This window comes from Streptomyces scopuliridis (assembly GCF_042790125.1).
GTDB lineage: Bacteria > Actinomycetota > Actinomycetes > Streptomycetales > Streptomycetaceae > Streptomyces > Streptomyces scopuliridis_A.
In genome coordinates this window covers 111,730-224,627 of sequence record NZ_JBHTZS010000006.1, presented here as the reverse complement: position 1 = coordinate 224,627, position 112,898 = coordinate 111,730, and the positions used below count along the sequence as shown (strand labels likewise).

General features: G+C 69.4%; 113 protein-coding genes, 3 tRNA genes and 1 pseudogene (2 of these 117 only partly in view). 81 read left to right on the top strand and 36 right to left on the bottom strand.

Going from position 1 to position 112,898, the window contains the following annotated elements:
* Positions 1-641, top strand: partial view of a DNA primase gene (gene dnaG / locus ACFRKB_RS12295; RefSeq protein WP_383105512.1) — the 3' portion only. Its footprint begins 1,270 nt before the window's first position; the window shows 641 of its 1,911 coding nt (coding positions 1,271-1,911); the start codon falls outside the window, past its left edge; its stop codon occupies positions 639-641.
* A 304-nt stretch (positions 642-945) separates the two neighbouring features.
* Entirely contained in the window at positions 946-2,136 is a 1,191-nt protein-coding gene (locus ACFRKB_RS12290; RefSeq protein WP_383105510.1) for an RNA polymerase sigma factor, read from the top strand.
* Positions 2,137-2,229: 93 nt separating this feature from the next.
* Here the strand turns inward: ACFRKB_RS12290 and ACFRKB_RS12285 are convergent, their stop codons facing one another.
* The 4 genes from ACFRKB_RS12285 to ACFRKB_RS12270 form a co-directional block, all read right to left on the bottom strand.
* Positions 2,230-4,155, bottom strand: coding sequence for an ABC transporter ATP-binding protein (locus tag ACFRKB_RS12285; protein WP_383105508.1), 1,926 nt, complete (start codon positions 4,153-4,155; stop codon positions 2,230-2,232).
* The gene (locus tag ACFRKB_RS12280; RefSeq protein WP_383105506.1) at positions 4,155-5,888 is read right to left on the bottom strand and encodes an ABC transporter ATP-binding protein; all 1,734 of its coding nucleotides are present in this window, start codon (positions 5,886-5,888) and stop codon (positions 4,155-4,157) included. The genes ACFRKB_RS12285 and ACFRKB_RS12280 overlap by 1 nt, the downstream gene beginning before the upstream one ends.
* A gap of 226 nt (positions 5,889-6,114) precedes the next feature.
* On the bottom strand, positions 6,115-7,560 hold the full coding sequence (locus ACFRKB_RS12275; protein WP_383105505.1) for an FGGY family carbohydrate kinase: 1,446 nt from the start codon (positions 7,558-7,560) through the stop codon (positions 6,115-6,117).
* Between the two features lie 68 nt (positions 7,561-7,628).
* Complete coding sequence (locus ACFRKB_RS12270; protein ID WP_383105503.1) at positions 7,629-7,937, bottom strand: YtxH domain-containing protein; 309 nt, start codon at positions 7,935-7,937, stop codon at positions 7,629-7,631.
* A gap of 211 nt (positions 7,938-8,148) precedes the next feature.
* On the opposite strand from ACFRKB_RS12270, the gene ACFRKB_RS12265 reads away from it, so the two are divergent.
* The 3 genes from ACFRKB_RS12265 (at position 8,149) to ACFRKB_RS12255 (ending at position 8,631) form a co-directional block, all read left to right on the top strand.
* Positions 8,149-8,221, top strand: a tRNA-Asn gene (locus ACFRKB_RS12265).
* A 5-nt stretch (positions 8,222-8,226) separates the two neighbouring features.
* Positions 8,227-8,299, top strand: a tRNA-Asn gene (locus tag ACFRKB_RS12260).
* Positions 8,300-8,557: 258 nt separating this feature from the next.
* Positions 8,558-8,631 (top strand) — tRNA-Ile (locus ACFRKB_RS12255).
* A 152-nt stretch (positions 8,632-8,783) separates the two neighbouring features.
* Here ACFRKB_RS12255 and ACFRKB_RS12250 read toward each other — a convergent pair.
* Positions 8,784-10,673 carry a tyrosine-type recombinase/integrase gene (locus tag ACFRKB_RS12250; protein ID WP_383105501.1) on the bottom strand — a complete coding sequence of 630 codons (1,890 nt, stop codon included), beginning with the start codon at positions 10,671-10,673 and terminating at the stop codon, positions 8,784-8,786.
* Positions 10,674-11,200: 527 nt separating this feature from the next.
* Between ACFRKB_RS12250 and ACFRKB_RS12245 the strand changes: the two genes are divergently transcribed.
* Positions 11,201-12,181 (top strand): recombinase family protein, encoded by a 981-nt coding sequence (locus tag ACFRKB_RS12245; RefSeq protein WP_383105499.1) that lies wholly within the window; start codon positions 11,201-11,203, stop codon positions 12,179-12,181.
* Here the strand turns inward: ACFRKB_RS12245 and ACFRKB_RS12240 are convergent.
* From ACFRKB_RS12240 to ACFRKB_RS12225, 4 genes are all read right to left on the bottom strand, one after another.
* Positions 12,132-13,400, bottom strand: coding sequence for a cytochrome P450 family protein (locus ACFRKB_RS12240; protein WP_383105498.1), 1,269 nt, complete (start codon positions 13,398-13,400; stop codon positions 12,132-12,134). The two genes, ACFRKB_RS12245 and ACFRKB_RS12240, sit on opposite strands and share 50 nt — an antisense overlap.
* The gene (locus tag ACFRKB_RS12235) at positions 13,397-14,590 is read right to left on the bottom strand and encodes an MAB_1171c family putative transporter (RefSeq protein WP_383105496.1); all 1,194 of its coding nucleotides are present in this window, start codon (positions 14,588-14,590) and stop codon (positions 13,397-13,399) included. The genes ACFRKB_RS12240 and ACFRKB_RS12235 overlap by 4 nt, the downstream gene beginning before the upstream one ends.
* Positions 14,583-14,993 (bottom strand): ImmA/IrrE family metallo-endopeptidase, encoded by a 411-nt coding sequence (locus ACFRKB_RS12230; RefSeq protein WP_383105494.1) that lies wholly within the window; start codon positions 14,991-14,993, stop codon positions 14,583-14,585. Before ACFRKB_RS12230 ends, ACFRKB_RS12235 begins: the two co-directional genes overlap by 8 nt.
* A gap of 158 nt (positions 14,994-15,151) precedes the next feature.
* Positions 15,152-15,688, bottom strand: a complete 537-nt coding sequence (locus ACFRKB_RS12225) for a helix-turn-helix domain-containing protein (protein ID WP_383105492.1) — start codon at positions 15,686-15,688, stop codon at positions 15,152-15,154.
* Between the two features lie 875 nt (positions 15,689-16,563).
* On the opposite strand from ACFRKB_RS12225, the gene ACFRKB_RS12220 reads away from it, so the two are divergent.
* The 9 genes from ACFRKB_RS12220 to ACFRKB_RS12180 all read left to right on the top strand — a co-directional run bounded on the left by ACFRKB_RS12220 (position 16,564) and on the right by ACFRKB_RS12180 (position 25,938).
* Positions 16,564-17,721, top strand: a complete 1,158-nt coding sequence (locus tag ACFRKB_RS12220; RefSeq protein ID WP_383105490.1) for a ParB/RepB/Spo0J family partition protein — start codon at positions 16,564-16,566, stop codon at positions 17,719-17,721.
* 239 nt (positions 17,722-17,960) lie between these two features.
* The gene (locus ACFRKB_RS12215) at positions 17,961-18,296 is read left to right on the top strand and encodes a hypothetical protein (protein WP_383105488.1); all 336 of its coding nucleotides are present in this window, start codon (positions 17,961-17,963) and stop codon (positions 18,294-18,296) included.
* 156 nt (positions 18,297-18,452) lie between these two features.
* Positions 18,453-18,866 (top strand): DUF488 family protein, encoded by a 414-nt coding sequence (locus ACFRKB_RS12210; RefSeq protein ID WP_383105486.1) that lies wholly within the window; start codon positions 18,453-18,455, stop codon positions 18,864-18,866.
* A gap of 130 nt (positions 18,867-18,996) precedes the next feature.
* A complete protein-coding gene (locus ACFRKB_RS12205) occupies positions 18,997-20,316 on the top strand; it encodes a putative antirestriction adenine methyltransferase (RefSeq protein ID WP_383105485.1) in 1,320 nt (439 codons plus the stop codon).
* Between the two features lie 19 nt (positions 20,317-20,335).
* A complete protein-coding gene (locus tag ACFRKB_RS12200) occupies positions 20,336-21,238 on the top strand; it encodes a ParB N-terminal domain-containing protein (RefSeq protein ID WP_383105483.1) in 903 nt (300 codons plus the stop codon).
* Between the two features lie 25 nt (positions 21,239-21,263).
* On the top strand, positions 21,264-21,797 hold the full coding sequence (locus tag ACFRKB_RS12195) for a hypothetical protein (protein WP_383105481.1): 534 nt from the start codon (positions 21,264-21,266) through the stop codon (positions 21,795-21,797).
* Positions 21,798-21,850: 53 nt separating this feature from the next.
* The gene (locus ACFRKB_RS12190; protein WP_383105480.1) at positions 21,851-23,287 is read left to right on the top strand and encodes a terminase large subunit domain-containing protein; all 1,437 of its coding nucleotides are present in this window, start codon (positions 21,851-21,853) and stop codon (positions 23,285-23,287) included.
* Positions 23,288-23,340: 53 nt separating this feature from the next.
* The gene (locus ACFRKB_RS12185) at positions 23,341-24,147 is read left to right on the top strand and encodes an HNH endonuclease signature motif containing protein (RefSeq protein WP_383105478.1); all 807 of its coding nucleotides are present in this window, start codon (positions 23,341-23,343) and stop codon (positions 24,145-24,147) included.
* A 69-nt stretch (positions 24,148-24,216) separates the two neighbouring features.
* Positions 24,217-25,938 carry a hypothetical protein gene (locus ACFRKB_RS12180; protein ID WP_383105476.1) on the top strand — a complete coding sequence of 574 codons (1,722 nt, stop codon included), beginning with the start codon at positions 24,217-24,219 and terminating at the stop codon, positions 25,936-25,938.
* A gap of 369 nt (positions 25,939-26,307) precedes the next feature.
* Here ACFRKB_RS12180 and ACFRKB_RS12175 read toward each other — a convergent pair whose 3' ends face one another.
* Entirely contained in the window at positions 26,308-26,454 is a 147-nt protein-coding gene (locus tag ACFRKB_RS12175; RefSeq protein WP_383105474.1) for a hypothetical protein, read from the bottom strand.
* 234 nt (positions 26,455-26,688) lie between these two features.
* Here ACFRKB_RS12175 and ACFRKB_RS12170 point away from each other — a divergent pair, with 234 nt between their 5' ends.
* From ACFRKB_RS12170 to ACFRKB_RS12150, 5 genes are all read left to right on the top strand, one after another.
* Positions 26,689-27,366, top strand: a complete 678-nt coding sequence (locus tag ACFRKB_RS12170; protein WP_383105472.1) for a hypothetical protein — start codon at positions 26,689-26,691, stop codon at positions 27,364-27,366.
* A gap of 105 nt (positions 27,367-27,471) precedes the next feature.
* Positions 27,472-27,888: a head decoration protein gene (locus ACFRKB_RS12165; RefSeq protein WP_383105470.1), complete on the top strand. Its 417-nt coding sequence runs from the start codon at positions 27,472-27,474 to the stop codon at positions 27,886-27,888.
* A gap of 15 nt (positions 27,889-27,903) precedes the next feature.
* The gene (locus ACFRKB_RS12160; protein ID WP_383105468.1) at positions 27,904-28,953 is read left to right on the top strand and encodes a major capsid protein; all 1,050 of its coding nucleotides are present in this window, start codon (positions 27,904-27,906) and stop codon (positions 28,951-28,953) included.
* Positions 28,953-29,240, top strand: coding sequence for a hypothetical protein (locus tag ACFRKB_RS12155; RefSeq protein WP_383105467.1), 288 nt, complete (start codon positions 28,953-28,955; stop codon positions 29,238-29,240). The genes ACFRKB_RS12160 and ACFRKB_RS12155 overlap by 1 nt, the downstream gene beginning before the upstream one ends.
* Before the next feature lie 72 nt (positions 29,241-29,312).
* Entirely contained in the window at positions 29,313-29,642 is a 330-nt protein-coding gene (locus ACFRKB_RS12150) for a hypothetical protein (protein WP_383105465.1), read from the top strand.
* A 181-nt stretch (positions 29,643-29,823) separates the two neighbouring features.
* On the opposite strand, the gene ACFRKB_RS12145 is transcribed toward ACFRKB_RS12150, so the two are convergent.
* Positions 29,824-30,042: a DUF397 domain-containing protein gene (locus ACFRKB_RS12145; RefSeq protein WP_383105464.1), complete on the bottom strand. Its 219-nt coding sequence runs from the start codon at positions 30,040-30,042 to the stop codon at positions 29,824-29,826.
* Positions 30,039-30,929, bottom strand: coding sequence for a helix-turn-helix domain-containing protein (locus ACFRKB_RS12140; protein WP_383105462.1), 891 nt, complete (start codon positions 30,927-30,929; stop codon positions 30,039-30,041). The genes ACFRKB_RS12145 and ACFRKB_RS12140 overlap by 4 nt, the downstream gene beginning before the upstream one ends.
* Positions 30,930-31,214: 285 nt before the next feature.
* On the opposite strand from ACFRKB_RS12140, the gene ACFRKB_RS12135 reads away from it, so the two are divergent.
* The 9 genes from ACFRKB_RS12135 (at position 31,215) to ACFRKB_RS12095 (ending at position 36,688) form a co-directional block, all read left to right on the top strand.
* A complete protein-coding gene (locus ACFRKB_RS12135; RefSeq protein WP_383105461.1) occupies positions 31,215-31,700 on the top strand; it encodes an ATP-binding protein in 486 nt (161 codons plus the stop codon).
* Between the two features lie 77 nt (positions 31,701-31,777).
* A complete protein-coding gene (locus tag ACFRKB_RS12130) occupies positions 31,778-32,164 on the top strand; it encodes a hypothetical protein (protein WP_383105460.1) in 387 nt (128 codons plus the stop codon).
* A complete protein-coding gene (locus tag ACFRKB_RS12125; RefSeq protein WP_383105459.1) occupies positions 32,164-32,592 on the top strand; it encodes a DUF6415 family natural product biosynthesis protein in 429 nt (142 codons plus the stop codon). The genes ACFRKB_RS12130 and ACFRKB_RS12125 overlap by 1 nt, the downstream gene beginning before the upstream one ends.
* Positions 32,593-32,704: 112 nt before the next feature.
* Positions 32,705-33,046, top strand: coding sequence for a hypothetical protein (locus tag ACFRKB_RS12120; RefSeq protein WP_383105457.1), 342 nt, complete (start codon positions 32,705-32,707; stop codon positions 33,044-33,046).
* A 7-nt stretch (positions 33,047-33,053) separates the two neighbouring features.
* On the top strand, positions 33,054-33,656 hold the full coding sequence (locus ACFRKB_RS12115) for a JmjC domain-containing protein (protein ID WP_383105455.1): 603 nt from the start codon (positions 33,054-33,056) through the stop codon (positions 33,654-33,656).
* A 326-nt stretch (positions 33,657-33,982) separates the two neighbouring features.
* Positions 33,983-34,483: an NUDIX domain-containing protein gene (locus ACFRKB_RS12110; protein WP_383105453.1), complete on the top strand. Its 501-nt coding sequence runs from the start codon at positions 33,983-33,985 to the stop codon at positions 34,481-34,483.
* Between the two features lie 214 nt (positions 34,484-34,697).
* A complete protein-coding gene (locus ACFRKB_RS12105; RefSeq protein ID WP_383105451.1) occupies positions 34,698-35,114 on the top strand; it encodes a DUF6302 family protein in 417 nt (138 codons plus the stop codon).
* Between the two features lie 332 nt (positions 35,115-35,446).
* Positions 35,447-36,103, top strand: a complete 657-nt coding sequence (locus tag ACFRKB_RS12100; RefSeq protein ID WP_383105450.1) for a hypothetical protein — start codon at positions 35,447-35,449, stop codon at positions 36,101-36,103.
* Between the two features lie 78 nt (positions 36,104-36,181).
* Positions 36,182-36,688: an NUDIX hydrolase gene (locus ACFRKB_RS12095; RefSeq protein WP_383105448.1), complete on the top strand. Its 507-nt coding sequence runs from the start codon at positions 36,182-36,184 to the stop codon at positions 36,686-36,688.
* Here ACFRKB_RS12095 and ACFRKB_RS12090 read toward each other — a convergent pair.
* From ACFRKB_RS12090 to ACFRKB_RS12070, 5 genes are all read right to left on the bottom strand, one after another.
* Positions 36,664-38,562, bottom strand: coding sequence for an ATP-binding cassette domain-containing protein (locus ACFRKB_RS12090; RefSeq protein ID WP_383105446.1), 1,899 nt, complete (start codon positions 38,560-38,562; stop codon positions 36,664-36,666). The two genes, ACFRKB_RS12095 and ACFRKB_RS12090, sit on opposite strands and share 25 nt — an antisense overlap.
* A 100-nt stretch (positions 38,563-38,662) precedes the next feature.
* Positions 38,663-39,421 carry a lasso peptide biosynthesis B2 protein gene (locus ACFRKB_RS12085; protein ID WP_383105444.1) on the bottom strand — a complete coding sequence of 253 codons (759 nt, stop codon included), beginning with the start codon at positions 39,419-39,421 and terminating at the stop codon, positions 38,663-38,665.
* A complete protein-coding gene (locus tag ACFRKB_RS12080) occupies positions 39,415-41,169 on the bottom strand; it encodes an asparagine synthase-related protein (RefSeq protein ID WP_383105442.1) in 1,755 nt (584 codons plus the stop codon). Before ACFRKB_RS12080 ends, ACFRKB_RS12085 begins: the two co-directional genes overlap by 7 nt.
* Positions 41,170-41,261: 92 nt before the next feature.
* Complete coding sequence (locus ACFRKB_RS12075; protein WP_383105440.1) at positions 41,262-41,414, bottom strand: hypothetical protein; 153 nt, start codon at positions 41,412-41,414, stop codon at positions 41,262-41,264.
* A 104-nt stretch (positions 41,415-41,518) separates the two neighbouring features.
* The gene (locus ACFRKB_RS12070) at positions 41,519-41,662 is read right to left on the bottom strand and encodes a hypothetical protein (protein WP_383105439.1); all 144 of its coding nucleotides are present in this window, start codon (positions 41,660-41,662) and stop codon (positions 41,519-41,521) included.
* Between the two features lie 226 nt (positions 41,663-41,888).
* Here ACFRKB_RS12070 and ACFRKB_RS12065 point away from each other — a divergent pair, with 226 nt between their 5' ends.
* From ACFRKB_RS12065 to ACFRKB_RS11875, 39 genes and pseudogenes are all read left to right on the top strand, one after another.
* A complete protein-coding gene (locus ACFRKB_RS12065) occupies positions 41,889-43,340 on the top strand; it encodes a transcriptional regulator (RefSeq protein WP_383105438.1) in 1,452 nt (483 codons plus the stop codon).
* Positions 43,341-43,503: 163 nt separating this feature from the next.
* The gene (locus ACFRKB_RS12060; protein WP_383105437.1) at positions 43,504-43,875 is read left to right on the top strand and encodes a hypothetical protein; all 372 of its coding nucleotides are present in this window, start codon (positions 43,504-43,506) and stop codon (positions 43,873-43,875) included.
* The gene (locus ACFRKB_RS12055) at positions 43,865-44,296 is read left to right on the top strand and encodes a DUF6093 family protein (protein ID WP_383105435.1); all 432 of its coding nucleotides are present in this window, start codon (positions 43,865-43,867) and stop codon (positions 44,294-44,296) included. The genes ACFRKB_RS12060 and ACFRKB_RS12055 overlap by 11 nt, the downstream gene beginning before the upstream one ends.
* The gene (locus tag ACFRKB_RS12050; protein WP_383105433.1) at positions 44,296-44,724 is read left to right on the top strand and encodes an HK97 gp10 family phage protein; all 429 of its coding nucleotides are present in this window, start codon (positions 44,296-44,298) and stop codon (positions 44,722-44,724) included. Before ACFRKB_RS12055 ends, ACFRKB_RS12050 begins: the two co-directional genes overlap by 1 nt.
* Positions 44,721-45,167 (top strand): hypothetical protein, encoded by a 447-nt coding sequence (locus tag ACFRKB_RS12045; protein WP_383105432.1) that lies wholly within the window; start codon positions 44,721-44,723, stop codon positions 45,165-45,167. Before ACFRKB_RS12050 ends, ACFRKB_RS12045 begins: the two co-directional genes overlap by 4 nt.
* Positions 45,168-45,285: 118 nt before the next feature.
* Entirely contained in the window at positions 45,286-45,924 is a 639-nt protein-coding gene (locus ACFRKB_RS12040) for a phage tail tube protein (RefSeq protein ID WP_383105430.1), read from the top strand.
* 77 nt (positions 45,925-46,001) lie between these two features.
* On the top strand, positions 46,002-46,484 hold the full coding sequence (locus ACFRKB_RS12035) for a hypothetical protein (protein WP_383105429.1): 483 nt from the start codon (positions 46,002-46,004) through the stop codon (positions 46,482-46,484).
* Positions 46,427-46,825: a hypothetical protein gene (locus ACFRKB_RS12030; protein ID WP_383105428.1), complete on the top strand. Its 399-nt coding sequence runs from the start codon at positions 46,427-46,429 to the stop codon at positions 46,823-46,825. Before ACFRKB_RS12035 ends, ACFRKB_RS12030 begins: the two co-directional genes overlap by 58 nt.
* Positions 46,826-46,859: 34 nt before the next feature.
* On the top strand, positions 46,860-51,128 hold the full coding sequence (locus tag ACFRKB_RS12025; protein ID WP_383105426.1) for a phage tail tape measure protein: 4,269 nt from the start codon (positions 46,860-46,862) through the stop codon (positions 51,126-51,128).
* A 1-nt stretch (position 51,129) separates the two neighbouring features.
* Entirely contained in the window at positions 51,130-52,083 is a 954-nt protein-coding gene (locus ACFRKB_RS12020) for a phage distal tail protein (RefSeq protein WP_383105425.1), read from the top strand.
* Positions 52,084-52,096: 13 nt separating this feature from the next.
* Complete coding sequence (locus ACFRKB_RS12015) at positions 52,097-53,023, top strand: hypothetical protein (RefSeq protein ID WP_383105424.1); 927 nt, start codon at positions 52,097-52,099, stop codon at positions 53,021-53,023.
* A gap of 2 nt (positions 53,024-53,025) precedes the next feature.
* Positions 53,026-54,129, top strand: coding sequence for a hypothetical protein (locus ACFRKB_RS12010; protein WP_383105423.1), 1,104 nt, complete (start codon positions 53,026-53,028; stop codon positions 54,127-54,129).
* Entirely contained in the window at positions 54,130-54,609 is a 480-nt protein-coding gene (locus ACFRKB_RS12005; RefSeq protein ID WP_383105421.1) for a hypothetical protein, read from the top strand.
* A 107-nt stretch (positions 54,610-54,716) separates the two neighbouring features.
* Positions 54,717-55,637: pseudogene (locus ACFRKB_RS12000) on the top strand (peptidoglycan-binding protein); the annotation flags it as partial.
* Positions 55,638-55,965: 328 nt separating this feature from the next.
* Complete coding sequence (locus tag ACFRKB_RS11995) at positions 55,966-56,217, top strand: hypothetical protein (RefSeq protein WP_383105420.1); 252 nt, start codon at positions 55,966-55,968, stop codon at positions 56,215-56,217.
* 699 nt (positions 56,218-56,916) lie between these two features.
* Complete coding sequence (locus ACFRKB_RS11990; RefSeq protein ID WP_383105419.1) at positions 56,917-57,486, top strand: hypothetical protein; 570 nt, start codon at positions 56,917-56,919, stop codon at positions 57,484-57,486.
* Positions 57,487-57,574: 88 nt separating this feature from the next.
* Positions 57,575-57,778: a hypothetical protein gene (locus ACFRKB_RS11985; RefSeq protein ID WP_383105417.1), complete on the top strand. Its 204-nt coding sequence runs from the start codon at positions 57,575-57,577 to the stop codon at positions 57,776-57,778.
* A 105-nt stretch (positions 57,779-57,883) separates the two neighbouring features.
* Positions 57,884-58,228 carry a hypothetical protein gene (locus ACFRKB_RS11980; protein ID WP_383105416.1) on the top strand — a complete coding sequence of 115 codons (345 nt, stop codon included), beginning with the start codon at positions 57,884-57,886 and terminating at the stop codon, positions 58,226-58,228.
* Positions 58,229-58,243: 15 nt separating this feature from the next.
* Positions 58,244-59,212: a recombinase RecT gene (locus tag ACFRKB_RS11975; RefSeq protein WP_383105415.1), complete on the top strand. Its 969-nt coding sequence runs from the start codon at positions 58,244-58,246 to the stop codon at positions 59,210-59,212.
* Positions 59,213-59,283: 71 nt separating this feature from the next.
* Positions 59,284-60,417, top strand: a complete 1,134-nt coding sequence (locus ACFRKB_RS11970; RefSeq protein ID WP_383105668.1) for a PD-(D/E)XK nuclease family protein — start codon at positions 59,284-59,286, stop codon at positions 60,415-60,417.
* A gap of 87 nt (positions 60,418-60,504) precedes the next feature.
* Positions 60,505-61,428, top strand: coding sequence for a hypothetical protein (locus ACFRKB_RS11965; RefSeq protein ID WP_383105413.1), 924 nt, complete (start codon positions 60,505-60,507; stop codon positions 61,426-61,428).
* Between the two features lie 94 nt (positions 61,429-61,522).
* Positions 61,523-61,801, top strand: a complete 279-nt coding sequence (locus tag ACFRKB_RS11960) for a hypothetical protein (protein ID WP_383105412.1) — start codon at positions 61,523-61,525, stop codon at positions 61,799-61,801.
* An 89-nt stretch (positions 61,802-61,890) separates the two neighbouring features.
* Positions 61,891-62,586, top strand: coding sequence for a hypothetical protein (locus tag ACFRKB_RS11955; protein WP_383105410.1), 696 nt, complete (start codon positions 61,891-61,893; stop codon positions 62,584-62,586).
* Between the two features lie 208 nt (positions 62,587-62,794).
* Positions 62,795-64,285, top strand: a complete 1,491-nt coding sequence (locus tag ACFRKB_RS11950) for a DNA cytosine methyltransferase (RefSeq protein WP_383105409.1) — start codon at positions 62,795-62,797, stop codon at positions 64,283-64,285.
* A 38-nt stretch (positions 64,286-64,323) separates the two neighbouring features.
* Positions 64,324-65,052 carry an AIR synthase family protein gene (locus ACFRKB_RS11945; protein WP_383105407.1) on the top strand — a complete coding sequence of 243 codons (729 nt, stop codon included), beginning with the start codon at positions 64,324-64,326 and terminating at the stop codon, positions 65,050-65,052.
* Between the two features lie 19 nt (positions 65,053-65,071).
* Complete coding sequence (locus ACFRKB_RS11940) at positions 65,072-65,482, top strand: hypothetical protein (RefSeq protein WP_383105405.1); 411 nt, start codon at positions 65,072-65,074, stop codon at positions 65,480-65,482.
* A 33-nt stretch (positions 65,483-65,515) separates the two neighbouring features.
* A complete protein-coding gene (locus ACFRKB_RS11935) occupies positions 65,516-66,325 on the top strand; it encodes a hypothetical protein (protein WP_383105404.1) in 810 nt (269 codons plus the stop codon).
* Positions 66,326-66,483: 158 nt separating this feature from the next.
* Positions 66,484-66,825, top strand: coding sequence for an HU family DNA-binding protein (locus ACFRKB_RS11930; protein ID WP_383105402.1), 342 nt, complete (start codon positions 66,484-66,486; stop codon positions 66,823-66,825).
* Positions 66,826-66,886: 61 nt separating this feature from the next.
* The gene (locus ACFRKB_RS11925) at positions 66,887-67,384 is read left to right on the top strand and encodes a hypothetical protein (protein WP_383105401.1); all 498 of its coding nucleotides are present in this window, start codon (positions 66,887-66,889) and stop codon (positions 67,382-67,384) included.
* Complete coding sequence (locus ACFRKB_RS11920; protein WP_383105399.1) at positions 67,381-68,118, top strand: phosphoadenosine phosphosulfate reductase domain-containing protein; 738 nt, start codon at positions 67,381-67,383, stop codon at positions 68,116-68,118. Before ACFRKB_RS11925 ends, ACFRKB_RS11920 begins: the two co-directional genes overlap by 4 nt.
* An 87-nt stretch (positions 68,119-68,205) precedes the next feature.
* On the top strand, positions 68,206-68,832 hold the full coding sequence (locus tag ACFRKB_RS11915; RefSeq protein WP_383105397.1) for a hypothetical protein: 627 nt from the start codon (positions 68,206-68,208) through the stop codon (positions 68,830-68,832).
* A 307-nt stretch (positions 68,833-69,139) separates the two neighbouring features.
* Positions 69,140-69,778 (top strand): hypothetical protein, encoded by a 639-nt coding sequence (locus ACFRKB_RS11910; RefSeq protein ID WP_383105396.1) that lies wholly within the window; start codon positions 69,140-69,142, stop codon positions 69,776-69,778.
* Between the two features lie 62 nt (positions 69,779-69,840).
* Positions 69,841-70,143, top strand: coding sequence for a hypothetical protein (locus ACFRKB_RS11905; protein WP_383105394.1), 303 nt, complete (start codon positions 69,841-69,843; stop codon positions 70,141-70,143).
* A 99-nt stretch (positions 70,144-70,242) separates the two neighbouring features.
* Positions 70,243-71,256 (top strand): N-6 DNA methylase, encoded by a 1,014-nt coding sequence (locus ACFRKB_RS11900; RefSeq protein WP_383105392.1) that lies wholly within the window; start codon positions 70,243-70,245, stop codon positions 71,254-71,256.
* Complete coding sequence (locus ACFRKB_RS11895) at positions 71,253-71,774, top strand: hypothetical protein (protein WP_383105390.1); 522 nt, start codon at positions 71,253-71,255, stop codon at positions 71,772-71,774. Before ACFRKB_RS11900 ends, ACFRKB_RS11895 begins: the two co-directional genes overlap by 4 nt.
* Before the next feature lie 17 nt (positions 71,775-71,791).
* The gene (locus tag ACFRKB_RS11890; RefSeq protein WP_383105388.1) at positions 71,792-73,432 is read left to right on the top strand and encodes a DUF4192 family protein; all 1,641 of its coding nucleotides are present in this window, start codon (positions 71,792-71,794) and stop codon (positions 73,430-73,432) included.
* Between the two features lie 57 nt (positions 73,433-73,489).
* On the top strand, positions 73,490-74,080 hold the full coding sequence (locus ACFRKB_RS11885; RefSeq protein ID WP_383105386.1) for a DUF6349 family protein: 591 nt from the start codon (positions 73,490-73,492) through the stop codon (positions 74,078-74,080).
* 1,194 nt (positions 74,081-75,274) lie between these two features.
* The gene (locus ACFRKB_RS11880; RefSeq protein WP_383105384.1) at positions 75,275-76,210 is read left to right on the top strand and encodes a nitroreductase/quinone reductase family protein; all 936 of its coding nucleotides are present in this window, start codon (positions 75,275-75,277) and stop codon (positions 76,208-76,210) included.
* Positions 76,211-76,308: 98 nt separating this feature from the next.
* A complete protein-coding gene (locus ACFRKB_RS11875) occupies positions 76,309-77,133 on the top strand; it encodes an SAM-dependent methyltransferase (protein WP_383105383.1) in 825 nt (274 codons plus the stop codon).
* Between the two features lie 231 nt (positions 77,134-77,364).
* On the opposite strand, the gene ACFRKB_RS11870 is transcribed toward ACFRKB_RS11875, so the two are convergent.
* Positions 77,365-78,555 (bottom strand): macro domain-containing protein, encoded by a 1,191-nt coding sequence (locus ACFRKB_RS11870; protein ID WP_383105381.1) that lies wholly within the window; start codon positions 78,553-78,555, stop codon positions 77,365-77,367.
* Between the two features lie 195 nt (positions 78,556-78,750).
* On the opposite strand from ACFRKB_RS11870, the gene ACFRKB_RS11865 reads away from it, so the two are divergent.
* A complete protein-coding gene (locus ACFRKB_RS11865) occupies positions 78,751-79,575 on the top strand; it encodes an ATP-grasp domain-containing protein (RefSeq protein ID WP_383105379.1) in 825 nt (274 codons plus the stop codon).
* A 61-nt stretch (positions 79,576-79,636) separates the two neighbouring features.
* On the opposite strand, the gene ACFRKB_RS11860 is transcribed toward ACFRKB_RS11865, so the two are convergent.
* From ACFRKB_RS11860 to ACFRKB_RS11850, 3 genes are all read right to left on the bottom strand, one after another.
* Positions 79,637-81,268 (bottom strand): GAF domain-containing sensor histidine kinase, encoded by a 1,632-nt coding sequence (locus ACFRKB_RS11860; RefSeq protein WP_383105378.1) that lies wholly within the window; start codon positions 81,266-81,268, stop codon positions 79,637-79,639.
* A gap of 37 nt (positions 81,269-81,305) precedes the next feature.
* Positions 81,306-82,349, bottom strand: a complete 1,044-nt coding sequence (locus ACFRKB_RS11855) for a rod shape-determining protein (RefSeq protein ID WP_383105377.1) — start codon at positions 82,347-82,349, stop codon at positions 81,306-81,308.
* Positions 82,350-82,535: 186 nt separating this feature from the next.
* Positions 82,536-83,096, bottom strand: a complete 561-nt coding sequence (locus ACFRKB_RS11850; RefSeq protein ID WP_383105376.1) for a hypothetical protein — start codon at positions 83,094-83,096, stop codon at positions 82,536-82,538.
* Positions 83,097-83,164: 68 nt separating this feature from the next.
* On the opposite strand from ACFRKB_RS11850, the gene ACFRKB_RS11845 reads away from it, so the two are divergent.
* Entirely contained in the window at positions 83,165-84,097 is a 933-nt protein-coding gene (locus ACFRKB_RS11845) for an SCO2400 family protein (protein ID WP_463291731.1), read from the top strand.
* Between the two features lie 63 nt (positions 84,098-84,160).
* Here the strand turns inward: ACFRKB_RS11845 and ACFRKB_RS11840 are convergent, their stop codons facing one another.
* Entirely contained in the window at positions 84,161-84,595 is a 435-nt protein-coding gene (locus ACFRKB_RS11840) for a MarR family winged helix-turn-helix transcriptional regulator (protein ID WP_383105372.1), read from the bottom strand.
* Positions 84,596-84,735: 140 nt separating this feature from the next.
* Between ACFRKB_RS11840 and ACFRKB_RS11835 the strand changes: the two genes are divergently transcribed.
* The 3 genes from ACFRKB_RS11835 to ACFRKB_RS11825 all read left to right on the top strand — a co-directional run bounded on the left by ACFRKB_RS11835 (position 84,736) and on the right by ACFRKB_RS11825 (position 87,471).
* A complete protein-coding gene (locus ACFRKB_RS11835) occupies positions 84,736-85,764 on the top strand; it encodes an NADP-dependent oxidoreductase (protein ID WP_383105370.1) in 1,029 nt (342 codons plus the stop codon).
* A gap of 65 nt (positions 85,765-85,829) precedes the next feature.
* Positions 85,830-86,258: an organic hydroperoxide resistance protein gene (locus ACFRKB_RS11830; RefSeq protein ID WP_383105368.1), complete on the top strand. Its 429-nt coding sequence runs from the start codon at positions 85,830-85,832 to the stop codon at positions 86,256-86,258.
* Positions 86,259-86,514: 256 nt separating this feature from the next.
* Entirely contained in the window at positions 86,515-87,471 is a 957-nt protein-coding gene (locus ACFRKB_RS11825) for an RICIN domain-containing protein (RefSeq protein ID WP_463291730.1), read from the top strand.
* Between the two features lie 81 nt (positions 87,472-87,552).
* On the opposite strand, the gene ACFRKB_RS11820 is transcribed toward ACFRKB_RS11825, so the two are convergent.
* The gene (locus ACFRKB_RS11820; RefSeq protein ID WP_383105366.1) at positions 87,553-90,120 is read right to left on the bottom strand and encodes a M14 family zinc carboxypeptidase; all 2,568 of its coding nucleotides are present in this window, start codon (positions 90,118-90,120) and stop codon (positions 87,553-87,555) included.
* A 202-nt stretch (positions 90,121-90,322) separates the two neighbouring features.
* Between ACFRKB_RS11820 and ACFRKB_RS11815 the strand changes: the two genes are divergently transcribed.
* Positions 90,323-91,144: an EI24 domain-containing protein gene (locus ACFRKB_RS11815; protein ID WP_383105365.1), complete on the top strand. Its 822-nt coding sequence runs from the start codon at positions 90,323-90,325 to the stop codon at positions 91,142-91,144.
* Positions 91,145-91,266: 122 nt separating this feature from the next.
* Here ACFRKB_RS11815 and ACFRKB_RS11810 read toward each other — a convergent pair whose 3' ends face one another.
* Positions 91,267-92,580 carry a pyroglutamyl-peptidase I gene (locus ACFRKB_RS11810; RefSeq protein WP_383105363.1) on the bottom strand — a complete coding sequence of 438 codons (1,314 nt, stop codon included), beginning with the start codon at positions 92,578-92,580 and terminating at the stop codon, positions 91,267-91,269.
* Positions 92,581-92,798: 218 nt separating this feature from the next.
* Between ACFRKB_RS11810 and ACFRKB_RS11805 the strand changes: the two genes are divergently transcribed.
* Complete coding sequence (locus tag ACFRKB_RS11805; protein ID WP_383105361.1) at positions 92,799-95,279, top strand: glycoside hydrolase family 3 protein; 2,481 nt, start codon at positions 92,799-92,801, stop codon at positions 95,277-95,279.
* A 63-nt stretch (positions 95,280-95,342) separates the two neighbouring features.
* On the opposite strand, the gene ACFRKB_RS11800 is transcribed toward ACFRKB_RS11805, so the two are convergent.
* Together ACFRKB_RS11800 and ACFRKB_RS11795 are read right to left on the bottom strand one after the other, a co-directional pair.
* On the bottom strand, positions 95,343-96,323 hold the full coding sequence (locus tag ACFRKB_RS11800) for an aldose epimerase family protein (RefSeq protein ID WP_383105360.1): 981 nt from the start codon (positions 96,321-96,323) through the stop codon (positions 95,343-95,345).
* Positions 96,324-96,354: 31 nt separating this feature from the next.
* The gene (locus ACFRKB_RS11795) at positions 96,355-97,197 is read right to left on the bottom strand and encodes an SGNH/GDSL hydrolase family protein (RefSeq protein ID WP_383105358.1); all 843 of its coding nucleotides are present in this window, start codon (positions 97,195-97,197) and stop codon (positions 96,355-96,357) included.
* 428 nt (positions 97,198-97,625) lie between these two features.
* Between ACFRKB_RS11795 and ACFRKB_RS11790 the strand changes: the two genes are divergently transcribed.
* From ACFRKB_RS11790 to ACFRKB_RS11780, 3 genes are all read left to right on the top strand, one after another.
* Entirely contained in the window at positions 97,626-98,120 is a 495-nt protein-coding gene (locus ACFRKB_RS11790) for a DUF3145 domain-containing protein (protein ID WP_365971044.1), read from the top strand.
* 33 nt (positions 98,121-98,153) lie between these two features.
* On the top strand, positions 98,154-99,029 hold the full coding sequence (locus ACFRKB_RS11785; RefSeq protein WP_383105356.1) for an NAD(P)-dependent oxidoreductase: 876 nt from the start codon (positions 98,154-98,156) through the stop codon (positions 99,027-99,029).
* 206 nt (positions 99,030-99,235) lie between these two features.
* A complete protein-coding gene (locus tag ACFRKB_RS11780) occupies positions 99,236-100,252 on the top strand; it encodes a PLL family lectin (protein WP_383105354.1) in 1,017 nt (338 codons plus the stop codon).
* A gap of 125 nt (positions 100,253-100,377) precedes the next feature.
* Here ACFRKB_RS11780 and fabF read toward each other — a convergent pair whose 3' ends face one another.
* From fabF to ACFRKB_RS11755, 5 genes are all read right to left on the bottom strand, one after another.
* Positions 100,378-101,640 carry a beta-ketoacyl-ACP synthase II gene (gene fabF / locus ACFRKB_RS11775; RefSeq protein WP_383105352.1) on the bottom strand — a complete coding sequence of 421 codons (1,263 nt, stop codon included), beginning with the start codon at positions 101,638-101,640 and terminating at the stop codon, positions 100,378-100,380.
* Between the two features lie 98 nt (positions 101,641-101,738).
* Entirely contained in the window at positions 101,739-101,990 is a 252-nt protein-coding gene (locus ACFRKB_RS11770) for an acyl carrier protein (protein ID WP_365971038.1), read from the bottom strand.
* A 66-nt stretch (positions 101,991-102,056) separates the two neighbouring features.
* Positions 102,057-103,058: a ketoacyl-ACP synthase III gene (locus tag ACFRKB_RS11765; protein ID WP_383105350.1), complete on the bottom strand. Its 1,002-nt coding sequence runs from the start codon at positions 103,056-103,058 to the stop codon at positions 102,057-102,059.
* Positions 103,059-103,070: 12 nt separating this feature from the next.
* Positions 103,071-104,012 carry an ACP S-malonyltransferase gene (locus tag ACFRKB_RS11760; RefSeq protein WP_383105348.1) on the bottom strand — a complete coding sequence of 314 codons (942 nt, stop codon included), beginning with the start codon at positions 104,010-104,012 and terminating at the stop codon, positions 103,071-103,073.
* Positions 104,013-104,101: 89 nt separating this feature from the next.
* Positions 104,102-105,283, bottom strand: a complete 1,182-nt coding sequence (locus ACFRKB_RS11755; protein WP_365971035.1) for a PucR family transcriptional regulator — start codon at positions 105,281-105,283, stop codon at positions 104,102-104,104.
* A 92-nt stretch (positions 105,284-105,375) separates the two neighbouring features.
* Between ACFRKB_RS11755 and ACFRKB_RS11750 the strand changes: the two genes are divergently transcribed.
* The gene (locus ACFRKB_RS11750; RefSeq protein WP_383105346.1) at positions 105,376-106,056 is read left to right on the top strand and encodes a pirin family protein; all 681 of its coding nucleotides are present in this window, start codon (positions 105,376-105,378) and stop codon (positions 106,054-106,056) included.
* Between the two features lie 44 nt (positions 106,057-106,100).
* Here ACFRKB_RS11750 and ACFRKB_RS11745 read toward each other — a convergent pair whose 3' ends face one another.
* Positions 106,101-106,922 (bottom strand): serine hydrolase domain-containing protein, encoded by an 822-nt coding sequence (locus tag ACFRKB_RS11745; protein ID WP_383105345.1) that lies wholly within the window; start codon positions 106,920-106,922, stop codon positions 106,101-106,103.
* A 149-nt stretch (positions 106,923-107,071) separates the two neighbouring features.
* Here ACFRKB_RS11745 and ACFRKB_RS11740 point away from each other — a divergent pair, with 149 nt between their 5' ends.
* Both ACFRKB_RS11740 and ACFRKB_RS11735 read left to right on the top strand, forming a co-directional pair.
* Positions 107,072-107,536 carry a MerR family transcriptional regulator gene (locus ACFRKB_RS11740; RefSeq protein ID WP_383105343.1) on the top strand — a complete coding sequence of 155 codons (465 nt, stop codon included), beginning with the start codon at positions 107,072-107,074 and terminating at the stop codon, positions 107,534-107,536.
* Positions 107,537-107,542: 6 nt separating this feature from the next.
* Entirely contained in the window at positions 107,543-108,559 is a 1,017-nt protein-coding gene (locus ACFRKB_RS11735) for an aldo/keto reductase (RefSeq protein ID WP_383105341.1), read from the top strand.
* A 71-nt stretch (positions 108,560-108,630) separates the two neighbouring features.
* On the opposite strand, the gene ACFRKB_RS11730 is transcribed toward ACFRKB_RS11735, so the two are convergent.
* From ACFRKB_RS11730 to ACFRKB_RS11715, 4 genes are all read right to left on the bottom strand, one after another.
* Positions 108,631-109,842, bottom strand: coding sequence for an acyltransferase family protein (locus ACFRKB_RS11730; RefSeq protein ID WP_383105339.1), 1,212 nt, complete (start codon positions 109,840-109,842; stop codon positions 108,631-108,633).
* A complete protein-coding gene (locus tag ACFRKB_RS11725) occupies positions 109,839-110,957 on the bottom strand; it encodes an alpha/beta hydrolase (protein ID WP_383105338.1) in 1,119 nt (372 codons plus the stop codon). The genes ACFRKB_RS11730 and ACFRKB_RS11725 overlap by 4 nt, the downstream gene beginning before the upstream one ends.
* Before the next feature lie 223 nt (positions 110,958-111,180).
* Positions 111,181-111,867 carry a response regulator gene (locus ACFRKB_RS11720; protein ID WP_383105336.1) on the bottom strand — a complete coding sequence of 229 codons (687 nt, stop codon included), beginning with the start codon at positions 111,865-111,867 and terminating at the stop codon, positions 111,181-111,183.
* Positions 111,864-112,898 carry the 3' portion of a sensor histidine kinase gene (locus ACFRKB_RS11715; protein WP_383105334.1) on the bottom strand. It continues 435 nt past the right edge of the window, so 1,035 of the gene's 1,470 nt are visible here — the last part of the coding sequence; the start codon falls outside the window, past its right edge — the gene reads right to left on this strand; the stop codon is at positions 111,864-111,866. Before ACFRKB_RS11715 ends, ACFRKB_RS11720 begins: the two co-directional genes overlap by 4 nt.

Here is a 112,898-nt window from a genome sequence, read left to right as displayed (position 1 = left end):
GCATCCTCGACACCCAGTTCGTGGTCAAGCGCGTGGCGCAGATGGCGCGCTGGGCGCGCGACCGCGGCGGCCGGGGCCCGGCGTCCGCCCCGGAGCGCCGCTCGCAGCAGTCGCAGTCGTACGGCGCGCCGGCCCCGCAGGGCCCCACCGGCCCCGCGCTCAACCTCCGCAGCCCCGCCCACCGCACCGAGCGCGAGCTGCTGAAGCTCGCTCTCCAGCGGCCCGAGCTGGTCTCCCCGGCCTTCGACGCCTACGGCGAGGACGAGTTCACGGCCCCGCCGTACGCCGCCGTACGCCGCGCCATAGAGGACGCGGGCGGCGCGGAACAGGGCCTGGAGTCCGCCCCCGAGTATCTGGCCAGGGTTCGCGAGGCCGCGCCGGACGACGCGGTGCGCGCCATGGTCACCGAGCTGGCGGTGGAGGTCTTCCACGGGAAGACGATCGACGAGGTCTACGCGGGCCAGCAGCTCGTCCAGGTCAGACTGCGCGCCGTCGACCGCCGCGTCCGCGATGTGACCAGCACGTTGACCCGGCTGGGCACGCAGTCCGATCCGGACCATTACGCGGCCGTCCAGAAGGAACTGTGGGTGCTTCAGCAGTACGGCCAGTCGCTGCGCAACGACGGCGCCGCCGCCCTCTAAGGCCTGTCTTCAAAGTAGTCCCGCCTGCCCGGCGACGCCCTCCGGGCTCCGTGCGGTAACGGCCCGGTTACGTACAGGGCGCAAAAAGTCACCGCACGCCCCTCGTGGCAGCGATATGTCGTACCCCACACTGGGGTGCGGTGCCTGAGTTCACCGGAGCGCGGCCGGCCTACCGACGGTGGGCGCCTCACCCCCGCGGATCCGCTCATCGTGTGTACGGGACGGAAGGCGGCCCGGCCGTCCTCGTCCCGCTGCCGTACGCCCCCGCCCCGAACCGGCAGCGATCACCTGGAGGTCGCCCCCCGTGCAGACCCAGATCCAGACCCTCACCGAGACGTTAGCCGCGCCCCCGCCAGCGCCAGCGCCAGCGCCAGCGCACGCCCCGGCCGCCGCGCCCCCGGCCGGCCTCGCGCCCGGCGTCCCCGCGCAGAGCCGCGCCGCGCACCACCCCGAGACGGCGGCCGCACCGGAAGCGGAGGCAGGACCTCCGGAGACCGTCGAGGAGCCGCTGACCGAGCACCCCGTGGAGGTGCCCCTCGTGCCCGAGCCCACGGGCCGGCCGGGCAGCCGTGCCGACACCGGCGGACCCTCCTCCGATCTCTTCCGCCAGTATCTGCGCGAGATCGGGCGGATACCGCTGCTCACCGCACTCGACGAGGTGGACCTGGCCCGCCGGGTCGAAGCCGGCCTCTTCGCCGAGGAGAAGCTCGGCACCACCCCCGATCTGGACTCCCAGCTGGCCCTGGACCTCGACCGGCTGGTCGTGCTGGGGCGGATGGCCAAACGCCGTCTCATCGAGGCCAATCTGCGGCTGGTCGTCTCCGTGGCCAAGCGCTACGTCGGCCGCGGACTGACCATGCTCGATCTCGTCCAGGAGGGAAATCTCGGCCTGATCAGGGCAGTCGAGAAGTTCGACTACGCCCGCGGCTACAAGTTCTCGACGTACGCGACCTGGTGGATCCGCCAGGCGATGTCCCGGGCCCTCGCCGACCAGGCCCGCACCATTCGCGTCCCGGTCCATGTGGTCGAGCTGATCAACCGCGTCGTACGCGTCCAGCGCAGACTGCTCCAGGAGCGCGGCTACGAGCCGACCCCCGAAGAGGTGGGCGCCCAGCTGGAGCTGGCCCCCGACCGGGTCAGGGAGGTGCTCCGGCTCTCGCTGGAGCCGGTCTCCCTGCACGCGCCGGTGGGGGAGGAGGACGATGTCGCGCTCGGCGATCTGATCGAGGACGGCGACGCCGCGTCCCCCGTCGAATCGGCCGCCTTCCTGCTGCTGCGCCAGCATCTGGACGCCGTTCTCTCCACCCTCGGCGAGCGTGAACGCAAGGTTGTCCAGCTGCGGTACGGACTGGCCGACGGCCGGCCCCGCACCCTGGAGGAGATCGGCCGGATCTTCGGCGTGACCCGCGAACGCATCCGCCAGATCGAGTCCAAGACGCTCGGCAAACTCCGCGACCACGCCTACGCCGACCAGCTCCGCGGCTACCTGGACTGAGCCAAGGGCGCCGCGCCCGTACCCACCCGACGGCGGATACGGACGCGGCGCCCGCGACCGGGGCCCATGACCGGGACCCACCGGCCCTGCCGGTCAGTCCACTTCGGCGACCGCCTGGGCGAACTGGGCCGCGTACAGCCGCGCGTACGCCCCCTCCGCGGCCAGCAGCTCGTCGTGCGTGCCCTGTTCGACGATCGCGCCGTTCTCCATCACCAGGATCACGTCCGCGTCCCGGATCGTGGAGAGCCGGTGCGCGATCACAAAGCTCGTACGACCGTGGGCCAGCCGCGCCATCGCCTTCTGGATCAGCACCTCGGTCCGGGTGTCCACCGAACTGGTCGCCTCGTCCAGCACCAGGATCACCGGATCGGACAGGAACGCCCGCGCGATGGTGATCAGTTGCTTCTCGCCCGCGCTGACCCCCGACCCCTCGTCGTCGATCACGGTGTCGTAACCCTCGGGGAGCGTACGGATGAACCGGTCGGCGTGGGCCGCCCGCGCCGCCTCCTCGATCTCCTCGCGGGTCACCTCGCGCGACGCGCCGTACGCGATGTTGTCCGCGATCGTGCCACCGAACAGCCAGGTGTCCTGGAGGACCATGCCTATCCCGGACCGCAGTTCCGCACGTGACATCCGCGCCACGTCCGTACCGTCCAGCGTGATCCGGCCGCCCGTGACCTCGTAGAACCGCATCAGCAGATTGACCAGCGTGGTCTTGCCGGCGCCCGTCGGTCCGACGATCGCGACCGTCTGTCCCGGGTCCACCGAGAGCGACAGATCGTCGATCAGCGGCTTCTCGGGCTCGTACCGGAACGACACATGCTCCAGCGCGACCCGGCCCTGCGGCTCACGCAGCCGCTCGACCGCCGGGGCGTCGGCCTCCTGCTCCTCCGCGTCCAGCAGTTCGAAGATGCGCTCGGCGGAGGCGACACCCGACTGCACCAGATTGGCCATCGACGCGACCTGCGTCAGCGGCATCGAGAACTGCCGCGAGTACTGGATGAACGCCTGCACATCACCGATCGAGAGCGTGCCCGAGGCGACCCGCAGCCCGCCGACGACCGCGACCAGCACATAGTTCAGATTGGAGACGAAGAGCATCAGCGGCTGCATGATCCCGCTGTTGAACTGCGCCTTGAAACCCGCCTCGTAGAGCTGGTCGTTCTGCTCGCGGAACGCCTCGGCCGACTCGTTCTGCCGCCCGAAGACCTTCACCAGGGCGTGCCCGGTGTACATCTCCTCGATATGCGCGTTCAGCGTGCCGGTGACCTTCCACTGCTGGACGAACTGCGGCTGCGACCGCTTGCCGACCTTCGCCGCCACCAGTACCGACAGCGGGACCGTCACCAGCGCGACCAGCGCCAGCAGCGGCGAGATCCAGAACATCATCACCAGCACACCGATGATCGTCAGCAGCGAGTTGATCAGCTGCCCCATCGTCTGCTGCATGGTCTGCGAGATGTTGTCGATGTCGTTCGTCGCCCGGCTCAGCACCTCACCGCGCGGCTGCTGGTCGAAGTACGACAGCGGCAGCCGCGACAGCTTCGCCTGGATGTCCTCCCGCATCCGGTACACCGTGTGGTTGATGACCCGGATGGACAGCCGCGTCGACACCAGCATCAGCAGCCCGGCGGCGACATAGACCACCAGCACGATCAGCAGGACCTCGCCCACGGCGCCGAAGTCGATGCCCTGGCCCGGGACGAAGTCCACTCCGGAGAGCAGATCGGCCAGTCCGTCGTCGCCCTTGGCGCGCAGCCCCTCGATGGTCTGCGCCTTGCTGACCCCGCCGGGGGTCTGCCGGCCGACGACCCCCGCGAAGATGAGGTCCGTCGCCTGGCCGAGGATCTTCGGTCCCACGACCGACAGCGCCACGCTCACCACACCGGCCGCGAACATCCACCACAGGGTGACCCGCTCCACGGCCAGCAGCCTCAGCAGCCGCTTGCCCGACCCCTTGAAGTCCAGGGACCGCTGCGTCGGGCCCGCCATCATCATGCGTCCGCCTGGACCGCTCATCAGGCAGCCTCCGCCTCGGTCAGCTGGGAGAGCACGATCTCCCGGTATGTCTCGTTCTCCGCCATCAGTTCGTGATGCCGGCCCGACCCCACGATCCGCCCCTCGTCGAGCACCACTATGCGGTCGGCGTCCCGGATGGTGGAGACCCGCTGGGCGACGATCACGACGGTCGCCTCCGCGGTCTCCCGCGCCAGCGCGCCGCGCAGCGCCGCGTCCGTCGCGTAGTCCAGCGCCGAGAAGGAGTCGTCGAACAGATAGATCTCCGGCCGCTGCACCAGCGTCCGCGCGATCGCGAGCCGCTGCCGCTGCCCGCCGGAGACATTCGTACCGCCCTGCGCGATCGGCGCGTTGAGCCCGCCCTCCAGGGCGGCGACGAACTCCCTCGCCTGAGCGACCCCCAGCGCGTGCCACAACTCCTCGTCGGTGGCGTCCGGATTGCCGTACCGCAGATTCGTCGCCACCGTCCCGGAGAAGAGATACGGCTTCTGCGGTACGAGACTCACGGTCTTCGCCAGCAGCACCGGATCCAGCTCGCGCACATCCTGGCCGTCGACCAGCACCTCCCCGCCGGTCGCGTCGAACAGCCGCGGTATGAGCCCGAGCAGCGTCGACTTCCCGCTGCCCGTCGACCCGATGACCGCGGTCGTCTCACCGGGCCGCGCCACCAGCGACACCTCGCGCAGGACGGGCTCCTCGGCGCCGGGGAAACGGAACTCCGCGCCACGCACCTCCAGATGCCCGTGCCGACGCAGCTCCCGCACGGGGTTCTCCGGCGGTACGACGCTCGAACTCGTGTCGAGCACTTCCTCTATGCGCTCGGCGCACACCTCGGCGCGCGGCACCATCATGAACATGAAGGTGGCCATCATCACCGCCATCACGATCTGCATCAGATAGGCGAGGAACGCGGTCAGCGCGCCGATCTCCATCCCGCCGCTGTCGATCCGGTGCGCGCCGAACCAGACGACGGCGACGGACGACAGATTCACGACCGTCATCACGGTCGGGAACATCAGCGCCATCAGCCGGCCGGTCGACAGCGCGACATCGGTCAGCTCGGTGTTGGCGCCCTTGAAGCGCCCCTTCTCGTAGTCGTCCCGTACGAAGGCCCTGATCACGCGGTTACCGGTGATCTGCTCGCGCAGCACCCGGTTCACCGTGTCCAGCCGGGTCTGCATGGTCCGGAAGAGCGGCCGCATCTTCCTGACGATGAGGCCCACGGAGATCCCGAGCAGCGGCACGACCGCCAGCAGCACGGACGACAGCGGGATGTCCTGGCCGAGCGCCAGGACGATGCCGCCGATACACATGATCGGCGCGGACACCATCAGCGTGAACGACATCAGGACCAGCATCTGGACCTGCTGGACGTCATTGGTGGTGCGGGTGATCAGCGACGGGGCGCCGAAGTGACCCACCTCACGGGCGGAGAAGCTCTGCACCCGCCCGAAGATGGCGGCCCGCACATCCCGGCCGAGGGCGGAGGCGGTCCGCGCGCCGTAGTACACGGCGCCGATGTTGCAGAGCACCTGGACGACGCTGACGGCGATCATGATGCCGCCGAACTCCAGGATGTAGCCCGAGTCCCCCTTCACGACACCGTTGTCGATGATGTCGGCGTTGAGGGTGGGCAGATAGAGGGTGGCGCACGTCTGCAACAGCTGGAGCGCCACCAGCAGGGCTATGGGTCTCTTGTAGGGGGCGAGATGGGCTCGCAGAAGTCGTAGCAGCACGCGCAGTCTCTCGGGGTCGGCTCGGCAGGAAGGTCGCGAGAACGGGGATCAGCCCCCATCTTGCGGTACAGCCCCCGCGGAGCCCCACGGGTTTATGTCCAAGGACGGGTCAAGAACGGGAGCGCGCCACGGCCGCCCCGGAGCGCCGCGTCGCTCTCCACCCCACCGGCCCGGACCCCCGCCGGCCCGCCGGTGCGTCCCGCCCGGCCCCCGGCCTCCGGCCCGCTCAGCCCCCGTGCCCGAACGCCCCGGGGTGGATCTGCTCCCGCGTCGCCGTGTACTGCTGCCGCACCGCCGAGCCCACGGCCGCGTCCTCACCCGGCTCGAAGACCTGCGCCGCCGCGCCCTGCCAGGCGGGCGGGTTGTGCGGGGAGAGCGACCCCTGCGAGACCCCGAGCGCCCAGGCAGCCTGCCGCGCCGCGCCGATCGCCGTGTAGTCGGCGGGCTGCGGTACGACGACCTGCGCCCCGAAGATCGCCGGAGCCAGGGCCTGTACGGCGGGCAGCTCGGCGGCGGCGCCCAGCAGGAACACCCGCCGTACCTCCACCCCCCGACCGCGCAGCACGTCCATCGCGTCGGCGAGCGAGCAGAGCATCCCCTCGAACGCGGCCCGCGCCAGATGCTCCGGCTTCATCGACTCGCGCCGCAGCCCGGTCAGCGTGCCCGCCGTGTGCGGCAGCTGCGGGGTCCGCTCGCCCTCCAGATACGGCAGGAACACCAGCCCCGAGGAGCCCGGCGTGGACTTCAGCGCGAGCTCGGACAGCTCGGCCAGCTCCGCCGTGCCCAGCAGCTCGGCCGTACCGCGCAGCGCCCTGACGGCGTTCAGCGTGTGCACGACGGGCAGATGCATCCCGGTGGCGTCCGCGAAGGAAGTGATCATTCCGGACGGGTCGGCCGCCGCCTCGTGATGGACGGCCATCACCGACCCCGACGCCCCCAGCGACACCACGGCGTCCCCGACCGCGACACCGAGCCCGAACGCGGCGGCCATCGTCTCGCCCGTCCCCGCCGAGATCAGCAGCCCCTCGGGCGTGGTCCCGGCGGCGTCCGCGGGACCGAGCACCTCGGGCAGCGCGGCCTGGTGCCCGAGCGCCAGCTCCACCAGATCCGGCCGGTACGTCCCCGTACGCGCGCACCAGTAGCCGGTCCCGGAGGCCCCGCCCCGGTCGGTCGTCCTGCGCGCCGGGCGCCCCAGCAGCTGCCAGACCAGCCAGTCGTGCGGCTGGAGCACCAGCGCGGTGCGCTGCGCCGCCTCGGGCTCGGTCCGCGCCAGCCAGCGCAGCTTGGCCACGACCTGACTCGACTGCGGTACGGACCCGACGGCCTCGGCCCAGGCGTGCCGCCCGCCCAGCGCGTCGACCAGATCGGCGGCGGCGACCTGCGCGCGCTTGTCATTGCCGACCAGCGCGGGCCGTACGGGGCTGCCCTGCCGGTCCAGCGCCACCATGCCGTGCTGCTGCGCCGCGACCCCGATGGCCTGCACACCCTCCAGCAGCCCGCCGGACGCGGCCTCGCCGAGGGAGAGCAGCCAGGCCTGCGGATCGACCTCGGTGGCTTTGGGCTCGACCGGATGGGCCGCGTACCCCTGCCGCAGTACGGCACCTGTGTCCGCGTCGCAGACGACGACGCGTGTGAACCCGGACGAACTGTCCAACCCGGCGACTATTCCCATGCCACCCGATTCTGCCGCACGCGCGGCACAAGGCGCGCTGCCGGGACGCCCGGGTGTCCTGATCAGGGTCAGGTATTGCTCGTACCCCAGTCGTCCTGGCCGTTCTGGCTCCGCTCACGCAGGGAGCGCACACGGTGGGCCACGGAGTCGGGCAGTTTGTCACCGACCAGGCCGTTCACCGAGTGGTACGCCTTGCCCGCGACCTCGCGGCCGGTCTGCGCGGCGGACTCGGCCGCGTTGCGCACCGCCGGGTTCTGCGCCACCTGCCGGGCCGATTTCTTGAGCTGCTCGTAACGCTCACGGCCGGCGCGGGTCCCCAGGACATATCCGCAAGCCAGTCCCGCGATGAATGTGAGGCGGTACCGCATGGCTGCCACCCTTCCCTCTTGGCGTCGGAGTCCCCGGCATCAGCGTCGGACCACAGGTCTGTGCTCTGCGCCTACCCCGTCCGGGCCCGGGATCACCCGGCGTGCCCCGGGACGATACCGATTGGCAAAGCACCCCCCTGCTTGCGCTAATGTATGTGTCGCAGCGAACGCGCGCCGCCCGGGAGGACCGGGGTAGGTACGTTCGGTGCAGACGCAGCAATCCCCTGTAGCTCAATTGGCAGAGCAGCCGGCTGTTAACCGGCAGGTTACTGGTTCGAGTCCAGTCGGGGGAGCGCGATCCCCTGTAGCTCAATTGGCAGAGCATTCGGCTGTTAACCGGAGGGTTGCTGGTTCGAGTCCAGCCGGGGGAGCGGTAACACGAAGAGGACCCTTCGGGGTCCTTTTTCGTGTGCCCGTTGTCACCCCCGTTGTCACCCCCGGCGCTCCGCCGACCGGGCTTCCCGCCCCTTTTCGGGTACCTCTTACGGATCTACTCCGCGGTTCCTGGAACCGGGCGGCGCATGGCGAAGTCCTCATGGTCAGAGGATGCCGACCATCCGAGGCAGGAGATCGTATGAGCGGCTATGCTGCGGCAGACGGCGCGCACAAATGTGCGCGACGCGCCGTTAGGGGCGGTAGCTCAGCCGGTTAGAGCAGCGGACTCATAATCCGTCGGCCGTGGGTTCGAGTCCCACCCGCCCCACGCATGCTTCTCCCAGGAGAACCGTTTCTACACTGGGGAAACGGGTGAACGTAGGTCGCCACTCCCGCGTGGCGACCCCCGTTCATTCGTTCAGACCAAGATCCAGTGGACACGCAGTGGACGCGGGGACGACTCAGTGGACAGGAGCGCCCTTACGCAGCCTTCCGGCGGGTGTTCGGAGCCCGGCGGGCGGCCCGGGAGGCTGCGGGCGGCAGGCCCGTGGGCAGCGCCCAGCCGTCCACGCCCGGGGACTCCGAGCGGGCGACCGTGAAGCGTGTGAGCGAGAAGTCCGACCGCTGCTCCTCCGGGTAGCGGTCGTTGAAGTTCTCCACCCGTACCAGTTCCAGGTCGTTGGTGGTGCAGTGATCCCGTATCCACTTCACGGCCGCGTTGGCAGCGTCATCCTGGCCCCGCCCGGCCAGGGTGATCATGCCGAGGAGAGCAGAGTCGGGTTGGGCCTGTGCTCCGACGGCCCAGGTGTTACCTGACTGTCGTGCCCCGTGGGCGAAGAAGACGGCGATGTCGTTCCGCCAGGCTGTCTCGGGGATCAACAGCGAGGTGCGCACGATGAAGGGGATGTCGCGGGGAACGACGGCCATAACCGACTCGGCCTCGGCCCGCATCATCTCGGGCAGCACGCTGGTGTAGGTGTCGGAGGTGATCTGGCGCGAGGAGTGCCCCAACTTCTCCTGGACCACCTTGATGTCGTGGCCTGCGAGCAGGGACAGGGTGGCGGCGAGGTGTCGCAGGTCGTGCAGGCGGACCGGAGGTAGGCCGGACAACTCCACGAGGCGCGTGAAGCGTCGGGATATCCAGTCGGGGTGCAGCCCCTCACCGTTCTCGTGCGTCCACACCCGGCCGCTCTCGACGTAGGCCGTGCCCCACTCCTGGCGCTTCTGGTCCTGCTTAGCGCGGAAGCTGACGAGGTTGTCGCCGGACTCTAGGCTGAGAGACAGGGTGCGGACGCTGTCGGCTTTTGGCGCTTCGCCGTACAGCTTGTAGGCGACCTCCACGATCTGTTGGGAGATCCGCAGCCAGAGGGCGTCCGTGCTGACCTCGGTCCAGGGCAGTGCGGCCATCTCGCCGCGGCGGGGGCCGAGGAAGATGAAGCTGTGCCACAGCTCGTAGAGCCAGTCCTCCATGACGAAGTCCAGGAACTCGCCGGTGAGCTGTGGTGTCCAGACCATGACCGGGCCGGGTTTCTCGCCGGCGCGCTTCCAGTGCTCGACGCGCTCGGGCGTCCACACCAGCGGCTTCGGTCGAGTGACCGGCGGCAGCTCCACGAGCTGTGCCCAGTTCCTGCTGAACGCTTGCTCGCGCTTGATTCCCCAGGACAGAGCTGAGCTGAGGGTGTCGTTGATGCGGTGCATGGTGGCGGCGGATGTGGTCTTCCGCAGCCCCTTTTTGCCCTCGCGGAGTGCTGCGTTCGAGTCGAGGAAGGCTCGACGGGCGGTGCGGCGCTCCTCCTTCTTGGCGTAACCCGCCGTCCTCACCCAGACTTGGTGTGCCTCGTCGCGGTCCTTCTGGAGCTGATCGACGCGGAGGCGGTGGAGAATCCGCTCGGCGTTCTCTTTCTCGATCGCGTCGTACAGCTTGTCGAGGTGACGCACCTTGAGGTCGCGTCGCTTGATGTGCCCGAGGTGGGGGAGCAGGTAGTTGTTGATGTGCTCCTCGTAGCCGTGGCGGGTTGTGCGGGCCAGCGACTTCTTCGCTTTGATCCACCGGAGGAAGAAGTCTCCGCACTTCTCGTCGGACAGTACGTCGGTGCCGGCCGCGGCGGCGTCGTACAGCTCCTTCGCCTTCTTCTTGGCATCGTCCAGCTTGGTGAAGCCGCCACGGCGCACGCGTGCGCGCTTGCCGCCCTCGCCGGGTTCGGCCTCGAAGTAGAAGGCCCAGGTGCCGTGTCCCTTGCCCAGCTTGGGGCACGTCGTCTCGATAGAGCCGATCTTCGGATTGCCGTCGGCGTCGAGGACCGGCTTGCCCTCCTTGTCCTTCAGCGGTCCCTTGCACTGGCATCGCCGGTAGTAGCTCGGCTCGAACATTTGACCCCCTGGTCTGTTGCTTTGCTCACAGCCAGTCCTCGGTGTTGTCTGTATCTGTACGCGTCTGGCGTGATCTCCTTCGATCTTGCTGGGGCTGTCGGACACTGCTGTAAAGTCGTTTCCAAGTTGGCGTGGGGGAGGATGCGACCAACAACATGACTGCTCAGGAAGCGGCTGGGGAAGCTTCGGGTACGGCAGGAGCGATGGGCCTGGAAGAGCTGTTGGCTCTCCCGGCCACCGTGAATGTTGCAACCGCCGCTCGGGCCTTGGGTATCGGGCGGGACAAGGCGTACCAGCTCATCAAGGCAGACGAGTTCCCTGTGGCGACGTTGCCCTTGGGGAGCACGGTGCGAGTGCCGACAGTCGCCCTGTGGAAGGTGCTTGGTGTCGACAAGGCCGATAGGAGTGGAGCGTAGAAGGCGTGTTTGTGCGCCACTGAGGTGTCTGTGATTGCTTCAGCAATGTGACCTATCTTGGATGGAATTGCTGTTGCCAAGGGGTCGGTTCGAGAAGAGGGAGACAGTCGAGTGCCACGGCTCTTCGGGTTCGAGGACACGGCCCACAGGCGGCTGCGCGAGACGGAGGCGGCTGCCATACGCCAGGCGGCCAGCCGCTTTCTCGTCCAGCAGTCGTTTCCCGGCATCACTGAGTGGCTGAACGACGAAGGGCACCGCACCACTCGCGGGGGAAAGTTCCGTCCGGCCACGGTGGCGGGGATCCTGGACAACCCGGCGATTGCCGGTCTGGCCGAGGACGAGCAAGGCAACCTGTACGAGACGGGCGGGCCGCAGATCATCACGCCCGACGAGTTCAAGCAGATCCGCGCCATGCGAAAGGCCAAGCAGGAAGGCCGCAGCAGGCAAGAACAGCGTGACCACCTCTTCACAGGCACAGACGCGGCGGACTGCGGCCTCTGTGGGATTCTTCTCACGGCGGCTCCGTCGAACAGCGGGAGCCGGGGCTACCGCTGCGCCAAGCACACGGCTCAGCACCCTGGGGGGTGCGGAAAGATCCGGATCAACGCCGATGCGCTTGAGGCATACGTTGGCGAACACGTCCTGGCGGAGTTGGCCAAGCCGGAGGTCAAGGCGCAGCTCCTCGTGGCGCGGGAGCAGATGCTGTCGGAAGCGGCGGAGCTGCGGAAGCAAGCCACGGAGGACCGGAAGAAACAGCAGGAGCTGGGCGAGCAGTACGCCGAGTCCTCCGGTATGTCGTTGGCGGCTTTCAAGAGTGCCGACAAGAACCTGTCGAAGCGCATTCGTGAAACCTCGGCGGAGGCACGGCGCTTGGAGCAGGTTCGGCACGCTCCCCTCGGGGGCGTGCCGGACTTGGTGAAGTGGTGGAAGCACGCCCCTCTGGCAGGGCAACGGGGAGTCGTGGTCCTCCTGCTGGAGAAGGTCACGGTATACCCGGCGGCGTCCCGAGGCTCGCGCACCGTGGACAGCGCCCGGGTCTCCCTCAGATGGAAGAAGTGGGGATCGTTGCCGACGGCTGAGAAGGCCGCTTGACGCCCTGCCGCGAGGCTGACGGGGCCAGCGTGACAGGCAGTTCTCTGAGTGCGTGAGACCGCCAGGACGAGCGCCAGCGAAGCTGTTCCACGTCGACCGCGAGGCCGAGGTCTGGGAAGCGCCGGACCAGGGTCTTGATGGCTGTACGGATCTGAAGGCGTGCCAGAGGAGCACCAAGGCAGTAGTGCATCCCTTGTCCAAGGGCGAGATGCGCGGTGTCCTTGCGGCGAATATCGAACTGGTCCGGATCGGGGTAGCGGTCGGGGTCCCGGTTCGCTGAGGCCAGGCAGAGCATGACCGTATCGCCAGGGGGTATGGCGATACCGCTGAACTCGACAGGCTCGGTGGGAAACCGGCGGATGGCCATCTGGTTGGGGTGTGCGTAGCGCAGCAGCTCCTCGACTGCCGTGGGGAGGAGCGAAAGGTCTCCTCGCATGGCAGCGAGCTGGTCGGGGTGGCAGAGCAGCGTGAGTACCCCGTTGGTGATGAGGTGCTGGACGTTCTCGCTGCCCGCCATGAGGATCAGGAAGGCCATTGACACGAGTTCGTTTTCGCTGAGCTTGTCTCCGTCGTCGCGCGCCGCGATCAGGGCTGACAGCAGATCTTCACCTGGGGCCGAGCGGCGCGCCGCGATGAGATCCAAGAGGTAGACGTGGATGGCGTCTATCGCTTGAGCGATCTGGCCCGAGCCCCCCGCGCCGAACATGGTGGATGCCCAGCGAGCGAAAGGGGCGCGGTCGGGTTCCGGTACGGCGAAGAGATCGCCGATGACCGTGATCGGAAGACGGCCCGCGAAGTCGGCGGCGAGGTCGGCTTCCCCTTGTTCGGGCAGGCTGTCGAGGAGCTGATCGACTGCGGCCTGCACTCGGCGCCGTAGGGTTTCTATATGGCGGGCGGTGAACGCTTTGGAGACCAGGCGGCGCAGGCGCAGATGGTCATCCGCATCGATGTTCAGGAGATTGGCGTCCAGGGCCGGCGGAAGCGAGAAGCCCTTGTATCCCGTGCCGGAGGCCGCCTTGTTCACCGACAGCCGGGGATCAGCCAGTCCGGCTCGTACATCGGCGTCCCTCAAGACGAGCCATACAGGCGAACCGTCCGGGAGCGCAATCCGATGGACTGGTGCCTCGTTTCGTAGCCGCGCATACACCGGGTACGGATTGGTGGCCGACACAGCGTCAAAGGGCTGAACGAGGAGCTGGGCAGAGGACTGTGCGGTCATGCGTTTTCCTTTGAACTGGGCCGGGCGAAGCCGCTGACGGCGAGGACTTCCCTCACGATCGGTGACCGGTAGTAGGCGCGCGCCAGCCTGCGTTGGAAGTCCAACTCTGCGGTGAGATCCTGCGGCTCCTCGGCAAGGGGCGAGGGAGCGTTCTGAGGTAGCCGCTGCCCTCCGGCCCTGGCCCGGAGAGCGACTTTCAGCTGGGACGCCTCGATGGTGGCGCTCAGGTCGGAGCCTTCCAGCCCGGCTGTTCTGGCGAGCCTCTCCGCGCGCTCCGCGATATGAGGGTGCATGGACTTACGGAGCACCCATTGCGCGTCACGAATCTCAACCATCAGGCGGTACAGCCGGGTTCGTACGTCGGCTTCTGGCCCGAGTTCCAAGATCATGCAATCGGTCTGCGCAGTCACCTCCTGGTGTAGCGGCTTCAGCTGCCGGATGGCGATCTCATGTTGGACGCGTAGCCAGATACGGCTCAGGTGGTGGCCCCAGTCGGGCAGGGTCCAGCCGATCGTCTTCGTGATTACCGCGAGAGACACCGCGATCTGAGCTACAGGCTCCCAAGCCTGGCCACTCGAACCCAGGCGTCCTGCGACGATGTCGGCGACGCGACACAGGGCGTATATCATCGCAAAAGGCATGGTTGCCGCGATCATGACAAGTCCGCGACGAAGCCAAGGTGTCGGCGCGACCTTCGCGTAGCGCCAGCCGAGAATCCCGACGTCGATCTGGTTCACGCTATAGCCGAGGAGATACACGCCGAGATAAGCAGGGTAGTACTGGGCATGGTTGACGGCGAAGTCATCGGGGTTCTCGTGAAGGCTCGTCGCTGCGGAGAAGAGAACGACCATGGTGGCCAGGATCACGGCAAGTGCCACGATACGCGGCACCGCTTTACGCCAGGCTGTGCGTCGGTCATGTGACAGGTGAAGCAGGACCAACTGCTGGGAAGCGGCAGAAAGGATCACCGTGCTCTGTGAAAGGAGCCCTGAGAGGTTCACGATCCCCGCCTCTGCGCTGACAGCCACCCACACCGCCGGCGTGGAGATGGTGAACGTCACGAACAGAAAGAAGAAGTTGCCGCTCAGGGCAATCTGAGTCGGAGACCGGTCGGTGCGCAGGATTCGAAGCTTGAAGACCAGGGCAAGCAGGCTTACTATCGCGCATATCGGGTACAGAACGCTATTCATTGGAGCCTCTACGTGTGGGGTGTTCGAGTGCGGACAGACGCTCCGCAAGTTCCCGGGCCTCGGGCGGTACTGACCAAGTGCGGGGTTCCGTCCAGGCGCTGATCCGCTGGCCGATGATCGAGCCCACGTACTCGGCCTCCTGCTCCGCCTGCGACTGGGAGTGGTCTCTGCCTAGGACGCGGTGGACCAGGGCCGGATCGAGTCCGGGGAGCAGCATTCTTGACGCTTCGGGGCTCATGACCGGCGCCGCCTCGTGGTCGCAGATGAAGTGGCCCACCTCGTGGAGCCCGACTTGCCGCTTGTGCACAGGAGCCAAACGCTGCTCCAGGACGATGAAGTCATGCTCCTCGGCCGATACGAGCAGGCCGTCAGGGCTGCCGGAAGGTAGGGGGAGCGACACCATGTGGATGGGGCGACCATGTAAGTTTCCGAGATGTGCGCACAGGTCCTCCAGTGATAAGACCCTGTTGGGGAGGCCAATCGCGCGGATGCGTTCTTCGCATTTCCTTCGGCAGCTCTCGGCGTTCTCACTCATTTGTGTTCGGCGCCAACGCATTACCATCACGGCACGATCTCGCCGCTAGAAGACGGCGGTTCGGCGGATTGTGAGAGCTCCGACAGAGTCCCCTGAACTTCTGTGACGGATTTGGCTACCCCGTCGAGCAGTTGAACCAGAGCCTGGAGGGACCCAGTTGGCAGGTCGCCGGAAGTGGCGGGAGCTGACGTTCGTAGAGCCACGCGATCCACACCGCGGTCGCGCATCTCCACAAGGGTCGCTAGTTGGATATTGACCTCCTCGAAGACCTGGTCATCGAGAAAGTAGCCATCCCGCGAGATTCCGAGACTGTGGGCCACCTTCACCAATGTTTCAATCGTCAAGTTGGAACCCTCGGCGGACTCCGCCTGGCTCAGGGTGCGCTTGGCCACGCCGGCACGCTCTGCCAGCCCGGCAAGGGTGAAGGGGCCCTCCGGATGGTGCTGCCGGACATAGCGAAGCCGTCGGGCGATCGCCGCTTTCGTCAACTGAATCCGGTCGTTCAGCGAATCGCGCTCGCTGACCTGTCTTTTCCCGCCACCGTCTGGTTCCTGCGATCTCATCAACTCACACTCCCCCTGGTGCATCGAAGTGCACACGGTAGCATCATGCTGCAACATCGAGGTGGCGGAACGGAGTGCTCAACACCCCTAAAAGTTGCACTGGTTGGCAAAGCGGACCGGGTCTAGCGACGGGCTGATTGACGAGGTGTGTGGATCTTGGAAAGAAGGGGCGGCGGCGGCGGGCTGAGTTGCCTTCCGGTCGCCGGGTTCGGCTACACCTTTGAGCTTGCAGTGACGCGCCGTCAGGTGCGAGTGGCTGCGCGTAGACGGTGGGCGGACACGTGTTCCGCTCATCAGGGGAGGATTGGGATGGCGGATGTAGATCCAGAGCGGGTCGCTGCTCTGGCGAAAGAGCCGCCGCACGTACTGCCGTCCGGTGCGGCGCCTGGGTGTGCGGCGAAGGAGGGGCGCTCGGTGCTCAAGGAGCAGGTGAGCATGGGGCGGCAGGCGGATGGGTCGAAGGGTGGGCGCAAGTAGGTGGGCAACGCGGTGAGATAGGTGACATTGTTAGAAGCGTCGTGTACGTTGCGAGTGCCGGGTGAGTGCCTGCCTGGTGGTGTCGCTTTGGCGGCACCTTCCCTACTCCTCGCCGGGTGGCCGACCCCCCGCGCCCCGCCCGGCGAGGAGTCGGCCGCCGGGTGCGGCCATCGGGGGTGCGTGACGGGAGTCGGCCCGCCGTGACCGCTTGGTCGTGGCGGGCTCTCTTGTATCCGCACTCGCCGCATTTCAATTCAGAGAATGGGGCGCAATTCCCCTTTCTGAATTCCTTTTAGTCAAAAGGGCTCCCTCACTTGATTTGGCGGTATTTGCCATTAAGATATAAGTGTAAGGACAAAGGGAAACACCTTAACGGAATTCACGAAAGGCGCGGGAAAATGACCGACACCAACAAGGTAGCTTTCATCAACATCAAGATCGGCGAGGTCGCCCCCAACCCGGAGCAGCCCCGAAAGTTCTTCTCCGAGCAGGCGCATGAGGAACTGACCGGCAGCATCAAGGAGAACGGCCTCCTCCAGCCGGTCGTGGTCCGCCCGATCGAGGGCGGCAAGGTCCCCTACATGCTGATCGCGGGCGAGCGGCGCTGGAGGGCCTGCCAGGCGGCCGGCCTGGAGGTCATCCCCGCCAAGGTCATGGAGGGAGCCTCCGATGAGCAGGCTTACGTCCTCAGCATCGCGGAAAACGTGAACCGGGCGGACATGACGATCATGGAGGAGGCCGGTGCGTACGCCGACCTCAAGGCCGCCGGGTGGGACCCGGTGAAGATCGCCAAGCAGTTCGGCAAGACCGAGACCCACATCACCTGGCGGCTGGGCCTGCTCACCCTGCGCCCCGAGGTGGCCGATATGGTCGACAAGGGCTTGATCAAGAACAACCTGGCCTGGCACATCGCCCAGCTGAACCCGGGCAACCAGATGATCGCGGCCTCGCGCTACGTGCGCGGCGACTTCGATAGCGAGGCCGACGCCCAGCACTTCGCCAACGGCCTCAAGAAGGTCGAACAGCAGACCTCTCTCACCAACGAGCAGCCGCCCACGGAGGAGGAGGCGGAGAAGCGCAAGGCAGCCAAGGCCAAGGCGAAGGACGGCCTCGGCAAGGCGGAGGACGTCCTGATCCCGCTGCTGGAGGACCTGGCCAAGAAGAAGCCCGAGGACCTGGCCGTCATCCTCGGTGACGACCTCGCCCGCCACCTGCGAGTCGTCACCCGCCTGCACGCCAAGGTGCAGATGGTGAAGAACATGCTGAGCAAGGCCCAGGGCATCCAGCGGGCCATGGAGGCGGAGTTCAACAAGGCCGCCGTCGAGGTCCAGCAGGAGGCGGCCAAGGAGAAGCGGGAGGCCAAGGCCGAGGTTAAGCCGGAGGGTGAGGGCAAGCCGAAGCCGGTGACGAAGAAGGCGGTAGCCAAGCCCGCGACCCCGGTGCAGCGGCGGACCGGCGCGGCGGCCAAGAGCACGGCTCGCAAGGTTCCCGCACAGAAGAAGGCGGAGCCCACTGCGCAGGCGGCCAAGAAGGAGGAGGCCGCGGCGGCGAAGTGAGGCAAGGGGGCCCGGCGGGACCGGGCCCCTCCCCTCCGGTGGAACAGCGGGCGCGGCTTGAGTCTCCAACCGCGCCCGTTGTTCCAGTACGGGTATTGCGCAGAATCCTTAAAACAATTCCCGAGTGAATGTGTACGCGGTTCGGTAATTTAATTAAGATTAAAGAGCAAGAAGCGGACGGAAAATAAGAGCCCGGCCGATATTGTCAACTCGACAGTGAAAAGAAAAGAGAAGGCGTCATGGGTTACACCTACGAATTTCACGAGACGGTCTACGAGCCCACCATCCACGGCCCCAAGGACAGTAGCACTCAGATAGCACTGGAATTCGCAGGCAACAGCCGGGAGACCTCGCGGTGCCTGAGCGAGGCCAGTCGGAAGCTCACCGAAGCAGTCCAGGACTTGGCCCTGGCCATCGGTGAGGGGCAGTCCTTTAAGCGCATCGGAGACCATCAGGAGACGTACCGGACGGCGCTCCAGGAGTTCGAGGGCCTGCACCGCAAGTGGGTCACGCAGTCCACCACTGCTCGCAGCGTGTTCCGGGGCTACTGGACGGGCGACCAGGGCCAGGGCTGACCCGGGGCCGGGCCCGCAGGGAGCTGACTCCCTGCGGGCCCGGTGCCGCTCAGGTCCACGAGGGCCTGAGCGGGTGGCGCCGAAGGAACCCGGGCCCGCCGGCGGCGGCGCAGACGAGCGCGCCCGGCGGCCGAGCAGCACGAAAGGAACAGCTGCGTGATAACCCTGTTCACCAACCGCATCCAGGCGTTCCAGCCCCCGCAAGGGGTACCGGTACGGATCACCCTGGGCGGTGTCCGCTTCAAGCTTCCCTACTCCCTCACTCGCTCGGTGCGGGAGCTCGCGCCGCGTCGGGACTATCTCTCCGCGCCGGAGCCCGAGTTCACCGCGGCATACCGGGCCGACCTCGACCAGCTTGGCCCCGAGCGGATCGCGGCGCGGCTCAAGCAGATAGCGGAGGCCGAGGGTGATTACCGTCTCGTGCTGCTCTGCTTCGAGGATCTGACCAAGCCGAATCTGTGGTGCCACCGCACGGTGTTCGCCTCATGGTGGAAGGACCGCACCGGGGATGAGGTGCGGGAACTGTCCCCGGGGGAGGGTGACCACTACCGGCAGGGCACCTTGATGTGAGCGTCGGAGCCGCTCTCAAAAGATAGATGACATGATTTCAAGGGGCGCTGCGCTCCTTGTGTCAGTTTTCAGTGCAGCGCCCGGCCCGGCATCCCGCTGAGGCCGGGCGCTGCCGTTTCCAGGAGGACGGATGTTCCAGGGCACCATCCCGGGCCCCATGCGCTCCATCGTGCGCGAGACCTCCAGCCAGTGGCCGAGCGGCGCGGAGGTGTACGTCCCGTGCTGCGGCAACTTCACCATCGAGCGCAGCATCGCGGGCATGGGCTTCGCTCTCCACTCCTCCGACGTGTCCATCTACACCAGCGCGGTCGGCCGGTGGCTCACCCGGCAACCGGTCGGCATCCAGCTCCGCGAGGAGAGCAGAGACGAACTCGGCTGGCTCGCGGACTCCTTGGACGACGGTGTCGGCACGGTCGCGGCGATGATGCTCGGCACCCGGTTCCTTGCCAGCGTGGGGCGCGAAGGGCTGTGGCACGAGAGGGTGGTGCGCTCCTACCGGGAGCAGTGGACGGCCAAGCACGCGGAGACCGTCGAGCGGCTGTCCGGCTCGGACGTCGAACTGGCCTCGTACCAGGTGGAGGACGTGCGCTCCTGGCTCCAGAAGGTCCCTGGCGATGCTCCGGTGTGCTCCTTCCCTCCCTTCTACGGCGGCGGCTACGAGAAGCTGTACGAGCCGCTGGAAGCTCACTTCACCTGGGACGCGCCGCAGTACGAACCGCTGTCCGACGACGACGTGGTCAGCGTGCTCGGTGCGATCACGGACCGGCCGTACTGGCTGACCGCCTCCAACCACCACGTCCCCGAACTGCACCAGTACCTGCGCGGCGTGATCAAGGCGACCCCGCGCGCCGCTCCCTTCTACGTGTACGCCAGCGAGGCCCGGACGAGGATCGTGGCCCCGCGCCAGGCGATCGAGCCGGTGAAGGCTCCCCGTCTGCGCCAGGGTGACGAACTGGTCGGCCCGCTCAGGCTGTCGCTGCTCAAGCCCGGACAGTTCAACGCGCTCAGGAGCCGCTACCTGAACCCGAAGATCGCACCGGGCGCGGCGAACCTGGCGGTGGCGGTGAAGGACGGCGGCGGGCGGGTGCTCGGCGTCTTCGCCATGGCTCCGAGCACGTTCACGCCGGACGAGGTCTACGTGCTCAGTGACTTCGCGGTCGCGCCGACCGACTACCCGAGGTTGTCGAAGCTGATCGTGCTCGCGGCCACGAGCACCGAGGCGCAGTTGCTGTGTCAGCGGTCGTTCTCGCGGCGGATCCGGCGGGTGGCGACGACGGCGTTCAGCAACAACCCGGTGTCGATGAAGTACCGCGGGCTGCTGCGGCTGAACAAGCGCAGTCCGTCGAACGACGGGGGCTGGCGGTACCAGCTCCAATACCAGGGGGCCATGGGCCAGCACACGCTGACCGAGGCTCTGAAGATGTGGGTGAAGCGGTGGGGCGCCCGATGACGAAGACGGGAGTCTGACCATGGAGGAGACCACTCGGCTCGCTCCGCCGCAGATGGTGGAGGGCGATCCGCGCACGCTGACGCTGCTGGATGTGAACGCGCGGTTCCTGCCGCACGAGCAGTTCCGGCAGCTCGTGTCGAACATCGAGCGGGACGGGCATCTGACCTCGACGCCGCTGGTGTGGAACGACCGGGAATCGGGGCGGCTGGTCGTCCTGTCCGGGAATCACCGCACGCTCGCCGCGATCGAGGCCGGCCTGCCGACGATCTGGTGGATGCAGATAGATGAGCCGCTGCCCCGCCAACGGCAGATCGCGCTCCAGCTCTCGCACAACGCCATCGCGGGCCAGGACGATCCGGCGATCCTGAAGGAGCTGTACGACGAGCTGGAGAACGTGGAGTGGCGGCAGTACACGGGCCTGGACGACAAGGCCCTGGATCTGCTGGAGAAGGTGGACGTCGCTTCGCTGGGTGAGGCGAATCTCGACTTCGCGTCTGTGCAGTTCATGTTCCTGCCCGATGAGCTGGAGCGGGCCGAGGCCGCGTTCGATGCGGCGCGTTCGGCGGCAGTGGCAGATGAGCGGTGGGTGGCCGGGCTGGAGCAGTACGAGCCGGTGCTTGATGCGCTGGAGACATCCCGGGCCGCGTACAAGATCGGGAACAGTGCGACGGCGCTCGGCGTGATCCTGGCGGTGTTCGAGCGGCATCTGTCCGAGCTGGCAGAGGGCTGGTTCGACGCGGCGTCCGGTGAACCGATCCGGGCGGGGACGGCGCCGCTGGAGACGTTGTTCGGTGTGCGGGACGTGCCAGTGGAGACGGCGGCGGTCGTACGGGCGGCCGTCGACCGGATGGTGCAGGACGGCACCGTGCCTGCCGACGCGCCATGGCGGGCGCTCGAAGTCCTGGCTGCACAGAGCAACTAGACGGCCTTCGGCCAGGAGGTGAGCGGTGGCCGAGGGCACCGTGGAGTCCTGGGAGCGGCAGGGTGGGGAGTCGGTCCAGGCGTTCGAGGCGTTCGCCGCGTACCGCGATCTCGGCCCAGCGCGCAGTGTCACGAAGGTGGCACGACAGTTGGATAAATCCCGGGCGCTGGTGGGCCGGTGGTCGCGGCAGTTCGCATGGGTGATGCGGGCGACGGCGTACGACCGGGAGCAGGACCGGCTGTTCCTCGCTGAGCAGGCGCAGGCGCGGCGGGACATTGCCCGCAGGCACGCGAAGTTGGCGCAGGCGGTGCAGAGCAAGGCCGTGGCCCGACTCCAGGCGCTGGACCCGCGAGAGCTGTCGCCGTCGGAGCTGCTGCGGTACATCCAGGTCGCGGCGGAGATCGAGCGGCGTGCGGTGGGCGAGGCACCCGTGGCCGGGTCGGTCGAAGACCGGGACCAGGGCGCGGACGTGGCTGCACTGTCGGACGAGGAGCGGCGGGCCCGGATGGACCAGCTGCGCCGGGAGCTGGAACGCCGGTTGTCGGGGGGCGCGCAGTGAGCCGGGGGCGGGCCAAGCGCCGGATGGTCGAGCGGTTCGCGGACCCGTCGGTGATGAGCGAGGAGCAGCTGAAGGCCGAGGTTGCGGCCCTGGTCCGGGCCGATGAGCTGTCGGCGCGGCGGTGGGCGTGCGAGATTCCGGAGTGCGACGGGCTGCCTCACGCGGGGTGGCGGCACCATCATGCCCGTGCGGCGCAGCGGCGGCCCCTGTGGCTGTGGACGGTGTGGATGCTGCTCACCGGCCGTGGGTGGGGGAAGTCACGTACTGCGGCGGAAGCGGTGTGGGAGTGGGCGAAGACGCCGGGGTCGCAGATTGCGGTAGTGGCGAGGAACGCAACGCTGGTGCGGGACATCTGTTTCGACTCCCCGAAGTCTGGTCTGCTATCGGTGATCCCGCCGGAAGAGGTCGTGAAGTACAAGTCGTCGTTGGGGGAGACGACGCTGCTGTTGAAGAACGGGACGTTGATCCGTGGGTTCGGTGCGGAGACGCCGGACAACCTGCGTGGCTGGGCGTTCGACAAGGCGTGGCTGGATGAGTACGCGGCCTGGTCGCGGCACACCGCGCAAGAGGTCTACGACATGGTCTGGTTCTGTCTGCGTGAGGCGGAGTTGCCGCAGGTTGTGATCTCGACGACGCCGAAGCCGCTGCCGCATGTGAAGCGGCTGGTCGAGCGTGGCCGCATGCAGGAAGCGCGGCATCGGCAGGGCGGAGAGCAGCCGCGGGTGGTGCTGACGCGCGGGCACATGCGGGAGAACGACGCGAACCTGTCTGCGGCGGCGCGGGCGGAGCTGGAAGAGGACTACGCCGGCACCCGCTTGGGGCGGCAGGAGTTGTCGGGCGAACTGCTGGAGGACGTGGAGGGCGCGCTGTGGAAGGGCTGGATGCTGGAGGTCGAGGGATTCCGGCCTCGTCCTGAGCATCTGCCGGACTTGCAGCGGGTGGTGGTGGCCGTCGACCCGGCGACCAAGAGCCACGAGAACGCCGACATGACGGCCTTCACTGTGGCCGGGCGCGGGTTCCCGGTGGAGAGCATGTTCGGTGACGACCGCCCGCGCGGGTATCTGCTGCATGCGGAGCAGGACCGGTACACGCCGACGCAGGCGATGAAGCGGGCGGCGAAGCTGTACCACGAGCACCGTGCGGACTGCGTGGTCATCGAGGCGAACAACGGCGGAGACTACTTGCCCGCGTTGCTGGAGCAGGTGGACCCGACGGTGACCTGGCGAATCGTTCATGCCACGCGCGGGAAGCGGGCGCGGGCAGCTCCGGCGGCGCAGCTGTACGAGCAGGTGCGGGTGTCGCACGTCGGTCCGGCGCGGGTGTTCGCGGAGTTGGAAGAGCAGATGACGACGTTCGTCGGCCAGGGCGAGACGGAGGATTCCCCGGACCTGCTGGACTCGGCGGTGTGGGCTTTGTGGGACCTGTTCCTGGATCCGACAATGCCGCCTCCACGTGGAGGGGATGACCAGCGCCTCTCCGGTCGACGGTAGTTGGGCCAGCGCCGTTGTCAGTGGGTTATGGCAGCGTGGCGAGTTGAGCGGCGATGGAGAGAGACAGGGAGTTACGGATGGCGGGGGATGCTCGGGTCACACCGGAATCGCTGGGAAGGGGGCGAACCTTTGGTGCTCCGGCAACGGCATACGCCCTGGACGCCGACAGGATGAGCTCTCGCCGTGAGGGCATGATCGGCCAGTTCGGCATGGGTCTCAAGAGCGCGATGAGCCTGCCCACGGGGACGGGCAAGACCGCGACCGCTATGGCGGTGGCGATCGAGGCTGTCAGGCAGGGCCAGAGGCTGACGGTCGTAGTCAAGGACAATCATGCGGTTGCAGGGTTCAGGGCAGAGCTGGAAGCCGTATTAGCGGGGCTTGACGAGGCGGCGGCCAATACCACCGCGCCGGACGTTCTTCGCCTGGTTCCCCAGCCGTACGCGCCGAGGAGGTGGCGTGCTCGTGTCTCCCCATCGGCTGAGTACAGGGCGTTGTGCAAGAGAGTGGTCGAGTGGGAGGAGTCCGGGCGGGATCAGAAGCGGTGGGAGGTGGCGGGAGACCGGCGCGTCCGGAGTTCAGCTGCACGTCGTGCGGTGATCATCCGAAGCGGGGGTCGGTGTGAGAATCCGGAGTGCTTGTTGCCCGACTTGCCGTACCGGACGAAGGCCGGGCAGCCGCTGCTGGAGGTAGACCACATCGATGACCACGCCAGCGGCGGTCGGGACCATCCAGCGGCGATGATCGCCCTGTGCCCGAACTGTCACCGTAACAAGACGCATGGCGCGGACGGGGCGGAGCTGGTAGCGCGGCTGAGAGGGGTCGCCTCCAACCTGCACACGCAGTGGGAGGACATCGGGTAGTCGGTCTGGAGTTTCGTCGGGATAGTTACCCTGATCACCTGGCGCGGGGTCGAGCTTCCTGGAGTGGACGTGGGCCTGCGCCAATTCGTTATCGACGCCTGGTCGTGGTTGAACTACAAGCCGGTGATGGCCGATGCCGGCCGTCCGGGCAGTCGCGCGTTCCCGGAGCTGGCCAAGACGTGGATGCCGCCGCATGAGTTGAGGCGACTGGCCGCGTACAAGGTGCTGGCGTCGTACGACAACAACCAAGCCGGACAGCTCGCGGCGGCCGGGGGTGACGCGGGGGCGCTGGAGCGTCGAGAGCTGGGCGACGCGGCGAACCTGGTGGACACCGCGCTCGGCTATCTGCTGGGCTCGGAGCAGAAGGTCGCGGTCGAGGGCGCGGAGAACGCCGACGAGGAAACGCCGACGCCCGGTGCAGCGGAGGCCGCCGCCGTGCAGGAACGGCTGCGGAAGTGGGCGGACAAGGAGCTGCTGACGTTCCGGGTCCAGCAGGCCGAGCGGGCGGCGGTGTTGCTCGGGGACAGCGTGATGGTCCTGGCGTGGAATCCGGAGAAGCAGCGGCCCACGCTCCGGGTCTACGATCCAGGTTTCTTCTTTCCGCAATGGGACGACGCCGAGGACGAGGACTTCCCGGCCAGGGTGCACTTGGCGTGGGAGCTGCCGGCGGACGACGATGCCGGGTTGAAGGCTCGGGTGCGCCGGGTCACGTACGAACTGGGGCCGATCTCCGTGAGCGGCGAGGACGATGCGGATGGCGACGGCTCGATGGGGGCGCGGACGTATCCGTGGGAGCCGGGCCGGGCGTCCAACACGACGTGCTACCTCACGGACGGCGAGTGGCTGCTGGAAGACCTGAAGAACGGCGAGACGCTGGACCGGCTGCCGATGAGCAAGGCGAGTTTCCGGGTACGGCGGGACGGTACGGAGCTGAACCGGTTGGACCTGATGATCGACTTCCTGCCGGTGGTGCACATCGCGAACACGATCCCGGACGGCGGTGAGTACTGGGGCCGGTCGGTGCTCGCGCGGGTTTTGCAGGCGCTCGACGAACTTGCGGCCACGGACTCCGACAGTTCGGCGGCGTCCGCGACGACGGGCACGCCGATCATCGGGCTCGCGGGGGCGCGGCTGCCGGTGGACCGCGCGACGGGCAAGCCGCAGGAGCTCCAGGTGAAGGCCGGGGCGGTGTGGCAACTGGGTGAGACAGGGCGGATGGACGCGTTGGACACGTCGCCGCAGTTGGCCGAGCTGCGTGCCCGGGTCGATCACCTGCTGGAGCGGATCGCGGCGAACAGCCGAGTGACGGCGGCTGGACTGGGGACGCTGGACGCCACGGAGGTGCCGTCCGGGTACGCGCTGAAGCTGGCGCTGGGGCCGCTGGATGCGTTGATCGGCATGATGCGGCTCGCCAGGGAGCACAAGTACCGGCTGCTGTTCAAGATGGTGCAGCGGCTGTACCAGGCCGGCCGGGCGGAGGGCTGGACAGCTGGGGAGACGCTGCCCGCGCGGCTGTCGTGGGCGCCGCACACGCCGACCGACCGGGGCGCGGTGCTGGAAGAGGTCGTCAAGGCGTACGGGGCCGGGGTGCTGTCCCTGGAGACTGCGGTGGCGATGCTGCTGGAGGCCGGATACCCGGGCAAGGACGCCTCGCAGGAGGTGGCGCGGATCCGGGCGAAGGCGGAGCAGGAGGCATCCGCGCGGATGGCGGAGGCCGCTGCCCGGCGCGGGCGTGAGGATGACGACAAGGAGCAAGACGACGGGCCGGGCGTGGCTGGTGCGAGGGAGTAGGAGCCCGGTGACGTGCTCGCGGTACTCGGCGTGGTGGGGGCCAGCCAGCTGCGGACCGGGACAGCCGGTCTCCGATCCTTTAACGAAGGCCGGTCGCGTTAAAGGATTGCGGGCCCAATGACACACAAAACACACCCTGATCCACGCGGATCATTTAAGCTCATGGTGCAAACTATAAGGGTCATCCGCCCGCCAACGGCTGACTCACTGGAGCCTCGCCCGCCACGAGCTCCGGTTCTCGTCGCCCAGCAGATTAGGACGCCTCAACGCGCATAGCGGAGCCCTGCTCCGCAGCGCGGAGCAGGGCTCGCTGGGACGTGGCCCTTCAACGGCCGGCGACCACGACGTTACGACCGTCGTGGTCGTCGGCTAGGCCAACGCGTCGAACACCCAGATCGCTGCTTCCTCGACGATGTCCACCGCCTTGGTGGCGAATGCCGATACGAACGCAGCAAGGACGATCAGGGCCAGATCGCGCCGACCGAGTCTGCGGGCCAGTTCCCGTAAGCGCCTCAACGCTTGCCACCTCCTCATCGCCCCGGACCCGTTGTCCGGGGACAGGGTGGTGGAAGTGGCACGCCTTTCTGGCACGAGCAAGATTACGCGCGCTACACACGCGACGTGGCCGGTTCGTGGAAATCGCGCCCCGGCGACAGAGCGAAGGGTCGGACGGTCTGACTAGACTGATCGACAGCGCGGGGGCGCGCACTGGAGGAATGTATGGTCCGGCCCCTTTCGCCTCTCCGTCCTGTGGGTTCCCGCCGTGACGGGCGGTCGATCTTCCCGATTCTCGGTGCCTCGTCGGAGGACGAGACGAACGACCTGCTCGAAGACGCCACCGAGAGTGATGGACAGGATCAGCAGGTCACGGTCACCCAGGACCGGTTGGGGAAGATGCTCACCCGGGAGAAGGCGCAGGGCGAACGAGCCGCGATCAAGCGGCTGTTGTCGACGCTCGGTTTCGACAACCCGAAGGCTTTGGCGGAGTTCGTCTCCACGCAGAGAGAGGCCGAGCAGGCCGCGCTGTCAGAGGTAGAGCGCCGCGAACAGGTAGCCCAAGAGCGGGAGTTGCAGGCAGCGCGCCGGGAGGAGCTGGCTGCCGAACGTGAGCGGGCTGCGCTCCGGCGGGGCGCGCTCGTGGCGCTCGGCGCCGAGGGAGACGACCTGGTGGACGCGGAACGTCTGCTGGCCGTTGATGACGAGGACGCGGACGAGGCGCAGATCCAGTCGGCGGCCGAGTCCCTGCGCGCAAGGCGTCCGGAGCTGTTCGGTGAGGTGCGAACCCCGGTGCCGGCGGCACCTGCGGGCGCACCGGCCGGGCGCGGCCCCACTCGTACGGCCCCGGTGTCCAAGCCGGGCTCGGCCGGGCTGGAGATGGCCAAGCGTCGGGGCCTGATCCCGCAGTTCAGCGATACAGCAGCCCCGTAATCCGGGCTCAGACCTTGGGGGACCACGCCCCCTCAACGTCGTGGACGGCATCGCCTCCGTGGGCGGTGCGCGGACAATGACCGCAGCGTCCATGGAGACACCCACATGTCCATCCAGCCCGTTTCCAAGTCCGAGTGCACCACCGCCAACCGCGAGTGGCTGGCGTCCCTGCACGGCACCGACTCCGTCGACACGATCACCCTCGACCTGAACCTGTTCTGCGAGGGCACCCACTACGTGTGCGGCGACGGCTGCGAGCCGTACGGCCGGGTGCACTCCGGTGTGCCGGTCGGCAGGGTCGCAGAGTCCGGCCTGTACGGGCCGTACGACCCGGAGGCCCACTGCGGGCGTCAGATCCTACGCGGGTTCGTGATCGCGGAGGCACCGTTCGTGCCGGGGCAGACCCGGGTTCCGGCCGCGCTGCTGTGGCACGGCGCGGTGAAGGCGTCGAAGGTGCCGGGCGGCATCGATGTGTCCCAGCTCGTGTGGCACCCGCGTGCCGCGCAGATCCGCTTCGTCTGAGCGGGAGTCTGAGCTGTGACGATTCAGGACCTGCTCAAGGACGTCTCGGTCATGGACCTGACGACGTTCGCCAGGGCGATCCCGTCCCCGAAGGACTTCCTCCTCACCCAGACGATCTTCCCGACCGTCGAGATGCGGGAAGTGAAGTGGCGTACGAAGGACTCCGGCCGGTACGTCAACGTCGCCAAGTACCGCGCCTTCAACGCGAGCGTGCCGTTCGCGACCCGTGAGGCGTGGCAGACCTCCCGCGAGGGCGCGCTGCCCCCGCTGGGGCAGAAGCTCATCGTCTCCGAGCAGGAACAGATCCTGCTGGAGGCGTCGCACGGCAGTGATCAAGACCGGCTGATCGAGCTGCTGTACGACGATGTGGAACGCCACGTCGAGGCCATCCGCTCCCGGCTGGAGATGGCCGCCGGCGACGTGCTCAGCGACGGCAAGTTCACGCTGGAGCAGGAGAACGGGCTGACGCTGGAGGTGGATTGGAACGTTCCGGTTGAGAACCGGCCGGTCGCCCCGCGGCCGTGGTCGGACCCGGCCTCCGACCCCATCGCGGACGAACAGCGATGGATCCAGCAACTGGACGACATCGGCGCTCCGGAACCGGAGCTGGTGATCACCAGCCGGAAGGCGTTCTCGTATCTGGCGGCGAACAACGCCTACAGGGCCGCGTACTACGGGTCGGTGAGCCCGTCGACCACGCCGACGGCGACGCTTACCCCGCAGCAGATCAATGTGGTGCGCGGCAACTACTCGCTGCCGCCGATCCAGTTCTACAAGGCCCAGGTGCGGGTGGACGGCAAGCCCCGCAAGGTGCTGCCGGAGGATCTGTGGATTCTGGTGCCGCCGGAGCGGGAGAAGTGGGCGCAGACCATGTACGGGGTCACGGCAGAGGCCCTGGTGCTGGCGCGCGGGACGAACCCGGAGATCATCCGCGAGGACGCCCCCGGCCTGATCATCACCCGCGGTGTCCAGGATGACCCCGTGCAGATCTACACCAAGGGCGCCGCAGTCGGCATGCCGGTCATGCACACCCCGGACGCGCACATCGTCGCGAAGGTGCTGTGATGCCGGTGCCTCGTCTGATTGCTGCCGTGTACGTACAGCATCCGTCGACACGGGAGGAACTGATCCTCCTGCCCGGCGAGTGCCCTGATTCGGAGGTCGCCGCGTTGGTGACGAACCCGGATGCCTGGGAGGTTCCGCCCAAGGACTGCGAGCCGGACCCCGAGCCGGACGCGGTGGGGCCCGCTGTGGGAGAGGGCGAGCAGGATCCCGAGCAGAAGGAGGCCGACGGAAAGAGCGTTGCGAGGAAGCCGCCGCCGCGGCGGGCTCGCACGCCCGCGGCGTCGTGATCGCGCGTTTCGCCCGTCGCCAGGGAGACCCCCCGGCGCCGGGCCGTATCTCGTGTGGAGAAGGAGTGCCTGGTGAACGAGTTTCAACGGTCGTGGCTGTTGGCGCAGCTCGGCCCGGACACAGACCCGGCTGACCTGGAACGCCGATTCTTCCGGCTGCGGTCGGTGCGGACAGTCGCCCTGGAAGTGCTGGGCGAGCGTCGCGCGAAGTTGCTCGCCGACCCCCTCAAGGTCACCGTGGATGGCGTCGTGACCATGGACCTACAGGAGAACCTGCGCGGCATCGAGCGCCAGATCGACGGCGTACGGCAAGGCCCGGCCCCGGATGATCCCGGAGGCGTGGACGAAGGAAGCGAGGAGCTGGCAACAACCCGCATGGTGGCGGCACGTTGCTACCGGTAGGTCAGGAGGGGCCGATCTACGCCCTGGTGACGGCCCGCGCCCCACTATGGGGACGGACCGCATCGTTTCCACCTCGGCACTGGCCCCTCCGGCTGATTATGCGCGAGGCTGTTGAGGCAGAAATGACGGAACGGGCCCCTCCTCTCTATGGGTGAGGAGGGTCCCGTCCGCCTCGTGCTGATCAGGTGGTGGCGACCAAGGCCACGAACGAGGCCCAGGCGGTCGCGGGGACCACAAGGGCAGGACCGGTCGTGTTCTTTGAGTCGCGGATTCCGACCTCGGCGTCGAGGTCCGCGATTTCGACACAGTTGTTGCCGGCACCGTCGGAGTACGACGATTTGCGCCACGAGGCGCCAGCCTCAGTGAGTTTGGATGCTGAGTAAGTGCCACTTGTGGTCATTGCTTCAACTCTCGGCTCAGAGATTCCAGAAATGATGGTGTGTCCTCCGGCGCGAGCGCCGAAGCTGTGATGGCGTTGAACTTGCGCGTGAAGCGCCCAACCTCACGAGGCTTGTCGGTGACCGACGTGGCGCTCCATGCGTTGTCAACCTGCACTGAGGTCGGCAGAGCCCCGTTCAGATGCAGAACGCTGAAGTCGTGGACCGGCAGATACCCCCTGATCTTCGGCGGGAATATCGGCAGCACCTGAATGGTGACGTTCGGCAGGGTGGTCAGAGTGGCGATCTCTTCGTACTGCTCGCGCATTACCTCGGGGCTTCCGATGAGATAGCGGAGTGCGGGCTCCCACAGTACGGCGCGCAGGATGAGCGGATCCTCGGAGCGTACGAGGGCCTCTTTTCGCCGCAGGCGTACTTCCACGTTCCGCTGGATGAACTCGCTTGTGGTTTCCTCGATCGGCTGAGACAGCTCGTACAGCGTGCGCATGTACTTCTCTGTCTGCAACAGTCCGAGCACCAGGGCCGGATGGAACGCCCATGTCTCCCGAGCCGCGCTCTCGATCCCGATGAAGCGCGGCATACCCGAAGGCATCGCCGACCGGTACGGGGTCCACCAGTCTTGACTGGCACTCTGGCGCTGGATCTCCAGCAGCTGATCCACGTCGTGGTCGTCAGTCACTCCATACAGCTCCAGGAGCGCGCGGAGAGCTCCGGCGGTGACGAGATCTTGAAGACCTGTTTCCACGCGTTGCAGCTTGGCGAAGTAGAGGCCCGTCACGGCCTTCGACTCGATCACTTCTTCCAGCGTCATCCCCGCCCGCTCGCGCAACGCCCGCAGCTCGTAGCCGAGTTCGATGCGCCGCACCGTCGGTCTGGGCTTCTGTGCCATGCGGTACCCCTCCCCATCCCATGCCCTTGTCGAACACGCCCATGCTTTTGCTGATCGCGCCGATGCGCGTGGCCCGGCACGCCATGCCATCGCGGATTCAGGCGATGCCTTGGTCTCAGCATATGCCGTTTTCTACTCTGGAGAATATTCTCCGGAGTATCCGTTGCTGCATAACTGTCCCATGAGGCACGGTGGTTGAGCCACAGCAGAGCGTAAGCGCAGGGTCGCTTAACGCCGCTGTTTCGCGTGCCTGAACCGCTCGTGCACCTCCGGAGGAGATATCGGATGTCCCTCATTGACCACTACGAAGACCACCTGCGGGAGCAGGCGGCACGGGTGGTGCTGCGCGGGTGCGAGCTGCTCTACAGAACGGCGCGTCAGGACCACGGAATCACAGCGGAGGATGCCCGTCAGCTTCGCGACGCGCGGCAAGCATGCACGCAGATGGCCACCCAGTGGGGACTGTCCTATCTGGAGGAGAGCATCGGCCTCTTGGTCAGCGAGCTGATGACGAACGCCTTCACTTACGGAGTGAGCCCATACGTCCGGCTGCGGATATGGCTCACCACGGACGACTTGTGGCTGGAGGTTTGGGCTGGCTCCTCGGCATCGCTCCAGCGACGTGACCCTGGTGGTGACGCCACATCGGGCAGGGGACTGTGGATCGTGGACTATGTCGTGCGTGAGTGCTGCGGGGCATGGGGTAGGACCGCAGACACGACGGCGACGTGGTGTCAGATCCCCGTCCGGCCGGAACTGGTGGCTGCGTAATGCCGCCCGTGGTTCTCGCCCCCACCCCTCGCGGAACCGGCACGGGTGGGTCTTGGTCGCCTCCACCCGCCAGTGCCATGTCGAACGACTCAGAGCTGCTTCAGCGTCTTCTGGTCGCACTGCGACGGGATCTGCTTGACGGTTCACCGGAGCGCCCGACCGTCGCTGCGGTCCGGAACACCGCAGGGTTCGTGCTGTCCGGTCGTGCCTTCCTTGCCGAGGACGGAGAGGAAGCCGAGACCCTGTGTCTGACCCTCTGTCGCTACGTGAAGTACCTGATTCCCCATGTCCAGTCGCCCTACGTTGTGGGCTGGGCGTGCGCGTTCGAGCTCGTCCGCAGCGCGCAGGACTTGCTCAAGGAGTGCGAGCAAGCCGGGGCGAGCTTCCGCATGGCCGTGCGGCTCGCAGGTGCGTGCCACACCCTGCTGGAACCGGTGAGCGAGCTGGTGGGGGATCGGCTCTGATGACCGTTGTCGCCGAAGTACCGCCTCGGCGGGCAGCACCCGACCGGGCTGCAAGCGCGGTGGCCGCGCACCGGCAGGACCGGGTGGCCCTCACGTTCGCCGGCACCCAGACGTGGGATTGGTACGAGCTGCCCTTCGCTCTGGGCGCTGGCTTCGAAGATCTCGAAGTCGTACTCGGCGAGCGGGCAGCCCCCGGGCCCTGGGACCTTGGGCCGTTGGCCCATCGGCTCACGGGACTGCTGAGTCGTCTCGGTGACATCGCGGTCCGCCAGGGCTACGTAGCAGCAGCGCCCGTGACCCGGAGTCGGCGCCTCTGTACGAGTACGGAGGAACTGCCCGACTGCTTCATCCAGGCACGGGCTCGGGTGCGCCTACTGGCCCTGGCCACCTCTGACCTCCTGGATCTGCTCCTGGAGGACTCGTCGTGAACGTGCTCGCGGCGCCCTCCCCCTGATCTCCGTGCCCGCCTGTGGGATGCCGTCCCACACTCCCGCGGGTGGGCACGGGTCCACAACACCCACTAACGGAAAGGGAAAATCGATGACTGCAACTGTTCCGGAAACGATGGTTGACCAGAGCGGCCTGATCGATCTGATCAAGGAGGTTAATCATGTGATTTCACGGCACGAGGCGGGCAGCTCTTTCCGGCTGCTGTTCGCTCCCGTAGAGCTGAGGGTCGCCGACGACGAGATCTTCGTCCAGACCGTCAGTCCGGAAGGCGTCGTGGAACTGCGTCCACGCAAAATCGCTGAGCTTGGACCTGACGACATTATCCATGCCACTCAGTCGGTCGATCCTGGGGATGCGGCGTTTTACGCCGCTAGGGGGCCGCATGACCGATCGTGCATAATGGTCGATGGGCGCCACTACTACGTAGTGTAGGGCATCTGTGAAATTTTGCAGTCCTGAGCAAATCGGTTTTCAATTCCTCGCGCGGCTGTCGGCGATAGTCTTACCGCACTACAGGTCCTCGGGCGTCCAGGCTGTGCAGGTCCCTCGGGCACTCGACGCCTCGTGGCTGACGGACCTCCCACTTCCCCTTGGGGATGGGCGATCACATGGGCAGACAGTGGCTCTCGTCGATGGCTCGGAATTTCACCGGGAGGTTTCCGAAAGGGCGATCAGGGACGCCTATGAGGAGCGGCCGCGGACGCGGGTCTACGAAAGCATAAGTGCGCGGAGTGACGGCTGGTTCAGTTTTGCCACCCTCCATTTCTCCAGGCTCGTTCGGTGTCAGGTCGTATGCACCATGTATGAATCGAATGCTGGGGATCAGAATCTCATCCCACATGTGGATCAGTGGTTCGGCGTGATCGTGCAAATGCGAGGCGCGAAACGGTGGAGAATCTGGCCGAACGAGAATAGTGCTCCACAGGAAAAAGTGATCGAGACTGGGGACGTGCTACTCCTTCCGCGAGGTGTAAAGCATGAAGTGCGCACACCGGACTATTCGGTTCACCTGGTTTTTGCCATCACCGACGAGCCCATATAAAGGGGCAAAAGTCCCCACCCGCAGGCAGAGGCGCTGCGTGGCATTCACCGACTGCTGCGCTCCCGCCCGCCGGTGTCAGAGACAGCCGTCAGGTGGGCCCGGCCGACATAGGGCCGAACTCACCTGACGGCGCACGTGGGGGCTCCACCCCGGGACAGGCGGCCCGCAGCCTCCCCTGAGCGGAGCACGGCATCTCGTGTTGGAGCCCCCACGTAGAGGACCGTCCGGCGGATCGGACTCGCGCCCGAACCGTCGGCGGGCGGTACAAGATCCCCGGCTCAGTGGCTGGGTGTACATACACCAGACCAGAAAAGAGAAAACCCGGTATGTCCCATAGTGGCGAATACTTTCAGACCCCGCCGCGACGTCGGATTGGCGTGCTGGCGCTGATACGGGAGCCGAGCGGCGGCGTGCTCGTGGTGAATAAGTCGTACAGGCAGGATCGGGCCCCGCTTTCCTGGGGGCTGGTGGGAGGGTCGGCGGAGGCGGGCGAGCTGCCGATGGTGGCGTGGCGGCGTGAGGTCGCCAGGGAAACCGGCCTGTACCTGAGCCCGGGGCGGTTGCTGGTCGTCGACTACGTCCCCGCGACAGAAACCGGCGCCGAGGGGTTCAACTACCTCTACGACGGCGGGGGCACCATCGCGCCGGACACCGAGATTGTCCTGCCGGACGAGCTGCTGGAATACGCGTTCATCGCCCCCGAGGCGCTGGACGTCCACCTGACGGCCCACAGCGCGCGGCGCACGCGCGCCGCGCTGGCGGCGCTGGCCGCCGGCACCACCGCGGACCTCGTGCTCGGGCATCCGGCCCATGAATACAGGCCCTAGGCCAGACCACGGTCACCTCTTCCCCCGTAAGGGGTGACCCTCCCCGGGCCTCCGGTCGGAACAGCCGCTGGCAGAGCGGCGTTCTGCCCCGGGCCGGAGGGCGGCACCTGCCGTCGGTACGACGGCGTGGCAGGTGCCCCGGCCGCCGCCGCGAGTCCTCGCGCGGCGGCCGGACCCGACTTTCTCCGCACCGGACCTCTCAGAAAGAAGTCTCATGAAACACACGATGGAGACGGATCGTGCGTCGATGCTCGATCGGCTGGCGGATCCCACCCTCCTGGACGCCGCGGTCGTCGTGCCCGTGGGTGAGACGGACGGCGTTGTCCGGTGCCGGCTCGCAGTACCAGTGGGGGGCGGTCGTCTCGCCGGATACCTCACCGTCGAGGACTATGCCGAGGCGCTGACTGTGCTCACGATGCTGGACGGCCGATCCGGTTTTCCCCACGTACGAGTGAGAGAAACCGTGGCTCCTCGCGACTCGCGCCGGACGATCATCTGGGGCGAGGACCCGCCCGAGTCCGATGCCCTGGCCCGGTGGCGGTTCTACGGCTACTCCGACAAGGCAGTCGCCCGAGTACGGGAGGGCGAGCAGACGAGTGGTCACCCGCCCGCGGGCCTCGACACGAACTGATCGGCCGGTGAGCGTGTTGTGTGATTCCCACGAGAGCGAGCCAGGCGACCCGCCCCGCAGCGGGATGGGAATGGCAGCTCGCGCTTAGCGGGGGAGAACACAGAAAGCTGACCGCGCCCCGGCCGCGCTCTGTGGGGAGCAAGCGGCTGGCCCCGGGACTCCTGCCCGCGGGATGGAACGCCTACAGAGCTGGGGCTCATGGGTGGTCTACAGGAGGCGCCCGCCATGGGAAACGGCTGAGTCCTGTGGCGGGCCGTCCGGCCGTTGCCACCCGTGTGGTGGCGGCCGGGTCCCTTTTGCCCTACTGATCATATCGACCGACGGAAGAGACTATGCACGCCACCGGACGACCGCAGTTCACGATGCGGCCCGCCACCCTCGACGACAACCCCCAGTTGGGACGCCTCATTCAAACGCGGGAGATGTGGATGCGCGCGAGCGGGTTCTCGGGGCATCGCGAGCTGATCCATGTGCTCTCGTCCGTCTCGTCTTCGGCCGGCGCGGAGGTCATGGTCCTGGAGGAGCCGGGGGACGAGCCGGGGCAGGAAGCGGTGCTGCTGGGATGTACGGCGCTGACGCACGCAGTCACCGCGAAAGGATGGGAACCGGCCGAGCGCAGGGTGCGCGCCATGGCCATGCAGCGGACCTACAGCCATCCCGCACCCCGATACCGCCAGGATCGTCTGGGGCAGTTGATGACGTGGTGGGTGGCCGACTACGTGGCGCGCCGGTACGCGGATGTCGAATGGATTCGCAGCACCGTGCGCAGCCCCGCTCTGCTGAAGCTGGCCCGCGACCGGGACGGTTGGCGGGAAGTGCGGGAAGTGCGGGACGCGGCCCATGCACGGGTCCATCTCATCCAGCGGGAGCCGAAGCAGATGGACGGGCTGAGGGCGTTGATCGCCAGTCCGCCGGGTCTGGTCGTGGACAGCGCGGTAGCCAGGGGTGGAGGAAAGGTTGGTCTTCGGATAGTCCCGAACCCGACGTGAACCCGCAGCAGGGGATTCCCGGGCCCCTCTCGCGATTGGTTGTCCCTGGACGAGTGGTTTGAGCGGAAGGACGTCGACATGGCCCAGGAAGTGCGTTCACAGCTCGTCAGCCGTGTCAGCGGACTGGCCTGGATCTCCAATTCACGTGGCCGGGTTCTCACCGTGCTGGGGGAGCAGGGCCCGCGGCTTCCCGGCGGACCGGTCCGGGACCGTCAGTCGGACGTGGCGGCCGTGCTTGGTCACGTCTCGCAAGACACGGGCCTGTCCGTTACTCCGGTCCGTCTGCTCGGAATCAACTGGGAGGAACTGCCGGGGGCGGAGGTGAGCCAGAGCTTTGTGTACCTCTGCCGCGCCGTCAGTCCGTGCGCCCTGGTCTGCCCGCCGGACACGGCCACGCGGCAGTCCCACCCGTGGGCGATCGGGTGGCTCACGCTGGGCGAGGCACGCCAGGACATGCCCCCGGCCTCCCTCCGGGTGTTCGAGGCGATGTGGAGGGCGTGGCGGGACAACACGACCACGGTCCTTCAACATGGCCGTCCCGCGCTCGGCGCGCCCGAGTATCAGGCATCGTCCTGGCCGTCCTGAAGGCGGTGGAGTTCGCCGAAGAGGGAGCCGGGGCGTTCGAGCAGGTCGCGGTAGGTACCGGACTCCGCGATACGGCCTTGGTGCATGACGATGATGCGGTCGGCGACGCGGGCGTTGGCGAGCCGGTGCGTGATGAATAGCGCCGTGGCGCCTTCCGTGAGTGTCTTGAGGCGGCTGAAGATGCGGTGTTCGGCGCGTGCGTCGAGGGCGGCGGTGGGTTCGTCCAGGATGTGTACGGGGGCGTCGCGGTGGAAGGCGCGGGCGATCGCGATGCGCTGCCACTGTCCTCCGGAGAGGTCATGGCCTCCCCACCACGAGCGGGCGAGAGAGGTGTCCAGGCCGGCGGGGAGCTTGTTGATTGCTGTCATGGCTCCGGCGGCTTCGGCCGCTGCGCGGACGGCGGTGTCGCTGTTGTTCGGTGAGCCGAGGGTGATGTTCTCGCGGCAGGTGAGTGGCCATCGGGTGTAGTCCTGCGGGACCATGGCGAGTCGTGCCCACACGGTGGCGGGGTCGGCGTTGGCCAGGTCGACGCGGTCCCAGGCGACGGTGCCGGAGTCGGGGAGGTAGAGGCCGGTGAGGAGATGGGCGAGGGTGGTCTTGCCGGATCCGTTCTCTCCTACCAGGGCGATGACTTCACCGCGTTTGATCTCCAGGTCGACACCGTCCACGGCCGGTGTGGTGGTGCCCGGGTAGGTGAAGGTCAGGCCTCGGGCGGAGATGACGTCAGGTCCGCTGTCCGGGATGGCCACGGTGCCTCGGTGGGTGCGGTGGGCGCGTGCCTCGGTGAGGAATATGGTCCAGTCCTCCAGGTAGAGGCTCGTGCGGAAGAGCCGGGCTCCGGCCTGGGTCATACCGGCTAGAGCCCCGTTGGAGGTGCGCAGCGCGAACAGGGCCGTGCCGGCTGCGGCGAGATCGATCCGGCCCGCGGCGACGAGTCCGGCCAGCGCCGCCCACGCGGCGGTCATCGCCAGGGCCGATACGGCGTCTCCGGTGAGCTGGGTACGCAGCGCGCGCAGTGCGGAGGTCAGGCCCTCCTTTTCCAGCCGGTCGGAGACCTGTCCGTAGCGGTGGGTGAGGAAGCCGCCCATTCCGCAGGCCCGGATCTCCGCGGCGGTATTGCGGTCGGTGCAGTAGCCGCGCAGCAGTGTCCGCAGCCGGCTGTCGGCGAGGGTGGCGTGCGCGGTGGCGTGCTGGATCCGCGCGGCTTTCACTGCGGCCCAGCCTCGGGGGAGGGCGGCGAGGAACAGCAGGCCCAGGAGCAGCGGGTGGAGGGCGCTGAGCACGGCGATGGCCGCGGTCATCTGTGCGAGGCAGGAGATGAGGGCCTGCGCGTCGGTGACGAGGTCGCGGGTCAGTTCCGCGCCTTTGCCGGCGGCTTCGAGGTTGTCTTCGAATCCGGGGTGTTCGTAGGCGGACAGTTCGACCGCCGCGGCGGCGCGCAGGACTTCGAGGTCGGCTTCGCGGGCGCAGCGTGGCCCGAGCCGCGCGGCAGCCGCGCGGGATCCGGCCTCCGTGAGCGCGGCGCCGATGAGGCAGACGACGACTACCACCGTCGCGGGCACTGCTCCGGCGAGCAGGGGGCGGACGTTGTGGCCGCCGGTGTAGGCGGCGAGGATGTTCAGGAGGGCGCCGATCACGCGGGTGGTCATCGCCAGGGCGACGGCTGCGAGAACGGCTGTCAGGGTCTGTGCGGTCAGCATGCCTACCAGGGCGCGGCGGTCGGCCCGCCAGCCGAGCCGTACGGTGGCCCGCAGTGTCGCGGGCAGTCGGCGGGCCATCGCGAGCGTGCTCACGGTGGTGCTCGCGGTGTCGTGCTGGCCTATCTTGAGGCGCATCTCCGGGGCGGCGCCGGGAGCGGGAGCGTGTGCTGTCACCCGGTCTGGTGTACGGGCCTGGTGGGGCGGCGCGCATCGGATTACCCGCCGCCCTCACACAAAAGGCCAGGCAGAACGACCGGAGCGTCAACGTGGCGCCTTATCGGTTCACTCGTACGGGTGGTGGTGTCGTGATGACGGGGACCCAGGGGCGTACGGGGTTGTTCTGGTCCGGGCCGTCCAGCCCGAGCGCGCCGCCGCCCTCAACGCTCACCCAGGCGTGCGCCTCGTTGGGCAGGGGCCGGGCACCGAGGACCCAGTGGACCCGGCGCCCGCACAGCGCGGCGGCGAGGACGGTCGCCAGGGAGACTTCCATGCAGGCGATCCGGCCCGGCCACCATGCGGGACGCACCTCGACCACCGCCCGGTACAGCAACTCGGCGTGAGCGCCGCGTGCTGCCGGAAGGCGCCGGAGCGGGGTCAGGGCGCGCAGAAGATGACGCAGCGGCAGCCGGAGCGCGGCCAGCGAGGCGGCCAGCCCCACCACGGCCACGGCCCGGATATACAGAGGAGGCCGGGCGTTTCCCGGTGGGATGGGGCGTGTCCAGCCGGCTCCGGGCCGGGGAACGGTACCGCCGGACCGTCCGGCGCGCTTCACGGCGCGGTGGTGGGTGGCGAGCATCCCCTCACCGGTCAGCCGGTCCACGGTCTGCGACACGGCGTTCTCGACCTGTTCGCGCTGGTAACCGCGTACACACAGTTCGTCGACGAGCTGCGCAAGTTGTCCGTTCAGGGCCGCCTCCCAGATCCGGCGGGTGTCCTGGTCAAGCCACGTCCAGCAGCCCGTCACTTCCACGAGGACCGCGGTGGTGTCGTGGCCGATGCTCCGGCGGTGCACGCCGTCCGGCACGCTCAGCACCGTGCACCTCCGGTGATTTCGGCGTGGTGATCGGACAGCCACCAGCTGGCCGCGAAGAACTGGTCCAAGGCCGCGAGCGGGGCCCTGGCGTCCCCGGAGGCAGCCGTGTTCAGCGCCCCCGTCACCTCGCCGGGATCGATCAGCCCCGACTCGGTGAGCGGACTGGACAGGATCATCTGCGCCAGCATGTGGCGGTTGGTCCGCATCCCGGCGATCAGCAGTGGCGTGAAGTTGCCCTTCGAACGTCGGCCGGTCAGCCACAGCGGTAGGTCCGGCCGGGCAGCAGCCAGCAGCGGTTTGTACATGCCGGTCTTGCGCCGCTCATGGGCCGGAATCGACAGGCATGCCCGGACGACTGTGCTGTCCAGGAACGGATGAACCGGCCGCACCCTCAGCGCCGTGTACAGCGGCATCTCGTCCCGGGCTGTCTGCCCGTTGAACCGCAGCGCCGCCCAGTCCTCCCACTCTCCGGCATCAACCGCTGGATGCGCGTCGGCGGATTCGGCGAGGAGCCTGGCCACTGTCGCACGGCCACGGGGCGTCAGCCACGAGACAGCCGGGCCTATCCGGCACCAGCCCCACACCTGCGGCGCCACCGCGGCCCGCCCCGCCCGTACGGACGTGGCCGCGCAGTCGAGCGCGACACCGCGCCAGCCCGGCCGGGCAGCTTCCCTCACCGCCCGCCAGACCGGGCCCGGCGCGCAGTTCCTGCGCCTCGCCCACGCGGTCACCTGCTCCTTGGCACGCCTGTGCTCCCCGCGCTGCACCAGCGCCACGAACGCTGCGCTGGAGGACTCCAGCACCACATCGCCACCGTGCCCGGTCAGATGCACCGACGAGAAGCCCGCCGCCGGCGCCAGGTAGTCGGCGTCCAGGCCCGCCGTCGCGGCCGACAGCACCGGCCCGTACGTCGCCGCCTGCGGACGCGCCGAGAAATGCCACGTCTGCGGCCCGCCCTCGGAGACGATGTGCTCGGCGCCGGCCAGCTCCGCGACCCGCGCGGCGAACAGCAGGTCCTCCTGGTCAGAGAGCGGACCGCCGTAGGTCACCGCCCGTACCGGCCGCCGCTCGGCGGCCGTCAGGACGACCGTGGAGGAATCGAGACCGCCCGACAGATCCGCGCTCACCTGCTCATCCGCCGCCGCGTAGCCCTCGATCGCCTCCCACAGTGCCGCGCCCACCGGCTCCGCGCCTTCTCGGAATGTCCGCTCGCCGCCCAGGCCACGCACGTCGACCAGCTCGTACGCGCCCGCGGTCACCAGCAGCCCGTAGCCGCCCGGCACCACACGCACCCGCTCGAACAGCGACCGCTCCGGCCAGTGGTCATCCCCGGCAACGATCTGCGCGGCCAGCAGCCCCAGATCCGGGCCCGTCCCCAGAGCGCCCGCCAGTGTCTGAGCCCTTGATGCCCACGCCAGACCGCGGCTGGTCTGCGCGACGAACAGGCCACGTACTCCGGCCAGATCACCGGCCACGAACGTACGGTCCGCGCTTTGTGCGACCACCCAGTACGAGCCGGGCCAGCGCGTCAGATCCGTCCACCGCCCGGCCCTCACCGCCTCCAGACCAGCCCTCAGCTCTCCCTGCGAGACCCGGCAGTCCCCGGCCACCGCCAGAAACACCCCGGCATCGGCCACCACCCGCACCGGCGTACCGGCGCCGTGCCACACGGCCTGGCTGGCTTCCACCGCGACCGCACCCGGCACCGGCACCAGGCCCGCTCCACCCGCCACCCACACGTCTTCCACAGGTTTCCTCCGCCCTGATCGATATCCACAAGGAAGGCGGCGCAGCCCACCGGAAGGTGCGCTGCGCCGCCGTTAGCTCACCCGCTGGAGGGTCAGCTGCCCTCGAAGTAGTTGCTCTTGTCGGAGTCGTTGGCGTTCTGCCGGCCGAGGGTGACGTCGGCGACGGGCGCCGTGGTCATGGCCGGGACGAACAGCAGACCGTCGTGCTCGATGGCGGTGACGGGAGAGGTAGTGGTCTCGTACATGTCTGCCTCCACAGCAGTCAGATGGGAACCGGGCCCGGAACGGGCCCGGCGCGGAACTTGGCGGTACGGCCCCAGCGGCTGCCGAGGCAGAGCCCGACCGGTTTCTAGTAGCCCTCGTACCAGTTGCTCTCGTCCTTGTTGGTCTGGGCTCGTTGGCCGAGGGTGACCTCAGCGACCACGGCACTGGTCATCACCGGTGCGAACACCGGCGCTGTCCGCTCAGGTGTGCTCGCGGTGGAACCGGGCATGCCAACCTCCTTGTTGGGATGGGGACTTGCCCCCGGTCGGGTTGCGCTCCGCCGGGGCATCACCAGATCACCAGAGTCCGGAGCTGACCGGAACTCGGTGAAGTACGGCGCTCCCCGGCGGCACGGTGGGTGCGAAACCGGCGCGTGCCTCGGCGGTTTACGGCGAAAAACCCGGCCCCGTTCCCGCCCTGCCCGAACGCTTCTACGCTGGGGTATTCGGCGGCGTATGGAGGCGTCCATGGGAAGGCCCCCGATCGACCGGCGGCCCAATGAAATGCTGGCGCACTGGCTCACCCGAGCGGACATGTCGAACGTGGAGTTCGCCCGTAAGGTCACCGCACGCGCCGTCGCGAGCGGGGAGAGGAACATCAACCCGGACGAGAGCCGCGTCAGGCGATGGCTCGCCGGCGAGACACCCCGGGCCCCGGTGCCCGCCCTGATCACCGACATCATCAGCGAGCGCCTGGGCCTCCCCCTGACGTGCGCCGACCTCGGGTTACCCGGCCCCCGGCGTCCCGCGTCCGTGGACAGCCCGGATCTGCCCTGGCAATCAGGGAGCACCATCGACGCCATCGCGCATCTCACCCGGAGTGAAATCATGCTGCCGCACACCCGACACAGCGCGGAAGCCGCGCACGTCCACCGCGCCGAACGCCTCCTCAGCCCGCTTCAGCAATGGGTCACGTCAAAACCGTCACCGCTGGCCGAGCGCCCGACCGACCACGCCCTATCCGGCCGGGTGGGCATGAGGCAGGTCGAGGATATCCGGGCCATCACTGCGATGTTCCGCGATGCGGACAACCGCCACGGCGGCGCCCTCTCCCGGACCGCCGTCATCGCCCAGATGTCCGACGCGAACGCCATGCTCGACTCCTGCTCCTACACCGAAGTTACTGGCCGCGCCCTGTTCTCCGCCGTCGCCGACCTCGGCAGCGTGGCCGGCTGGATGAGCTTCGACGCGGGCATGCACAAGAGCGCCCAGCGACTGTTCATTACGGCACTCCACGCGGCGGCCGAAGGCGGAGACCGGGCAGTGGGTGCGCACATCCTCCAGTGCATGGCCCGTCAGATGTCCCACCTCGACCACTACGAAGACGCCCTCGACCTGGTCGCCCTCGCCCAGTACGGAGCACGCCGCCAGATCTCACCGGCGACCAGCTCCATGCTGGCCAGCCTCGAAGCACGGTTCCACGCCATCCTCGGAAACCTGGATGAGAGCGAGCGCGCAGCCGGACAAGCCGAGGAAATCTTCGACCGTATCAACCCGGCCGAAGAACCAGTCCACATGGCCTTCTTCGACGCCGCCGAACTGTCCGCCACCGTCGGAGTCGCCCACCAGATCGCCGCCAATAAGAGCCAGGGCACACACCGCACCCGCCGGGCCGAAAAATCCCTGAGCCTGATGGGCCACGCCCTCAGCCTGCGGCCCGAGCACCGCGTACGCTCCAAAGCCTTCGATCACCTGGGCCTCGCCCGCACTCATCTGGCGATAGGAGAGGTCGACGGAGCTCAGGAGGAGACCGACACTGCGCTGGAGCTGTTCGGCGCGATTAGCTCAAAACGCGTCGCCGACCGCCTCATCGAACTCCACGACGAAGCCGAACCATTCGTCAGCAACTCAGCGATCGCCGATATGCGCAGCCGAATCGAGCACGCGGTGTCCGGCTCAGCTGCGTAGTCGGGGACTTGGGAGAGAACGACTACAGGGTTGCAACGCACGGCGCCGTAACTACCTGTACTTCACGTCTTGTCCGGAACCCTGTGTGGCTACATCGTTGACCGTTATGTCGGCCCACGACGGTCTGGCGCTCATGTCCGACAGCCGACCTAGCGTGGTGCGAATGGATCACCACGACAAGACCGGACGTAGCGTCCGGATTACCGCTCACGGCCCGAATACTGCGGTTGAGATCGACGGGGACAAGCTGGACTTCGACGCTATCGGCGCGTACTCCGTTAGCCAGCTCCCAGGCGAGGCCGCGCACGTCGTCTTGCACCTGGCGAACCGAGAGGATACCCGCTTTGACGGCTACGCCCGCGTCTCTGTCGCCGACGTCCCGGACCCGGGCCCGGCGGCCGCCGTTTTTCTGGGCGCCATTGACGCGGAGGAACTGGAGCATGCGGCGCTGGCCCGGCCCGATCTCGGTACAGGCAAGCACTCGTTGACGCAGGCTATGCTCACCCAGCTCGGCGAGTGGGCCCGTGGCGTTTGACGTGGAGGGGGCGCGACGTGTCGTCGGCCGCGTCCTGGATGACAAGTTGGAGGTATGGCGCGACAGCGGTGGCCGAGTTGACGACTACCTGGATGAGGCGACCGGGAGGCTGGTGTCGCCAGCACCCGATGAGGTCTTGGTCTGGGACGGGCTCGGTGCGGTGTTGCCGCTGGGCCGTCCGGCGATCACCAAGCCGCTGAGCGGCGCGGTGGCGCAGGCGCCTTCGACTACCGACTACCAGGTTGTACTGCCGGTTCAAGCCCCGGAACTGCGGCCCGACGATGTGATCCGTGTTGCCGGATCGGTACGGCCCGGTGGGCCGCGTGACCCGCAGCTGGTCGGCCGCCGCTTTCGAGTGTCCGACAAGAACGTCGGCACCTACAGCGTGGTGCGCATCATCCGGGTACAGGTGATCGACTGATGGCGGTAGTGAACCCACATCCCAACGCCCATCCTGACGCGACAGCGTTCCGCGACCCGATCGCGCTCGCCGCCGCTCTGGCCCGGATGGGGCCAGCTGCCCGGGCCCGTACACGCACCATCACCCGACACCACACGATGCTGCTGCGTGTCCGTATTCAGCGCAACGCGTCCGGCAGACCGGGGCCAAGGGTGATCACAGGCCAGTACCGGGCCTCCTGGGATGTACGCGTGCATAGCAGCGGAGGGCAGGTGACGGCGGAGGTGTTCTCCGACGCGCCACAGTCGCGCAGATTGGAGTACGGGTTTGTCGGCGCCGATTCGATCGGTCGGCACTACCGGCAGCCGCCGTTCCCGCATGTCGAGCCCGCTTTCCGGCAAACGCAGCCCGGATTCATCCAGGCCCTGGCGGACGGGGTGCTGCGGTGACCGCCCGACTGCCGGTGACCCGCGCGCTCGCCGCCCTCGTGGAGAAGGCCACCGGCCGCCCGTGCGGGACCGGCGAACTCCCGCGCGTTGAGGGGAAGTCCGGGTGGGAGCCAGCGTCCGCCCCGTACGCGATCCTCGACTCGCTGCCGGCGGAATTCGGCGGACCGCCCCTGTGGGACTGGCACGCGGACGCGGCCTGGTCCTACCAAGTCACTTCGGTCGGTGAACGGGGCGATCAGGTCGAGTGGCTGGCCGACCGCGTACGCGCTGGCGTCGTCGGCCGGGCCGATGGAGGCTGGGTCCACGACCTGAGTGTTCCCGAAGTCCGCGTCATCGACCGGGAGTTGACCTACGACGCCGGAGGGGAACCCTCGGTGTCGGCGGCAGGCGTTATCGTGTCCTACGTACAGCGGTTCACGATCACAGTGACACCGGCTGCGTAAGCTCTTCCTCACCGCGGAGGTCCGCGCGGACGCTGGGCCCCAGGCCAGGCGAACCCCTTTGAAATTCAAGGGGCAGGGCCTCGGTGAGGGACGCTGCCCCAGAAGTGGGAGCGGACCTGTGTCCACGAAAAAGCCTGCCACCCAGAACCGATTCCTGCGGCGCGGCATCTCGAAGATCTACTGGCTCAACACGGTCAACGACCCGCGGTGGCCGTCCCGCAAGGAGATCTCCGCGCCCAACCGGTTCGATCTGACCAACGCCGTCTCGGACATCGAGGGCTGGGCGCTGGCGAACGAGCCGATCGAGACGCCCGACATGGGTTCCACCTTCAACTCGTCCATCCCGGGCAACGACAAGGCGGACAGCTCCAGCCTGACCTTCTACGAGGACCGATTCTCCGACGATGTCGAGCTGCGCCTGCCCAAGGGGGCGAAGGGCTACGTCGTTCTGCTGCGTAAGGGCGACATTCCTGGCTCCCGCTCGGTCGACGTCTTCCCAGTACAGGTCGCCACCCGCGCTGCGACGTACTCGACGGGCAATGAGGCGGCCAAGTTCAAGGTCGACTTTACGATCGTCGACGAGCCGTCGCTGGACGCCGTGGTACCTGAGGAGTTCCATACGCTTCCGGTACCGCCCGAGGACGGCGACGACGACCACCACGACCACGACGGTGACCACGTCGACGTGACCGTGGTCAGCACGACCAAGACCAAGACCGAGGCGACGGTCCGCGAGCACGATGCTGAAGAGGGCTGATCGTGTCAACGCGCCCCGCACAGGCCAAGCGTCCGTCCCCCTCTGCCAGCCCGGTGGAGGGGGCGTGGTCGGCCAAGATGGATCGCCTTCGCCGCCGGGCCCGGCCGCAGAACCGGCTCCGCGTCTGCGACGACGACGAGCTGCGCCAGCGGTACGAAGAGGCCGAGCAGGCCGCCCGACGTGCTCGGTTCGTTGCTGAGGCCAACCACGGTGACGAGTTTGCCGAGCAGAAGGCCGCAGACGCCGACTCGGCGCGCGACCAGGCTCTCCAGGCGCTGGATGCCGCGTCGGAGTTCCTGACCTTCCGCGCACTGCCGCGCCCGGTGCTGGAGGAGCTGATCTCCGAGCACCCGCCCACGGAACAGCAGGCCGAGGAGGGGGCGATCTTCAACGCTGATACCTTCCCCGCCGATCTGGTCTCGGTGGCCTCCGTGGACGGCATGAGCCGTGTGGAGGCCGAGGAGCTACTGAACGGCTGGTCGGCGCCGGACGCGAACGCGTTGTGGGACGCGGCCTGGCAGATCCAGCAGGAGAGCCGGGTCGAGCTGGGAAAAGGCTGAGCCGTGACGCCGGCCTGCGAGCCGAACTGGAGCTGTGCGAGCGGTTCCAGATCCCGCACTCCCAGTTCCTCGGCGGCGACGGCCGCTGGTCCGACCTCGACCGGGCGAAGGCGTTGGCCTGGGCGGACTGGCAGCGGTCGGTGTGCCCGGAGTGCCGTACGCGGCTGGAGGAGTGGGACCGCACCCGCGGTGGTGACCCCCACGCCTACGTCACCGACACCCTGCGCTGCCCCGGCTGCGAGCTGATCGAGCAGGAGCGCGATCACGTCCCGCAGGACCGGTCCGGCTACGGCGTGAAGATCCAGCTCCTCCCGCGCGATCGGTACGAGCCGCGCCCCTGATCCACCCCGTACGTAAGTAAGGAGGCCGCCAGCAGTGGCCGGGTTCACCCTCACGGTCGCGATGCGCGCCGAGGTCCGCGACCTGATCGCGGGAACCCGTGCTGCTTCCGCACAGATGCGGACCCTGGGGGACCGGACCGATGCCGCGAACCGGTCTCTGGCCCGACTGGACGCCAACGGGGCCCACCTCGCTTTGCAGTTCGCCGCGCTGGGTCGTTCCGCCCGCAGTGCCGTCGGTGAGCTGAACCGGATCACCGCCCGCGCCGGGGCCGCCCGTGCGGCGCTGCGCTCGGCCGGGGACGACGGCGCGCGGTCGATGTCCCGGCTCCAGCGGGCGACCGCCGGGGCCGGGAGGAGCGGCGTGTCCGCGACGAACGTGCTCGCCGGTGGCGCCCTCATCCTCGGCACCGGCGAGGTGATCGAGGAGGGCAACCGTTACCAGCGGCAGATGAACCTCTTCCGCGCGGTGACCGACGCGACCGCCGGACAGATGCAGCGGGCCGCCGATGTCGCCCGCGAACTCGGCAACGACCTGACGCTGCCCACCTCGACGTCGGCGGACGCTGCCGAGGGCATGGTCGAGCTGTCAAAGGCGGGCTTTCTCGCGGACCAGTCGATCGACTCTGTACGCGCCTCGCTCCAGCTCGCGGCGGCTGCCGACGTCAACGCCGCCACGTCGGCGAAGTACCTCGGCGACATCATGGATCAGTTCGGCCTTGGTGCTGATCAGGCGTCCCGCGCGGCCGACACCCTTGCGGCCACGGCCAACAACGCGTCGGGCTCGATCACCGACATCTACTATTCGATGCGGTATGCCGGCCCGGTGGCGAACGCCCTCGGCATCACCCTCCAGGACACCGCCGCCGCAGTCGGCATGCTCGGCAAGAGCGGCATCCTCGGGCAGACGGCAGGCACGAGCCTGCGTGGGATCTTCGCGAACCTCGCCGCACCGACGCCGATCATGAAGAACGCCCTGCGTGATCTCGGGATCGAAGCCTGGGACGCCGAGGGGCGCTTCAAGGGCCTGCGCACGGTGATTGACGGTCTGTCCGAGGCCGAACACAGTATGAACCAGCAGGACTTCGTGGCCGGTGCCACCCGGGCCTTCGGCAAGCCTGCGCTCAGTGGCGCGGTGGCCCTGGCGCATCAGGGAACTGAGAGCTTCGACGCTCTGTCAATGGCAGTCGAGCAGACCGGCTCCGCCGCGTCCATTACCGCCTCGCGCGGTGAGGGCCTGGCCGGTGCGATGACGCAACTGCGCACGCAGGCGCGGCAGACCGGCATCGCCCTGTACGAGGGCATGGCCCCTGGCCTGGAATGGGTGACCCGCCTGCTCACCCGTGGGATGTCCGGAGCGACGCCGTACCTGACCACGGCGCTGGAGTACGGGCGGAACATCGCCACGCTGTACGGTCCGGAGCTGAAGGAGCAGACGGCGGACGGGTTCAGCGGCCTCATCGAGGAGGCCCGGCAACTCGTCGGTCCACTCAAGGACGTCGGTGAGCACTCCCTCGCGACCGGTCTCAACTTGTTGATCAACGCGGGCCGCACGCTCGGAGACGTCCTGTCGAACGCCGCCGACGGCGCGGAGCCGATCCTGGAGGCCATCTCCGGGCTCGGGGAGGAAGGCGGCGCGGCGGCCGGGACGCTCGACATTATCGCCACCGTCGGCAACCTTGCTATGGACGCGGTCTCGGGCTTGTCCCTGGTACTCGTCCCGATCGGTCACGCCGTCGGCGGCCTGGTCAGCGCGTTCGGCGCGCTGCCCGGACCGATCCAGTCGGCCGCCCTGGCGATGTTGCTGTTCCGCCGCGCCCAGCCGGCGCTGACGAACATGGCGACCACCATGACCGGGCCCGTCCGCTCGGGCGTTATCTCGTTCAACCAGCAGATGCGCGTGCAGCAGTCCTTGGCCGCCGCGTCCGGCGTCGCCCTGTCCCGGTACGGCGCGGCGTGGGCCGTGGTCCAGGCCCGAGTCGGGTTCCTCGGCAACATGACCAGCGCGTTCCGCAGCGCGAACGGCGCCGGAGTCACGTTCACCGGCACACTCAACGGCATCGGGAGGGCTGCCGGATCGGGACTGCGCTCGGCGCTCGGCGGTGTGACCAACGCGCTCGGCGGGCCGTTCGGCGTCGTCATGGCTGGCGTGTCGGTGGGCCTGGGGCTCCTTGCTGCACGCCAGCAGAAGGCGGCCCAGGCCGCGGCCGAGCACCAGCAGCGCGTTTCCACGCTCACGTCCGCGCTGCGCGAGTCCGGTGGGCAGATCGACAGCAACGTCCGCAACGCGGCGGCCCAGTCCCTGCTGGACGCGAAGACGGAGCAGGGCCAGCTCACCAAGGTCATGGAGCAGGCCGGAGTACCGCTCGCCTCTCTCACCGACGCTTACCTCGGGCAGGGCACGTCGCTGGACGCGCTGCAGAAGCAGCTCCAGACCACGGCCGACAAGCACAAGGCGTGGAAGGACGTCGCCGGGGGCAAATCCACCGTCCAGGACTACTCCGAGGTCGGCCAGCAGTACAAGGACGCCGCCGACGCGCTGGGGTCGGTCAAGGGCGAGATGGCCGGGGCGCTGAAGAACGCCAAGGACCTGGCCAAGGCCACCAACGGCGCCGGTGACGGCACCTCGGCGTATGACCGACTGAAGCAGGCCGTCGGCGGCCTGGCCGACCAGACTGCCGACGCCGATACCCGGACCCGGTCCTTGAAGTCCGCGCTTGACCTGCTGTCAGGAGGCCAGATCTCCCTCCAGGCGGCCGAGGCCAAGGTGAACTCAGCCGTCCTCGACCTGCAAGACGGCAGCAAGGACGTCGACCGCAGGCAGGGGTACGGCGGCAATCAGCTCGTCAACGAGGACAAGACCCTCAACACGACTACCCGGAACGGACAGGGCCTCTACACCCAGCTCACCGCGCTCTCCGACGCGGCGGCCGATGCCTCCGTGGCCACCTTCGACCTGGCCCAGCGCAACGGAGAGGACCTGCCGGCCGGGCTTGCGAAGGCTCGCGAGCAGATGAGCCGGGCCCGGACCGAGGCGATCCAGGCCGCCCGCGGCTACGGACTGACCAAGGCCCAGGCCGAGGGAGTCGCGGACAGCCTCGGCCTGCTGCCGTCGAAGGTTTCGCTGCTGCTCCAGACCAAGGGCATGGACTCCACCCTGGCGAACCTCATCGCCGTCCAGGCCGAGTTCCAGCGGCTGCCGAACGCGAAGACGATCAAGGTTGATTCCCTGTCCGACGGGGCGCAGGAGAAGCTCCGGAGCCTGGGATTCACCGTCAAGACGGTGCCTGGCACCAGGCAGATCAAGATCACCGCGCCGACCGCAGGGGCGAAGAAGAACCTCGACACCTTGATCGACACGCTCGGCCGGACCCCGAACAGCAAGAACGTGGAGGTGTCCGCGCCGACCGCCGCGGCGATCAAGAGCTTGGAGGCCGTGCAAAGCAAGATCCGCGCCACTCCGGGAGCGAAGTCGGTCATCGTGCGTGTACCCACGGCGCAGGCTCGCAAGGAACTGGAGGCGCTGGGCTTCCGGATCGAGAAGGTGCCCGGCTCGAAGAATGTCAAGGTCACCGTGCCGACCGGCGGCCCGCGCAAGGCCGCCGACTCCATCCAGCAACGCATCAACGCTCTGCACGGGAAGTCCGTGACCGTCACCACCCGGCACGTCACAATCTTCGATCAGCTTCAGCAGTCCAACCGCGATACGGCGGACGCGGTGAGGCGGCAGGCGGAGAACCTGCGCAAGCAGGCGAACGGGCACGCCGACGGCGCGGTCGTCGACTACTACGCGGACGGTGGCGTCACCGACGGACCGAGCCGCGAGCGGCACGTCGCGCAGATCGCACCGGCCGGGAGCTACCGCATATGGGCGGAGCGGGAGACAGGTGGCGAGGCTTATGTGCCCATGGGGGCTGCCAAGCGCGAGCGCAGCAAGGCGATCGTGGAGGACGTCGTCGCCCGGTTCGGCGGCCAGGTCGAGTGGTACGCCGACGGCGGCGTCCGGGGAGCCCGAGGTCGCGACTACAGCCCGATGCTCGCCAGCTCCTTCAAGCAGGCTCGCAGCGTCGCGGCGATCGCGGGCGTCGTCCGTTCCTTCGACCTGCGCACAGGCAGCGACCGCGCTCGCACCCGGGTGGTCGACGCCCGCACCGGCGGCCGCGTCCAGGTCGTCGTCGTGCGCGAGCAGCAGCCGCTGATCGGCACCATGCCGGTCACCGTCAGCGATAGCTCGGCAACCCCCGAGCAGATCGGCAGCGAAATGATGCGCAACCTGCGCAACGCCCAACGCGGCGGGAGAGTTTGAGATGAGCACAGCGAAGAAGCAGAACCCGCCGCCGCTGGCCCCGTGGCAGTACGAGATCGGCGGCGTCGTCCTAGGCACCGGGAGCTACGTCCCAGTCGGCGACATCGAAGGACTCGGCGCACCGGCCACCCGGTCGCAGGACACCGACAACCCGAACGGCGAGGGCTCGTCACCGGGCCGGGACTTCTACGGCCCGCGCCCCCTGCGCTTCGAGGCGGGCATCAAGACACCCGGCGACCCGGTGAAGGGCGCCGACATCCTCGCTCGGCTCGAACGGGCCCTGGACGCCCCCGACGCGCGAACTGCTCCGGACGGCCGTCATGTTCTGCGCGGCCGGTGGCCCGGACACTCAACGCGCCGTATGTACGGGCGACTCCGCCGTGTGGAGACGACCAGCACGGCCACCGCGATACATGGGTGGATACCTCTCGACGTCGAGTTCGTGGGTCTGGACAACCCGCGCTGGTACGACGACGAGCTGTCGGAGCTGACACTCGGCCTTGACCAGGCTGCCCGCACCACCGACATGGACCGCACCGTGGATGAGGCGCTGGGCCGCCCCGCAACGTGCCGCCGAACTGCCGACCCGGAGCACCGTCCCGCCGACGACCGGCCCGGCTGGGTCACCAACTGGGGCGACGTGCCGACCTACCCGAGCCTGCGTGTGCACGGCCCCGTCGCAGGCCCACGGATCTGGAATACCGTCACCCGCCGCCTCCTCGAACTCGACCTATCGCTGCGCGGGGGCGAGTGGGTGGAGATCGAAACCCGGCCCCGCACCTGCTGGGCCCTGCGCAACGGCAGCGTCAACGTCGCCAACGACCTCAGCCCTGTATCCCGCCTCGACCTGTTCACCCTCCCGCCCGGCCGGTCCGAGATCGCCTGGAGCGCGGTCGACCCGTCCGGCACTGCGCGCCTTGAGGTGGCGTGGCGGTCGGCGTACACAACCCTGTGAACGGAGAACATTCGTGACGCTGCAACCCCCGATGATGGTGCGCGGGGCCGACCACTCAGCCCGCGCGATGCGCCTGATGATCCGCGACCTTGCCCGAGGCCGGCAGGGCGTCGCGGAGAGCGAGGACCTGAGGGTCCGGCCATTGGAGACGCCCGGTCCCGGTGTCCGCGTCGGCGACGGCTCTGCCCTCATCCACGGCGCCCGTTCGTGGCAAGGGGCCTACACCCAGAGCAACATCGGTGACGCCCGGGTCGACGTTGAGCCGACCGGCCCCGTAGCCCGCACCGACCTGATCGTTCTGCGGATCGAGGACCCTGAGTGGGAGGGCGAACGCGACCCCCGCCGTGAGGAGATCGGGTACTTCCATGTCGTCAAGGGCGTGCCCGGCGATGCCGCCGCCGTGCCCGAGGGCATGACCGGGATCGCTCTGGCCCGCATCACCCTGCCGCGCAACACCGCGGCGATCAGCGCCGAGATGATCACTGACCTGCGGCAGATCGCGAACCCGCGCACTGATCGCATCCTGCGCACCGTGCACCCGACGAAGACGGAGGAGGTGCCCGGCAAGTATGGCCAGTGGGCGGCCTGGCCCAAGGAGGCCGCCTGGGACCTCGACGTTCCGGCCTGGGCGACCACGGCCACCATCGTCATCAACTTGTCCGGCCTGCGCGCCGAGGCGGGCTCCGTGTACGCCGAACTGCGTACCCGGCTTGGGGAGCGCGCCGCGACGCCGACCGTCGTGGATGACGACGGGACGACGACCCGTCGCTCCAGCGTGACCCTGGCCGACACGCTCGCCGTGCCGCCCGCCTACCGGGGCACCCGCCAGCACCTGGCTGTCGAGATCAACCAGAACGACAAGTACGGGGACGGCAAATTGACCGTAGCCAAGGGCACCACGGCCACGCTCGAAGTCGCGTTCACGGAAGGACCGGCTTGACGATGGCCGACTACCGATACATCGTCGCGCGGGCCGCGACCGGCGAGGTCCTGCACTGGAATCTGCCGCTGGGCGAGGTGGAGTACGGTCCGGAGATATCCGGGCCCGGCTCGCTGAAGGCGACCCTGCCGACCGCGTTCCGGCGTTCGCTCAGTGACATGCTCGACGCTGGCGACACCGTGCTCCTGGTCGAGCGCGAGGCCCGCCTCGACTGGGGCGGGGTGTTGTGGCGCGCCGAGCCCGAGGGCAACACGCTGCCCGTCGAGGCAGCCGGGTTCGGCAGCTACCTGCACCGCCGATTCGACCTGCACGGCAATCTCGACGGCCGCGGGCCGTACGTCGAAGCGGACCCGTGCCAGGTGATCCGCGACGTGTGGGCCTACGCGCAGGCGCAGCCGGACGGTGATGTCGGCGTGATCGTGGACGACACGAAGTCGAAGGCGAAGACCGGCACCGCGAAGGACCCGTACACCACGTCGAAGACCGACCCGCGCAGCCTCGGCGAGATGGTGGACGAGATGGCCGAGATCGATGACGGCCTGGAATGGTCGGAGACCGTGGCCTGGCGCGGGCGCCGCGCCGAGCGCCGCATCCTTCTCGGCGCACCACGCCTCGGCCGGCGCAGGGACGACCTGACGTTCACCACGGGTGCGAACGTCGTCGGCACTCCGCACGTCATCAAGGACGCCGACTCCTACGCCCAGTGGGTCATCGGGCTCGGCGCGGGCGAGGGCAAGAAGCGCAAGGTCGTCGTGGACGGCGAGCGCAACGGCCGCCTGCGCCTGGAACATCGTCTGGAGACGAGTGAAAAAGACGAGGCGAAGCTGAAGCAGCGGGCCCGCCGCGAACGGCTGGTCCGCCAGGTCCTGCCCTCGCTGACCGAGCTGGAGATCATCGACCACCCCGCCGCTCCAGTGCACGCGCTGCGTGTCGGGGACGACGTGCGCATCCGCCTGTTTGAGCCGCACACCGCCTACGACGCATGGTGCCGGATCATCGGCTGGACTGTACGGCCTGGCGAAGGCGAGACCGCCGAACGCGTGACCTTGAAGTTGGAGCGCACCAATAAGCCCGAGGAAGAGACGGGCGAGGGAGGAGAAGAGTAGATGCCGGACACCATTGCCGCCCTCGGCCGCCGACTGGCCCGGCTGGAGAAGCGGGTCACGACCCTGGAACGCGCCCGCCGCGCACCGTACCCGGAGTGGCGCGACCTTCCGCTGACCGGCGACACCACCATCCCTGATGAGGAGCAACCGCCGCAGTTCCGCGCCAACCCCTGGGACACGACAGAGTTCAGCGGCCGTATCGGACTCACTGGCGGACGGGCCGTCGACGAGCAGCTGGTCGCATTGCTGCCCGAGGGCTACTGGCCCGCAGCACCGCGCACGGTCGACGTTGCCTCCGACGCGGCACGCCGAAACCTCCAGCTCGATATCGACGCGAGGGGCCTGGCGCGGCTGCGCGTTCAGGGCGGCGGCAGCGTCCGGGCGTCCTGGATCAGCCTCGACAGCACATCGTTCCGAACCGACCACGACGACGCCTGGCTGGCCATGCGCGCCAGCCGCCCGCCGGTGCGGCCCCAGTAACATGACGCCCGGGTGACCCTCCACCCGCTTTCGCACTCCCGAGGGACCGGACCGCTGCGGCGGCCACGGCCGACTGCCATCCGGCGCAGGGGAGATGGACGAAGCGCGTGGCTACACCGCTGAGCGCGGACAGGTTCCTGTCCGCGCTGAAGAGCGCCGGGCTCGGCGTGGTCGAGCACGGCAAATGGCGCACTCATAACCGCAACACTCACGGCAACTGGGGTCCCTTGAACGGGATCATGATCCACCACACCGGGCCGTACAGCTCCGAGAAGGACATGGTGGAGCTGTGCCGGACCGGCTACCAGGATCTCCCCGGTCCGTTGTGCCATGGCGTGATCGACCGATCCGGAACCGTCCACCTCGTCGGGTACGGGCGCTGCAATCACGCCGGAATGGGGGATACCGACGTGCTGCTCGCCGTCATCGCGGAGAAGAAAACCCTCCCGCGCGACAACGAAGCGGACACGGACGGGAACAGGCATTTCTATGGCTTCGAGTGCATCAACACCGGGAGCCAGCCATGGCCAGCGGCCCAGGTCGACGCCATGGCGCGGGCGGCAGCCGCGATCTGCCACGCGCACGGCTGGAACGAGCACTCCGTCCTTGGCCACAAGGAATGGCAGCCGGGCAAACCTGACCCAGGCGGTATCGACATGGACGACTTCCGCGCGCGGGTCGCCCGTCACATTAAGGACGGCGGCAAGCCCGACCCGAAGCCGAAGCCGGACCCGAAGCCAGATCCCAAGCCCAAACCGGATCCGAAACCGAAGCCGAAGCCGAAGTACGCGGCCTACCCCGGTGCCCAGTTCTTCCGGGAGGGGCGCTCCTCGCCGCTGATCACCGCGATGGCCAAGCGTCTGATCGCCGAAGGCTGCGACTCCTACGACACGGCCCCCGGCCAGGTCTGGAACGACGCGCACCGCCGCTCGTACGCCGCCTACCAGATCAAGCACGGCTTCCACGGCGCCGACGCAGACGGTATCCCCGGGCCCGAGACCTGGGCGGATCTGCACGTCCCGCACCAGGCCGGCACCGCCGAGCCGACCCCGACCACCCCGAACCCGGAGCACGACTTGACGCCGCAGGCCCTTGCTGATGTTGCCGAGCGCACACTTGCCACCTACCTCCAGTCGCTGCTGGGCCTGATGGCCGCGTCCAGTACGACGGACATGGTTTCCCTGTCGGTGTGGCAGGCCGCGGCGGTCTCCGCGATACCTGCCGCGTTCAGTGCGCTGAAGTCGACGCTGGGCACCGCGCTGGGCAGGCCTGGAACGGCTTCGTGGCTGACGGCGAAGCGCGACCCGGCTACCCCCAAATACTGACCGCCCAGTGACGAGAGGAGAGGAGGAAGCCATGCCCGAGGGACAGATCGCTCTCGCTCTGGCCGAGCTCCGAGGGGCGCTGGAGGTCGGGTTGGCCCGTATCGACGGCCAGTTGGCACTGCTCGTCCAGCGCAGTGACCAGACGGACAAGGCCATGGAGGAGCTGGAGGAACGGGTGGCGGCGCTGGAGAAGACGCGGTGGCCGCTGCCGACGATCGCTGTGCTCGCGAGCATTACTGCCGTCGCACTCACCGTGCTCGGCGTTTTCAGAGGAATAGGGTAAGGCGAGCTGTACGTCTTGTCGGCTCCGAACCGAGGAAAGAGGACCCAGTCACGAGGCGGGCCCTCTCGCTCCTCTGGCTCTGAACTCAGGTGGTGGCGATGATCCAGCGGGCGGCGAGCGTCACCATGCCTGCGCCTGCTGCGTAGGCAGCTCCGAGGGCTGCCCGCCACACCAATACCCTGACCATGCGGCGCATTCGGCGGGCGCTGCGAACCTCTAGCCCTGTACTCTCAGACATGTCGCTTCCTTATCTACCGGAGGTGACGAGAAAAGAAAGCCACCCCCAGACCTCGAAGGTGTCCAGCCGCTGAGGTCCGGCGGTGGCTTTCTGCGTTGAACCTACCTGGGATTCTGTGGGCGCTTCCCCAAGTTCGGTAGTCAAAGGTTCCGTAAGGAACCTTACGGCGTTTGATCGTAAGGAAATTTAACCCTGTCACCTTAGAGGGATTCTGGGGATCTGCGTCATTGCCAGTGAATAGTGCCTTCGCGCGACCCTCTAGGGGGGACGTGAGATCTAGCTCACATGTGGCAGATGGGTCGCGTAGGCCGCGCGGAACGGACACGGCCCCCGCCAAAGCGGGGGCCGTTAGGTCCTCTTGGAAAGACCGCGTCCACCGTAGCAGCGAGCGCCGTGCATGTGGTGCGGAGTGCGCGGCTACGCTGCCCACTGCACTCGGGACGGACAGTGGAGGACGGGGAATGAGCTGGCGTAAGCCGTATCTGGTCGGGCACCAGGAGTTCGCCGCGCTGTATCGCGTGGATCCCACGATGATCTCGCAGTGGCTGGCGCCGAGCCGCCGGGTGCTGGACCCGTCGACCGCGATCGTCGTCAGCGGGGTGCGGTACTGGCCGCTCGGCTTCGCCGCCCGCTTCGGGGCGACCACCAAGCGGTTCCGGCAGGTTGACTTCGACGCCAAGTCCCGGATCATTGCCGAGCAGGGAGCAGGCTGGGAAGCAGACCTGGGCGACGAACTGCCTCCGCTCCTGGGGCAGCAGGAGATCATCGAGATGTTCCATCTGCCCTCGCAGGGGACGCTCGCCACGACGATCGCGACGGGACGGTTCCCCGCGAGCGACTGGCTGCTGTCCGGGTCGATGCTCTGGATGCTGGACACCGTTCTCATGGCAGTCCCTGCGCTGCGCGAGAGCGCGCGGAGTCTGCCGTGGGATGTGGACGAGGCGGTCGTCACCGCTCTGAGGGACGGCACCTACGTCGGGCCCGGCAGCCGCGTCTTCACTCGAGGTCGTCACGCCCGAAAGGCCGTCTGACCTGGGCAAACCTGTACTTTGCCCTGAATTGCCATTAAGATATAGGTAATTCCCTTCGTGGGGGCCGCAATTCACCAAGGAGACATCAGTGCAGTTCCTGACCGCACCGGGTGGCGGCGACGTCGCCGTCATGGAGCCCAGCGAGACTTTGATCGTTGAGAGTGCCCTGTTGCTCTTTGTCCTCAAGAATCCCGATTCCAATATTGCCGTCCGGGTTCTGCGGGATGTCTCGGAGGTCAACGAGGCGCGCGAGGCGCGCATGGATGACGCGGCCGAACGGGCTTCCGCTTGACCTGAGGTGGGAGTGAAGTCGGGCCTGATCGCGGTGGGGTTGATCGTACGGCCACTAGCCCTCAAGATAGGTGACATTCTTGAAATCGGTCATCAGGGGGTGGGTATGGCAACCGTCCAGGACGAGATACCGGGCCTGGTCTTCCACACCGTGCGGCAGCCCGAGGGCAACGCACCTTCGATTCAGGCCCAGTTCGAGACGTTTCATCAACTCAACCCCTGGGTGCTCCGCGCTCTGGAAGCCCTGACCGCCGACTACTTGAAGCGCGGGGCGCGCCGTGTCGGCATCGGGATGCTCTTCGAGGTCCTGCGCTGGCGCTACGTCATGGCGACCGAAGGCGACGAGTTCCGCCTCAACAACAACTTCCGCAGCCGGTATGTCCGGCTCCTCATCGAGCACCACCCCGATTGGGCGCGCGTATTCGAGGTCCGCAGCCTGCGGACCGACTGACCTCTTGGAGAGATCGTGACCGAGGAACAACCCGCAGGGCCCGCCGTCGTGGAGGGCGCGGTGATCGAAGCAGCCCCGACTGCCACCCCGGGCATCCGGCCGAGCGCCATCGTCCTGCGTGCCGACCAGGACGAGTTCGACCACAAGCAGCTCTCGACGCTGGCCCTGATCAGTCCCGGCCTGGCCAACGCCCCGCGCGGCCACCTGGCCATGTTCTTCCACTACTGCGTCCGGACCGGGCTCGATCCGTTCGCACGGCAGATCTACATGATCGGCCGCACCAACTGGAAGGCCGCCGACAACCCCGACGAGCCCGAGAAGACGTGGACGATCCAGACCGGGATCGACGGCTTCCGTACCGTCGCCCACCGGGCGGCAGCGAAAGCCGGGGAGTCCATCTCCTACGAGGACACTGTCTACTACGACTCCGAGGGCAACGCCCACGAGGTCTGGCTGTCCAAGGCGTACCCGTCCGCGGTGAAGGTCACCGTCGTGCGCGGCACCGCGCGCTTCCCGTTCATCGCCCGCTGGGACGAGTTCGCCCCGACGTACTACGACCGGAAGTCGAGCGCGTACGTCGTGGCGAAGATGTGGCAGCAGATGCCCGCTCACATGCTGCGCAAGTGCGCCGAGGCCGGCTCGCTGCGCATGGCCGCGCCGCAGGACCTGTCCGGTGTGTACGTGGACGAGGAGATGGCGCGGGCGGACTCCGAAGCTGTCGTCCGCGAAGCCGAGGAGGCCACCCGCCGCCTGCGGCAGGCTGCCGGGCTCGAAGCCGGAAAACTCTCCGGCGACGACACGAAGAACGGGTCCGCTGACGACGCCGCGAACACGAGCACGGAGAAGCCCGCGCCGAAGAAGCGGGCGCGCCCCGCGAAGAAGGCGGCCCCGGCCGCTGCGCCTGATGCGCAGGTCGAGCAGGACCAGGCCCAGCCGAAGCGTAAGCCCCGCAAGCGGGCCGAGCCCGGCCGTGCCGCTTCCTGACCTTGCCGACACCAGGTGCCGCCCGTCGTCGGGCGGCACCTCTCATCCTCTTGGAGACCATCGTGACCACCATGGCCATCGTGGCCGAGCGGCCCCTCAGTCTGTGGCCTGCCGCGCACGCGGCGGACGCGCGCCGTCCCCGCTCGCAGCAGACCAAGCTCGGCGCCAGCGACACCGTATGCGCGCGCCGAGCGGGGTACCTCCTGCACGGCCGTACCCCGACTGACGGCGGCGAGAAGCGCAAGGCGATCTTGGGTACCTGGCTGCACGCCGGGATACTCGACGCCGCCCGCGAGGAGTACGGCTGGCTCATCGAGCGCCGCGTCGAAGATGCGACCGTCCGGGGCCACATCGACGCTGTCCAGCTCGACGCCGCGACCGCCGCCCGGCTCCCGAAGCGGCTGCGTCCCATGCTCCCCGCCGAGGAGACAACGGTCGAGGACGTGAAGACGAAGGGCACGTACCAGTGGGACAACGTCCTGCGGTACGGCGCGAGCGAGGCCGAGTTGCGGCAGGTGTACCTGTACGCCGATCTCCTTGGTAGTGAGGGGTTCGCCAGCGTCAAGGGGCAGCGCCAACTCGCCCGCCTCGGGCCGGTGCCGGTTGCTCGGATCCGTTTCCGGTTCATCAACCGCGACAACGGAGACGATTACGTACAGGAGATCGCCTACGAGGCCGACCGCGCCCGGCGCGCCCGCTGGTGGGTCCAACAGGTACGTGCCGCATCCAACCCGGAGCAGCTGCCGCGCACCTTCCAAGGGCCGGGAATCAGCGCGATCTGCGACCACTGCCCGTTCCGCACCGCGTGCTGGGGTCTGCTCGTCGCCGGGCGCTCCCCGCAGAGCCAGCTCATCCATAACGACGAGGACCGCGCCAAGGCGCTGGCCGAGTATGTCGAGGCGGGCGAGCAGATGAAGCCGCTCAAGGAGCAGCAGAAGCTCGCCCGCGCCAAGCTCGACGGCTCCGAGCCGGGTACGTACGGCGACAACGTCCTGAAGTGGAGCGGCGGTAACCCGACCAAGGTCGATGACGTCGAGGCGATGGTCGCGCTGTACCGGCGCGCGGGACTGGAGGTGCCGATGGCACCGGACGCGGCGGCCATGAAGGCGACGCTCAAGGAAGTGGGCATCCCAGTGCCCACGCGCCTTGACCATGACCGGCGGACCGCGATGAGCATCAACGTCACCGTCAGCAAGAAGTCCTGAACGTGGCAACGGTGTGGGCGCCGGCGACGTGTGCCCAGCCTCTGCCTCAGCCCGGCCGGAACAGGACAGAACGACGGAGAGGTGCCGGTGAGCATCCATCTGATGGTGGTGGCCGCCTACCTGCCGAAGGAGGTGATCAACCAGACGCAGAAGGCTGTCCTCATGAAGATCGCGGACTCGGCCGACGATCAGACGCGACTGGGCCGGCCAGGTCTGGAGCGGATGATGGCCTGGGCCGGTGTGGGGGAGAAGCAGGTCATCACGGTGGTGACGCAGCTCGTTGGCCTCGGCCTGGTCGAGCGGGTCACGATCGGCCGTGTCGGCCTCCGCGCCGAGTACCGGGTGTTCCCATACGGTGTGCCGCCCATTCCCTCGACGGAGGAGCTGATCGAGCGTCGCCGCGCGGCGCAGTGTGCCCCGAAGAACCCCCGGCTGGCCCGGAAGACCGAGCGCCGCAAGCCGTCGTCGGCGGCCCGTACTCAGGAGGACGTCGCCGCGCGGGAAGAGGCACGGTCCGCTGCCGAGGCCGCTGCGGAGGCAGGGTTGCCCCAGGGGAACCCTGATTCGGCTCCGGACAGGGTTGCTGCGGGGAAACCCAGTGGGTTGCCGCAGGGAAACCGGGCAGGTTCCCCTGGGGAAACCCCTTCTCTTCCACCTTCTTCCTCTTCTCTTCCTGAGCCCCCTACCCCCACGGCTGACGCCGCAAGGGAGCCGGGGGCGGGGCGCGGTGTGCAGCAGCGGGCGGGGTGCCCGAAGCACGCCGCTCTGGTGAACAACTGCCGGGGCTGCGGCACGAACCCGCGTGCCGGGCGTGAAGAGGCAAGGCGCGAGGCTGTCGACCGCGAGCACCGCAGCCAGCAGGACTGGCTACAGGAGTTCTTCGCCGAGCAAGAGCGCCGTGTGGCGCAGACCGACCCGCAGGCCCTGGAGATGGCCCGCCAGCGGACGCGGGAGTTGGCCCGCATGGGGCGCGAGAGGGGTTCCAACTCCCGGCATAAGCAGCACCGTTAGCAAGATCGGCAACATTGACGCCTCGATGTATGCCATTAAGATATAAGCAAGGGTTCGGAACTGGCCGAACACCCCAACCTCTTGGAGATCAATCGTGACCGAAACCCTCACCCCGGCGTCCGACGCGTTCTTCGTCGTCGCCGAAGTGATCCACGGCCCCCACCTCGCACCCCGCGTCGGTGGCGGCGTGTACTGCTCGGCCGAGTGTGCCGAGCACGGCGTTCGTGAACTCGTGGGCGACCTCCGTGAGGAGGAGGGCGGTAGCGGCTTCGTTCTGCCCCATCGGGGCCGCATGATCGGCTGCGTCGTCACGCCCAGCCGTCGCATGTGGTCGGTGCAGATCCTCGCCCACGGCGAACTGCCCGCCATCTGACGTTCGCGCCCCCCGATGTAGGTGACATTTTTCAATGGCGGGCGTGTGCCTTGCGCGCCCGCCATGCACACCCTCTTGGAGACCAGCACATGACCACCACCATCGCGGCTCTGCCCGACCACAATCACCTGAACGACCCGCTATGGCTCAAGCTGTTCCACGGCTACCGCCACGTCATAGCCCCGCTGCGCCACAACGGCTGGGTGACCGACATCGACACCTGCGGCGACGAGTACCACCTCCGCGCCAACCTCGGAGACGGCACCGAACTGATCATCGCCTCCGTGTACTCCCTTCCCACCGACCCGGCCGAGGTGACCGGTTGGATGGTCCTGCGTCAGGACATCGAAACCCCGTCCCGGCACAGCGTGGTGTACGACTCCACCCCGGACCGCGCGCAGGCACACCACGGCAACAGCCTCGTCCAGATGTTCACGCGCATCGACGAATTGGACGTCCCGAAGGCCACGACGCGGCTCATGCTCTCGGGTACGTACAGCGCGCCCTATGGGGCGAACCACAATCAGTGCGGCCCCGTCGAGGCTCCGGGCACGGCCGTTGCCCGCTATTTCGAGTGGACGCGACAGCTGGCTGCCAGCGACGGCTACCGGCAGGTGTGGGAGCGCGGGGAGGAGGACGGCTACCCGCTGTCCCTCTTTGAACGAGTCGGCCGCGTCGTCGTAGCCCGCGTCACCCGCGTCGACGATGTCGACCACCGCGCCGTCGCCCGTGCTCACCACAGCGACGACCTAGATCACCTTCTCGTCGCCCGCCGTGATGGCTGACCGGCCGCGCCGCGCTCCGCGCCTCACCGGCGGCGCGGAGCGGTGATCTGGCTGCTGATCGTGTGGTGCGCCTTCGGACTGGGGGCGTTCACCGCCCTCGGCATCGAGGACAGCCGCCACCACCGCGCATTTCGCGCCTCTGGCCATTCCTGACCACGGCCGCCCGGCCCGGCGGGCCGGGCGGCCCCGTCTCTTGGAGACCATCGCTGTGCCCCGATCCATCCACCTGCTCTGCGGAGCGGGCGGAGACGCCACCGGCCTCATGGAAGCCGGATTCGACCCCATCCTCGGCATCAACCACTGGCAGACCGCCGTCGACACCTTCGGGCTCAACCACCCGAACGCGGCGGCGCGCTGCGCCGACATCCAGAACTACCCCATGAGGTGGCTCCCGAAGGCCCTCGTGCTGTGGGCCTCGGTCATCTGCACCGAGATCAGCCCCGCCGGCGGGAAGAAGCGCCCCGACCCCGCGCAGGACGCCCTGTTCGAAGAAGAAGAGCAGTGGCGAGAACTTCCGCCCGAGGCATTCGAGATGACCCGTGTGACCGCGTGGTGCGTGCTGCGCGCCGCCGAGGCGAAGCGGTTCCCGTGCGTGGTTGTTGAGAACGTCGTTGAGTTCATCACGGATTGGCTGCTGTTCCCCGAGTGGATCCGCGCCATGAAGAAGCTCGGCTACCGCGTCCAGATCGTCTCCGTGTCCTCCGCGCACATCGGCTCGGAGACCAACCTGTACGCCCCGCAGTGGCGCGACCGCGTGTACCTGGTGTTCACCCTCACCGGGATCCGCCGTCCCGACCTCGCGCCCCGCCCACTGGCGTACTGCTTCGAGTGCGGGCGGGACGTCAAGGCCCGCCAGAGCTGGCGCAACGCGAAGGTGAAGGTCGGTAAATACCAGCAGCAGTACGACTACCGGTGCCCGCATCGCCGTTGCGGGCACGCCCTGGTGGAGCCGTACGTCCGTCCCGCCTCCGACGTGATCACGTGGGACAACATCGGCCAGCGCATCGGTGATCGGGCCCGCCCGCTGGTGCCGAACACGATGCGGCGGATTGAAGCCGGTCTGCGCAAGTTCCCCCACGACCCGTCCGTCGTCACCCTCACTCACGGCAGGGATGGCACCGACAGGGCCTTCGTCCCGCACACCCGGCCGCTGCCGACGCGCACGGCCAAGCTCGGCGAGGCCTTGCTCGTTCCGGTCGGCGGCTCGTGGAACGATGCTGCTTCCTCGACGGCCGAGCCGATGCGCACTCGCACCACCCGCGAGAGCGAAGCCCTCGTCACCGTGGATCCGTTCATCGTGGAGTACCGCAACAACTGCGACGCCGCGCCGATCGACGCCCCGCTCAGCACCATCGCAACGGCCCGTCACCACGGCCTGGTCGTGCCCGACGGCGTTGCCCGCTCCCGGGCGCGCAACACGTTGATCATCCCGTACCGCGAGGCCAGGCCGAAGACGGCGGACGAGCCCCTGCACACCCTGTCCACCCGCGACTCGGCGGCCGTCCTGCGCAGCGCGCCCGCCATCGAGGAGTGCTACTTCCGGATGTTGGAGCCCGAGGAACAGCTCGAAGCCCAGCGGTTCCCCGAGACCTTCAAGGCCGTCGGCAGCAAGGCCGCGCGGACCCGGCAGGCCGGCAACGCCGTGTCGGTGAATGTCGCCCACTGGATCGGTGAACGCCTCATGCCCGTCCTCGTCTGACCCCTCCCCACAAGAAGAGAAGAAGGGACACCCCTGCCATGAAACCGGCAGCACACGAGCAGTTGGCCATCCTCTGCGAGCAGCGCGAGGGACTGGAGGCCGAGCGCCTGCGGATCGAGAAGGCGTACAGCCTCGCGGTCCTCGACCACATCACCGCGAAGATCCGGGCCGCCTGCCCGGAGGCGGTCTACGTGACCTTCGCCTACTACAGCTCCCGCACCCTCGACCTGCACGGCGTACGCGGCGCACAGCCCAGCCCGCTGGAGACGTGCCTTGAACTGTGGGACAACCGCGGAGGGGAGGACGAGCACCCGCTCGACCACATCGCGGACCAGATCGAGAACGATGTGGAGACCGCGCTCGCCCCCTACACCTCCCCGGCGTGGGCGTCGGTCCACCGCAACTCGGCGTCCGACGGTAACTCGTGGCTGCTGGAGCTGCCCCCAGCCGACCGTGCCGCCAGCGTGGCCGAGCTGGTCCGCGAGTATCACCCGGAGGCGACCGCGGTCGTGGTCGACGGCCGCGCTGCCGGGCGGGTCATTGCGATCCAGGAAGGCGTCGCCGACGACGGCACCCCGGCGCGCACGACACGCCCGCGGTGGTCGTCCACCTCTGACACCGTCCTCACCAGGCTCCTCGGCCAGATTGCCGCCCTCCCGGCCCTGGCCGACCGGCACCTGATCCCCCTGCCCGGCGATTACCTCCACCCGTACGGCGTCAGCACCAGCGATCAGGTGCGCCTGATGCCGTTGCCGCCGACTGCCTGACACGCCAGAGGAGGAGCAGATGAGCGGCAACGGGTGGGTCGCCCAGGCCCCCTGCGCCGGGGACTTCCGGTTCACGTCCGAGGAGGCGGAGGCCGGAGCCCCGACGGAGCCGCTGGTTCTCGCCCTCCTCGCTGCCTGTCATGACTGCCCGTTCCGGGCGCAGTGTGTCGACCTGGTCATGCCGAGCGCGAGCCTGTTCGACGGCGTGTGTGGCGGGCGGCTCTGGAGGAACGGGCAGGTCCTGGCGACCTGCGAGGACGCACGGCCCGCCGAGCTGCGCGAGCGCAGGCGGCACCCGATTACCCACGGCACCGAAGCCGGAGCCCGTGCCCACAACCGGCGCGGGGAGCGCGCCTGCTCCCTGTGCCGGGAAGCCGGACGGCTCGCCCAGCAGGCCCGCCGGGCCCGCAAGCGCGACTCCGACATCTGATCACCACCCCTACAACTCCTGTGGAGAAAGAACATGTTCACCATCAAGGCCCTCAACCTGGCGGCTATCCTCGACCGAGTTGCCCCGCACCGCTTTCGGGCGGACGGCGACGCCCACGACCTCGACGCCCTGATCCTCGACTGCACCCCCGGCCACCTCCACGTCGTCGCGTGCAGCGACCGGACGCTCGCCGTCGCCCGCACTTCCGTCGCAGGCGACGTGTGGACGGCTCCTGTTGGCTACGACGACGCCGCCGCGCTGCGCGCCTGGCTGGAGTCCTCCGAGTACATCACCGTCGAGCACGTCACTGGTAGCGGCCACCAGCAGCTCCGCTTCACCGAAGGCCCCGCGCAGATCACGGTCCCCGCTGCCTCCCACCTAGGCCGCCTGCCCTGGCGCGCACTGCTGCGCCTCGTGCTCAATGTCCACGACCACCCCTTGGCCATCGGCCGTCCCGTGCAGCTCAACGCTGACGACCTCGCGCTGTGGGGCAACGCCGGCGGGGACGGCGAGGCAATCGAGTTCCGTTCCCTGGGGCCCGTGGGGACGCTGGTGACGGCCGGACCCGACTTCCTCGGCCTCCAGACCCCGCACGCCTGGGACGGCCCGACGCCGGGCGCGGGGTGGTCCACCTCGCTGCGCACCCGCCTGTTCCTCTTCGCCGGGACCCTCCTTGAGGTCGGGGCGCGGTACGAGGACGGCACGCGAACGGCGTGGGTGGTGCCCGCCCGACCCGGCCCCGGCGAGGAGCCGACGCTGGTCTCTGCCGACCACGCGGCAGTCACCCTGCCGATCTCCCAGGTGCTCGCGGGCGGGAAGTTCCTGATCCGCCTTCCCGACTGACAAAAGATAGATGACATTCATGAATCACGTATCGCACTCTCATGTTGCGGCGTGCGCCGACATGGATCCGGGGTTCGGGCTCAGTCCCCTCCCCGCCGCGTGGCGCGCCCGCCCCTCAACTCCTGTGCCACAGCCAGAGATCCCAAAGGAACACCCCAGTGAACAAGGCTCAGCTCATCAAGGTCGTGGCCGACGCGATCGGCGACCGCACTCAGGCGACCCTCGCTGTGGAGACCGCGCTCGACGCGATCGTCCGCGCCGTCGTGGCCGGTGAGGTCTTCTCCGTCACCGGCTTCGGCAGCCTCACCCCCGAGAAGCGCCAGGCCCGCGCCGCGCGGAACCCGCAGACGGGCGAGCCGATGCACCTCGGCGCGAGCCGCGTCGTGAAGTTCCGCACTGGCGCCCGGTTCAAGGCCCTCGTCGCGGGCCGCCGCTCGATGCCGGAGTCCGGCAACTGCATCCAGAAGGACCCGAAGACGCCCCAGGCCGCTCGCCCGTAACCGCCGCACCAGGGGCCGCCCCGGCGTGCGCCGGGGCGGCCCCGTCGAAGGAGTTCGACAGATGAACGACCGTTCTGTGGGAGTCGAGATCGAAGCCACCGCGAAGTGGCTGGAGGGGCGGGGCATACGCGGCGCGGCGGTCCTGCTGCGGCGCGTCGCCCGCCAGAGGGACGAGGCCGTGCAGCAACTCGGCATGCGGCCCGCCTCACCCGCGTACCAGACAGGCGCCGAGCACACCGCCCCGCGAAACCTGGACGCCGCCGTCGAAGCGGCGATGCTGCGCACCGATGTCGCCCGCCTCCAGGCTCTGGCCGAGCGTGCCGGCTGGGTGAGCGACGCCGACGCGAAGCACCTGTGGCGCTGGCGCGACGGCTGGTGGGAGCTGGGCCACCGCCGCAAAGACACACGCGACGGCTACCACGACACCGGCTGGTACCTGTGGGGCCCGGTCGGCAGCTACGACGGCGAGTGGCTCGACAGCCACAAAGGCCCGGCGATGGCCGAGGCGGAGCGGCTGATCACCAAGCATCTGGTCGCGACCCGCGGGGACGGCCGATGAGCGCCCAGATCGAACTGGTCAGCGCCCGCGCCGTTCACGGCCCTGAAGCGGTTCCTGACCTCGCCTCCGCCGACCGCATCATCATGAGCAACAGTGGCGGCGAGGACAGCATCGCGGCCATGGACGAGAGCGTACGACTGGCTGACGACGCCGGGGTCCGCGACCGCATCGTTGTCCTGCACATCGACCTTGGCCTCACCCCGCGCGGCCACACGGTGGAGTGGCCAGGCACCGTGGATCTGGCGCGTCGCCAGGCCGATTACTACGGGCTCCCGTTCGAGGTCCGCCGCATGGCGAAGTGGCCGTCCCTGTTCCACCGCATCCGGGCGCGCGGCCAGTTCCCACACCTCATGACCCGGTTCTGCACGTCGGAGAAGAGGGGCGTGGCACACCGGTTCATGACCGAGCAGGTGAACGCCCTCGGCGTCACCGGTCGCCCGGCGCGGATTGTGCACGTCATGGGGTTCCGGGCGGAAGAGTCCCACGCCCGCGCCAGGCGGCCTGCTGTCGAAGTCGATCGCCGGGCCAGCAACGGGCGTCGCACGGTGACCCAGTGGTACCCGGTGCTGCGCTGGAGCACCGCTGAGGTGTGGCAGCGCATCCGGGACCGCGGGCTGCCGTACCACTGGGCGTACGACGCCGGCATGTCCCGGCAACTCGTGCAGCCTATGCGTCCTGGCCTCGGCCCCGGACCTGATGTGCGCGGCTGGACTCCGGCCCGAGCTGGCGCGTGAATACGCCGACCTGGAGGAGGAGATGGGCGTCCCGTTCCGGCGCGAGCTGCCGATGGCCGAGGTCATCCGACGGGTGGGGGGCGCAGCGTGACCGCCGAGCTCCAGAGCGCCCCCGTAACCCTGCCCAGCGTGCAGGAGAAGGGGGAGTGGCAGCCGCGCGTCGTCGGTCTTGACCTGTCGCTGTCCTCGACCGGTGTCGCCGGTACGGACTGGGCGTACGCCCACCGGCCCGGACGCCGCCGCAGCCATGAGCGCCTGGACTGGCTGCTGGCGGCCATCGCTCTGAGTGTGAGGGACAGCGCGGACCTAGTGGTGGTCGAGGGCGCCGCGTACGCCCATGGCGCGCAGGCCGGGCACCACGAGCTGGCCGGGCTGTGGTGGCTGGTCACCCAGTACCTGTGGCGCAACCGCATCCCGTACGCAGTCGTGACCCCGCACGGGCGCACGATCTACGCGACCGGCAGGGCGAACCCCGCCCAGGAGTGGCCCCGGCAGGACCGGTCCCGGGTCGCCAAGGGAATGGTGCGCGCGGTGGCCGTCGAGCGGTACGGCGTCGAGTGCGAGGGGCCCGGCCGCTACGACCAGGCCGACGCCACGATCCTCGCGGCGATGGGACTCGACTGGCTCGGCTACCCGACGGTGCCGGTGCCGGATACCCACCGGCGGGCGCTGGAGTCGGTGAGGTGGCCCGACCTCATTCCAGCCGCGAATTAAGGAATTGAATTGCGGAAAGTTAATTCGCATTCGGTCGGGCAGACCTTGCTTCTGGGGTATTTGCCATTAAGATATAAGTAAGCGATTCGGGAAATGCTCGAATCGAAAGGGGAATTTGAAGTGGAAATCCACAACCACGACGGATGCGGCTGCGCGTGCAACAGCGGCGGCTTCTGCGGCGGCTGCGGTCACGCCGGCTGCGGTGGCCGCCGCCGCTGAGCACGACCAATCCCCAGGACATACCCCGCGCCCCCGGCCAGCCGCCGGGGGCGCACCCATACGAGCAAGCGTCCTCTTGGAGACCAGCATGACCGATTACTCGTCCGGAGTTCAGCACCTCGCAGAACAGATAGGACTCGAACCCGAACACGTCGCCCACGCCGCCCGCATCGCTTCCCGTACCTTCGCGCGCATCCAGGTGACCACCGGCATGACCCTCGACCAGTTCCGCCGTCTGTTCGCCCATGACCGGCACTCCATCGTCATCGTCGCGAACCTGGCGATGCGCCACGCCGGCCGACGCGACGACGCCCAGCTCCTCATGGACATCTACAAGGCCAGCGTCGGAATCGCCCCCTACCAGCACCCCATCCACACCGGCGTCGGCACCCTGCCCGAATGCCATGGCGACCAGCACGTCCAAGAGGCCGTGCGCATCCTCACCGCCGCCGGATTCCCGCCCATCCACACCGACGGCATCAGCGAACTCCGCCCCGGCTTCCAGGTCGTGCCCGACGACACCGGCTCCCTGCCCGGCTGGGTATTCATCGCCCCCGACCCCGACGCCAAGGCCCGTACCGGCTTCGCGGGCGGAGACCTCGGCTATCTCGCCGTCATGAACTGGGCCGGATGGGGCGTCATCCCCGAACGCCTGGCAGACGGCTTGTACGCCGCCTGCCACCCCGACCACCGGGACGACCCCTTCCCTACCTGCTCGACCTCCTGACACCCGCCCGTGCCCGGCCGCACGGCGCGGCCGGACACGGCCTTCCCGAAAGGCACCAGCCCATGAAGCTCCCCGTGGACGACGCCACCCTGACCGCCTGGTCCGTACTCCTCGGTCTCACTGAAGAGGAGAGCGCGGCGACCCTTGCCGAGATCGAGCAGACCCTGCGCGTCGGCTACGAGCACCGGCCCGACGAGCTGCGCGACAAGTCCTTCGACGAGCTCACCAGCGGCATGGGCGTCGATGAGGCGGCCCTGATGTTCCTCGTCAGCGGTCTGCGCCAGGCGGGACTTCCCGAAGCCGCCTACGTCATCGAGGTCCGCGGCCTCGCCGCCGCCCTTCAGTCCCTTCAGCACGCCAGCTGACCAGCAGCTGACCCACCTTCACCACGCAACCGCCGCCCCGGCCGCGCACCCGCGCACCGGGGCGGCCCCATGCGCGCCCGCAGAAAGGAATCCGCAGTCATGCCAGACGACTTCATGCCCCGCGCCGCGGCCCCGGCCGCCGAGCGGCCCGTTCCGTCGTGGGCGAAGAAGCCCCCGCCCAAGTCCAAGGCCACCACCCGCGCTACCGGCAAGATCACCGCACACAGGTACTTCGCCCCGCGCGACCCTTACGATCACGCCCGCAAGGTCGCAGAGAATGTACTCGACGCCTGGTACCGGAACTTCGGCGGCAGCCGCATCGACGTGCCCCTCGGCACCGTCGCCGCGCTCTCCTTGGTGCGCAACGTGTCCGGTCTGGCCGACTGGATACTCAACCTCCAGCCCGAGGAACTCCCGCAGCTGTTCAAGGAGATCTACCTCGGCCACTGGATCAAGCGCCCCGACCTGATCAACCGCGCGGTACGCCTGCACGACTGGGCCTGGAACCCTGACCCCGACAAGCAGCAACTCCGCGCTGTCCACGCCGTCACCCGCGCCGCCATTAACACCGGTCTCCTCGACCTCACCGGCCACGAACGACCCTGGCAACGCTCTGAAGCCGACGTCCTCAGCCCCCTGCTCACCGGCCTACGGCACAAGAGCGACAAGAAGTGGCGGGGCGATCACCACACGCCGGCGTGCATGACGGACCTGATGGCCAACATGACCGTGGACAAGGACATCGTGCCGGGCATGTCCTTCCGCGAACCCGCCATCGGCTCCGGCACGATGTTCCGCTCTGTCGCCCAGCGACTGCGCGACCTCGGCCTCAACCCGCACGACTTCCACTGGTACGGCAACGACATCGACGCGTTGTCCGCCGGGTGCGCCGCGATCAACGCCATCGTCTGGGACCTCGGCCCGCGCTGCCTCATCGGCTGCGCCGACTCCCTCGCCCCGGACGACGACTACGCCAAGACCATCGCAGAGGCCAAAGACGCCTTCGAGGAACGCGACCGCTGCATGGACACCGCGACCTCGATCGTCGCCTCCCGCCGCGCCGTCCGCCTTCTGGACGAACTCATGGCGGACAAGGAACACGTCCCGGCATGACCGACGAGCACGACTTCGTCCGCCCCCGCACCACACGAACCGCCCGTCGGCGCAAGCCCGCCTTCGCCGCACCGGACACCGGCGACGTCCCGCCCCTCGACCAACTCGCCCCCGCACTCGAACTCCCCTGGCACAAGGAGGACACCGAAACCCCCGAGAGCACCGCCGCCTACAACCACCCCCAGAGCCACCGCATCGGCCTGCGCATCCAGCCCGGCGGCCACACCATCCAGACCTGGATCACCGCCGGACCCGACCTGCCTCCGATCCCTGACGGCACGGACATCGAACAAGCCGAAGCACAGGCCGCCAACGACGCCCGGCTCCAGCCCGGCCGCACTTGGCACATCGCACTCAGCACTCGCACCAGCAAGGCCCTGGCCGCCGATCTCGGCGTACTCGTCCGCGAACGGCTGCTCCCCGCCCTTACAGCCAAGCCGCGGCACATCCCCACCACGGACCCGAAGACCACGCAGGCCCCAGACGCCGGCACCGACCAGCACGACACCACACCGTAGAAAGAAGGAACCCAGACATGAACACGCCCGACAACACCATCCAGGTCACCAATCTGGCCAACCTGGCCCAGATGCTGCCGTACCTCCTTGGCCACTACCCGGACGACAGCATCGCCCTCCACGCTCCCGGCGCGAACTTCCATGACGGGCCGCGCATGACGTGCCCCCTGCCCGAGGACCCCGCCGAGTGGCAGGCCACGGCCGAGACCGCCGCCCGCCAGTTCGTGGCCTACGCCCACGACCAGGGGCACAACCCCGACCAGGGCATCGTCATCTACCTCTGCCGTGAACCGAGCCCCGGCCAGACTCCCTGGGACACCGCCGCGCTCCTTGCCCCCGTCGCCGACTGGCTCACGACCGAACTCACAGAGCACCGCGCCACCGTTCTCCAGACGATCGGCCTCGTCTCGAACCGGTGGTGGTGCTACGAGTGCCACATCGAAGGCTGCTGCGAAGGCGAACCGCTCCCGTCAGCCGACGACCCCGCCAGCGTCACCGCGCAGATGGCCCGACTTGGCCGTACCCCCGGCCCCCGTACCCGCGACATCGTCAAGGAATTCCGGGCCACGGCCGACCCCGACTTCCTCAAGGACCTCCACACCGCCGCGCGCCGCTTCAACACGCGCTGCGCAACCAAGGCCGGACGCAACGCGACGCTCGCGACAACGTGCACCCAGATCGACGCCGCCATGAATCAGTTCCGCGAAGGTGCGACCGCCCTCACCCGCGCCCTGACCACACAGCTCATCGCCGGCCTGCAAGACGACGTTGCCGTAGAGGCCGGCATGGCGCACACGGACGACAACGACCTTCCTCACGCCCGACGCCTCTGGTCCTACCTCGCCCGGAACTGCGCCGAACCATTCACAAAGGAGGCCGCCCCCATCCTGACGCTGTACGCCTTCGTCGCCTGGCGCCAAGGCGACCTCATCGCGGCCCGCCTCGCCCTGCGCGACGCCATCACCACCGACCCCGACTACGAACTGGCCGTCGGCATACACCTCGCCACGATCGACGGCGAAGACCCCCGAGAATACCTCACCGCCGTCCGCGAGGGCCAAGCCGAGTGCGAGGCGCACCTCCAGCACGCTGTCCAGGTTGCCAGTGAGTACATCCCCACCGACACTAACGCGGCGCGCTACTGCGAAGCCCTCGACTCAGTCACCATCAGCAACATCCCCCAGACCTTCACCGACGAACAGTTGATGCTCGCCCGCCACAGCACCGTCGACATCATCAATGGAGCCCTGGCCGACATCCGCAACGGACGTCCTCTCGTGGACGAAGTCGCCGCCCGCATCATCCTCGGCCTTCAAGACCGGGAAGCCCGTGACGCCGCGCTCTCCAGCGGCGAGGAGAGCAACCTCCCCTACGAACGTCAGCTCTGGGGCGACCTCGCCCGGCGCTGCGTACCGCCGCACACTGGCAAGGCCGCGGCGCTCCTCACCCTCCTCGGCTGGGTCGCATGGCGACAAGACGACACCGTCACCGCCGCCCACGCCTTGTCGGATGCCGTCGACATCGACCCCCACTACGGGCTCGCCACGACCCTCCTCGACGGCATCCGCAGCGAGGCCGACCCGGCCCCGCTACTGAAGATACTCCGCGAGGTCGCAGCGCAATTCGCAGCCAGCCGCGCGGATCTCGACACCCTCTGACCGCCACGGTGGCCCCGGCAACCTCGCCGGGGCCACCCCAGCCCGGAGACCACCCCCATGACCACCCCCGCTGACGAACCCCGCGGTGCCGTCGCCCGTCACACCGCCTACCTGCCCCAGTTCTGGGACAAGACCACGAACTCCCGGCCGAACTGGCGCATCGACCGGGGGCACCCCGGCTTCGCCCACCGCACCCCGCCCGAGCCCACTGCCGACCACCGGCCGACAGTCCTCATCCGCTCCTGGGCTCAGTCGGCTCCAGACGGTTCCGGCGAGACCTGGCCCTATCTCCACAGAGGCGCCTGCCTCGGCTGCACCTGGGAAGGCCCCGACCGACGTCGTACGGACGAAGCCGTCGAAGACGCCCACGACCACACCCACCCCGGCTGGCGCGACCTGCCTGCGATACCCGAACGCCGAGGTCGCCACTGGCTCACGCACATCCAACGCCTCTACCCGGACAGCTGGTTCGACCGGGGCGGCCCCATCCGCACCGTTCGTACCGGCATCGAGAAGCAGCACAAACCCGGCGCGGCGCCCGGCGGCGGCTACGACCTCGCCGTCCAGCTGCCCAAGAAGACCGCCCCCGTGGTAGCGGTTGCCGACGTACTGCCGCTCCCCGACCTCGGCGGCACGAAGGCAGCGTGAACGCGGCGACTCGCGCTACGCTGAGGAATGGCGGCTGACCTGCAAGAAGCCGTTCCGCTCCACCCCCGGGTACAGGGGGCGAGAGCCCGCTACGCCGGTAAGGCACTCCGCTGCGCCGGAGTTCAACTCCCCTCCCACTCGCAGACCTTGACCTGCGCAGACGACTGAACGCGCCGAGCCTGCGGTGTGTGAGGACGGGCACGAGCGGCCCCGCAGTGGACATGCAGTGGACGGAAGGACCCGTAAGGATCAGGAAGCTGGCGGAGGAACGCGGAGACCATCAGTGCTCTGACCTGCGATTATGGGACGATCAAGGCAAGATCCGGGAGCGATTGGAAGATCCCATAAGGACTCATAATCCGTCGGCCGTGGGTTCGAGTCCCACCCGCCCCACCGGAACATCTGTCTGATGAATCGTTCCCACCTGGCATCCGAGCGCCCCACGTGGCCTAGACCACATGGGGCGCTCAGTCGTTTACAGCGTCGTGCGTGAGCGGTGCGTGAGCGGTTGTGCCGGACGGCCGTGCACGGCGGGCGCGGGTGACGACGGCTTCGGCATTCCTCGCTACCTCCTTGTCGGCCTGGGCGGAAGACGGGTGTACGTGTCGGACGCTAGCTGAATAGTTCCGTGCCGCGGCGTTTCCTTGATCACATGGAGGTCACCTCCACCCGCATGGATCAAGGTTGCAGCCACATGGCGCAGATCCCGGAGGCCGATCGGCGGAGGACCGCCGCGCGGACGAGCCGCCGGAAGGCGTCTGACGCCTTCTCAGGGTGCGGCCGGGGATCCGTCCTCCTGTACGAATACGGCGCCCTCGGTTGACGCGTTGACAGATCCCGGACCCGGTGACTGTAATGGTCCGCGTGTCGCGTGGTACCGGCCGAAGAGCAGTGGGCGGGCCGGTCGCCATGGAGGCACCTTCACCGAGGGACGATGCCATGAGTTCTTACTCAGCACTCCGCGCCTGACGCATCCGACGCAGCGCCTCCGCGCGTCGTCCCTTGTCCTTCGCGGTGCCGGGCACCGTCGTACGACATCGATGTTCTTCTCCGGACGAGGGTCCGCGCGCGGTCATCGCGCGCTGTGCGCCGTATCGCGCGCACATCACGGTCATTCACCATCACCGCGTTCACCGCTTCACCGCGTTCACCGTGGTCGCGGGACCTCACACTTCTCTGGAGAGACGACACCGTATGCCCGCATCCTTCAACCAGGCGATCATCGACGAGTTCCGGGCCAACGGCGGGAAGGTCGGCGGCCCCTTCGAGGGCGGCGACCTCCTGCTGCTCACCACCACCGGCGCCAAGTCGGGGGCGGAGCACACCGTTCCGCTCGGCTATGTCCGCGACGGCGAGCTGCTGCTGATCGTCGGATCCGCGGGGGGCGCGCCGCGTCATCCCGCCTGGTATCACAATCTGCTCGCCCATCCCCAGGTACGGGTGGAGATCGGCACCGAGACGCTCGAACTGATCGCCGTCCCCGCCGAGGGGGAGCGGCGCGACCGGCTGTTCGAGCGGGTCGTGAGCGTGGCGCCCGGATATGCCGACTACCGGGCCGCCACCACCAGGACGCTGCCCGTCGTGGTACTTGAGCCCTCGGGGGCCGAGGCGGCGGAGGGGCCCGGCGAGATCGGCAGTTTCGCTGACAAGCTGGTGCAGATCCATGGCTGGCTGCGCGCCCAGCTGCGCCACATACGGGCCGAGACCGAGGCCCACTTCGCCGCGCGAGCGGCCCACGGCGGCTCCGGCGAACCGCCGGCGCCGGGGATCGGTCTTCAGCTCAGGCAGCACTGTCTGGCCTTCTGCCAGTTCCTGACGTTCCATCACACCAGCGAGGACGCCTATACCTTCCCCGCGCTGGCGGACCGTCACCCGCGGCTGCGCGACGCCCTCGACCGGCTCGGCGAGGAGCACCGTACGCTCGCGCGCGTCAAGGACGCCCTGCTCGCGCTGCTCGCCGACATCACCACCGCCGACCCCGAACGCTTCCGCGCGGAGCTGGCCCGGCTGTCGGAGGAACTGGTGGCGCATCTCGACTACGAGGAGGAGTCGCTCCTCCCCGCCCTGAGCGAGATCCCGTGGCCGCCGGGACCGCCGGAGCGCGAACCGGCCGGGGGCGCGGCGAGCTGACGGATGGTCGGGGGAGCGTTCCCCTTCCGCGCCCGCTCGCTTAGGTTGGAGGCTCGGCCGATGATGTGAGTCCCCGACCGCCCCAAGGAGGCGCTTCCGTGTCCGATCGTCAGTCTGGTACGGAGTCCGCCGATGCGATCCGGGCGCGGATCGACACCAGCACACCGCACTCCGCGCGGTTCTGGAACTATTTCGTCGGCGGAAAAGACAATTACGAGGTCGACCGGGAGGTCGGGGAGCAGATCAAGCAGATCTTCCCCGGCCTCGTCGATGTGGCCCTGACGAGCCGCCACTTCCTGGGGCGGGCGGTCCGGGAGCTGGCGGTGGAGCGGGGGGTCCGTCAGTTCCTGGACATCGGCACCGGTCTGCCGACCGCCGACAACACGCATGAGGTCGCCCAGCGCGTGGCCCCGGACGCGCGGATCGTCTATGTCGACAACGATCCCCTGGTGCTGGCCCACGCCCGTGCCCTGCTCACCAGCACCCCCGAGGGCCGTACCGACTATCTCGACGCGGATCTGTTCGACCCCGAGTCGATCCTCAAGGCCGCCGCCGGGACGCTGGACCTCTCCCGGCCTGTCGCGCTGATGATTCTCAACACGCTCGGCCATGTCGCCGACTACGACCAGGCCCGGGCGCTGGTGTCCCGTCTCATGGCGGGCCTGCCGTCCGGCAGTTATCTGGTGATCAGCGACAGCACCGCCACCAGCGAGGGCATGATCGCGGCGTCGGAGGCGTACAACGCCAGCGGGGCGGTCCCGTACTACGTGCGCGCTGTCGAGGAGATCGCGGGCTTCTTCGAGGGGCTGGAACCGGTGGAGCCCGGCATCGTCCAGGTCACGCGGTGGCGTCCGGAGGCGGACGGCGCGGACGGCACCGAGACCGCGGTCGACGCGTACGGCGGCATGGGCCGCAAGCCGTAGGTCCTGACCCGGCCCGCGGCTGTCGAAGGGGCCGGGAACGGGCCGCTCAGAGGGCCCGCGGTGGTCCCCCGGCGGGCTCGCGGCGGACTCCTGTCGCACCCCCGTGCCATCGTCCGCCGCACGCCGAGGCGTCTCTGAGCGGCCTTGGTGTCCAGTCCACCAGACGGGCTGGGCACCAACAGGGCGCGAACGGGGCGGATCACGGCAGCGGGTGGCCGCGCCCCCCACCGCTCACGTCGCCGGACCTCCCGTGTCCACGCGTCCCTCCACGCTCCCGTCCACGCGTCCGCCCGCGTACTCCGTCAGCATGCGGACCACGAGACCGGCCGGGGCCAGCCCCCGTACGACCAGATGGATGTCCCAGCCCGCACCGCGCGCCAGCTCCGCGTCGACCGCCGCCCACACCGCGCGGACGCTCTCCTCGTACGGCAGCCCGCCCCGGCCGGAGCCGAGCAGTGGGAAGCACACCGAACGCAGCGGGGGATCGAACCGTTCGTGCTCCTCCGCGAGCAGTTCCAGGGCGTGGGCCACCGCGCGGGTCACATCGGCGGGCAGTACGTCGTAGTCGTTGGTCCCGGCCCGGGGCACGGCTACGGCCGCGTGATAGACCCGGCGTACGCCCTGGCCGGCGAGGGCGCCCGAGCCGGTGACGGCCACCGTGCCGGGCAGCACCGGGCGGCCCGAGGTGCCCCGGGCGGCGGCCCAGTCGCGCAGCTCCTCGTGGATCGGATCGCCGAGCAGCTCGCCCGTCAGCCCGCGCAGCGCGCCGGCCCGGCGCAGGGAGGCCGCCACGGAGGACTTGTACGCCTCGGGCAGCGCCAGATACGTGTTGACCGGCGACACCACCACATCCACGTCCCGCAGCAGATCCACCGGATGGACATGGAGCGTGACCGGCACGGTCCTGCCGTGCGCCGGGACGGTGAGAAGCCGGTGGGTACGGGCGCTCACCGCCGGATCGGCCGGATCATCCTGAGCCGTGTCGCCGGCCGCCGGATGCCGCTCGGCGAGGGCCGCCCGCGCCAGTCTGCCGACCTGCTCGGCGACCTGGTCGAGCACCACCGCCTCCTGCTCCTTGCGGAACCGCTCGATGCTCACCCCGTACAGCTCGGCCGCGCGCCGTCTGCGGTCGGCGCCCGGCCAGTCACGGGTGCCCGGTGTCAGACCCAGGGTGTATTCGGCGGCTTCCTGGAGGGTGCCGCCGCCGAGCCGTGACACCGCCAGCCGCAGCAGCCACTCCACCGACTGCGACTGGGACTGGGCGGGGACCGCGGCCGGGCGGGCGTCCGCGGGGGCGAGCGCGAAGGCGATCCGGGCCAGCGACGGCACCTCCAGCCTGCGAAGCCGTACGATCCCGCCGCGCCGAACTGTCTTTATCTCCTCAAGGATCGAGGCATGGTCCGGGACAGGCATGAGCGGCATGGCCGCAACGATCGCACCGGGCGGCCCGCGCCCACAAGCGGCACACCGGCGAAGAGCCCGCGGGCGCCGGGAGGACGGCGCGAACGGGACACTCGTATGATGCCCCCCTCGCGGGCACCGCACAGGTGTATGGGCGGCCCCGGACCGATACCGACCGGCATCCGACCCGGATCCGACCAGCCAGGGAGTCCCCCCGTGCCCGCCACCACGCCCCGCGTCCTCTATGTCACCGACCTCGGCTACGAGGCCAGGGGACGCAGATACTGCGACGAGGACATACAGCTGTCGGCCCGGCTGCGGCGGGACTTCGCCGTGGCGCTGAGTCATCCTCTCGACGCCGCGCGGCTGATGGGGTCCTTCGACGCGGTCATGGTGCGCAACAGCGGGCCCGTACTGCACTACCAGGAGGAGTACGACGCCTTCCGCGACCGGGCGCGGGCCGCCGGGGTCCGGGTCTACAACCCGCTGACCGGACGGGCCGACATGGCGGGCAAGCAGTATCTGGTGGAGCTGAGCGCGGCCGGGTATCCGGTCATCCCGACCGTGGACCGCGCCGAGGACCTCGGCCGGCTCCCGCGCGCCGGCACGTATGTCGTCAAGCCGAAGGCGGGCGCGGACTCGATCGGCATGGAGTTCGTCGACGCGGACCGGCTCGCGGAGGTCTCCTTCGGCGAAGTGCTGGTGCAGCCGCGGATACCGTTCCGCTACGAGGTCTCGTTCTACTTCATCGACCGCGACTTCCAGTACGCCCTGTACGCGCCCGACCCCGAGCGGCGGTGGGAGCTCGTGCCGTACGAGGCCGGGCCCGCGGAGCTGGCGTTCGCGCGGCGGTTCATCGAGTGGAACGCGCTGGAGCACGGGATCCAGCGGGTGGACGCCTGCCGCGCCCCGGACGGGGAGCTGCTGCTCGTCGAGCTGGAGGACCTCAATCCGTATCTCTCCCTGGAGTCGGTGGCCGACGCGACCCGTGAGGCGTTCGCCGCGCGGCTGACGGCCTCCCTGCGGGAGTCGCTGCGCTGAAGCACCGCCGCGGGGGCGAGCGGTGAGAGGACCGGGTGGGGAGCCTTCGTCAGGAAAGGGCTCAGCGGGGTGCCTCCCAGGTCATGGTCGTGCCCCGGCCGCCGTCCTCGCGCAGCCCGTCGTCCGTGACGACCAGCCGTACCCCGGTCCGCCCGTCGGCGAGGCGCGCCATGGCGTCGACCTCCACCCCGATCGCCGTCACTCCCTCGCGCCGGTGCGCGGCGGCGAGCGCGCCGCGCAGTTCGGCCAGCAGACTCCGGCCCTCCGGTTCGCCCACGAGCGTGTCCACCGGTCCGGAGAAGCGCACGGACGGCCGGAACCCCAGCACGACCGCCGCGCCGCCCGTCTCGCGCAGCACCATCCCGCGCACGCTCGTCGGGCCGGCGGCCGGAGGCTGCTGGAGCGTGAAGATCGTGGTCCTGACCTCCTGGATCGTGGAGTCCAGCTCGTCCACGGCCCGGCCGAGCAGCTCGTCAAGTCCTGCCGAGTCCGCCCGCCGCCGGGTCGACTCCAGCATCATCTCGGTCGCGAAGAGCCGCTGGACGACCAGATCGTGCAGATCGCGGGCGATCCGGTCGCGGTCCTCGAAGACGGCCAGCTGCTCCCGGGCGTGCTGGGAGTCCGCGAGCACCAGCGCGAGCGCGGCCTGCGAGGCGAACTGGGTGGCCAGCAGCCGGTCCACCGCGCGGTACGGGCGGCCACCGCGCCGGCGCGGCAGCGCGAGGGTGCCGATCAGCTTGCCGCCGCTCTGGAGCGGCAGCATCATGCTCGGCCCGAAGCGCGACCGTACATGCGTGGTCATCCGGGGATCGGTCGACGAGTCCTCGATGAACACCGGCTCTCCGCCGAAGAGTTGGACGAGTACGGGGGAGCCGGGTTCGATGGTGGTGCCGACGATGCCGGCGGGGTCACCGACCGTGGACGCGGCGACGATCTCCATCCCGCCGTCCTCGGTCGGCTGGAGCACCACACCCGCGTACGCGTCGGCGAGCACCCGGGCCGACTCGGCCACCGTCATCAGCGCGTCGGAGGCGTTCTCGCCGGTCAGCAGCGCGGTGGTGACGGCCGCCGCCCCTTCGATCCAGCGCTCGCGCTGCCGGGCCGTCCCGTACAGCCGGGCGTTGCCGATCGCGAGCGCCGCCTGGGAGGCCAGCACGCGCAGGAGGCTCTGGTCCTGCTCGGTGAAGGAACCGGTCCGCTTCTCCGTCAGATAGAGATTGCCGAGGACCGTGGTGTCCAGCTGGAGCGGTACGCCGAGGAAGGTGTGCATCTCGGGGTGGCCGGGGGGCACCCCGGCGGACCGGGGGTCGGCCGTCAGATCGTCCAGCCGCAGCGGCCTCGGGTCCTCGATCAGGAGCCCGAGAAGGCCGGTGTGTCCATCGGGGAGCCGGCCGATCCGCTGCCGGTCGGCAGCGCTCATCCCCGCTGTGAACAGCTCCGTGATGCCGCCGCGCTCGGGGTCCAGGACACCGAGCGCGCCGTACCGCGCGCCGATGAGTTCGGCGGCGGTGTCGACGATGTGCTGGAGCGTGGCGCGCAGTTCGAGGTCGGTGCCGATGCCGAGCACCGCTTCGAGCAGCGTGGGCAGCCGGGGCGTCGTCGCGTCGGCGTCACGGTCGTCGCGGCTCTCACCGTTGCCACGGATCGCACGGTCACCGTGGCCCTCGCCGTTGTTGTCGCCCTCTTCGTCCATGGCCCGGTCGTACCGTCGTACCGGTCCCGCCGTGCTCTCAGTGGGCGTCGGCCAGCGGGTTCAGGACCATCGGCTGGATCTTGCCCTCCAGCATCGCGCCGAGCCCGAGCACGGCGCAGATGTCGGGGCGCTCCGCGATCGCGACCGGCATGCCCGTCGTGTCACGCAGCATCTGGTCGAGCCCCGGCAGCAGCGCGCTGCCGCCGACCATCATGATCCCCCGGTCCCCGAGATCGGCGACCAGATCGGGCGGGCAGTCGCGCAGCACCTTGCTGATGCCGTCGAGGACGGCGGTCAGCGGGGTGTAGATGGCCTCCCGTACGGCGGCGGTGTCCACCATCACCGAACGGGCCACTCCGGTTGCCACGTCCCGGCCGTGGATCTCGGTCTTGGTGGGGCCGTCCTCGGTGAGGCCGTTGTTGCTGAGAGCCAGCTGCAACGGGCGTACGGACTGGCTGGGCAGCATCAGCTCGTGCTGGTGGCGCAGGTGCTGGATCACCGCGTGGTCGATGGCGTTGCCGCCGACCGGGATCCGTACGGCCGTGACGATCGAGCCGAGCGACAACACCGCGACCTGCGTGGCCGCCGCGCCGCACACCATGATCATGGTGGCGGTGGGCTGCTCCACGGGCAGTCCGCAGCCGACGGCGGCGGCGATCAGCGTGTCCACCAGCTCCACCCGGCGCGCGCCGAGCCCGACCAGGGTCTCGACGGCGGCGCGCTGGGCGAGCGGATCGCTGTCATGGGGGGTGGAGGCGGCGGCGCGCAGCCAGGGCTTGCGCCGCAGCTGACGGCGGAGCTTGTCGCCCAGCAGATGCCGCAGCATGCGCTGCGCCATCTCGATGTCGACGACGGTGCCGCCCGTGATGGGACGGACGACGCGGATGTAGTCGGGGGTCCGGCCGGTCATCTGCTCGGCGAGGGCGCCGACGGCGATGAGCGCGCCGGTACGGGTGTTGACGGCGGCCGCGCTCGGCTCATCGACCACGAGCCCGGCCCCCTTCACAAAGACCCGGGTCCGGGCGGCCCCCAGGTCGACGGCGATATGGCAACGTCGCAACTGCTCAAGACTGACGGTCACGGCAGGTTCTCCCGAGAGCGCTGAGGTGGTTCACCGGCGGCCGCCGGGCCCTGTTCGCATCGTGCGGCGCCGGAGCACGTCCCGCGCGCTGGGGTACGCCAGACGGGCGTTCGGATTTGACGGCGTGCCAGGAGACATGACGGGCCGTCCGCGTGACGGGCGTCCGCCGGATCGTAGGGCCGACGGTCAGTCGGACCAGCGTTGCAGCAGTCCCCAGGTGAACTCCGCGACGCGGGCGCGCCCGTCCGGCGGGGTGAAGGCCAGCCGCATTCTGGTCGGGGCGGTGCCCTCCATCGGCCGGGCGGGCGGGAAGGCCCGCGCGACCTCGTCCACCGTGCAGCACCACGGGCGCAGATCACCGGCGGTACGCAGCTCGGGGCCCGCCGATCCCGGGGCGCGGACCAGCCATTCGTTCCAGACGGCCCCGCCGGGCGCGACCATCACCTCGAAGCGCAGATCGGGCCAGAGCGGGACGGGCCACAGCAGGGCGTCGCACTCCAGATCGCCGATCGCACGCCGGGAGGTGCGCTCCGGCTCGCCGAGTACGGAGCGGTAGCGCGACAGCGAGCCGCGCGCCCGGGGCGAGCGCACCATCGCCTGCCAGCGGCGGTTGGCCTCCCGCATGCCGGCCAGGGAGACGCCCAGCTCGCGCCGGGCCTCATCGACCAGCTCCGGCTGGTGATCGGCCATCCGGCGCAGCAGGACGAGCTGGAAGTCGAGCGGCCCGAACGGCCCGGTGGACGTCATATCGCCATCCTCCCCCGTCCCGGCGGGGCATTCCCCAACCGGGCAGACACGAGCAGACGTGGGCAGACATGCCATGTACTCGCCACTTCACACAGGATCCTCACAACCTCGCCATGCCAGCCGTACCGCCGGCGCATAATCTGCGGGGCGCCATGGACTACTGCCCACAGTGTCGTCGGCACCTCAACGGCGCACTGATCTGCGCAGGATGCGGGACCCCCGCCGAGGAGCTGCGGCAGCATCAGCCTGTCCACCCCGGGTCGCACCACAGCCGCTACCCGGGCGGGGACAACAGGGACAACGAAGGTCACGGAGAGTACGAGGCCGCGCCCGTGAGTGACTACGGGCTCGTCAGTCACGACCGCCCGGACGACACCGCGCCGCCCCGTAACTCCTCGCGCCGCAAGGGCTCTTCCCGTAGAGCCGGGCGCGGCAGCGGGGCGCGGGACCAGGCTCCGCGCCGCACCGGACCGCGCCGGGCGCGCAGCAGGCGGGGCCGCAGGTTTCTGATCGCCACGCTCGGTGTGATCCTCGCCGCCGGTGCGCTGTCCCTGGCAGAGCTGGCCAGGGAGTCGACGGGCAACGACAACGCCACGTCCGTGAAGGAGGAGACGCCGGTCGACTTCGACGGCGGCCCGCAGGACACGGAACGCCCCGCCGCCCCCGACGATCCCGGCGTGTCCGCGACGCCGGTACCGGGCTCGGGAACCGGTACGGGCGGGGAGGTGAGCCCCGACGGCAGCAGCGGTCCGGGCACGTCGGAGAAGGCCGAGGAGTCGCCGTCGGCCTCCGCCACGCCCGAGACCGGGGAGACGGCCACGGACGGGCCGGAATCGCCGGGCGCCGACGACCCGGGGTCCGTTACGAGCGGGCCCGCCGAGCCGACGGACGAGCCCACGTCGGGCCGCCCGACCTCGGCGGCCCCGCCCCCGCCACCACCGCCCGCGCCTTCTCCCACGCCGTCCGAGACCTGCACCTGGTGGATCTTCGTCTGCATCTGACGGCTGTCGGGCGCCGGCGCGGGGTGCGCTTCCACCTCGGAGCGCTCGGGGTGCGCTTCCGTCTCAGAGCGCGCTCTCGCCCAGCATCCGCTTGAGCAGATCGCGCAGCGTCTTGCGCTCTTCCTCGGACAGCGCGGCGAGCGGCTCGCGCGCGAAGTCCAGCGAGTCGCGCAGCCGGGTCGCGGTGGCTCTTCCCTCCTCCGTGGGGGCGGCGAGCTTCACCCGGCGGTCGGCCGGATCGGGCCGGCGCTCCACCAGGCCGCGCGCTTCGAGCCGGTCCACGATGCCGGTGACATTGGACGGCTCGCACTTCAGCTTCCGCGCGATCCCGCGCATCGGCAGCGGCTCCAGGGACAGCAGCCCCAGGACGCGCGCCTGTGCGCCGGTGAGTGAGTGCCGGGCCGCGGCCTGCTCGTACTCCTCGTAGTAGCGGGCCACGATGGTGCCGATGAGTTCGACGACCTCAAGGGTGAGCGGGTCTCTTCGCGAAGTGGCCATGAACACCAGGGTACCCCGTTACTTGACAGCATGAAATATTCAGGAGCATTGTTGTTTCAGGTGGTGAAGCTTTTTCGAGGGCTCCCTGACCTGGTACCCATGGCTCACCGTCGCAGAACTGTCTGAGGAGGCTCCGCACCATGACCGCACTTCCCGAGTCCGGCCGCGCCTGGTTTCTCGTCGCCCGTCCCCACGGCTGGCCCGAGCCGGGCGATGTCGCCCTGCGCGACGTCCCCGTGACCGAGCCGGGCGAGGGCCGGATCCTGGTCCGCAATCTCCACTTCTCGGTCGACCCGTACATGCGGGGCCGGATGAATGACGTGAAGTCGTACGTACCCCCGTTCCAGCTCGACAAGCCGATGGACGGCGCCGCGATCGGCGAGGTCATCGCCTCCCGCGCCGAGGGGTTCGCCGTAGGCGACCACGTGGCACACCGGCTCGGCTGGCGGGAGTACGCCGAACTCCCGGCCGAGCACGGCACCAAGGTCGACGCCTCGCTCGCCCCGCTCTCCGCGTACCTCGGTGTGCTGGGCGCGACCGGACTCACCGCCTACGCGGGCCTGTTCGAGACCGCCTCCTTCAAGGAGGGCGACGCCGTCTTCGTCTCCGGCGCGGCCGGAGCCGTCGGCAGCCAGGCCGGCCAGCTGGCCAGGATCAAGGGCGCCTCGCGGGTGATCGGTTCGGCGGGCTCCGACGAGAAGGTCAAGCTGCTCACCGAGGAGTACGGCTTCGACGCGGCCTTCAACTACAAGAAGGGCCCCGTCAGGGACCAGCTCAAGGCGGCGGCGCCCGACGGCATCGACGTCTACTTCGACAATGTCGGCGGCGACCACCTCGAAGCCGCGATCTCCTCGCTCAACACCTATGGCCGCGTCACGCTGTGCGGCGCGATCGCGCAGTACAACGCCACCGACCCGACGCCGGGCCCGAGCAATCTGGCCCTGGCCATCGGGAAGCGGCTGCGTCTCCAGGGCATGATCGTGACCGACCACTTCGGTCTGCGGCCGCAGTTCGTCAAGGACGTCGCCGGCTGGCTCGCCTCCGGTGAGCTGAAGTACCACGAGACCTCGGTCGAAGGCATCGAGAACGGCTTCGACGCGTTCCTCGGCGTACTGCGCGGTGAGAACACCGGAAAGATGATCGTCACGCTCAACAGCGGGACACACTAAGCTCGTCGCAGGCCGCCGCGGTCCGTGGGCGCGAGTCGCGGCGTACAACAGGAGGATCGCACCGCATGACCATCCAGAAGATCGATGTCCTCTACACCGCCGTCGCCACCGCGGAGAACGGCCGTGACGGCCGTGTCTCCAGTGACGACGGCCAGCTCGACGTCATCGTCAACCCGCCCACGTCGATGGGTGGCAGCGGCGCCGGCACCAACCCGGAGCAGCTGTTCGCGGCCGGGTACAGCGCCTGCTTCCAGGGGGCGCTCGGTGTGGTCGCCCGAAAGGAGAAGGCCGACATCTCCGGCTCGACGGTGACCGCCAAGGTCGGCTTCGGCAAGCTTGAGACCGGCGGTTTCGGTCTTGAGGTCGAGCTGGTGGCCTCCATCCCGAACGTGGACGAGGCGACCGCCAAGGATCTGCTGGAGAAGGCGCACCAGGTGTGCCCGTACTCCAACGCCACGCGCGGAAACATCAAGGTCGAGCTCTCCGTCGCCTGACGGACCGCCTGTCCGCTGAGGGCCGTACCCCTGACCCGGGGTGCGGCCCTCGGTCGTGCCCCCCCCTCGCGCGGTGTCCCTCCCCCGCCGTGACCCCTCGCGCCGTGACCCCTCGCGCCGTGTCCGTTTCCGGCCGTTGACGCAGAAGCGCTTCGACTCTAGCTTCCCGTTCGAGGTCGTGACCGTGGTTCGGCATTCCGAACGACTCCGCCTCCCGCGCGCGCCACCCCCCTCGCACGCCGTAAGGAGAATCCGCGTGAGCCGCACCTCTCGCAGAACCACGCTCCTCCTGGCCCTGTCGCTCGCGGTCCTCGCCGCCTTCACCGCGTTCGTCCCCCCGCCCGCGGGGGCCGTCGGCAGCCGTCCGTACGCCGGTCCCCTGATCCAGTACCACGACGGCGACTACTACCTGGTCACGACGTCCTGGTCGTCGGAGCTGACCATGCGCAAGTCGCCCACGCCGGACGGGCTTTCGACCGCGCCGGGTGTGCGGGTCTGGACGGACTCCGCCTCGTCGCGCTGCTGCTACATGGGGGCTCCCCGGATCCGCTTCCGGGACGGCCACTGGTATCTGTACTACGTCGCGGGCCAGGGCATCGAGGACTACCACCCCACCCAGCGCGAGCACGTACTGAAGAGCGCCGGCGCCGACCCCATGGGCCCGTACACCTACCACGGTCAACTCGGCGACGGCCGGCTGCCGGACACCGCCCCGCCGGCGCCGACCGGCGGCCCTTCCCTGCTGGGCGCCGCACGCGCCGGGGCCTCCGGGGAGCGGGCGACCGCCCCCACGGCGTACACACTCGTGAACCGGAGCAGCGGCAAGTGCCTGGAAGTGGAAGGCGGTTCGCGCGCCGACGGGGCGAATGTCTCCCAGTGGGCCTGTCATGGCGGCGCCCGTCAGCGCTGGCGCGTCGAGGATCTCGGCGATGACACCAGCCGGCTGGTCAACGCCGCCAGCGGGAAGGCGCTGGACACGGCGGCCTGTTCCGTCGCGGACGGGGCCGATCTGCGCCAGTGGTCCTGGCTCGGGACCAGCTGCCAGGCCTTCCGTCTCGTCGTCGCCGACCAGGGCGGCTGGATACGGCTCGTCGGGGCGCGCAGCGGCAAGGTCGCGGATGTCGCCGGCTGTTCGACGGCGGACGGGGCCGACGTACGGCAGTGGCCCTGGCTGGGCAGCGACTGCCAGCAGTGGCGGCTGAATCCGGTCTGACCACGTCCCGGCCGACCACGCGGCAGGGGCCGTCCCCGCACCACACGGGAACGGCCCCTGACGGCATGACGCCGGGAGGGATCAGCCGGACGCCCCCAGCAGGGCCCGGCCGACCTGCGAGAAGAGCCCCTTCGGGTGGTCACGGAACAGCGGCTCCGTACCGAACAGCACCACGGACCCGCCCTTCGCGGACGTCCCGCTGACGACCGAGGCCCGGCCCGCCGCGTCCGAGGGACCGCCCGTGCCGTCCTCCTTCGCGCGCCAGTGACCGGACACCAGCGGGCTGCCGGTGCCGTACGACTGCTCGACCCGCACCCCGCGACCGAGGTCGGTGAACCACAGCGGCGAGTAGACGAAGGTGTGCGCCGGAGCGCCGCCCGTGATCGGGCCGCCCGCGTTGGTCACCCGCACCACCCCGTTCGCGTCGCCGTTGCCCGCGACCGGCTTGGCGGCGAGCAGACCGGCGGCGGTGTTGAAGGACGCCCCCGTCGATCCGAGCGTGACCACACCCGCGCCACCGGAGAGGAAGCCGTCCAGGGCCGTGCGCGCGGCCGGGTTGAGCGCGCCGTACTGGAGACCGGAGGAGACGTACAGGACATCCGCCTTCGACCAGTCGAAGCCGGCGTTCAGCGTCGCGGTCGACACCGGCAGCACCTCGAAGCCCATCTCCCGCAGGGCGAACTGCTCGCCGGCCGTCACTGCCGCCGCGACGCGTGTATGGGCCAGCGTCCCTGAGCCCTGCTCCTTGGTGGCGGTGAACGCGACGCCGTAACGGTCCGCGAGGACGGCCGCCTCACGACGGGCCGAGGCCGGCACGATCGCCGAACCGTCCGCCGCCCGCCGTACCTTCACCCCCTGCGTGAGCAGGGAGTTGAGCGCGGCCAGCTCCTTCGGGTCGTCCAGCCGCAGCCGCAGATCGCCCTGACCCGTCACCGCCCCGGTCGGGGACGCGGCCTGGACCGGACGCGCCGGGATGTGCAGCCCGCCATCGACCTTCTGGACCTTGTCGACGCTCGCGCCCCACAGCAGCCCGAGGCTCCACCCCGAGATGTCGTACATCGTGGAGACGTCCGCGCTGATGTCACGGCCCTCGTCGAGGATCACATTGGCGACACCGCGCTTGGCCTGGTGCATGTCGACGATGTACGAGCCCGCCGGATACGAACGTTCCGCCAGCCGGAAGCCGGCGCGGGCGCGCTCCACCCGTACGTCATTGGCGACCAGATGGTCCACCAGCCGGGCCGCCGCGGTCGCCGAGTGCTGTCCGTCGCCCGCCGGGATCACATACGCGCGGGGGAAGGACGTGGTGTACACATCCTCCGGTCCGATGCCCGGCACGCCCGGCACGGTCTCCTCGGACACCGGCCGCTGCGCCTCGCCCGCCACGCCCCGCCGGAACGTCTCGATCTGGTCGGCGATCACGGACGTACGGTGGTCGAGCGTGTAGTCGAGGGTCGCGCGCATCACCGCGCCCGCGATATCGGTGTTGATCGCGGAGCGCCGGCGCAACTCCTCCACCGGCAGGTTGTTGTAGTCGTTGTTGTTGACGCGCATCGGGAACTCGACGGTGTGCGAGGCCACCGCGCCCTGGAACGCCATGTACTGCGGGGTGAAGATCGGCGGCCAGTCGTCCCAGCCCTCCTGCTGGTCGCGGAAGGGGATGACGGGCGGCTGGACCCCGTCCTTCGCGGGCGTGTAGCCGAGATCGTTCACCGCCTTCTCCATGCCGAGGGCGTTGGCGTAGCTGTTCTTCAGGAAGAGGTCGTACTCATAGTTCTCGCCGTGCGGCGGTGTCGTCGGCTCGATCAGGGTGCCGTTGACATAGCCGTGCAGATCGAGCATGACGGCGGGCTGCTTGTCGACGGCGATCTGCCGGATGGCCCGCGACTCGGGCTGGGAGGCGGTGATGAAGTCCCGGTTGAGATCGAAGCCGTTGCTGTTGGCGCGGGTCCCGGCGATCCGGCCGTCCGGGTTGGCGGTCACATTGAGATAGATCCGGTTCTTGGCGAGCAGACCGGCCGTCCTGCCGTCCTTCGCCTTCGCCAGCTCCTCGATGAGCTTCAGGGCGGCGTCGGTGCCCTCCCACTCATTGCCATGGATGTTGTTGTTGATGAAGACCGGGGTCTTGTAGGAGGACGTGATACGGCGGTCCTTGGCGGCAGCCGCCGGTGAGTTCTCGATCAGCTCGCGCATCCGCTCCTGCTCGCGGGACTCGCGGGAGCTCTCGGGCGCGGTGACGGTGACGAGATACAGCTCATGGCCGGCCGCCGACCGGCCCGCCACCTCCACGCTGACGCGATCGCTCAGCTTCTGGAGGGCGTTGAGCCGGGGAGCGAGCGAGTGGTACGGGGCGAGTCCCAGCTTGATCGACTTGTCGGCGGGGTTCTCGGGCGGCGCGTCGAGGACCGTACGCCGGGGGTAGCCGCCGTCCTTGCGCAGCGCGGAAGGCGCGGACGTACCGATGGTGCCGGCGGTCTTCTGGAGCGCGCCGGCGGCGGCCGTGGCGTCGGGGCCGCCGTTCTCCCTGACGGGGTGCGGGCGCTGCGCGTCCCGGGCGGGGGCGGCGGTCGCGGGGAGCGGGGCCAGCAGCAGGGCGCCGGCGACGGCGCTGACAGCGGTGGTGAGCAGAACGGGTCTGGGTATCCCCATACGTCTGTTCCTCCGGGTCTTCGGAAGTGTCGGAAGTGACGGCAGAGTCAGAGGTGATCACCGCGAGGTGCTCACCACGAGGCGATCACATCGGAGCGATCAGAAATGATCGGCGGCGATCGACGTTGATCGGTACGCAGGGTCTACCGGTTACTCACGCGAACATCAAGAGGGGGCCATATACAGCCGGTAGGCTGCGCGCATGCATGATCTCGGCGCCGGCTTCGGCTACTTGATGAAAGGCCAGCGCTGGGTCGCGGGCCACGGCCGGTGGTTCGGATTCGGACTGCTGCCCGGTTTGCTCACTCTGGTCCTGTATGCGGGCGCGCTGGTCGGCCTCGCGTACGGCGCCGACGATCTGACGGCCTGGGCCACCCCGTTCGCGGACGACTGGTCCTCGCCCTGGCTCGGGCTCTTCCGGGGCTCGCTGACCGTGCTGGTCTTCGCGCTCGGGCTGTTCCTCGCGGTGATCACCTTCACCGCCGTGACGCTGCTGGTCGGCCAGCCCTTCTACGAATCGCTCTCGGAGGAGGTCGACCGCTCGGAGGGCGGCGAGGTCCCGGAATCGGGGCTGCCGCTCTGGCGTGAGCTGTGGATCTCCGCCCGGGACAGTCTGCGCATCCTGGTACGGGTGGCGCTGTACGGCGTGCTGCTCTTCGCGCTCGGATTCGTTCCGGTCATCGGGCAGACGGTCATTCCCGTGCTCGGCTTCTGCGTCTCCGGTTTCTTCCTGGCGGAGGAACTGACGGCGGTGGCGCTCCAGCGCCGTGGTGTCGAGCTGAAGGAGCGCCTGCGGCTGCTCAGGGGCCGCCGGATGCTCGCCCTCGGCTTCGGCGTCCCGCTCACGCTCGCCTTTCTCGTTCCGCTCGTGGCGGTCTTCCTGATGCCGGGCGCGGTGGCGGGGGCGACCCTGATGGTGCGCGAGCTGACGGCCCCGCCGGAGGACGCGTCCACGGACGACGACGCCGTGGCCGGCGGACAGGGCGCTCGGAGGCCGGACGTACCGCTCTCCATGGACAAGTAGCGGATGGACACGTAGCGGGTGGACATATAGCGGGTGGACACGTAGCGGTATCTCACGCAGCGCCGTCCGGTCCGGCAGGGCTCCGGACCGGACGGCGCCGTACGTCCCGCTTCCCGGCCGGCTCAGGAGGCTTCGGCGGCCACCGTGATGATCGTCCGCAGCTGCGCGATGATGTCCAGCCGGTTCCGTACGAACTCCGGGTCCGTCACGGAGCCCGTCGCCGGGTCGGTGTTCCCCGCCCCGAACTGGAGCACCGGCGTGTGCACATGGCCTCCCGGAATATCCAGCCCCAGACGGTCGCGGAGCAGCGTCGCGCGGTACGCGATCTCATTGGACAGATAATCCCCGCCGCCCCCGGCGCGGGCCGCCGAACCGGGCGTCGGTCCGTCGGGCCGTACCACCGGCGCGGTCCCGCCCGCCGGGATCTCCGTCACCGACGTGTTGTCGTACACCGGGAAGCGGCCGGTGCCGGCCGCCACGATCGAGCGGTACGGCAGGCTGGTCGTCGTCCACTGCGGCTGCGAGGCCGGATCGGTCACCGGCACGAGCCCGGTCTCCGAGACGTTCTCGTTGTCCCCGAACCCGCCGCGCCAGGCGCCGTTGAAGCGCTCGACATCGATCCGGCCGACCCGGCCCTGGCTGACCGTGGTGAAGAGATCGGCCCGTGACAGCGGTCCGCGCAGGGCCTGTTCGACGGTGCCGTCCGCGAAGTCCCCCCAGCGGACGGGGAAGACGGCGGCCTCGATCCGGGCGGGCCCGTCGGCCGTCCTGATCACCGTGCCGTCCAGCGCCAGCGCCGTCGCCCCGGACGGGTTGCTGATGCGGATGTCACGGTCCAGGGTGAACGGGTCGAAGCCCGTCAGCACGATCCGCTTGACGCCCTTGACCCCCTTCGCAGCGCCGCGTGCCGGGAAGTCCATCGAGTCCTGGCCGCGCGAGGAGCGCTCCAGCGTCCCGAGCAGCGCCGTCCGCGCGCTCTCGGAGAGGCCGAACTCCGGCTGCCACTGGCGCAGTTCACGAGTGAGCGCGAGCCGTGCCCAGTACAGCGGCCGATCGTCGTCCCGGCTCAGATCGCCACGCGCGGGCCCGCGCCCCTGCGCCCGGTCCACCGCCCGCTGCCACAGCCGCGCGCCGCTCCGTGCGACGGCCCGCTCCGCCTCGGCGTACGAGTCCGCGCCGCGCAGTGACCGCACGAAGTCCGGCGCCACCGCGTCGAAACCGCTGCGCCGCAGGATCTCCTGGGGCACGGCCCGGTCCAGCCGCTGTTCCTCGACGGTGAACGCGGCGGTGGCGCCGGCGGTGGCGGACCGGGCGGGGGCGGGCTGAGCGCCGAGGGGCTGCGCGGCGGCGAGCGGGGGCGGCGCGGTGAGGGTGAGCGCGGTGGTGGTGAGGAGTACGAGCCCGAGCAGTTCGGGGCGTACGCGTATGCGGCTCATGGGCCTCATGAGTCTCACGGGAGTCCTTCCGTCGGCTGGCGGAAGTATCGCCTCCGGACGGCCGGTTGACCATGGGCCCCGGTCTCCGCGCGCGCCGCTCGGACGCGTACGACCCGTACCCGAGGTCCGCGGAGGGGAGCGGTACCACCCCACCGGCCAGGATCGCTGTGCGACCATCCGGCGGAGAGACGCGATGACTTCGACGAGGAGGTACGGCCGTGGCAGACGCATCCGACACCCGGGCCGGTCACGCACGCGAGGCGGCCGTCGAGGCGGCGCTCGGCGCGCTGGAGCTGGACGCCAAGGCGAGGCTGCTGGCCGGTCAGGACATGTGGTCCCTGCCCGCGCTCCCGGAGATCGGGCTGGCGTCCCTGGTGATGTCCGACGGTCCGATCGGGGTCCGCGGGGTGCGCTGGACGGCGGACGACCCGTCCATAGCCCTGCCGTCGCCGACCGCGCTCGCCGCCTCCTGGGATCCCGGACTGGCCCGCCGGGCGGGCAGGCTGCTCGCGCAGGAGGCCCGCCGCAAGGGCGTGCACGTACTGCTGGCGCCGACCGTGAATCTGCACCGGTCACCGCTCGGGGGCCGCCACTTCGAGGCGTACAGCGAGGACCCGTATCTCACCGGCGAGATCGGCACCGGATATGTGCGGGGCGTCCAGGACGGCGGGGTCGGCACGACGGTCAAGCACTTCGTCGCGAACGACGCCGAGACCGACCGCTTCACCGTCGACAACATCGTCGCCCCGCGCCCGCTGCGCGAGGTGTACCTCGCCCCGTTCGAAGCCATCGTCGCCAACGCCCACCCCTGGGGCATCATGGCCGCGTACAACCAGGTCAACGGCTCGACGATGACCGAGCACCAGTATCTCCAGAACGAGGTCCTGCGCGGCGAGTGGGGCTTCGACGGCCCGATCGTCTCCGACTGGCTGGCGGCACGCTCCACCGTCGGCGCCCTGCTCGGCGGCCTCGACGTCGCGATGCCCGGACCGCGCACGGTCTACGGCGAGGCGCTGGTCGCCGCCGTACGCGCCGGTGAGGTGACGGAGTCCGCCGTCGACGACGCCGTACGCAGGGTGCTGCTGCTCGCCGCCCGGACCGGCGTCCTCGACGGCGCCCCCGCGGCCGTCACGGACCTTCCCGCGCCGATCGACGGCGACGCCCTCGCCCGCGAGATAGCGCGCCGCTCCTTCGTCCTCGTACGCAACGAGCCCCCGACGCGAGGCGCCGGCCACCCCGCCCTGCCCATCGACCCGGCCAGGACCGGTACGGTCGCGCTCAGCGGCGCCCCGGCCCGCGACGCCCGGGTGCTCGGCGGCGGCTCCGCGGTGGTCTTCCCCGACCATGTGGTCTCCCCGCTCGACGGCCTCACCGCCGCCCTTCCCGACGGCTCCCTGACCTACTCCCTCGGCGCCGACCCCAACGAGGAACTCACCGACGCGGACACCGGCTTCGAGCTGACCGCCGTCTGTCGCGCGGCGGACGGAAGGCTCCTCGGGACCTCCACCGTCCCGGGCGGCCGGGTGCAGTGGGCCGGCAGCGACCTGCCCGACGGCGTCACCCACGAGGAGCTGCACACCGTCGAGCTGACCGGCACCTTCACCCCGCGCGAGAGCGGCGAGCACACCTTCGGCACCCGGGGTCTCGGCGGCTTCGTCCTCACCGTCGGCGGCGAGGTCCTTTTCGACGGTACGGAGGAACTGGCCGCCGCCTCCGACCCGTTCGAGGCGTTCTTCGGCCGCCCGGTGGAGCGTGCCCGCGCCCGGCTGACCGACGGCGAGCGGGTCACGGTCTCACTGCTGCACACCGTCCACAAGATCCCGGACGCCCCGATCAAGGCCGTCGCGCTCTCACTGCTCCACCTCGGCCCGCGGCACGACCCCGACGAACTGATCGCGGAGGCCGTCGAGGCGGCCCGTACCGCGGGCACCGCCGTCGTGGTGGTCGCCACCACCGAGCGCGTCGAGTCCGAGGGTTTCGACCGGGTGAACCTCAAGCTCCCCGGCCGCCAGGACGATCTCGTACGCGCGGTGGCCGCCGTCAACCCGAACACCGTCGTGGTCGTCAACACCGGCTCCCCGGTGGAACTGCCGTGGCGCGAGGACGTGGCGGCGGTGCTGCTCAGCTGGTTCCCCGGCCAGGAGGGCGGCGCCGCGCTCGCCGATGTGCTGCTCGGCGCGGCGGAACCGGGCGGCCGGCTGCCCACCACCTGGCCGGTCGCGCTGGCCGACGTACCGGTCTCGGCGACCACCCCGACCGACGGCGAACTCCACTACGACGAAGGCGTGTTCATCGGCTACCGGGCCTGGGAACGGTCCGGCGTGGCCCCCGCGTTCCCATTCGGCCACGGCCTCGGATACACCGGCTGGGAGTACGAGACGATCGCCGCCACCACGGACGACGCGCGGGTACGGCTGCGCAACACCGGTATCCGCGCGGGCCGCGAGGTCGTCCAGATCTATCTGGCCCCGGTGGACGACACCGTGGAACGCCCGGCCCGCTGGCTGGCCGGCTTCGCGTCGGTCGAGGCGGGACCCGGTGAGACGGTCGAGGTGCGGATCCCGCTGCCGCGCAGGGCCTTCGAGATCTGGCACGAGGAGTCGGGCTCCTGGTCGTTCGTCCCCGGTACGTACGAGGTCCAGGCGGGCCGGTCCGTCGCCGACCGCCGGCTCAGCTCCCTGGTGCGGGCGCGGGCGTAGCGGTACGAGGGGTCCCGGGGCGGACTTGAACGCGCCCCGGGGCCGGGCCCAGCACCCCTTCCCCTACCGGACGCCGAAGCCGAACGTGGTGGCCGAGACGAACACCTCACCCGGCCGCAGCACCGTGCTCGGGAACGCGGGCCGGTTCGGGGAGTCCGGGAAGTGCTGGGTCTCCAGGGCGATTCCGTCCCCGGGACCGTACGGCTCCCCGTCGAAGTGGTCGCCGGTGTAGAGCTGCATCCCCGGCTCCGTGGTGGTCACGGTCAGCACCCGGCCCGACACCGGGTCGTACAGCTCGGCCGCCGGACCCGTCCCGTCCAGGACGAAGTTGTGGTCGTAGCCCGAGCCCACCGGGCGCGGCTTCCGGAAGTCGAAGCGGGTGCCCTCGACCGGAGCGAGCTTCCCGGTCGGTACCGCCGTGTCGTCCACCGGCGTGATGTGCCCGGCCGCGATGCGCAGTTCGTGGCCGGTCGCGGGGCCGCTGCCCGCGCCGCCCAGATTCCAGTAGGTGTGATTCGTCGGATTCACATGTGTCGGGGCGTCCGTCACCGCGCGGTAGTCGATCCGCAGCGCACCGTCCGCGTCCAGCGTGTAGGTCGCCGAGAAGTCCAGCCGCCCGGGGAAGCCCTCCTCGCCGTCGGGGCTGATCCGCGACAGCCGTACCCCGTGGTCCCCGGCCGGCTCCGCGTCCCACACGCGCTGGTCGAAGCCCCGCTCACCGCCGTGCAGACTGTTCGGCCCGTTGTTGGGCGCGAGCCGGTACGTCCGGCCGTCGAGTGCGAAGGCCGCGCCCCCGATGCGGTTCGCGTACCGGCCCACCAGCGCCCCGAAGTACCGCCCGCCGACGCCCAGATACCCCGCGAGGCCGGGGAAGCCGAGCGCCACATTGGCGACGGTGCCGTTCCGGTCGGGTATCTCGACCGACTGCACGATGCCGCCGTACGTCAGCAGACGCAGCCGGGTACCGGCCCGTTCGAGGGTCCAGCGGTGGACGGGCGTGCCCTCACCGGTCGCACCGACGCGCTCCGTGTTCATGACAGTCATGATCGAGAAGCCTACGCCGGGGAGCGCCGGGCTACGTGGGCGGCTTCACGGCCGTGACATTGCGGTACGCGATCTCCGCCAGCATGCTCTGCCCGTCCTTGCTGGGATGGAACCAGTCCCAGTGGCTCAGCTGCTCGCCGGTGAACCGGAAGTCGAAGACCGCACCGCCGTCGTACCGGCAGCGCGGGTCCTTCGCGCACACGTCCTTCAGCACGTTGTTGTACGCCACGACCCGCTCGTACACCATGGTGCGCCGGTCCTGAGCCCGCTTGCTCATGTCCTGCGAGTCGCCGAGCATCGTGGCGCAGATCCCCAGCTTCCAGATCTGCCGGCCCAGCGGATTGCCCCGGCCGGTCGACCAGAGCCGCTTCAGATCCGGCACGCTCGACACATACACCTGCGCCTTGGGCGCCCCGGCGCGCAACTGGCGCATCGACGCCTCGAACGACGTGCGGAAGTCGGCGACCGGCGTCATCTGCTCCGCCCTGTCCTGACAGGCGTCATTGGCGCCCACCATGATCGTGACCAGCTCCGGCTTGTTCTGCGCGGCCTGTGCGAGCTGGCCCGGCAGGTCGGACATCTTGGCGCCGGTCGCGGCGTGGTTCCAGCTGCGCTCCTTCGCGGCGGGAGCGCCGAGCAGCCGCAGGGCCAGGCTGCGTACGTTGCTGTCCGTACCCGTCGACCAGGACACCTCCGGGCAGTCGGCCAGCACCACACACGCGTCGAAGCCACGGGTGATGGAGTCACCGACCGCCGCCACCGAGGCCGGGGCGCGGTTCCACAGGGGCGGTCGCGCGGAGGGGCCGGTGCGCTTGACCTCCGTGTCGGACGAGGATCCGCCGAAGGCGCCACAGCCCGCCAGCAGGCCGGTCACGGTCAGGACCGCGGCGGTCGCGGCGGCCGTCCCGGCGCGTGAGCGCCGCCCACGGCGCTCATTCCGGACCGGGCGGCGATCCCCGCTCCGACCGCCGCCACCGCTCCGGATCCGAAGGCTCTTCCGCATCAGGGTCCCTCCCCTTGGCGTCCTCTTTGCATCCTCTTGATCAGTCTGGCGTCTTCAGGCATCCGGTGGCGTCCTGCCGAGTGAAAGCTTCGCGCATATCGGCCCCGGGACCGACCGTACGTCACCGCGGGCACCCCGCCGCACGGTAGTTTTTCCCACGTCGAACCAGAGGCGTCCGTTCTCTTGGCTCCGGTAAATTACATCACGTCACATGCTGTCCCTTTTGCGGAGTTTCACTCCCGATGCTGTTTACTGAGGCCGCTGGGAAAGGCGAACCTCGTCCCACACTGGAGGTCCCGGTGACGACACGTGGAGTTCTGTACATTCACTCCGCACCACGCGCGATGTGCCCGCACATCGAGTGGGCGGTGGCCGGAGTGCTCGGCCTGCGGGTCCAGCTCGACTGGATCCGGCAGCCGGCGTCGCCGGGCACCTGGAGAGCCGAGGTCTCCTGGAAGGGCCGGGCGGGCACCGCCTCCGAACTCGCGTCAGCCCTGCGCGGCTGGCAGATGCTCCGCTTCGAGGTCACGGCGGAACCCTGCGCCACCGCCGAGGGCGAGCGCTACAGCGCCACGCCCGATCTGGGCATCTTCCACGCCGTCACCGGAATGCACGGCGACATCCTGGTCCCCGAGGACCGGCTGCGCGCCGCGCTCGCGCGCTCCCAGCAGGGCGAGACACAGCTGGAGGCCGAGGTCGCCAAGCTGCTCGGCAAGCCGTGGGACGACGAACTGGAGCCGTTCCGGTACGCGGGCGAGGGCGCCCCGGTCCGCTGGTTGCACCAGGTCGTGTGAGCGGGCGGGGCTCTCCCGTCCTACCGTGGCTCCATGGCTGACCACCTCGCAGTAGCTGTCCTCGGCACCGGCATCATGGGCGCCGCGATGGCCCGTAATCTCTGCCGCGCCGGACATGACGTCCGGGTCTGGAACCGCACCCCGGCCAAGGCCGAAGCGCTGGTCGCCGACGGCGCGCGGGCCTTCGTGACCCCCGCCGAGGCCGTCGCCGACGCGGATGTCGTCCTCACGATGGTGTACGACGGCCCCGCCGCCGTGGAGGCCGTGACGGCCGCCGGCCCCGGGCTGCGGCCCGGCGCCATCTGGCTCCAGACGACGACCGTGGGTGTCGGGGCCATTCCCTCACTCGCCGATCTGGCCCGTCATCACGGGCTGGTCTTCGTCGACGCACCGGTGCTCGGCACGAAGGCGCCCGCCGAGAGCGGCGACCTCGTGATCCTGGCCGCGGGCCCCGAGGAGGCGCGCGGCCCGCTCGCGTCCGTGCTCGACGCCATCGGCAGCCGGACCGTCTGGCTGGGCGAGGACGGCTCCACCGCCGCCGCGAGCCGTCTGAAGCTCGTCTGCAACAGCTGGGTGATCGCTCTCACCAACGGTGTGGCCGAGGCGCTCGCGCTGGCCAAGGGGCTCGACGTGGACCCCCGGCACTTTCTGGAGGCCGTGGCCGGCGGCTCGCTGGACTGCGGCTATCTCCACGCCAAGGCCGCCGCCATCATGGAGGACGACTACGCCCCGAGCTTCTCGGTCGCGACGGCGGGCAAGGACGCCCGGCTGATCGTGGAGGCCGGGTCGTCGGCGGGCGTACGGCTGGATGTGGCGGCGGCGTCCGCCGAGCGGTTCCGCCGGGCGGAGGCCCAGGGGCACGGCGACGACGACATGGCGGCGACGTACTTCGCGAGCTTCGACGACTGAGGCGCGGTCCCGGTCTCGGCCACCGCCCGGTCTCTTCCACTGGCCGCTCTGCTTCCTGGCCTCAAACCCCGTTCCCCCGATGGGGTGATCGTCCGGCTGGTCCGGGCGTGTCGTTATGTCCGGCTGCGACCCTTCGTATACGGCGACTTCGTGCGCGGAGCGGCAGACGCACAGGGACGGGAGACGACAGGAGGGGGACGAGCGGCGTGACCACACCCGGAACGGTCTGGGGTGCCTTCCGGCCGCTCGGAGGCACTCTCGTCAGCGATCCGGCCGTGGTCGCCCGCTCGGACGGCCGGTTGGCCGTCCTCGCCGAAGGCCGGAACCACGCTCTGGTCCTCATCCGGCAGAACAGAGATCTGAGCTGGTCCCCGTGGACGGAGTTACCCGGGGCCCGGATCAGCGGGGTGCCCGCCGCGATCCTGGGCCGTGACCGACTGCTACGGGTCTTCTGGCGCACCCCGGGTGACGAACTGTTCGCCGGCCGGATCCCGGGGGAGTCCGGCACGCGCCCGGTCAAGGTGGCCGACGGCGCCGCGGGCGATCCCGCCGCGGTCCTCAACGCCGACGGGCGGATCTCGGTGTTCTACCGGGGTACGGACCACACGGTCCGGTCGGTCAGCCACACCTCGGTGGCGTACGCCGTCTGGGCCCCCGCCGCCACGATCGGCGGAGCCGCCGAGGGTGTCCCGTGCCCGGTCCTGGCGGCCGACGGGCGGGTGGCGGTGTTCGTACGGGGCGACGACGGCGAGCTGTGGATCGCGGAGCAGCGGATCCCCGACACCACCAGCGACTGGATCCCCTTCGAGCGGCTCGCCAGGACCCCGGCCCGCTCCGACCCGAAGGCCGCACTCGACGCGGACGGCCGGATCCGGGTCTTCTGGCAGGGCCGGGACGGGGCGGGCTGCTTCCTGGGCCGACAGGGGGACTACGCCGCGTGGAACCCGGAGGGTTCGCTCAGGGGCGGCCTGGCGGGCGCGCCGTATCCGTTCCGTTCCCCGCTCGACGGCCGACTCCAGATCTTCGCGGCCGGTCCCGACCGCGCGCTGTGGGTCGCCGGCCAGAAGACCGTCAACAGCGACCAGTTCACGGACTTCGCCCCTCTGAACGGCGCGCTCGCGGGCGCCCCTGTCCCCGCGTACCACTCCGACGGCCGGATGTCCGTCTTCGTCCGCGGCACCGACGGCGTGCTCCGATACGTGACGCAGAACTGGGCCCCTTAGGGCCTGTCCGGCGGGCCTGGACGACCGGCCGCGCCGCGCGGAAACCGGAGACGCCCGGCCGGGAAATCCCGGGCCGGGCGTCAGGGGCGGAGCCTGGCGAAGGTCCGCCGGGGACCGCCGCGCGGTCAGACCGTACGCAGCGCCAGCACCACGTTGTGGCCGCCGAAGCCGAACGAGTTGTTGATCGCCGCGATCGTGCCGCTGGGCAGATCGCGGGGGCCGTCGACGACGATGTCCGCGACGACATCCTCGTCCAGATCATCGACATTGATCGTCGGCGGGGCCTTGCGGTGGTAGAGCGCGAGGACCGTCGCCACGGTCTCGATACCGCCCGCGCCGCCCAGCAGATGGCCCGTCATCGACTTCGTCGCGGAGACCGCGACATGGTCGAGATCGTCGCCGAGCACCCGGCGCAGCGCCTTGATCTCGGCGACATCGCCCTGCGGCGTCGACGTGGCGTGCGCGTTGAGGTGCATGACCTCGGCCGGCTTGAGGTCCGTCTGGTCGAGGAGGTTCTCCATGGCCTTGGCGATACCGCGGCCGGTGGGCTCGGGCTGCGCGATGTGGTGGGCGTCCGAGGACAGGCCCTGGCCCAGCAGCTCGCAGTAGACCCGCGCGCCGCGCTTGGCCGCGTGCTCGGCCGACTCCAGGACGACCACGCCGGCGCCCTCACCGAGGACGAAGCCGTCGCGGCCCTTGTCGTACGGGCGCGAGGCCTTGGTGGGCTCGTCGTTGTTCTTGGACATCGCCATCATGTTGGCGAACGCCGCGATGGGCAGGGGGTGGATGGCAGCTTCCGTACCACCGGCGACGACTACGTCGGCGCGGCCGGTACGGATCATCTCCACCGCGTAGCCGACGGCCTCGGCGCCCGACGCGCAGGCGGAGACCGGGGTGTGCACGCCCGCGCGGGCGCCCACTTCCAGGCTGACGTTGGCGGAGGGGCTGTTGGGCATCAGCATCGGCACGGTGTGCGGGGAGACACGGCGTTCGCCCCGCTCCTTGAGCACGTCGTACTGGTCGAGCAGGGTGGTCACGCCGCCGATGCCGGAGGCGATCACGGTACCGAGCCGGTCGGGGTCGACCGAGGTGTCCTCCCCGGCCATGGCGGTGTAACCCGCGTCCGCCCAGGCCTCCCTGGCCGCGATCAGCGCGAACTGCGCCGAGCGGTCCAGCCGGCGGGCGAGCGGGCGGGGCAGGACATCGCCCGGGTCGACCGCGGCGGCCGCCGCGATACGGACCGGCAGCTGGGCGAAACGTTCGCCTTCGAGCGGACGTACTCCGGAGCGGCCCGCGAGCAGACCCTCCCAGGTCGTTGCGCTGTCGCCACCCAGTGGTGTGGTTGCGCCGATACCGGTGACGACCACGGTGCGATTGGTCGAGTTCACTGGAATTCTTTCTCCACGTGTAGAGGGTGCTGAATTTTTACGGCGCCACCACCGGGTGGCGGATGCCGCGCGATGGGTCAGCGCGAGAGGTCAGGAGGTCAGGCGTCCTGGTGCTTCGCGATGTAGCTGGCGGCGTCGCCAACCGTCTTGAGGTTCTTGACGTCGTCGTCCGGGATCTTCACGTCGAAGCGCTCTTCGGCGGCGACGACGACCTCGACCATGGACAGCGAGTCGACATCCAGATCGTCGGTGAAGGACTTGTCCAGCTGGACGTCCTCGACCGGGATACCGGCGATCTCATTAACGATCTCGGCGAGACCGTCGACGATCTCTTCCTGGGTGGCGGCCATGTTGGCGCTCCTTCGATGTTGAGCAGAGGGATATATCGGAACACGCTCCGGAAAGTTCCGGTGTGCCTAGGGGAGGGTAACGACCGTCGCGGCGTAGACAAGACCCGCCCCGAAGCCGATGACGAGCGCGGTGTCGCCACTCTTCGCCTGTCCGGTCGCCAGGAGCCGCTCCATCGCGAGCGGGATCGAGGCGGCCGAGGTGTTGCCAGTGGTCTCCACGTCACGGGCGACCGTGACGCTCTCCGGCAGTTTCAGAGTCTTCACCATCGAGTCGATGATCCGCATATTGGCCTGGTGCGGAATGAAGACGTCCAGGTCGGCGGAGCTGATTCCGGCGGCGTCCAGCGCCTGCTGGGCCACCTTCGCCATCTCGAAGACGGCCCAGCGGAAGACCGCCTGGCCCTCCTGCGTGATGGCCGGGAACTTCTCCACCGTTCCGTCGCGGTAGGCGTCCCACGGCACGGTCTGCTTGATGGTGTCGGACTTGTCGCCCTCGGAGCCCCAGACGGTGGGGCCGATCATCGGCTCCTTGGCGGGTCCGACGACCACGGCGCCCGCGCCGTCGCCGAACAGGAAGGCCGTCGCGCGGTCCTCCAGATCGGTCAGGTCCGAGAGCCGCTCGACGCCGATGACCAGTACGTACCGCGCCGAGCCCTCGATGACCATGCCCTTGGCCAGGGTCAGTCCGTAGCCGAAGCCGGCGCAGCCCGCGGAGATGTCGAACGCGGCGGGCCTGCCCGCGCCGATCCTGTCCGCGATCTCGGTCGCGACGGCCGGGGTCTGCTTGAAGTGCGAGACGGTGGAGACGATCACGCCGTCGATCTGCTCCGGGGTGATCCCGGCGTCCGCGATGGCCTTGCCGGACGCCTCGATGGACATCGCGGCGACCGTCTCCTCCGGGGAGGCCCAGTGGCGGGTCGCGATGCCGGAGCGGGAGCGGATCCACTCGTCGGAGGAGTCGATCGTTTCGAGGATCACCTCGTTCGGCACGACCCGGGTCGGGCGGTAGCCGCCCACGCCCATGATGCGCGCGTACGGGGCGCCCTTGCTGGGCTTGATCTTCGACATGCTCTCTGACTCCTATTCAGCCGTGGAGGAGTGTTCGGCGATCAGCGTGCGAGCCGCGTCGAGGTCGTCCGGTTTCTTCAGGGCGAGGGTCCGCACACCGGGCAGGGCGCGCTTGGCGATACCCGTCAGGGTGCCGCCGGGGCACAGCTCGATCAGCGCGGTCACACCCCGCTCCTTGAAGGTCTCCATGCAGAGGTCCCAGCGGACCGGGTTGGCGACCTGGCCCACCAGGCGGGTCACGATTCCGGAACCGGTGGCGACGGCCTGCCCGTCGCGGTTCGAGACGTACGGTACGACCGGGTCGGCGACGGAGACGGAACGCGCGGCCGTGTCGAGCTTCTCGACCGCGGGCGCCATGTGGTGCGTGTGGAACGCGCCGGCGACCTTGAGCGCCACCACGCGCCGTACGCCCTCCGGCATGTCGGCCTCCAGCGCCGCGAGTTGCTCACGCGTGCCGGCCGCGACGATCTGGCCCGCGCCGTTCACATTGGCGGGGGTCAGACCGAGCTTCTCCAGATGCGCGAGGGTGGTCTCCGGGTCGCCGCCGAGCAGCGCCGACATCCCGGTCTCCGTGATCGCGGCGGCCTCGGCCATCGCCATGCCCCGGGCGCGTACCAGCGACAGGGCCACCTCGTCGGGGACCACACCGGCCAGCGCCGCGGCGGCCAGTTCACCGACGCTGTGGCCGGCCGTGACACCGATGTGGCGCGCCACGTCCTCGGTGGTGGGGAAGAGCTGACGGGCGGAGAGCAGGGCGGCGGCGACCAGCAGCGGCTGGGCCACGGCGGTGTCCCTGATCTCGTCCGCGTCGGCGTCCGTGCCGTAGTGGACCAGATCCAAGTCGATGGCGGCCGACCATGCCCGCAGCCGGTCTTCGGCGCCGGGAAGGTCGAGCCAGGGAGTCAGGAAGCCGGGCGTCTGAGCGCCTTGGCCGGGAGCGACGAGTACGAGCACCCTCACACTCTCTCTTGCGAAGGGTCTTCACCGCCCGTGGGGAGGGGAACGAAGAACCGCTAGGGGAATTGTTGGAGTACGACAAAAGTCTAGGTCTGCGGATCTCCGTCGGCCAAGCGTCCCAGGATCAGGGCAATCCGCAGCGTGAACGCGGACCTCACATCGGAGGGTGACCATCCGGTGACGTCAGTCACACGTCGCAGCCGGTAGCGCACGGTGTTGGGGTGCACGAACAGCATCCTCGCCGCGCCCTCAAGACTGCTCGCCTGCTCCAGATAGACACTCAGAGTCTCCAGCAGCGCGGACCCCGCTTCCTCCAGCGGTCTGTAGATCTCCTCCACCAGCTGCTCGCGCGCGGCGGGGTCGGAGGCGATCGCGCGCTCCGGCAGCAGATCGTCCGCGAGCACCGGGCGCGGTGCGTCCTGCCAGGCGAAACACGCCTTGAGGCCGGCCGCCGCGGCCTGCGCGGACTTCGTGGCGGCCAGCAGATCGGGCACCACCGGGCCCGCCACGACGGGGCCCGCCGCGTACGGGCCGATCAGCGCCTTGGCGACCTGGAGCGGATTGTCGCTGCCGCCCGCGATCACCACGAGCCGGTCGCCGAGCACGCCGGTGAGGACCTGGAGTTTGGCGTGCCGGGCCGCCCGGCGGATCGCCTCCACGGTCAGTTCGCTGTCCTCGTCCGGGGCGGTGCCGAGCAGGACGCAGACATGTTCGGGGGAGTTCCAGCCGAGCGCCGCCGCCCGGGAGACGGCGCCTTCGTCGGCCTCCCCGGAGAGCACGGCGTTCACGACGAGCGACTCCAGCCGCGCGTCCCACGCGCCGCGTGCCTCGGCGGCCTGCGCGTACACCTGCGCCGTCGCGAAGGCGATCTCCCGCGCGTACACGAGCAGCGCCTCGCGCAGCGCGGACTCGTCGCCCGGGGCGGCGACCTCCTCGATCGCCGTCTCCATGACCTCGATCGTGGTCCGTACCATCTCGACGGTCTGGCGCAGGGTGATCGCCCGCGTCAGCTCGCGCGGGGCCGTGCCGAAGACATCGGTGGAGATGGCCTGCGGGGTCTCGGGGTGGCGGAACCATTCGGTGAACGCGGCGATACCGGCCTGGGCGACCAGCCCGATCCAGGAACGGTTCTCCGGCGGCATCGCGCGGTACCACGGCAGCGTCTCGTCCATGCGGGCGATGGCGTTCGCGGCGAGCCGTCCTGAGGACTGCTCCAGCCGCCGCAGCGTCGCGGGGTGCGGATGGGGTTCGTTCGAGGGTTCAGCCACGGGTCAAGAGTGCCTTATCGGGGCCACTGCCTGCGGGGCCGGGGTCGCCGGGCGTCTCGTGCCATCCCCGCCGGAGCGCCTACCGTGAAGCCGTGATTCTCGTACGGTACGCAGCGCAGCGGTATGTCGGCGGCGACCCCTCGGCGGGCATCGAGTCCCTGCACGCCTTCTCCTTCGGGCGCTTCTACGATCCGGACAATCTGCGCTTCGGCGCGGTCCTCGCCTGCAACGAGGAGCGGCTCGCGCCCGGCGCCGGGTTCGACGAGCACCCGCACAGTCATACGGAGATCGTCACCTGGGTCGTCGAGGGCGAGCTGACGCACCGCGATTCGGCCGGGCACGCCACCGTCGTGCGGCCGGGGGACGTCCAGCGGCTCAGCTCGGCCGGCGGGGTACGGCATGTGGAGCGCAACGACGGCGACCGGCCGCTGGTCTTCGTACAGATGTGGCTCGCGCCGCTGGAGCCGGGCGGCGAGCCCGCGTACGAGGTGGTGCGGGGCATCGCCGACGCCACGCCGTACGCCCTGCCGGGGGCCGGGGCCATGCTGCACGTACGGCGCCTGCGCGAGGGCGAGCGCTCGGCCGTGCCGGACGCGCGCCGGGTGTACGTCCATGTGGTGCGCGGCGGGGTACGGATCGATGGCGCGGGAGGCGCGGAAGGGGAAGCGCCCGCGCTGGGGCCCGGGGACTCGGCGCGGATCACGGACGCGGAAGGGCTCGGACTGACCGCGGGCCCGGCGGCGGAGGTACTGCTCTGGGAGATGTCGGGCTGAGCACTGGGGGGTGAGCGCTGGGGGTGAGCGCTCAGCCCGGGAGTTCAGGCGGACAGCTCGGCGAGGACCGCGTCGGTGAACGGCGGCCAGGCCTCGACCGCCCATGGCCCGAAGCCCCGGTCGGCCAGCGCCACACAGGCCGCGCCCGCGTCCGGGTCGACCCACAGGAACGTACCGGACTGCCCGAAGTGCCCGAAGGTGCGCGGCGAGGACGAGGCGCCCGTCCAGTGCGGCGACTTGGCGTCCCGGATCTCCATGCCGAGGCCCCAGTCGTTGTTCTTCTGGAAGCCGTAGCCGGGCAGCACGCCGGAGAGCCCGGGATGGACGACGGTCATCGCCTCCAGGACGGTGCGCGCGTCCAGCAGCCGGGGCGCCTGGAGTTCGGCGGCGAACCGCGCCAGATCGTCGACGGTCGAGACCGCGTCCCTGGCCGGGGACCCGTGCTCGGGCAGCGAGGTCGCGGCCATGCCGAGCGGCTCGAACACCGCCTCGCGGAGATAGTCGGCGAACGCGATCCCGGTGGCCTTGGCGATATGGTCGCCGAGCACCTCGAAGCCCGCGTTGGAGTAGAGCCGGCGGGTGCCCGGCGCGTTGGCCACGCGGTGCTCGTCGAAGGCCAGACCGCTGGTGTGGGCGAGCAGATGCCGGACGGTCGCCCCCTCGGGCCCGGCCGGTTCGTCCAGCTCGACCGCCCCCTCCTCGTACGCCACCAGCGCCGCGTACGCGGCCAGCGGCTTGGTCACGGAAGCGAGCGGAAACCGCCGCGCCGTGGGGCCGTACGACCCGGCGACGGTGCCGTCCGCCCGTACGACGGCGGCCGCGGCGTTCGGCACCGGCCAGTTCTCGATCATCGCCAGGCTCTGCATGGTGACGAGGTTAGCGAGAGTGCCAGCCGCATCGAGGGGCCGGGGGGTACGGGCGAAGCCCAGGGCGGCGTGCGGCGGTTCGCCTCAGCCGAAACTCGCCGACATTTCCGCTTGCTTGGAGTGCGCTCCAAGGATCTAGCGTTGAGGACATGACGCTGACGGAGAGCACCCCCGTACAGACGGCCCGCGTGGACGACTGCGCAGCGGCGCCGCGCGCGCATCCACGGCCCGATGGGGCGGCGCGTTACACGATCAGCGAGGTCGTCGCCTTCACCGGACTCTCGGCGCACACCCTGCGCTGGTACGAGCGGATCGGCCTCATGCCGCATGTGGACCGGTCGCACACCGGCCAGCGCCGCTTCAGCAACAAGGACCTGGACTGGCTCGCCTTCGTGGGGAAGCTGCGGCTCACCGGCATGCCCGTGGCGGACATGGTCCGGTACGCCGAGCTGATCCGGGTGGGCGAGGAGACGTTCGAGGAGCGGCAGGAGCTGCTGGAGCGGACACGCCGTGATGTCCATCGGCGGATCGCGGAGCTACAGGACACTGTCGCCGTACTCGACCACAAGATCAGCTTTTACGCGGGCGCCCGGACGGCGTCGGAGAGGGTCTGAACCCCGATGAGCGACAGCAGGATCGAGAAGGTACGGCTCGGGACCGGCGGACCGGAGGTCGGTGTCCAGGGACTCGGCTGCATGGGAATGAGCCAGTCCTACGGGCCGACGGACGCCGACGAGGCGCGGGCCACGCTGGAACGCGCCCTGGAGCTGGGCGTGACGCTGTACGACACGGCGGATGTCTACGGGGCCGGGGAGAACGAGAAGTTCATCGCGCCGTTCGTCCGGGCGCACCGCGACGAGATCGTCCTCGCCACCAAGTTCGCCCTGGGCGTCGACCCGGCCGACCCCACCAAGCGGACGGTCCGCAATGACGCGCCCTATGTCCGCCAGTGCGTCGAGGGAAGCCTCAAGCGCCTCGGCGTCGACCACATCGACCTCTACTACATGCACCGGCGCGATGTGAACGTCCCCATCGAGGAGACGGTCGGCACGATGGCCGAGCTGGTGCGCGAGGGCAAGGTCGGCCACCTCGGGCTGAGCGAGGTCACCGGGCGCGAGCTGCGGGCCGCGTCGGCCGTACACCCGATCGCCGCCCTCCAGTCGGAATGGTCGCTGTTCAGCCGCGACATCGAGGCGAACGCCGTACCGGCCGCCGTCGAGCTGGGCGTCGCGCTCGTGCCGTACTCCCCGCTCGGCCGGGGCTTTCTGACCGGCGCGTTCGTCCACGCCGACCAGGAGCTGGCCGCCGACGACTTCCGCCGCCAGCAGCCCCGGTTCACCGGTGACAACGCCGCCGCGAACGCCGCGCTGCTCGACCCGGTACGCAAGATCGCCGAGGGCAGGAACGCGACCCTGGGGCAGGTCGCGCTGGCCTGGGTGCAGCAGCGGGCCGCGGTGTACGGACTGGCCGTCGTACCGATCCCGGGGACCCGCAAGCGCGGCCGGATCGAGGAGAACACCGCCGCCACGCGGCTCGTCCTCACCGAGAGCGAGCTGCGGCTGCTGGAGCCGATCGCGGGCCAGGTGGCCGGCGGCCGGTACACCGACATGTCGTTCACCTCGGCCGGCCGCGAATAGTCCGGACGGTTCGCCGCCCGCCCCGCCGCCCGCCCTGACGCCCGCCCCGACGCCGGCTCCGCCGCGGGCGCTCACGCCAGTCCCAGCGCGAAGACCGCGAAGCCCGCCGCCAGCAGCCCCGCTGCCGCGCGGCGGGCCTTCGACGCGCGTGTCCCGGTCTGCCACGGGGCGTCGAAGCGGCGCGCGTACTGCCCGATGAGGACGAGCAGTGTCGCGAAGAGCGGCATCCAGGTCAGCCGCGCCACGATCCACCCGAGAGAGTCGGGGGAGGTCGTCAGACCGGCCACCGGCCCGAGGAAGGACGCGGGCACGGCGGTGGCGAGCATCGCCGTCTGGTGCCAGCACAGGATCGTCATCGCGCACAGATTGATGACGACGACCGGCGCCCACAGCGCGGGCCTGCTCAGCAGCCGCGCGATCCGGTCGCGCAGCAGGATCGCCGCGCCGCTCTGCGCGGCGGCCAGGGCGAGCACCAGCAGGGACGGCGGATGCGAGTTGGTACGGAGCTCGCCGGGCACGCCGACCATCGACGCCGGGTAGTGGAGGACGACCAGCAGCGCGGCGAAGAGCAGCGTGCCGCCGATGAGCAGGACACGCGCCCCGCGCCGGCCGATCCGGCCCTCGCCCCAGGAGACTCCGAGCTGATACGCGAAGAGCCAGCCGGGCAGGATGTTCACCATGCTCAGCCAGGACGGCATGGTGTCGGCATAGGGGCCGTAGCGCAGGAAGTCGACGACGGCGACCGACACCAGCAGAGGAGCGGCGGCCCAGCCGCCCATCTTGTGTGCGGCGCGCACACAGTACGGGGTCAGCGCGGTGACGACCGTATAGACCCCGACGAACCACAACGGCTGGATCACCAGCGTCGATCCGGTACGCAGCGTGGTGCCGGGCACGCCGAGCACGTACAGCAGGGGCATCGCCGCCGCCCAGACGGCCGTCACCCCGAGGACGGGCCTGCCGAGCCGCACCACGCGCTGCCGGAGCCAGGCGGCGGTGGTGGACGTCCTTCTGCGGTACGAGAGCACGGAGGCGTATCCGCCGACCAGGAAGAAGATGCCCAGCATCTGGAGCACCCAGCTCACCGGCGCGAAGCCGCCGAAGGTGGCGAGGGGGCTGGCGTTGTGCAGCGCGCCGTCGTCGTCCAGGGTGAAGCCGCCGAGCAGCCAGTGCCCGGTGGGTACGGCGAGCAGCGCGAGGGCGCGCAGCCCGTCGATCGCGCGGTCGCGGTGGGCGGGGGTCCGTGCCTCGATCTTTTCGATCGCGGTGGCGAGTGTCGTCATCGGACCTCTCCCTGTGTGGTCTGGCCCTGCGTGATCCGGCCCTGTGTGGCCTGGCCTTGTGTGATCTGGCTCTGTGTGATCCGGCCTTGGGCGATGGCGGCGAAGGCGCGGAGCGAGTCCGTGCCGGGGACGAAGTAACCGTTATGGCCCTCGGCCAGCTCGGCGGGCACCCGGCGGGCACCGAAGGACGGGGCGGTCGGGTCCTGGCCATGGCCCAGGCCCGCGATCTCGACATGGGGGACCTTGGAGATCCAGTCGGAGGGATCCTTGGCGGCCCAGACCCGTGCGTCGGTTTGGAGGTCCGCCCTGTGCCCGGCCCGCATTCCAGGGGCGCCGAGCACCACGATGTCGGTGGCGTTCACCTCGGAGGCGGCGAGCCCGCACACCACCGCGCCATAGCTGTGGCAGAACAGCGCGGGCTTCCCGACCCCGGCCGCCGTGAGCCCCTGGGTGAACCGGGCCAGCCGGCCGGCCCCCGCCTCGGCGAGATCCCCGGTGGCCACGTCGAGACCGAACCCGACGGGTGTGGTGTATCCGGCCCAGGCGATCACGGCGGTACGGCCGCCCGTCGCGGCCCGCAGCGATCCGGCCATGCCAGCGGGGGCGCCGTACGGATCGTTCGTACGGTCGAAGGTCGCCGCGTCGATGTCCGAACCTGGTACGACGACGGACACATGGCGTGCGGTCGCCAGATCCCCGTACACCTCGGCGACCTGGCCCCGGCCGCGCGGGTCGAAGGCGAGGATCTGCCGTCCGGGCTCCGCGAGCCGTTCGTACCGGGGGTCGTGCTCGGCCCGTACCGCGCGGGAGTTGGCCTCGTACCGCAGTGCGACCGGCGCCCCGTCGAGATTGCCGACGACCAGCGGATGGCGGCTGACGAGCGATTGACTCTGACGTGGCGTCAGCGTGGCGAAGAACGCGGCGACTTGACCGGGCGTGGCGGTCGCCGGGTCGGGCAGTGCCCGGCCGAGCGAGTCGTCCGCGCGCCAGGCGGCGCTTCCCACGGGCGGTCCCGTGACGGGCCGTTGGCTGCTGCCCGAGGCCCAGCCCGCTGTTCCCCCGACCATGGTCGTCGCCAGTGCGGCGGCGACCAGGGTCCTCCTGTAGCGGCGCATTCCCGTCTCCTCTTCCCGCTCGCTCCCTGTGATGGCGAGGAGGAAGGTAGGAAGAGGGTGTGTGGCCGGACATCACACCGGGGAGCCAACCGCCGTGTCATACCGGGGTAGTGGGGGTGCCGGTCCACCCGGTCCGCGCCGGTCCGCACGGCCGCGCGCCGGTGCGCGCCGGTGCGCGCCCGTGCGCGGCGGTGCTGTACGAGGGAACCCGGGGGAGTCGGGGTCAGGCGGGCGCGTCGCCCGGGGTGACCAGCCCCGACTCGTACGCGAAGATCACCGCCTGCGCGCGGTCGCGCAGGGAGAGCTTGGACAGGACGCGGCCGATATGGGTCTTCACCGTCTGTTCGGCGACGACGAGATGATCGGCGATCTCCTGGTTGGACAGCCCCCTGGCGATCAGTTCGAGCACCTCGGTCTCCCGGGGTGTGAGGCCGCTCAGCCGCAGCGTGGGGTCCTTGCGGCCACGGGCGGGGCGCTGCTGGGCGAAGTCCGCGATCAGCCGCCGGGTCACGGACGGCGCGAGCAGCGCCTCACCGGCCGCGACGATCCGTACCGCCGCGATGAGATCGGCCGGCGGCGCGTCCTTGAGCAGGAAGCCCGACGCCCCGGCGCGCAGCGCCTCGTAGACATAGTCGTCGACGTCGAAGGTGGTCAGCATCAGCACCTTCGGCAGATGCGCCACCCCCACCGGCGGGCTCAACAGCTCGCGGGCGGCGGCCAGTCCGTCCATCTCCGGCATGCGGACGTCCATCAGGACCACATCCGGGTGGACGGAGCGGCTCACCTCGATGCCCCGGCGGCCGTCGGGCGCCTCACCCACCACATCGATATCGGCCTGCGCCGACAGCAGAGCGGCGAAGCCCGCGCGCACCATGGCCTGGTCGTCGACGATGATCACGCGGATGGTCAAGGAGCGTCCTTCGGGGCCGGACCGGCCGGGCCGGTGACGTCGGTGGAGTCTGCGGATCCGGTGGAGTCCGCGGAGCCGGTGGGACCTGTGGGACCTGTGGAGCCATGAGAGGAAGACGTGGCCGACGGGGCGTTCGCGTCGGTCAGCGGGAGCCGCGCGGCGACCCGGAAGCCGCCGTCCGGCAGCAGCCCGGTGTCGAGCGTGCCGCCGGTCAACCGTACGCGCTCCCGCATCCCGATCAGGCCGTGGCCCGTTCCGCCGGTCTCCAGCGGTGAAGTGCGCTCGGCGCCGGGGCCGTTGACGATCAGGACGGTCAGCCAGTCGCCGTCGGAGACCACCGAGACCCGGGTCGGCGCGCCGGACGCGTGCCGCACCACATTGGCCAGCGCCTCCTGCACGATCCGGTACGCGGAGAGATCCACGGCCGGCGGGACCGGCCCCAGCTCGGCGGGGAGCGACACTTCGGCCGGTACCCCCGCCCGTACCGTCGCCTCCACCAGCTGCTGCACCCGGTCGAGCCCCGGCTGCGGGGCGCGCTCGCCGTCCGTACCGTCGCTGCGGAGGACCGCGAGCAGCCGCCGCATCTCCGTCAGGGACTCCCGCGCGCTCGCCGCGATGGTGGAGAACTCCTCGCGCGCGGAGTCCGGCAGGCCGTCGATCCGGTACGGCGCCGAGTCCGCCTGGACCGTGATCACCGACATATGGTGCGCCACCACATCGTGCAGCTCACGCGCGATACGGGCGCGCTCCTCCAGCAGCGTGCGCCGGGAGCGCTCGGCCTCACTGATGGTCTCCTGCTCCACCAGTCTGCGCTGGGCGTCGCCCCGTTCGCGCAGTGCCGCCGTCACGACGAGGAAGACGCCGCTGAGGACGAACAGCAGCAGATGGGTGCCGTCGCTGCGGTCCTGCGAGATCAGCTCGAAGAAGAATCCGGCCGCGCCGGTCGCCAGCCAGACCGCGAGCAGGGTACGACGCGATTCGCGCAGCCCCAGACAGATCATCAGCGCCAGATAGCCGACGATCACCATGGG

Bases quoted from the DNA above. Each gene is read 5' to 3' on its own strand.
- ACFRKB_RS12285 (WP_383105508.1), bottom strand. From the start codon at position 4,155: ATGAGCGGTCCAGGCGGACGCATGATGATGGCGGGCCCGACGCAGCGG.
- ACFRKB_RS12275 (WP_383105505.1), bottom strand. From the start codon at position 7,560: ATGGGAATAGTCGCCGGGTTGGACAGTTCGTCCGGGTTCACACGCGTC.
- ACFRKB_RS12250 (WP_383105501.1), bottom strand. From the start codon at position 10,673: ATGTTCGAGCCGAGCTACTACCGGCGATGCCAGTGCAAGGGACCGCTG.
- ACFRKB_RS12240 (WP_383105498.1), bottom strand. From the start codon at position 13,400: ATGACCGCACAGTCCTCTGCCCAGCTCCTCGTTCAGCCCTTTGACGCT.
- ACFRKB_RS12235 (WP_383105496.1), bottom strand. From the start codon at position 14,590: ATGAATAGCGTTCTGTACCCGATATGCGCGATAGTAAGCCTGCTTGCC.
- ACFRKB_RS12230 (WP_383105494.1), bottom strand. From the start codon at position 14,993: ATGGTGTCGCTCCCCCTACCTTCCGGCAGCCCTGACGGCCTGCTCGTA.
- ACFRKB_RS12225 (WP_383105492.1), bottom strand. From the start codon at position 15,688: ATGAGATCGCAGGAACCAGACGGTGGCGGGAAAAGACAGGTCAGCGAG.
- ACFRKB_RS12220 (WP_383105490.1), top strand. From the start codon at position 16,564: ATGACCGACACCAACAAGGTAGCTTTCATCAACATCAAGATCGGCGAG.
- ACFRKB_RS12215 (WP_383105488.1), top strand. From the start codon at position 17,961: ATGGGTTACACCTACGAATTTCACGAGACGGTCTACGAGCCCACCATC.
- ACFRKB_RS12205 (WP_383105485.1), top strand. From the start codon at position 18,997: ATGTTCCAGGGCACCATCCCGGGCCCCATGCGCTCCATCGTGCGCGAG.
- ACFRKB_RS12200 (WP_383105483.1), top strand. From the start codon at position 20,336: ATGGAGGAGACCACTCGGCTCGCTCCGCCGCAGATGGTGGAGGGCGAT.
- ACFRKB_RS12190 (WP_383105480.1), top strand. From the start codon at position 21,851: ATGAGCGAGGAGCAGCTGAAGGCCGAGGTTGCGGCCCTGGTCCGGGCC.
- ACFRKB_RS12185 (WP_383105478.1), top strand. From the start codon at position 23,341: ATGGAGAGAGACAGGGAGTTACGGATGGCGGGGGATGCTCGGGTCACA.
- ACFRKB_RS12165 (WP_383105470.1), top strand. From the start codon at position 27,472: ATGTCCATCCAGCCCGTTTCCAAGTCCGAGTGCACCACCGCCAACCGC.
- ACFRKB_RS12155 (WP_383105467.1), top strand. From the start codon at position 28,953: ATGCCGGTGCCTCGTCTGATTGCTGCCGTGTACGTACAGCATCCGTCG.
- ACFRKB_RS12145 (WP_383105464.1), bottom strand. From the start codon at position 30,042: ATGACCACAAGTGGCACTTACTCAGCATCCAAACTCACTGAGGCTGGC.
- ACFRKB_RS12140 (WP_383105462.1), bottom strand. From the start codon at position 30,929: ATGGCACAGAAGCCCAGACCGACGGTGCGGCGCATCGAACTCGGCTAC.
- ACFRKB_RS12135 (WP_383105461.1), top strand. From the start codon at position 31,215: ATGTCCCTCATTGACCACTACGAAGACCACCTGCGGGAGCAGGCGGCA.
- ACFRKB_RS12130 (WP_383105460.1), top strand. From the start codon at position 31,778: ATGTCGAACGACTCAGAGCTGCTTCAGCGTCTTCTGGTCGCACTGCGA.
- ACFRKB_RS12125 (WP_383105459.1), top strand. From the start codon at position 32,164: ATGACCGTTGTCGCCGAAGTACCGCCTCGGCGGGCAGCACCCGACCGG.
- ACFRKB_RS12120 (WP_383105457.1), top strand. From the start codon at position 32,705: ATGACTGCAACTGTTCCGGAAACGATGGTTGACCAGAGCGGCCTGATC.
- ACFRKB_RS12110 (WP_383105453.1), top strand. From the start codon at position 33,983: ATGTCCCATAGTGGCGAATACTTTCAGACCCCGCCGCGACGTCGGATT.
- ACFRKB_RS12105 (WP_383105451.1), top strand. From the start codon at position 34,698: ATGAAACACACGATGGAGACGGATCGTGCGTCGATGCTCGATCGGCTG.
- ACFRKB_RS12100 (WP_383105450.1), top strand. From the start codon at position 35,447: ATGCACGCCACCGGACGACCGCAGTTCACGATGCGGCCCGCCACCCTC.
- ACFRKB_RS12095 (WP_383105448.1), top strand. From the start codon at position 36,182: ATGGCCCAGGAAGTGCGTTCACAGCTCGTCAGCCGTGTCAGCGGACTG.
- ACFRKB_RS12075 (WP_383105440.1), bottom strand. From the start codon at position 41,414: ATGTACGAGACCACTACCTCTCCCGTCACCGCCATCGAGCACGACGGT.
- ACFRKB_RS12070 (WP_383105439.1), bottom strand. From the start codon at position 41,662: ATGCCCGGTTCCACCGCGAGCACACCTGAGCGGACAGCGCCGGTGTTC.
- ACFRKB_RS12065 (WP_383105438.1), top strand. From the start codon at position 41,889: ATGGAGGCGTCCATGGGAAGGCCCCCGATCGACCGGCGGCCCAATGAA.
- ACFRKB_RS12060 (WP_383105437.1), top strand. From the start codon at position 43,504: ATGGATCACCACGACAAGACCGGACGTAGCGTCCGGATTACCGCTCAC.
- ACFRKB_RS12050 (WP_383105433.1), top strand. From the start codon at position 44,296: ATGGCGGTAGTGAACCCACATCCCAACGCCCATCCTGACGCGACAGCG.
- ACFRKB_RS12035 (WP_383105429.1), top strand. From the start codon at position 46,002: ATGGATCGCCTTCGCCGCCGGGCCCGGCCGCAGAACCGGCTCCGCGTC.
- ACFRKB_RS12020 (WP_383105425.1), top strand. From the start codon at position 51,130: ATGAGCACAGCGAAGAAGCAGAACCCGCCGCCGCTGGCCCCGTGGCAG.
- ACFRKB_RS12010 (WP_383105423.1), top strand. From the start codon at position 53,026: ATGGCCGACTACCGATACATCGTCGCGCGGGCCGCGACCGGCGAGGTC.
- ACFRKB_RS12005 (WP_383105421.1), top strand. From the start codon at position 54,130: ATGCCGGACACCATTGCCGCCCTCGGCCGCCGACTGGCCCGGCTGGAG.
- ACFRKB_RS11995 (WP_383105420.1), top strand. From the start codon at position 55,966: ATGCCCGAGGGACAGATCGCTCTCGCTCTGGCCGAGCTCCGAGGGGCG.
- ACFRKB_RS11990 (WP_383105419.1), top strand. From the start codon at position 56,917: ATGAGCTGGCGTAAGCCGTATCTGGTCGGGCACCAGGAGTTCGCCGCG.
- ACFRKB_RS11980 (WP_383105416.1), top strand. From the start codon at position 57,884: ATGGCAACCGTCCAGGACGAGATACCGGGCCTGGTCTTCCACACCGTG.
- ACFRKB_RS11970 (WP_383105668.1), top strand. From the start codon at position 59,284: ATGGCCATCGTGGCCGAGCGGCCCCTCAGTCTGTGGCCTGCCGCGCAC.
- ACFRKB_RS11955 (WP_383105410.1), top strand. From the start codon at position 61,891: ATGACCACCACCATCGCGGCTCTGCCCGACCACAATCACCTGAACGAC.
- ACFRKB_RS11945 (WP_383105407.1), top strand. From the start codon at position 64,324: ATGAAACCGGCAGCACACGAGCAGTTGGCCATCCTCTGCGAGCAGCGC.
- ACFRKB_RS11940 (WP_383105405.1), top strand. From the start codon at position 65,072: ATGAGCGGCAACGGGTGGGTCGCCCAGGCCCCCTGCGCCGGGGACTTC.
- ACFRKB_RS11935 (WP_383105404.1), top strand. From the start codon at position 65,516: ATGTTCACCATCAAGGCCCTCAACCTGGCGGCTATCCTCGACCGAGTT.
- ACFRKB_RS11925 (WP_383105401.1), top strand. From the start codon at position 66,887: ATGAACGACCGTTCTGTGGGAGTCGAGATCGAAGCCACCGCGAAGTGG.
- ACFRKB_RS11920 (WP_383105399.1), top strand. From the start codon at position 67,381: ATGAGCGCCCAGATCGAACTGGTCAGCGCCCGCGCCGTTCACGGCCCT.
- ACFRKB_RS11910 (WP_383105396.1), top strand. From the start codon at position 69,140: ATGACCGATTACTCGTCCGGAGTTCAGCACCTCGCAGAACAGATAGGA.
- ACFRKB_RS11905 (WP_383105394.1), top strand. From the start codon at position 69,841: ATGAAGCTCCCCGTGGACGACGCCACCCTGACCGCCTGGTCCGTACTC.
- ACFRKB_RS11900 (WP_383105392.1), top strand. From the start codon at position 70,243: ATGCCAGACGACTTCATGCCCCGCGCCGCGGCCCCGGCCGCCGAGCGG.
- ACFRKB_RS11895 (WP_383105390.1), top strand. From the start codon at position 71,253: ATGACCGACGAGCACGACTTCGTCCGCCCCCGCACCACACGAACCGCC.
- ACFRKB_RS11890 (WP_383105388.1), top strand. From the start codon at position 71,792: ATGAACACGCCCGACAACACCATCCAGGTCACCAATCTGGCCAACCTG.
- ACFRKB_RS11885 (WP_383105386.1), top strand. From the start codon at position 73,490: ATGACCACCCCCGCTGACGAACCCCGCGGTGCCGTCGCCCGTCACACC.
- ACFRKB_RS11880 (WP_383105384.1), top strand. From the start codon at position 75,275: ATGCCCGCATCCTTCAACCAGGCGATCATCGACGAGTTCCGGGCCAAC.
- ACFRKB_RS11870 (WP_383105381.1), bottom strand. From the start codon at position 78,555: ATGCCGCTCATGCCTGTCCCGGACCATGCCTCGATCCTTGAGGAGATA.
- ACFRKB_RS11860 (WP_383105378.1), bottom strand. From the start codon at position 81,268: ATGGACGAAGAGGGCGACAACAACGGCGAGGGCCACGGTGACCGTGCG.
- ACFRKB_RS11850 (WP_383105376.1), bottom strand. From the start codon at position 83,096: ATGACGTCCACCGGGCCGTTCGGGCCGCTCGACTTCCAGCTCGTCCTG.
- ACFRKB_RS11845 (WP_463291731.1), top strand. From the start codon at position 83,165: ATGCCATGTACTCGCCACTTCACACAGGATCCTCACAACCTCGCCATG.
- ACFRKB_RS11840 (WP_383105372.1), bottom strand. From the start codon at position 84,595: ATGGCCACTTCGCGAAGAGACCCGCTCACCCTTGAGGTCGTCGAACTC.
- ACFRKB_RS11835 (WP_383105370.1), top strand. From the start codon at position 84,736: ATGACCGCACTTCCCGAGTCCGGCCGCGCCTGGTTTCTCGTCGCCCGT.
- ACFRKB_RS11830 (WP_383105368.1), top strand. From the start codon at position 85,830: ATGACCATCCAGAAGATCGATGTCCTCTACACCGCCGTCGCCACCGCG.
- ACFRKB_RS11820 (WP_383105366.1), bottom strand. From the start codon at position 90,120: ATGGGGATACCCAGACCCGTTCTGCTCACCACCGCTGTCAGCGCCGTC.
- ACFRKB_RS11815 (WP_383105365.1), top strand. From the start codon at position 90,323: ATGCATGATCTCGGCGCCGGCTTCGGCTACTTGATGAAAGGCCAGCGC.
- ACFRKB_RS11810 (WP_383105363.1), bottom strand. From the start codon at position 92,580: ATGAGCCGCATACGCGTACGCCCCGAACTGCTCGGGCTCGTACTCCTC.
- ACFRKB_RS11800 (WP_383105360.1), bottom strand. From the start codon at position 96,323: ATGACTGTCATGAACACGGAGCGCGTCGGTGCGACCGGTGAGGGCACG.
- ACFRKB_RS11785 (WP_383105356.1), top strand. From the start codon at position 98,154: ATGGCTGACCACCTCGCAGTAGCTGTCCTCGGCACCGGCATCATGGGC.
- ACFRKB_RS11770 (WP_365971038.1), bottom strand. From the start codon at position 101,990: ATGGCCGCCACCCAGGAAGAGATCGTCGACGGTCTCGCCGAGATCGTT.
- ACFRKB_RS11765 (WP_383105350.1), bottom strand. From the start codon at position 103,058: ATGTCGAAGATCAAGCCCAGCAAGGGCGCCCCGTACGCGCGCATCATG.
- ACFRKB_RS11745 (WP_383105345.1), bottom strand. From the start codon at position 106,922: ATGCAGAGCCTGGCGATGATCGAGAACTGGCCGGTGCCGAACGCCGCG.
- ACFRKB_RS11740 (WP_383105343.1), top strand. From the start codon at position 107,072: ATGACGCTGACGGAGAGCACCCCCGTACAGACGGCCCGCGTGGACGAC.
- ACFRKB_RS11735 (WP_383105341.1), top strand. From the start codon at position 107,543: ATGAGCGACAGCAGGATCGAGAAGGTACGGCTCGGGACCGGCGGACCG.
- ACFRKB_RS11730 (WP_383105339.1), bottom strand. From the start codon at position 109,842: ATGACGACACTCGCCACCGCGATCGAAAAGATCGAGGCACGGACCCCC.
- ACFRKB_RS11725 (WP_383105338.1), bottom strand. From the start codon at position 110,957: ATGCGCCGCTACAGGAGGACCCTGGTCGCCGCCGCACTGGCGACGACC.